The organism is Pseudomonas sp. UBA3153, assembly GCF_002364635.1.
GTDB lineage: Bacteria > Pseudomonadota > Gammaproteobacteria > Pseudomonadales > Pseudomonadaceae > Pseudomonas_O > Pseudomonas_O kuykendallii.
The window spans coordinates 1-104,645 of sequence record NZ_DEYR01000097.1; the positions used below are offsets into that span (position 1 = coordinate 1).

Below are 104,645 nucleotides of genomic sequence, written 5' to 3' on the forward strand. Positions count from 1 at the left end.
AGCCTGGTCGCCGCGCCGGACGGGCGGCTGGCGCTGTGCGACCGTGGCCATCCGGCGATGGCGACGGCAGGGCTCGGCGACGTGCTCGCCGGCCTGATCGGCGCCTTGTACGCGCAGGGTCTACCCGCATTCGAGGCAGCCTGCCTGGGCGTCTGGCTGCATGCGGCGGCAGGCGAGCGGCTGGGGCCGGAGGGACGCGGGCTGGCGGCCAGCGACCTGATTCCGGTCATTCGCAGTCTTCTCGAGGAGCAATCGCCGTGCGTGAAGTGACCCTGTTCGCCGCCGACGAGGATGCGATGTACGCCTTGGGCGCGCGCCTCGCGGAGGTCAGCGAAGGCCGGGGCGTGATCTACCTGCACGGTGACCTGGGCGCCGGCAAGACCACCCTGTCGCGCGGGATCATCCGCGGCCTGGGCCACGCCGGCGCGGTGAAGAGCCCGACCTTCACCCTGGTCGAGCCGTACGAGCTGGGCGAAAAGCGGGTTTTCCACTTCGACCTTTATCGCTTGAGTGATCCCGAAGAGCTTGAATTCCTTGGCATTCGCGATTACTTCGCGGACGATGCACTTTGTCTGGTGGAATGGCCGCAGCGAGGCCGCGGCATTTTGCCAAGGGCGGACCTGGACATTACCATTAGCCCCCAAGGCGCAGGCCGATCCCTGCGTCTGGTGTCACAGGGCGCACGTGGAAATGCCTGGTGCGCGACCCTGGCTGGGGACGTATGAACAACAGAAAGGGGATATCCATGCGCATGCGCGCGCTGTTCGCGGGAATCGGAGTGCTGCTGATCGTCTTGGCTGGCGATGTGCTGGCGGCCTCGGATGTGCGCAGCGTCCGTCTCTGGCGCGCGCCGGACAACACCCGCCTGGTCTTCGATCTCAGCGGGCCGGTGCAGCACAGCGTGTTTACCCTCAGCGCCCCGGATCGCATCGTGGTCGATATCAGCGGCGCGCAGATGACCACCTCGCTGGACAAGCTGGCGCTGGCCAATACGCCGATCAAGGGCGTGCGTGCCGCGCAACGCTCGCCCACCGACCTGCGCCTGGTCATCGACCTGTCGGCGCCGGTCACGCCGAAGAGCTTCACCCTGCCGCCCAACCAGCAGTACGGCGATCGCCTGGTGGTCGACCTCTACGACGAAGGCGCCTCCACCGCGCCCGAGCTGCCGCCGACCACCATCGCCAGCGAGCCGGTCGCGCCGGTCACGCCGGCCAAGCCGAACGCCAAGCTGCCGCCGGTGCCGGGCGGCAAGCGCGACATCATCATCGCCATCGATGCCGGCCACGGCGGCGACGACCCTGGCGCCAGCGGTCCGAAGGGCGTTCACGAGAAGGACGTGGTGCTGGAGATCGCCAAGGAGCTGCAGCGCCAGATCAACGCCGAGAAGGGCTACCGCGCCGAGCTGACGCGCACCGGCGACTACTTCATCCCGCTGCGCAAACGCACCGAGATCGCCCGCAAGAAAGGCGCCGACCTGTTCGTGTCCATCCATGCAGACGCGGCGCCCAAGTCGGCGGCGTTCGGCGCCTCGGTGTTCGCCCTGTCCGACCGCGGCGCCACCTCGGAAACCGCGCGCTGGCTGGCCGACACGGAGAACCGCTCGGACCTCATCGGCGGCGCCGGTAGCGTCGCCCTGGACGACAAGGACAGGATGCTCGCCGGCGTGCTGCTGGACCTGTCGATGACCGCGTCGCTGTCCTCCAGCCTTAATGTCGGACAGAAAGTGCTGAGCAACATGGGGCGCATCACCCCGCTGCACAAGCGCCGCGTCGAGCAGGCCGGCTTTATGGTGCTGAAGTCGCCGGACATCCCGTCGATCCTGGTGGAGACCGGCTTCATCTCCAACCCCAACGAAGCCAACAAGCTGCAGTCGCGCAGCCACCAGCAGGCGCTGGCGCGCTCGATCCATTCCGGCGTCCGGCAATTCTTCCAGCAGAACCCGCCGCCGGGCACCTACGTCGCCTGGCTGCGCGATGCCGGCAAGATCGCGGTCGGTCCGCGCGAACACGTGGTCAGCTCCGGTGAAAGCCTGGCGCTGATCGCCCAGCGCTACGACATCGGTCTGAACGCCCTGCGCAATGCCAACGACCTGAAGAGCGACACCATCAAGGTCGGCCAGACCCTGCAGATCCCCACGACGACCCTGGCCTCGCAGCAATGAGCCAGGCCCCGCGCATCCAGCTGCTCAGCCCGCGGCTGGCGAACCAGATCGCCGCCGGCGAAGTCGTCGAACGACCGGCTTCGGTGATCAAGGAGCTGCTGGAAAATAGCCTCGACGCCGGCGCCCGGCGCATCGACGTCGACGTAGAGCAGGGCGGCATCAAGCTGCTGCGAGTGCGTGACGACGGCGGCGGAATCCCGGCCGACGACCTGCCGCTGGCCCTGGCGCGGCATGCCACCAGCAAGATTCGCGATCTCGAGGACCTGGAACGGGTCATGAGCCTGGGCTTCCGCGGCGAGGCGCTGGCATCGATCAGCTCGGTGGCGCGACTGACCATGACCTCGCGCACCGCCGATGCCGAGCAGGCCTGGCAGGTGGAAACCGAAGGCCGCGACATGGAGGCTCTGGTGCAGCCCGCGGCGCATCCGGTGGGCACCTCGGTGGAAGTGCGCGACCTGTTCTTCAATACCCCGGCGCGGCGCAAGTTCCTGCGCGCGGAAAAGACCGAATTTGACCATCTGCAGGAAGTCATCAAGCGCCTGGCGCTGGCGCGTTTCGATGTCGCCTTTCACCTGCGGCACAACGGCAAGACCGTGTTCGCCCTGCACGAGGCGCCGGACGAGATCACCCGCGCGCGCCGTGTCGCCTCTGTCTGCGGGCCGGCATTCCTCGAGCAGGCGCTGCCGATCGAGGTCGAGCGCAACGGCCTGCACCTGTGGGGTTGGGTCGGCCTGCCGACGTTCTCGCGCAGCCAGGCGGACTTGCAGTACTTCTACGTCAACGGGCGGATGGTGCGCGACAAGCTGGTCGCCCACGCCGTGCGCCAGGCATACCGCGATGTGTTGTTCAATGGTCGGCATTCGACCTTCGTGCTGTTCCTGGAGGTCGACCCGGCGGTGGTCGACGTCAACGTGCATCCGACCAAGCACGAAGTGCGCTTCCGCGACGTCCGAATGGTTCACGACTTTCTCTACGGCACGCTGCATCGCGCGCTCGGTGACGTGCGCCCGGAAGACCAGCTGGCGGGCGCCGTCACCTCTGTGATGCCGGCGCCGAGCGGGCCGCAGGCCGGCGAGTTCGGCCCGCAGGGCGAGATGAGCCTGGCCGCCAGCGTGCTGGAGCGCAGCGCCGCCGTCCCGGCCTGGCGTTCTCCGGCGGGAAGCGGCTACAGCGGTGGCTATCAGGCGCCGCGCGGGGATTCGCCTTTGTCGACCGCGGAGGCGCAGGGCGCCTATCGCGAATACTTCGCCCCGCTCACCGAGGCGCCGGCGGTGGCGCTGCCGGAAAGCCAGGGCGACATTCCGCCGCTGGGCTACGCCATCGCCCAGCTCAAGGGCATCTACATCCTCGCCGAGAACGCCCAGGGGCTGGTGGTGGTGGACATGCACGCCGCGCATGAGCGGATCACCTACGAGCGGCTGAAGACCGCGATGGCCAGCGAAGGTCTGCGCGGCCAGCCGCTGCTGGTGCCGGAAAGCATCGCCGTGAGCCAGCGCGAGGCCGATTGCGCCGAGGAGCACGAGGCCTGGTTCCAGCGGCTGGGCTTCGAACTGCAGCGTTTCGGTCCGGAGAGCCTGGCGATCCGCCAGATTCCGGTACTGCTCAAACAGGCCGAGTCGTCCCAACTGGTGCGCGACGTGCTCGCCGATCTGCTGGAGTACGGCAGCAGCGATCGCATCCAGGCGCACCTCAACGAGTTGCTCGGCACCATGGCCTGCCACGGCGCGATCCGCGCCAATCGCCGCCTGACCCTGCCCGAAATGAACGGCTTGCTGCGCGACATGGAGCACACCGAGCGCAGTGGGCAGTGCAACCACGGCCGGCCCACCTGGACGCAGATGGGCATGGACGACCTCGACAAGCTGTTCCTGCGCGGCCGCTGACCCGGCGCCGCGATTACTTCTGAGCCCGCCATGCCTTCCTTGCCACCCGCCATCTTTCTCATGGGGCCGACCGCCTCCGGCAAGACCGATCTGGCGTTGGAGCTTGCCCGCGCGCTGCCCTGCGAGCTGATCAGCGTCGATTCGGCTCTGGTCTATCGCGGCATGGACATCGGCACCGCCAAGCCTTCGAAGGCGCTGCTGGCCGAATTTCCCCATCGCCTGATCGACATCCGTGACCCCGCCGAGGCCTACTCGGCGGCCGATTTCCGCGCCGATGCCCTGGCGGCGATGGCCGAAGTCAGTGGGCGCGGCAAGATTCCGCTGCTGGTCGGCGGCACCATGCTGTATTACAAGGCGTTGCTCGAGGGGCTGGCCGACATGCCCGCCGCCGATGCCGCGATACGCGCCGAACTGGAGGCGCGCGCCGCGAGCGAGGGGCTGGAGGCGCTGCACCGGCAGTTGGCCGAGGTCGATCCGGTATCGGCGGCGCGCATTCACCGCAATGACCCTCAGCGCGTGACGCGCGCGCTGGAGGTGTACCTGGCGAGCGGCGTGAGCATGACCGAGCACCGTCGCCGGCAGGCTGCGCAAAATCCCGTTCTAGACCCGTCGGGAGCGGCACAATTGCCTTATACTGTGGCACATCTGGCGATAGCTCCGGCTCAGCGGCACGTGCTGCACGAGCGCATCGCCCGGCGTTTTCTCGGCATGCTGGAACAGGGTTTTATCGAGGAGGTCGAAGTTCTGCATCGACGAAGTGACTTGCATGCCGGGCTGCCGTCTATACGAGCGGTGGGTTATCGCCAGGCGTGGGAACATCTGGACGGCGAACTGACCCGCGATGAGATGACCGAACGCGGCATCATCGCGACGCGTCAGTTGGCCAAGCGACAGTTCACCTGGTTGCGTAGCTGGGCCGATTTGCACTGGATGGACAGTCTGGCCCCTGACAATCTTTCGCAAACCTTGAAATACCTGGAGTCGGTCTCCATATTGGCCTGAGTCCTGCGAATGCCGACTATCCTTGGGGTGGGATGGCACCAGCCATTGTTAGAATTACCAAAGACCTATTGATCCTTAAAGGAGTGCGGCACATGTCAAAAGGGCATTCGCTACAAGACCCTTACTTGAACATCTTACGGAAGGAACGCGTTCCGGTTTCCATCTACCTGGTCAACGGCATCAAGCTGCAGGGCCAGATCGAATCCTTCGACCAGTTCGTCATTCTGCTGAAGAACACCGTCAGCCAAATGGTCTACAAGCACGCGATCTCCACCGTCGTGCCCAGCCGCCCGGTTCGGTTGCCAAGCGCCAGTGAGTCGGAGCAGGCCGAAGCGGGCAACGCCTGATAGGGGGCCGCCTTGTTCTTTGAGCGCCCCGGAGGCGGTGAGCGGGCCATTCTGGTTCACCTGGATGGTCAGGACCCGGAAGCGCGTGAGGATCCTCAGGAATTCCAGGAGCTTGCCCGTTCTGCCGGTGCGGAAACGGTGGCCTTCGTCAGCGTCCCGCGCCATCAGTTCACGGCCAAGTACCTGATCGGCAGTGGCAAGGTCAGCGAACTGCATGACCGTGTCAGGGCCGAGCAGGTGGAACTGGTGATCTTCAATCACACCCTTACGCCCAGTCAGGAACGCAACCTCGAGCGCGCCTTCGAGTGCCGTGTGCTCGATCGTACCGGGTTGATCCTCGATATCTTCGCGCAGCGTGCACGAACCCACGAAGGGAAGCTGCAGGTCGAACTTGCCCAGCTCGAGCACATGAGCACGCGGCTGGTTCGCGGCTGGACTCACCTTGAGCGGCAGAAAGGCGGTATCGGTCTTCGCGGTCCGGGTGAAACCCAGCTCGAGACCGACCGTCGCCTCCTACGCGTGCGCATCCGTCAGATCAGGCAGCGCCTGGACAAGGTGCGCAGCCAGCGCGAGCAGGCTCGCCGCGGACGTACGCGGGCGAATATCCCTACCGTTTCCCTAGTTGGCTACACCAACGCCGGCAAGTCCACGCTGTTCAACGTACTGACCACCTCCGAGGTCTATGCCGCCGACCAGCTGTTCGCCACGCTCGACCCCACGCTGCGCCGGCTCGAGCTGGATGACCTGGGGCCGGTGGTGCTGGCCGATACGGTGGGCTTCATTCGCCATTTGCCGCACAAGCTGGTGGAAGCGTTCCGGGCGACGCTGGAGGAGTCGAGCAACTCCGACCTCCTGCTGCACGTCATCGACGCCCACGAGCCCGAGCGCGATGCGCAGATCGAACAGGTGGTCGCCGTTCTCGATGAGATCGGCGCGCGCGAGTTGCCGATGCTGGAGGTTTACAACAAGCTCGACCTGCTCGAGGGGATTGAACCTCAGATTCAGCGCAATGCCGAAGGGAAGCCCCAGCGCGTCTGGGTTTCAGCGCGCGATGGTCTCGGTCTCGAGTTGGTCAAGCAAGCTATCGCGGAATTGTTGGGTGACGACCTGTTCGTCGGCATCCTGTGTCTGCCGCAGAAGTTGGCGCGTTTGCGCGCCCAGTTCTTCGAGTTGGGTGCGGTTCAGAGCGAGGGGCACGACGAGCAGGGCGGAAGCCTTCTGGCCGTGCGTCTGCCGCGTGCCGAACTGAACCGTCTGGTGAGTCGCGCCGGCATGCAGCCTGTGGAATTCATCGAGCAACACACTTTGCAATAAACCCTGGAGGGGTGGCTTTGCCGTTCTTCGCAGGCATTGGTTAGCATGGCGGGCGCACAACGGTGCGTCTTTGCTTTATCAGATGGAGAGCGCTATGGCTTGGAATGAGCCGGGTGGCAATTCGAACAATCAAGACCCCTGGGGCAACAAGCGCCGGGGCGGCGACCGCAAAGGTCCGCCGGATCTCGACGAAGCCTTCCGCAAACTGCAGGACAGCCTGAATGGCATGTTCGGCGGCAAGAAACGCAGTGGCGGGGGAGGCGACTCTTCCGGCGGTGACTCCGGCAAGGGCATGGGCTTCGGCATGATTGCCGTTTTCGTTGCCGTTCTCGCGGCGATCTGGCTGTACAGCGCGATCTACGTCGTTGACGAGCAGGAGCAGGCCGTGGTGCTGCGCTTCGGCAAGTACTACGAAACGGTCGGGCCGGGCCTGAACATCTATTTCCCACCGTTCGATCGCAAGTTCCAGGAAAACGTGACCCGCGAGCGGGCGTACTCCAAGCAGGGGCAGATGCTCACCGAGGACGAGAACATCGTCGAGGTGCCGCTGACCGTGCAGTACAAGATCACCAACCTGCAGGACTTCGTACTCAACGTCGATCAGCCTGAAATCAGCCTGCAGCACGCCACTGACAGCGCCCTGCGCCATGTCGTCGGTTCCACCGCGATGGACCAGGTGCTCACTGAGGGTCGTGAGTTGATGGCCAGCGAGATTCGCGAGCGGCTGCAGCGCTTCCTCGACACCTACAAGGTCGGCATCACCGTCACTCAGGTGAACGTGCAGAGCGCTGCTGCGCCGCGCGAAGTTCAGGAAGCCTTCGATGACGTGATCCGCGCCCGCGAAGACGAGCAGCGCGAGAAGAACCAGGCCGAGGCCTATGCCAACGGTGTGATTCCGGAAGCGCGCGGTCAGGCCCAGCGCCTGCTCGAGGAAGCCAACGGTTATCGCGACGAAGTGGTGGCGCGCGCCCAGGGTGAGGCACAGCGCTTCACCAAGCTGGTCGCCGAGTACCGCAAGGCGCCCGAGGTCACCCGTGAGCGTCTGTACCTGGACACCATGCAGGAAGTCTTCAGCAACACCAGCAAGGTGCTGGTGACCGGTCAGAAAGGGCAGAACAACCTGCTCTACCTGCCGCTGGACAAGATGATGGAGAAGCAGCGCAGCGGTTCCGCCGCCGCAGGCACTTCGGCTTCCAATGCCGATCAGGCCGATGTACCTGCCAGCATCGATCTGGGGCAGCGTGACCTGCGTTCGAGGGAGACTCGTTGATGAACAATAAATCGCTGATCGCCCTGATTTTCGGCGTGATCGTGGTGGTCGTCGCCTGGAACAGCCTGTACATCGTTTCGCAGACGGAAAGGGCGGTGCTGCTGCAGTTCGGCCGTGTGGTCGAGGCCGACGTGCAACCCGGCCTGCACGTGAAGATTCCGCTAGTGAACAAGGTCCGCAAGTTCGATGCACGCCTGCTGACCCTGGACTCGTCCACCTCGCGCTTCCTCACCCTAGAAAAGAAAGCGGTGATGGTCGACGCCTACGCCAAGTGGCGTGTGGCCGATGCCGAGCGCTTCTACACCGCAACTTCCGGATTGAAGCAGATCGCCGACGAGCGTCTGTCGCGCCGGCTTGAGTCCGGCCTGCGTGACCAGTTTGGCAAGCGCACCCTGCACGAAGTAGTGTCCGGAGAGCGCGATGCGCTGATGGCGGATATCACCGCTTCTCTGGATCGCATGGCGCGTAAGGAGCTGGGTATCGAGGTGCTCGACGTACGCGTCAAGGCCATCGACCTGCCGCGCGAAGTCAACCGCAGCGTGTTCGAACGCATGAGTACCGAGCGTGAGCGAGAGGCTCGTGAGCACCGCGCCAAGGGCCGCGAGCTGGCCGAAGGCATCCGTGCCGACGCCGACCGTCAGCGGCGTGTACTGTTGGCCGAAGCCTATCGCGAGGCCGAGGAAACTCGCGGTGATGGCGACGCCAAGGCCTCGGCGATCTACTCGCAAGCCTATGGCCAGGATCAGGAATTCTACGGCTTCTACCGCAGCCTGCGTGCCTACCGCGAGAGCTTCGCCAACAAGAGTGACGTGCTGGTTCTCGATCCGAGCAGCGACTTCTTCCGCTACCTGGAAAAGTCCAAGCCATGAGCCCTTCCGGCGGGCGTCAGTCGCCCGCCGGATGACCCTCGGGGAAAACGTGTTATCATGAGTCAGCCGGGAAATTCCCGGCTTTTTTGCGTCTGCAGCGGACACATGTCAGTCGAGCGACGATCCGAATCGTCCATCATGCGATGAACCGGAGCGTCTTTTTCTGTCCCGCGCCAGGCCGATGCGCCGCGGTAAATGCCTGTCTTTTCCGCATCGCGCATCCCGTCGGGTCGGCCAGCCTTTGCTGGCGAGCGCCCATTTATTCGCTCCACTGTAGGCTGCCGCCCGGTTGAACAAGGGGAAAGGCGAAATGGCAACGGTAGACCGCTGGCTGCTGCCAGATGGCATCGAAGAAGTACTGCCGCCGGAAGCGGCGCTCATCGAAACGGCGCGCCGCCGGGTACTGGACCTGTTCCAGTGCTGGGGCTACGAATTCGTGGTGACGCCGCACATCGAATATCTCGACTCGCTGCTCACGGGTGCCGCTCAGGACCTCGATCTGCGTACCTTCAAGGTCACCGATCCGCTCTCCGGTCGGCTGATGGGCTTTCGCGCCGACATCACGCCGCAGGTCGCGCGGATGGATGCGCACAGCCTGCGCCGCGAAGGGCCGAGCCGCCTCTGCTACGCCGGCAGCGTGCTGCATGCCAAGCCGCGTGCGCTGACGACCTCGCGCAGCCCGATCCAGCTCGGCGCCGAGCTTTACGGTGACGCCAGTCCGGCGAGCGACGTGGAGGTCATCAGCCTGATGCTCGACACTCTGGCGCTGGCCGAGGTGCCCGACGTACACATGGACCTCGGCCACGTCGGCATCTATCGCGGGCTGGCCAGTGCCGCCGGCCTGTCCGGCGAAGCCGAGCAGCGCCTGTTCGACGCGCTGCAGCGCAAGGCGGTCGACGAGGTCGCCGAACTCACCGCAACGCTGTCGCCCACGCTGGCCGGCATGCTGCGTTCCCTGGTCGATCTGTGCGGCGGTCGTGAGGTGCTGGACCTGGCCCAGGCCTGTCTAGTCGAGGCGCCGGATGACGTCCACCTGGCGCTGGACGAGCTGATCGCCATCGCCGACAGCTTGAGCCTACGCTATCCGGAGCTGCCCCTGTATTTCGATCTGGGCGAGCTGCGCGGTTACCACTATCACACCGGTGTGGTGTTCGCCGCCTTCGTCCCCGGGCTCGGTCATTCGATCGCCCAGGGTGGCCGCTACGACGACATCGGTGCCGATTTCGGGCGCGCGCGTCCGGCCACCGGCTTCTCCACCGACCTGAAGAGCCTGGTCACCCTCGGTGACATGCGGCTGGGCGAGCCGCTGTCCGGTATCTGGGCGCCGGACAGCCATGACCTGCCCTTGTGGCAGGCCATCCAGCGCCTGCGCCAGGAGGGCCAGCGCGTCGTCCAGGCGTTGCCAGGACAGGCCGATGCCGCGGCGCGGGAGGCGAGCTGTGATCGCCAACTGCTGCTGCGCGACGGTCGCTGGCAGGTCGTGGCACTGAATTCCTGAGTTTTCCCGCCGGCCGTGCCGGCACCGAGCTTCCGCAAAGAGGACAACTGTTATGGGTAAGAATGTCGTCGTCCTAGGCACCCAGTGGGGTGATGAGGGCAAAGGCAAGATCGTCGATCTGCTGACCGACGAGGCGGCCGCCGTAGTGCGCTACCAGGGCGGCCACAATGCCGGCCATACCCTGGTGATCGACGGTGAGAAAACCGTTCTGCACCTGATTCCCTCGGGCATCCTGCGTGAGAACGTGCAGTGCCTGATCGGCAATGGCGTGGTCGTCGCGCCCGATGCGCTGATGCGCGAGATCATCAAGCTCGAAGAGAAGGGCGTGCCGGTGCGCGAGCGCCTGCGCATCAGTCCCTCCTGCACGCTGATCCTGCCCTACCACGTGGCTCTGGATCAGGCCCGCGAGAAGGCCCGTGGCGATGCCAAGATCGGCACCACCGGGCGCGGCATCGGTCCGGCCTATGAAGACAAGGTCGCGCGTCGCGGCCTGCGCATCGGCGATCTGTTCCATCGCGAACGTTTCGCCGCCAAGCTCGGCGAACTGCTGGACTTCCACAACTTCGTCCTGCAGCACTACTACAAGGAGCCGGCGGTCGATTTCCAGAAGACCCTGGACGAGGCGCTTGGCTATGCCGACGTGCTCAAGCCGATGATCACCGACGTCGCCGCGCGCCTGCACGAGCTGCGTCGCGAGAACGCGCACATCATGTTCGAGGGTGCGCAGGGTTCGCTGCTCGACATCGACCACGGCACCTATCCGTTCGTCACCAGCTCCAGCACCACTGCCGGCGGCACCGCCACCGGTTCGGGTTTCGGTCCGCTGTATCTGGACTACATCCTCGGCATCACCAAGGCCTACACCACCCGTGTCGGCTCCGGGCCGTTCCCCACCGAACTGTTCGACGAAACCGGCGCGTTCCTCGCCAAGCGTGGCCATGAGTTCGGTTCCACCACCGGTCGTGCGCGTCGCTGCGGTTGGTTCGATGCGGTGATCCTGCGTCGCGCCATCGAGATCAACAGCATTTCCGGCCTCTGCCTGACCAAGCTCGACGTGCTCGACGGTCTGGAAACCATCCGCATTTGCGTGGGCTACAAGGACGAGAACGGCGACGTGCTGGTCGATGCTCCGACCGACGCGGACAGCTATATCGGCCTGCAGCCGGTGTACGAGGACATGCCTGGCTGGAGCGAATCCACCGTGGGCGCGAAGAGCCTCGACGAGCTTCCGGCCAATGCGCGCGCTTACATCAAGCGCATTGAGGAGCTGGTCGGCGCACCGATCGACATCATCTCCACCGGTCCGGATCGCAACGAAACCATCGTTCTTCGTCACCCGTACTCCTGAGTCCGTTGAACGTCCGAAGGGCCGCCGTAGAGCGGCCCTTTTCATTGGTGAAGGAAATGTCGCATTTCGCGGCATGCCGATTGCTGAAGGGTTAAACAAATCCTGGTAGTCGCCGTTAACGGGTAACGGTCGTTAAGGAGTGTCGTCGTGTCAGCCATCCTGTCTCTGCTGCGAAGCCGCCTATTGCGGCCCGCGTTCATCGCCTTGGGCATTGCGCTGCTGGTGCAGGTGCTGGTGGCCGTTGCCCTGACGCGGGGCACGGTGAGTACCCTGACGGAAAAACTCGCTTCACGCTTGGGCGAGGACACGCAGAAGTTGTCCGCCGAACTGGAGCAGGCGGGGCAGGAGGTTTCTTCCGGGCTCAGCGGGTTGTCCGAGCAGACCCGTCAGCGCCTGTCGGCGTCGCTCAGCGAGCGGCTCAAGCAGGAGCAGGCCCAGCTGCGCGGCAGCCTGGAGGCGAACCTCAAGGATTCCGCCAACGATCTCGCCCAGTTGCTTGCCGCCGTCGCCCCCAAGGCGATGTGGGACAACGACGGGCCGGCGCTGTCCGAGTTCGCCCGCCGCGCGCAGCGCAACCCGAACGTGCTGTTCGTCGTCTACGACGACGCCAAGGGCGAGCACTTGACGCGTTACCTGAACCGGCAGAACCCCTTGATCATGGCGCTGCTGGAGCGCGGCACCGGCGAGCGCGCGTTGGACAAGGTTCTGGGCGCCGCCGCCAACGACCCTTCGGTGCACCTGGTCGAGGCATCGATCAATCCCAACGGCGTGGAGATCGGCAAGGTCCGCCTCGGCGTCTCCACGGCGTCCATCGAAGCCCAGCTGCAGGCGCTCGATCAGCGCTTCACCGCACTGATCGCCAGCGGCGGCCAGCTGGTGGGCGAAAGCCTGGCCGGTGCCGCCACCGACAGCACGGCGGCGCTGACGGCTCGCCTGCAATCGGCCCGCGCGGCGGCGGACAGCATGAATGCCGGTACGCGCAAGACCGTCGACGAGGCGGCCGGCGAGCTGCGATGGCGCATCGGCCTCGCGCTGGTGCTGGTTGGCCTCGGTGTATTGCTGGTGCTTGCCGTGGTCCTGGGTCGTCGCGTGGTCAACCGGTTGCGGCTGCTGGTGGCGGCGCTCAACGACCTGGCGGCAGGCGAGGGCGACCTCACTCGCCGGGTGAAGCTGGATAGTCGCGACGAGCTCGGCGAGATGGCCGATGCGGTCAACCGGTTCATCGACAAACTGCAGCCGATCATTCGCAAGGCCGGCGACGTGGCCGTGCAGACCGGTACGGAAATCCAGGCGCTGGCCTCGCGCAGCCATGCGGCGGAAGCCGCGGCGGGGCGGCAGATGAACGAGGTGGCCGGCAGCCTCGAGGCGCTCGCCAGCATGACCGCCGAAGCCCAAGCGGAGAGCCGCACCATGCAGGAGGCCTTGCAGCGGGTCGGCGATATCCGGCGCGCGACGGAGGACAATGAGGCGATCGCCAAGCGCGTCGGCGGGCTCATCGGCGCGCTGGAAGAGCGCGTGCAGAACGGCTCCGAAGTGATCCAGCGGCTGGCGCTGCAGAGCGAGCAGATCGAAGTGGTGCTGTCGGTGATTCACGGGATCGCCGAGCAGACCAACCTCCTGGCGCTGAACGCGGCCATCGAGGCGGCCCGCGCCGGCGAGAGCGGACGTGGTTTCGCGGTGGTCGCCGACGAGGTGCGCGCGCTGGCGAGCAAGACCCAGCAGTCGACAGGCGATATCCAGGCGCACATCGGTGCGTTGCAGAAAGGTGCAAAGGAAGCGGTCGCGGCGATCTCCCAGGCCCAGGAGCGCGCCAGCGAAGGCTTGCAGGCCCTGCGCGACAGCGAACGGTTGCAGGAGGAAGTCCAGCGCGCGGTGGCCAGCGTGCACGGCGCCGTGGAGGCGGCGGCCCAGGCCGCGAAGCATCAGGCCGAGGGGGCGAACACCGTTCGCGGCAGGGTCGACGTGATCCACGCCGAGGCCCGGTTGTCCGCCGATGCGGTGGCGGAGACCGCACAAAGCGGCCGGGTGCTCGACGGTCTGGCGGCGCAGCTCAAGGCGAGCCTCGGGCAATTCAAGGCGTAGCGTTCAGCGGGCTGGAAGAAGCCGGGCCACGCGCCCGGCTTTTTTCATGTCGGCGCCTGTCGGATTTTTATCGCAGAAACGAAAAACCGAGCCATTCGGCTCGGTTCGTCTGAAGAGTGGTGCCCAGGAGAAGACTCGAACTTCCACGATGTTGCCATCGCTAGGACCTGAACCTAGTGCGTCTACCAATTCCGCCACCTGGGCACATTATTGCGACGATCGCTCGCCGGCTTTTGGCAACTTTCGTCGGCGAACCGACCGGATATTGCCTTCCGCTTAAACGACAAACCGAGCCTCGCGGCTCGGTTTATCTGAAGAGTGGTGCCCAGGAGAAGACTCGAACTTCCACGGTGTTGCCACCGCTAGGACCTGAACCTAGTGCGTCTACCAATTCCGCCACCTGGGCACTGGATGCGATGATTACTCATCGACTTCCGTGTTACAACGTCTGTGCAACGCTGTGGGCGCGAAATATACGGACGATGTTTTCCCTTGTAAACCCCTGACGGCGAAAAAAATAATTGTCCGCCCAAAGCTGCGCGCCGGGTGGAATTCGCGCTTCAATAGGCATATGAGCGAGACAACAGAATCAACAGACAAGGTGACCTTTCCCTGATGGCCGACTGGCAATCCCTCGATCCCGAGGCCGCCCGCGAGGCGGAAAAATACGAAAACCCCATCCCCAGCCGCGAGCTGATCCTCAAGCGCCTCGACGAGCGTGGCGCTCCCGCCAGCCGCGAGCAGTTGGTCGAGGAGTTCGGGCTGACCACCGAAGATCAACTGGAAGCCCTGCGTCGCCGGTTGCGCGCAATGGAGCGCGATGGGCAGCTTATCTATACGCGCCGGGGGACCTATGCCCCGGTGGACAAGCTCGACCTGATCTGCGGCCGCGTCAGCGGGCACCGCGACGGTTTCGGCTTCTTGGTTCCCGACGATGGCAGCGACGACCTGTTCCTCAGCCCGGCACAGATGCGTCTGGTATTCGACGGCGATCGCGCCCTGGCGCGGGTCGCCGGGCTGGATCGGCGCGGTCGCCGCGAAGGTGCGATCGTCGAGGTGATCTCTCGCGGCCACGAGCGAATCGTCGGGCGCTATTACGAAGAGAGCGGCATCGGTTTCGTGATTCCGGATAACCCGAAGATCCAGCAGGAAGTGCTGATCAGTCCCGGGCGCACCTCCGGCGCGAAGATCGGCCAGTTCGTCGAGGTGGAAATCACCCACTGGCCGACGCCGCGCTTCCAGCCGCAGGGCGATATCGTCGAAGTGGTCGGCAACTACATGGCGCCGGGCATGGAGATCGACGTGGCCCTGCGCAGCTACGACATTCCCCATGTGTGGCCGGCTGCCGTTGAGAAGGAAGCCGCGCGGCTGAAGCCGGAAGTGGAGGAGAAGGACAAGGAGAAGCGCGTCGACCTGCGCCACCTGCCTTTCGTCACCATCGATGGCGAGGACGCCCGCGATTTCGACGACGCCGTTTTCTGCGAGAAGAACGGCAGCAACTGGCGGCTGTTCTCCGGTGGCTGGAAGCTCTACGTGGCGATCGCCGACGTGTCGCACTACGTCAAGGTCGGCTCGGCGCTGGATGAGGAAGCGACCAATCGCGGCAACTCGGTGTACTTCCCCGAGCGCGTGGTGCCGATGCTTCCGGAGGTGCTTTCCAATGGCCTCTGCTCGCTGAACCCGCATGTCGACCGCCTGGCGCTGGTGTGCGAGATGACCATCTCCAAGACCGGCAAGCTGACCGACTACCAGTTCTGCGAGGCGGTTATCCACTCCCATGCACGGCTGACCTACAACAAGGTCAGCGCCATGCTCGAGCAGCCCAAGAGCAGCGAGGGCAAGGCCCTGCGCAGCGAGTACAGCGAAGTGCTGCCGCACCTCAAGCAGCTGTATTCGCTCTACCAGGTTCTTCTCGAGGCCCGTCACAGTCGCGGCGCTATCGATTTCGAAACTCAGGAGACGCGTATCATCTTCGGCTCCGGGCGGAAGATTGCCGAAATCCGTCCGACCCAGCGTAACGATGCACACAAGCTGATCGAGGAATGCATGCTGGCGGCCAACGTCGCCACCGCCGAGTTCCTCAAGAAGCACGAGATCCCGGCCCTCTACCGCGTGCACGACGGCCCGCCGCCGGAGCGCCTGGAGAAGCTTCGTGCATTCCTCGGCGAGCTGGGGCTGACCCTGCATCGCGGCAAGGAAGGCCCGTCGCCGAAGGATTACCAGGCGCTGCTGCAGACGATCCAGGACCGCCCGGACTTCCACCTGATCCAGACCGTGATGCTGCGCTCGTTGAGCCAGGCGGTGTACAGCGCCGACAACCACGGCCACTTCGGCCTGAATTACGAGGCCTACACGCACTTCACCTCGCCGATCCGTCGCTATCCGGACCTGCTCACCCACCGCGCGATTCGCAGCGTGATCCGCTCCAAGCGCGATACGCCGCACGTCAAGCGCGTCGGCGCGGCCGTGATGCCGAAGGCACGCATCTATCCCTACGACGAGCAGGCGCTGGAGCAACTTGGTGAGCAGTGCTCGCTGACCGAGCGGCGCGCCGACGAGGCGACCCGCGACGTGGTGAACTGGCTCAAGTGCGAGTTCATGAAGGATCGCGTCGGCGAGAGCTTCGCCGGGGTCATCACCGCGGTGACCGGTTTCGGCATCTTCGTCGAGCTGAAGGACATCTACGTCGAAGGCCTGGTACATGTGACCGCGCTGCCCGGCGATTACTACCACTTCGATGCCGTACACCATCGGCTGGCCGGTGAGAAGACCGGGCGCAGCTTCCGCCTCGGCGACAGCGTCGAGGTGCGGGTGATGCGCGTCGACCTGGACGAGCGCAAGATCGATTTCGAGCTGGCCGAGAAGCAGCTGGAAAAGCCGATCGGACGCAAGAACCGCACGGGCGAGAAGCCTTCCACTGGCGGTGGACGAGGCAAGTCGGGCGATGCGACGAAGTCGTCTTCGGCTTCCGGTACGTCCGCGCCGCGACGCAGCTCGAAGGGCGCCGACGCGGCCGGGGGCGATGACGCCATCGGCAACACCGACGTGAACAAGAGCCGGGCCCTCAAGCAGGCGCTGCTCTCCGAGGCCAAGAGTGGCAAGTCGGGCAAGCCGGCCGCGTCCGGCGGCCAGGCGGCGGGCAAGTCCACGCGTCATCGCAAGGGGCCGCCCAAGGCGGCCGCGGGAGACGCGCCGCGCAAGCGTAAGGCCAAGTCATGAGCGAGCTGGAAAAAGTCTACGGCGTGCACGCCGTAGAGGCTCTGCTGCGCCACCATCCCAAGCGGGTCAAGCAGCTCTGGCTGGCCGAGGGGCGCCAGGACCCGCGCGTGCAGACACTGGTCGAGCTGGCCAGGCAGGCGCGCGTAAGCACCGGGACCCGTGACCGTCGCGAACTGGACGAGTGGGCCGAGGGCGTGCACCAGGGCGTCGTCGCCGAGGTCAGCCCCAGCCAGGTCTGGGGCGAGAACATGCTCGAGGAATTGCTCGAGCGCGCCGAAGGCCCGCCGCTGTTGCTGGTACTGGACGGCGTCACCGATCCGCACAACCTGGGTGCCTGCCTGCGTACCGCGGATGCCGCCGGGGTGCTGGCGGTGATCGTGCCCAAGGACAAGTCCGCGACGCTCAACGCCACGGTGCGCAAGGTGGCCTGCGGCGCCGCCGAGGTGATCCCGCTGGTGGCGGTGACCAACCTCGCGCGCACGCTGGAGAAGTTGCAGCAGCGCGGCCTGTGGATCGTCGGTACTGCCGGCGAGGCGGATCAGGACATCTATGCGCTCGACATGAGTGGGCCGACGGTGCTGATCATGGGGGCCGAAGGCAAGGGCATGCGTCGCCTGACTCGCGAGCACTGCGACTACCTGGCGCGTCTGCCGATGTCCGGCAGTGTCAGCAGCCTCAACGTATCCGTGGCAACCGGCGTCTGCCTGTTCGAGGCCGTGCGCCAGCGCCGCAGCAAGCTACCGGGCTAAGCCCCAACAACGTTCTGTCCCGTCGCGCCACGCTCGACGGGCAGCCTCCCGAGGCGCCGAACCCTTACCTGCGAACGACATTCGAAGCGTGGGTGAGGAAGGCCCAGAGGCCTATCGGAGGTCAGTAATGCAGTGTCCTGATTTCGAGAGCTTGTTCAGGCTTTCGCCCAATGCCTATCTGTTGTTGAGCCCCGAGCTGATCATCCTCGACGCCAGCCATGCCTACCTGCGGGCTACCGGCCGCAGCCGCGCCGAACTGCTTGGTCAGCGCATCGATGAGGCGTTTCCGCCCGATCCGCTGCAGCCTGAAAGTACGGCCATCGCCGACCTGATGGCTTCGTTCCAGCGCGTCCTAAGCCGCAAGGCGCTCGATACCCTGCCGCTGATCCGCTACGCCATCGCGCGCGAGGGCACCAAGGGCGTGGTTTTCGAGGACCGGTTCTGGAGCGCGACCCACACGCCGATCCTCGACGCCGCCGGCGATGTGCAGATGATTCTGCAGCACACCGTCGACGTCACCGACCTGCAGGCGATGAAGCTAGCGTTGCGCGAGTCCGCCGGTGCCCAGCCGCAGGCGCAGCGCGAAGAAGGCGTGCTGTCGCGCGCGCGGGCGATGCAGGCCGAGGGTTACCAGTTGCGCCAGCTGTTCGAGCAGGCGCCGGGATTCATCTGCTTTCTGCGCGGCGAGCAACACGTCTTCGAGCTGACCAATCCGGCCTACGAGCGCCTGGTCGGCGAGCGCACACTGCTGGGGCGACCGCTGCGCGAGGCGCTTCCCGAGCTGCATGAGCAGGGGTTCTTCGAGCTGTTCGATCACGTCTACCAGAGCGGTCAGGCGTACGTTGGCAAGAAGAGCCGCGTGCAGCTGCAGCGCCAGCCCGGTGTGCTGGACGAGTTGTACGTCGACTTCATCCTGCAGCCGATCACCGAGTCGGACGGCACGGTGTCGGGGATTTTCGTCCAGGGCAGCGACGTCAGCGAACAGAAGCGTAGCGAGGACGAGCTGGCCGGCTATCGCCAGCACCTCGAGGAGCTGGTGGCGGCGCGTACCGCCGAGCTGGAGAAGAGCGAAGCCGAGCGCCGGCAGACCGAAGAGGAACTGCTGCAGGTGCGCAAGCTGGAGGCCATAGGCCAGCTCACCGGTGGCATCGCCCATGACTTCAATAACGTGCTGCAGGTCATTGGAGGCAACCTGCAACTGCTGCGCCGCTCGCTTGGGGACGACGCCACCAGCCTGCGCCGCCTCGAATCGGCGGTCGCCGGCGTGGAGAAGGGCGCGCGCCTGGCCTCGCAGCTGTTGGCGTTCGCCCGTCGCCAACCCCTGATGCCCAGGACGCTGGACATGGGCGACCTGTTGCAGCGCATGAACGAGCTACTGCAGCGCTCGCTGGGCGAGGGCACGTCCATCCAGCTAGAGATCGACGACGGACTCTGGTCGACGTTCGCCGACGTCGGGAATCTCGAGGCGGTGCTGCTCAATCTGGTGATCAACGCGCGCGACGCGATGCAGGGCAATGGCGGCGTCCTGCGGCTGCAGGTGCGCAACGTCACGCTCGATCAGCAGTATGCGGACAGCCATGGCGACGTGCTCGTTGGCGACTACGTGCAGCTCAGCGTGGTCGACGAAGGCTGCGGCATGAGCCCCGAGGTGCTGGAGCGCGCCTTCGAGCCGTTCTTCACCACCAAGGGCGGGCGCGGTGGCAGCGGGCTCGGCCTGAGCATGGCCTACGGTTTCGTCAAGCAGAGCGGCGGGCACATCACCCTGGCCAGCGAAGAGGACGGCGGCACCGCCGTGGTCATCTATTTGCCGCGTTTCCTTGAGGAAGGCGAGGCCGATGACGCGAGCCTGAACGACGAGTCGACGACGGTGCAGCCTGCCGCGCCCGCTGAGGAGGCGCCGCAAGCCGAGGCGGCCCCGGTGTCCGGCCTGAGCATCCTTTTCGTCGAGGACGATTTCACCCTGCGCATGCTCACCGGCGAAGTGATCGAGGAACTGGGCCATCGCGTGCACGCCTGCGAGTCCGCCGAAGAGGCGCTGCAGGTTCTGCAGGGCGCGCATTTCGACGTGTTGCTCACCGACATCGGGCTGGGCGGAATGTCCGGGCTGGAGCTGCTGCGCGCGGTTGCCCCGAGCCATCCGCAGCTCAAGCTGGTGATCGCTTCCGGCTATCCGGTGGATGCGCGCAAGGAAGGCGTGCCGGCGGCGCAGGTACTGCTCAAGCCCTACGACCTGCAGCAGGTGCGCGAGCTGCTGGCCGCGCTGGCGGGCTAGTCGACCGGGCAGGGCGGGCTGGTTAAATATTCGCCAGTTCGCCTTGCGCGGCCCATCACCCTTCACTAGAATGGCGCCCCTTGCCGAGTGGGCAGGCGTTCGCGCGCCTCCTTCCGGGCAAGGCCAAAACGAGAAATTTCACTCCTTGCCTGACCGGTTCTCCCGGCAGGCTACAACCCGTAAGGAGCATTCATGCGTCATTACGAAATCATCTTCCTGGTCCACCCGGATCAGAGCGAGCAGGTCGGCGGCATGGTCGAGCGCTATACCAAGCTCATCGAAGAAGACGGCGGCAAGATCCATCGTCTGGAAGATTGGGGCCGTCGTCAGCTGGCTTATGCCATCAACAACGTGCACAAAGCGCACTACATCATGCTCAACGTAGAGTGCAGCGGCAAAGTCCTGTCCGAACTGGAAGACAACTTCCGTTACAACGATGCCGTGATCCGTAACCTGGTCATCCGTCGCGACGAAGCCGTTACCGGCCAGTCCGAGATGCTCAAGGCCGAAGAGAACCGCAGCGAGCGCCGTGAGCGCCGCGATCGCGTTGAAAGCCCTGACGGCGCCGATGGCGACGACAGCGACAACGCTGACGAGTAATCACCGGATCTATTGAGGAGCCACTTTCATGGCACGTTTCTTCCGTCGTCGTAAATTCTGCCGTTTCACCGCTGAAGGCGTTAAAGAGATCGATTTCAAGGATCTCAACACCCTGAAAGCCTACGTTTCTGAAACCGGCAAGATCGTTCCTAGCCGTATCACCGGCACCAAGGCCAAGTATCAGCGTCAGCTGGCAACCGCTATCAAACGCGCTCGCTACCTGGCCCTGCTGCCCTACACCGACAGCCACGGCCGTTGAGACGGGCAGTCGACGCAAGCAAGGGATAGATGAGTAGGCATGCGCGCATTCGCTGATTTCGTCATGCGCGGCCGCATGCAGGCCACCCTGGTGGTGGTCGGGGCCGCGGCGTTGCCGCTGTTGTTCTGGCTGAGTGCGGCCGCGGGCAGTCTGGTACTGCTGCGGCGCGGGTTGAGCGATGCCCTGGGCATCGTCGCCTGGGCACTGTTGCCGGCGCTGGTCTGGTGGTACTTCGGCGAGCCGCGCACCCTGATGGTGATGCTCGGTTCGCTGGGGCTGGCACTGGTGCTGCGTGGTGCTGTTTCGTGGACGCGTGTGTTGCTGGCCAGCGTGCCGCTGGGCCTGGTTTACGGCCTGGTTCTGGGTGCGGTTTTCGGCGAGCCGATCGCGGCCATGGCGGGTGAGCTGCAGAAGCTCATGCCGCAGGTGCTCGATGGCGTCTACCAGCAGATGTCGGCAGACGAGCGAGTACGCCTGGAGAGCCTGTTGGCGCCAGTGCTGACCGGACTGATGGCTGCGTTGTTGCAGACCCTCAGCCTGCTCAGCCTGATGCTCGGGCGCTACTGGCAGGCGGCGCTGTACAACCCGGGCGGTTTCGGTAGCGAGTTTCGCGCGCTGAGGCTGCCGGTGCCGGTCACGCTGATGCTGATCGCCGGCATGCTGCTGGGCCCCAATCTGGGGGCGCAGATGGCCATGCTGACGCCGTTGTGCAGCGTGCCGCTGGCGTTCGCCGGCATCGGCCTGATGCACGGCCTGGTCGCCGGTGGCACGTTGAGCCGGTTCTGGCTGGTTGGCCTGTACATAACGCTGCTGGTGTTCATGCAGCTGATCTATCCGTTGCTGGTGGTCTTGGCCATCGTCGACAGCTTGTTTGATTTTCGCGGACGCACGGGGCGCAAGAGCGGTCCGGATTCCGTGGACGGTGAAGGTTAAAAGTTCAAGAGGTAAGACCCAAATGGAAATCATCCTGCTGGAAAAAATCGCCAACCTGGGCAACCTGGGCGACAAGGTGAACGTCAAGGCCGGTTACGGTCGCAACTACCTGCTGCCGCAAGGCAAGGCCACTGCTGCCACCGCCGCCAACGTCGCTGCGTTCGAAGAGCGCCGCGCCGAGCTGGAAAAAGCTGCTGCCGACCGTAAGGCTTCCGCCGAAACGCGTGCTGCTCAGCTGGCCGAGCTGGAAGTCACCATCACCGCGACCGCGGGCGATGAGGGCAAACTGTTCGGTTCCATCGGTACCCACGACATCGCCGACGCACTGACCGCCTCCGGCGTCGAAGTGGCGAAGAGCGAAGTCCGTCTGCCGAACGGCACCATCCGTCAGGTCGGTGAATACGACGTAGCCGTGCACCTGCACAGCGATGTCGAAGCCACCGTCAAACTGATTGTGGTGGCCGCCTAAGTCGGGCGACCGCAGGCCCCGCATTCAGCGGGTCTGCTTACAATCGGGCACGACATTGCGCAAGCGATGCCGTGCCCGTTGTTTTTCAGGCGGCGTTAACGCCGTATCCTGTCCGAAATTTTTGCGTGATCATCGATCGCGCCGCTAAATCCATCGCTCGTCTCGAATCGCCGCCGACTCCTATGAACGACATCAGCATCCCGCAGCAATACGACCTGGAAACCGCCGCGCTCAAGGTGCCGCCCCATTCCATCGAGGCCGAACAGGCCGTGCTTGGCGGTCTGATGCTGGACAACAATGCGTGGGAGCGCGTGCTTGATCAGGTCTCCGATGGCGACTTCTACCGGCATGACCACCGGCTGATCTTCCGGGCGATCTTCAAGCTGGCCGAGCGCAACTCGCCGTTCGACGTGGTGACCCTTTCCGAGCAACTGGACAAGGAAGGCCAGCTCAGCCAGGTCGGCGGCCTGGCCTATCTTGGTGAGCTGGCGAAGAACACGCCGTCGGTGGCCAACATCAAGGCCTACGCGCAGATCATCCGCGAGCGCGCCACGCTGCGTCAGCTGATCGGCATCAGCGCCGAAATCGCCGACAGCGCCTACGCCCCCCAGGGGCGTACGGGCGAGGAGATTCTCGACGAGGCCGAGCGGCTGATCTTCCAGATCGCCGAGGCGCGGCCGAAGACCGGCGGGCCGGTCGGGATCAACGACATCCTGGTCAAGGCCATCGATCGTATCGATTCGCTGTTCAACAACGGTGACGCGATCACCGGCCTGTCCACCGGCTTCAACGACCTGGATGCACAGACCAGCGGCCTGCAGCCGGCCGACCTGATCATCGTTGCCGGCCGTCCGTCGATGGGCAAGACCACCTTCGCGATGAACCTGGTGGAAAACGCGCTGATGCGCAGCGACAAGGCGATCCTGGTGTTTTCCCTGGAGATGCCTTCCGAATCCATCGTGATTCGTATGCTCGCTTCCCTCGGCCGCATCGACCAGACCAAGGTGCGTGCCGGCCGCCTGGATGACGACGACTGGCCGCGCCTGACCTCGGCGGTCAACCTGCTCAACGACCGCAAGCTGTTCATCGACGACACCGCCGGCATCAGCCCTTCGGAGATGCGCGCGCGCAGCCGGCGCCTGGCGCGCGAGCACGGCGAGATAGGCCTGATCATGGTCGACTACCTGCAGCTCATGCAGATCCCCGGTTCCAGCGGTGACAGCCGGGTCAACGAGATCTCCGAAATCTCGCGCTCGCTGAAGGCCCTGGCCAAGGAATTCAACTGCCCGGTGGTCGCCCTGTCGCAGCTCAACCGTGGTCTGGAACAGCGCCCGAACAAGCGCCCGATCAACTCCGACCTGCGTGAATCCGGCGCCATCGAGCAGGACGCCGACATCATCATGTTCGTCTATCGGGACGAGGTGTATCACCCGGAAACCGAGTTCAAGGGCGTCGCCGAAATCATCATCGGCAAGCAGCGTAACGGTCCCATCGGCACCACGCGGCTGGCTTTCCTCGGCAAGTACTCGCGCTTCGAGAACCTCGCGCCGGGCAGCTACCAGTTCGACGACGAGTAAGTTCGCGTCCGTCGCGGCGGTCCTCGCCGCCAATCAATGAAAACCTGCGCCGTGGCGCTACCATGGCGCTCCCGTTTTCCTTTCAGGATATCCAGCATGCGTCCGCTGTTCGCCCAGATCGACCTGGCCGCCGTTCGCCACAACCACGCCTTCGCCAAGCGCTGCGCGCCCGGTCGCCAGGTGTTCGCGGTGGTCAAGGCGAATGCCTACGGACACGGCGTGCGCGAGGTGGTCACCGCGCTGCACGACGAGGCCGACGGTTTCGCCGTGGCCAGCCTGGAGGAGGGCGCCGAGGTTCGCGCGATGCACGATGGCGCGCGCATCCTGTTGCTCGAGGGCTGCTTCGAGGCGGGCGAGTACGCCGTTGCCGCACGGCTGCGCATCGACGTGGTGGTGCAGGGGGTGGAGCAGGCCGAGGCGCTGCTCGCCAGTCGCCTGCCGGCACCGCTCAACGTCTGGCTGAAGCTGGATTCGGGCATGCACCGCCTGGGTTTCGACGCCGATGCGCTGCGCGCCTGGCATCCGCGCCTGGCCCAGACCGATCAGGTCGCCGAACTCAACCTGATGAGCCACTTCGCCTGTTCCGACGAGCGCAATCATCCGCTCACCGAGGCGCAGCTGGAGCAGTTCCTCGGGTTGCTCGACCTGGATTTCGCCCAGCGCAGCCTGGCCAACTCGGCGGCCGTGCTGACCCTGCCGGCCGCGCACATGGACTGGATTCGCCCTGGGATCATGCTCTACGGCGCCACGCCGTTCGCCGAGCTTTCCGCCGCCGAGCTGGGGCTCAAGCCGGTGATGAGCCTGAATGCGCAACTGATCGCGGTGCGCGACGTGGCCGCCGGTGAAAGTGTCGGCTACGGCGCCGGTTGGGTGGCTGCGCGGCCCTCGCGCATCGGCACGGTGAGCTGCGGGTACGCCGATGGCTATCCGCGCAACGCGCCGGCCGGCACGCCGGCGATCATCCGCGGCCAGCGCGCGCCGCTGGCCGGACGCGTGTGCATGGACCTGCTGATGATAGACCTGACGGACCTGCCGGAAGCCGGCGTCGGCGATGCCGTCGAACTGTGGGGCGCGCAATTGCCGGTGGACGAGATCGCGGCGGCCTGCGGCACGGTCGGCTACGAGCTGCTGACCAAGGTCACCGCCCGCGTGCCGCGCCGTTATCGTTCCTAGGCTCCGGCGTCCGCCGGGCCGTCCGGCCACTCCTCGCCGCCGCTGACGGCCGCCGCCGAGCGGCCACCGCGTTTGACTTCGTAGAGCGCCGAGTCGGCCGCCTGGTAAAGGCTGGCGAAGTGGGTGGCGTGGCGCGGATAGAACGCCACGCCGATGCTCACCGTCACCCACAGGTGATAGCTGGCGTAGGCCACCGGCTGCGAGAGCTTCTTCAACAGGCGGTCGGCGATCATCTTCGCGTGACTTTCCGCATCCGGTCCGCAGATCAGCACGGCGAATTCGTCGCCGCCCAGCCGCGCCACGCTGTCGAGGCCGCGCACGCTCTCGCGAAGGCGGGCGGCGGTGGTGCGCAGCATCATGTCGCCGGCGTCGTGGCCGTGGCGGTCGTTGATCGGCTTGAAGTGATCGAGGTCGATCAGCATCAGCGCGAAGCTTTCGCCGCGGCGGATGGCGTTGGCCATGGCGTTGTCCACCCGTTCGATCAGATGGCGGCGGTTCGGCAGTTCGGTGAGCGGGTCGTGGAAGGCCGCCAGCTCCAGTTCCTGCTCGCGTTGCGAGAGGCGCTGGTTGCTCGCCGCCAGTTCCGCGGTGCGCTGCTTCACCGCCCTTTGCAACTCGGCCTCGCTGGCCTGGATTTGCGCCAGGCGCGCGGTCTTCTCGCGGTCGGCCTGCTCCAGGGCGATCGCTTTGTCCTGCTTGAGCATCTGGATGCGGTAAGCCAGGGCGAAGGAAAACAGGATCGATTCGGCCGCCACCGCCAGGGGGAACACGTAGGCGTTCCACGCCGAGGGCTGCACCACGCCGGTGGCGCGTAGCAGCAACAGGCCGACGCTGGCGAGGATCACGCCGTAGCCGCACAGGTAGAGGTACGCCGGGAAGTAGCCCTGGCGGCCGCGCACCAGCGCTGACCAGAGTGCGCCGGGGATGCTGGTCAGCGCCAGCACGACGAACAGCCAGGCGCCGAAGCCGCGCCAGCCGAGGCCGTCGAAGATCACGGCGATCACGTAGAGCGCGCAGGACAGATCCAGCAGCCGATGCGCCCAGCGCACGTGCTGGCGGGTCTGCAGCAGGTTCTGGGTGAAGCGGCAGGCGCCGAAGCCCCAGAGCGCCGGAATGCTGATGCGGTCCAGCCAGAAGGGCACCGGCGAATCCGGCCAGAGGTACTGGAAGCCGTGTCCGCTCATGCTGAGGATCATCAGCAGCGCGCCGGCGGTGGTCGTCACGTACCAGAAATAGGCGGCGTCGCGCAGGCTGAGGAAGATGAACAGGTTGTACAGCAGCAGCGCCAGGATAATTCCGTAGATCACCCCGAGGTAGAGGTTTTCCTGGGCGGCGAACCGGTCCAGGTCGCCCAGTTGCCAGATTTTCAGGGGGAAGGAATTGCCGGCCGGGTCGAAGCTGCGCAGGTAGAAGGTCAGCGGCTGCTCGCCCAGCGCCGGCAGGGCGAACAGCATGCGCCGGTAAGCATGGTCGCGGCCTTCGGCGAAGCTGACCCGCTCGCCGGACTGGCGCGTGTGCCAGCCGCCGCCCTCGCCCGGCAGGTACAGCCGCAGGTCGAGCAGCGTCACCGAGCCGACCTCCAGCCACCACAGTGCCGGGGCATCGGCGCCGCGCTGCAGGCTGACCTTGATCCACCAGGGATTGCGGCTCTGGCCGACGCTGGCCCTGCCGTCGGCGGGCTGGAAGCGCGCCTGCACGGCCGGGTCGGCGAGGTCGGCGATGCTCAACTGGCCGCCGACATCGTCGAGCAGTTCGATCTGCCCGTTGAGCGTTCGTCCACTGTCATCCTGATTGATCAGTACCGGTGCCGCCTGCACCGCGCCCAGCGCGAACAGTACGGCGAGGAAGATCATTGCACGCATCCAAGCGCTCCCTGGTGGATTGGACGTCTGGAGCGTCCCTGTCGCCTGAATATAAGCACAGCCCATCGTCCAATGGCAGGCGCCCGGTCGGGAAAGACCCGGTCGGGAAAGACCCTGCTGCACGGTCGGACTTGTTCATTTTTTGTGCTATATTCCGCGGCCGTGAAATTCAGCCGGTCCCCTGACGATGCAAGCCGCCAAGCCGTTGTTCGACTATCCCAAGTACTGGGCCGAGTGTTTCGGCCCCGCGCCCTTCCTGCCGATGAGTCGCCAGGAAATGGATCGGCTCGGCTGGGACAGTTGCGACATCATCATCGTCACCGGCGATGCCTATGTCGATCACCCGTCCTTCGGCATGGCCATCATCGGCCGCCTGCTGGAGTCGCAGGGTTTCCGCGTCGGCATCATCGCGCAGCCGGATTGGCAGTCGAAAGACGATTTCATGAAGCTCGGCGAGCCGAACCTGTTCTTCGGCGTCGCCGCCGGCAACATGGATTCGATGATCAACCGCTACACCGCCGACAAGAAAATCCGCTCCGACGACGCCTACACGCCGGGCGGCCTGGCCGGCAAGCGCCCGGATCGCGCCAGCCTGGTCTACAGCCAGCGCTGCAAGGAGGCCTACAAGCATGTGCCGATCGTGCTCGGCGGCATCGAGGCCTCGCTGCGTCGCATCGCGCATTACGACTACTGGCAGGACCGGGTTCGTCATTCGATCCTGATCGACGCCTGCGCCGATATCCTGCTCTACGGCAACGCCGAACGCGCGGTGGTGGAGATCGCCCAGCGCCTGTCGTTCGGGCAGAAGATCGAGGACATCACCGACATCCGCGGCACCGCCTTCGTCCGCCGCGATACGCCCGCCGGCTGGTACGAGATCGACTCCACGCGCATCGACCGTCCGGGCAAGATCGACAAGATCATCAATCCGTACGTCAACACCCAGGACACCGCCGCCTGCGCCATCGAGCAGGAGAAAGGTGCGGCCGGCTCAGGTGCGGCCGGCTCAGGACCGCTCGAGGACCCGAACGAAGCCAAGGTCGTGCAGTTGCTGCCGAGCCCGAAGCTGACCCGCGACAAGACCGTTATCCGCCTGCCGTCCTTCGAGAAGGTGCGCAGCGACGCCGTGCTCTACGCCCACGCCAACCGCGTGCTGCACCTGGAAACCAACCCGGGCAACGCCCGCGCGCTGGTGCAGATGCATGGCGAGGTCGACGTCTGGTTCAACCCGCCGCCCATTCCGATGAGCACCGAGGAAATGGACTACGTGTTCGGCATGCCCTACCAGCGCGTGCCGCACCCGGCGTATGGCAAGGAGAAGATTCCGGCCTACGAGATGATCCGTTTCTCGGTGAACATCATGCGGGGCTGCTTCGGCGGCTGCACCTTCTGCTCGATCACCGAGCACGAAGGCCGGATCATCCAGAACCGTTCCGAGGAGTCGATCATTCGCGAGATCGAGGAGATCCGCGACAAGGTGCCGGGCTTCACCGGGGTGATTTCCGACCTCGGCGGACCGACCGCGAACATGTACCGCATCGCCTGCAAGAGCTCGGAAATCGAATCCGCGTGCCGCAAGCCGTCCTGCGTATTCCCGGGCATCTGCCCGAACCTGAACACCGACCATTCCTCGCTGATCCAGCTGTACCGCAGCGCCCGTGCGTTGCCCGGCGTGAAGAAGATCCTCATCGCCTCGGGCCTGCGCTACGACCTCGCCGTCGAGTCGCCGGAGTACGTCCGGGAACTGGTTACCCACCACGTCGGTGGCTACCTGAAGATCGCCCCGGAGCACACCGAGGAAGGTCCGCTCAACCAGATGATGAAGCCGGGCATCGGCACCTATGACCGGTTCAAGCGCATGTTCGAGCGGTTCTCCAAGGAAGCGGGCAAGGAGCAGTACCTGATCCCGTACTTCATCGCCGCGCATCCGGGCACCACCGACGAAGACATGATGAACCTGGCCCTGTGGCTCAAGGGCAACGGCTTCCGTGCCGACCAGGTGCAGGCGTTCTATCCGTCGCCGATGGCGTCGGCCACCGCGATGTATCACTCGGGCAAGAACCCGTTGCGCAAGGTGACCTACAAGAGCGAGGGGGTCACCATCGTCAAGAGCGAGGAGCAGCGCCGCCTGCACAAGGCCTTCCTGCGCTACCACGACCCGAAGGGCTGGCCGATGCTGCGGGAGGCGCTGACCCGCATGGGCCGCGCCGATCTGATCGGGCCGGGCAAACACCAGTTGATTCCCCTGCACCAGCCGGCGACCGACGGCTACCAGAGCGCCCGGCGCAAGAACTCCACGCCGGCCGGCAGCCACAAGGTCGCCAAGGAACAGAAGATCCTCACTCAGCACACCGGCCTGCCGCCGCGCGGCAGCGACGGCAGCAAGCCGTGGGACAAGCGCGAGGAGGCCAAGGCGGCCGCCCAGGCGCGGCGTCAGGCGGACCGCGCCGGCGGTGCGCCGCTCAAGGGCAAGGGCAAGAAGCCGGCGCGCCCCGTAGCGCCACGCTAACGGGTTGCATCCCGGTGAGCGCCGCAGGGCGCTTCTTCCGGGATCTACTTATTAGTCGAACCCTTCTAGCACCGGTCGTCGGTGTATCCCCGCTTTATCGAGACGTCCCGGGCCGTTTCCCCTGAAGGCAACCGCCTCCGCCGCCGGGTCAGCTTGCCGCAGGGCGGTCGATGCCCCATCCTTGACCGTGTCGCGCATGCGCCGGCGGCCCGTGCTCCCTCATGGTGCCGGCGGGCGTAGACCGCTCCCTGCACGGGCCCTATTGGCTGGCATGGGTCTTGCGCGTCGCAAGTCATCGCCCAGGCCCGCAGGAGGCTCGTCGTGTCGATTCATGTCGCGTTGCACCATGTAACCCACTATCGCTACGACCGCCTGGTCGAACTCGGCGCCCAGATCGTGCGTTTGCGCCCGGCGCCCCACAGCCGTACACGCATCCTTTCCTATTCGCTCAAGGTCCTGCCCGAGAAGCACTTCATCAACTGGCAGCAGGACCCCCAGGGCAACTACCTGGCGCGCCTGGTGTTCCCCGAGAAGACCCGCGAATTCAAGGTCGAGGTCGACCTGGTCGCCGAGATGGCGGTGTTCAACCCCTTCGATTTCTTCCTCGAACCCTATGCCGAGAAGATTCCCTTCGCCTACACCGGCGAGGAAAAACGCGAGCTGGCGCCCTACCTGGTGCAACTGCCGCTGACGCCAAAGTTCGAGGCCTATCTCGCCGGTATCGACCGCACCGCCACGCCCAGCGTGGACTTCCTCGTCGCGCTCAACCAGCGCCTGGCGAAGGACATCCGCTACCTGATCCGCATGGAGCCGGGCGTGCAGACGCCTGAGGAAACCCTGGTCAGCGCCGCCGGTTCCTGCCGCGACTCGGCCTGGCTGCTGGTGCAACTGTTGCGTCATCTGGGCCTGGCCGCGCGGTTCGTCTCGGGTTATCTGATCCAGCTCACCGCCGACGTGAAATCCCTCGACGGGCCGAGCGGCACCGACGTCGACTTCACCGACCTGCACGCCTGGTGCGAGGTCTACCTGCCGGGAGCCGGCTGGATCGGCCTGGATGCCACCAGCGGCCTGTTCGCCGGCGAAGGTCACATCCCGCTGGCCTGCAGCCCCGAGCCGTCGTCCGCCGCGCCGATCAGCGGGGCGGTGGAAAAGTCCGAGGTCGAGTTCAGCCACGACATGCGCATCGAGCGCATCTGGGAAGCGCCGCGCGTCACCAAGCCCTACAGCGACGAGCAGTGGCAGGCCATCGACCATCTCGGGCGGAAGATCGACGCCGACCTCAAGCGCGACGACGTGCGCCTGACCATGGGCGGCGAGCCGACCTTCGTCGCCCTCGACTACCCCGACGATGCCGAGTGGAACACCGCCGCGCTCGGTCCGAACAAGCGCAGGCTGGCCGCCGAACTGTTCCACCGCCTGCGCGAGCACTATGCGCCGAATGCACTGGTGCACTTCGGCCAGGGCAAGTGGTATCCGGGCGAGCAACTGCCGCGCTGGTCGCTGAACTGCTTCTGGCGCCGCGACGGCGAGCCGATCTGGCAGGACCCGGCGCTCTACGCCGACGAAACCCGCTACTACGGCGCCGATGCGCGCCTTGCCGCGCGTTTTCTCACCACCCTGGCCGGGCACCTCGGATTGTCCGGCGAGCACGCGTTCCCTGCCTTCGAGGATTGGCTCTACTACCTCTGGCGCGAGCGCAAGCTGCCGCTCAACGTCACCCCGGAAGACTCGCGCCTGGCCGATGCCCAGGAGCGTGAACGCCTGCGCAAGGTGTTCTGCCGCGGCGTCGGCGAAGTCGTCGGCCACGTCCTGCCGCTGGCGCGCAGCGAGAAAGGCGAGGAGTGGATCACCGGGTCCTGGTTCCTGCGCGACGAACATTGCCGGTTGATTCCCGGCGATTCGGCGATGGGTTACCGCCTGCCGCTGGATTCGCAGCCGTGGGTGCGCGAGGCCGACTATCCCTTCGTGCGCCCGCGCGATCCCAACCAGTTCTTCGCCGAACTGCCGCCGCGCCTGGAAATCCAGGGCCGGGTGAAGACGCCGCTGTTCCCGCAGAAAGCCGCCAAGGCCGAGGACCCGACGCCGCCGCCGAAGCTCAACGAGTCCGCCCACCAGATCGTCCGCACCGCGCTGTGCGCCGAGCCGCGTGACGGCCGCCTGTACCTGTTCATGCCGCCGCTGGAGCGTCTCGAGGATTACCTCGAACTGGTCGCGGCGATCGAGACCACCGCCCGCGAGCTGCGCTGCCCGATCCTCATGGAAGGCTACGAGCCGCCCAGCGATCCGCGCCTGACCAACTTCCGCGTCACCCCCGATCCGGGCGTGATCGAGGTGAACATCCAGCCCTCGGCGAGCTGGGAAGAGCTGGCCGAACGCACCGAGTTTCTCTACGAAGCGGCGCGGCAGACGCGCCTGACCAGCGAGAAATTCATGGTCGACGGTCGCCACACCGGCACCGGCGGCGGCAACCACTTCGTTCTCGGCGGCGCGACCCCGGCGGATTCGCCGTTCCTCCGGCGTCCGGACCTGCTGCGCAGCCTGATCAGCTACTGGCACAACCACCCGTCGCTGTCGTACCTGTTCTCCGGGCTGTTCATCGGCCCGACGTCGCAGGCGCCGCGCGTCGACGAGGCGCGCAACGACTCGCTCTACGAGCTGGAAATCGCCTTCGCGCAGATGCCCGAGCCGGGCGCGGAATGCCCGCCGTGGTTGGTCGACCGCCTGCTGCGCAACCTGCTGGTGGATGTCACCGGCAACACCCACCGCTCCGAATTCTGCATCGACAAGCTGTACTCGCCGGACGGCGCCACCGGACGCCTCGGCCTGCTCGAACTGCGCGCCTTCGAGATGCCGCCGCACGCGCGCATGAGCCTGACCCAGCAGTTGCTGCTGCGCGCGCTGGTGGCGCGGTTCTGGAACGAACCCTATGCGCCCCTGCGCCTGGCGCGCTGGGGCACCGAGCTGCACGACCGTTTCCTGCTGCCGCATTTCGTCGAGCAGGATTTCGCCGACGTGATCGCCGAGCTCAACCAGGCGGGCTATCCGCTGCGCAGCGAATGGTTCGCCGCGCACTTCGAGTTCCGCTTCCCGCGCTACGGCGACTACGTGGTGCAGGGCATCGACCTGGAGCTGCGTCAGGCGCTCGAACCCTGGCATGTGCTGGGCGAAGAGGGCGCGGTGGGCGGCACGGTGCGCTACGTGGATTCGTCGCTGGAGCGCATGCAGGTCAAGCTCAGCGGCCTGGCGCCGGACCGCTACATCCTCACCTGCAACGGCGCCAGCGTGCCGTTGCGCGCCACCGGCAAGGTCGGCGAGTTCGTCGGCGGCGTGCGCTATCGCGCCTGGCAGCCGGCGAACAGCCTGCAGCCGAACATCCCGGTGCACGCGCCGCTGGTTTTCGACCTCTTCGATACCTGGATGCAGCGCTCGCTGGGCGGTTGCCAGTATCATGTCGCCCATCCTGGCGGGCGCAATTACGAGACCCTGCCGGTCAATTCCAATGAAGCCGAGAGCCGGCGCCTGGCGCGTTTCTTCCGCTTCGGCCACACCCCAGGCAAGCTGGCGCCGCCGCGCCCGGTTGTCTCGGACGAGTTGCCGATGACCCTGGACCTGCGTCGCGTGTGAACCAGAGCCGCGCCGCGCAGGTTCAGCCTGCGGGATTCGAGCGCGGCCATGATCGGCCCTGATTAACTGTCTATCGAGCCACTGATGCCCGACTTGCTTGCCGATTGTCCGTCAACCCCGCGGGCCTATCACGAAATGCTCGATGCGAGCGGCCGGGTTCGCCCGCACTGGGACAAGCTCTACCAGCACCTCGAGCGCAGCAGCCCGGCGCAGCTGGAACAGCGCCAGGCACTGCTCGATCGGCAGATTCTCGAGAACGGCGTCACCTACAACGTCTATGCCGACCCCAAGGGCACCGACCGTCCCTGGGCGCTCGACCTGCTGCCGAACCTGATCAGCGCCGAGGAGTGGCAGGGCATCGCCGCCGGCGTCGCCCAGCGCGCGCGCCTGCTCGACAGCGTGCTCGCCGACATCTACGGCCCCCAGCAACTGCTCGCCGACGGCCTGCTGCCGACCGAACTGGTGTTCGGCCACAACAACTTCCTGTGGCCGTGCCAGGGCATCCGTCCGCCGGGCGGCACCTACCTGCACAGTTATGCCGTGGACCTGCGCCGCGCGCCGGACGGGCGCTGGTGGGTGATCGCCGACCGCACGCAGACGCCCTCCGGCGCCGGCTACGCGCTGGAGAACCGGCAGATCATCTCGCGCACCTTCCCGGACCTGTTCCGCGAACTGCGCGTGCAGCACCTGAGCAGCTACTTCCGCACCCTGCGCGAAACGCTGGTCCGGCAGGCGCCGCGCGAGGACAACGAAGCGCCGATGGTGGTGCTGCTGACCCCGGGGCGTTTCAACGAAACCTATTTCGAGCACCTCTACCTGGCGCGCCACCTGGGCTTCCCGCTGGTGGAGGGCAGCGACCTGACGGTGCGCGACGCCACCTTGTACCTGAAGACCCTGGGCGGCCTGCAGCGCGTGCACGCGGTGTTGCGGCGCCTGGACGACGACTTCTGCGACCCGCTGGAACTGCGGACCGACTCCGCGCTCGGCGTGCCCGGCCTGCTCGAAGCGGTGCGCCAGGGCCGCGTGCTGGTGGCCAACGCACTGGGCAGCGGCGTGCTGGAGTCGCCCGGACTGCTCGGCTTCCTGCCGAAGATCCAGGAGAAGCTGTTCGGCGAGGAACTGCTGCTGCCGTCCATCGCCACCTGGTGGTGCGGCGAGGCGCCGGTGCTGGAGCAGGCGCTGGAGAAACTCGGCGACCTGCTGGTGATGCCGGCCTTCCCCTCGCAGAGCTTCGTCCCGCAGCTCGGTCACGACCTCGACGCCGCCGGGCTGGCCAACCTGACCCGGCGCATCCGCGCGCGGCCCTACGCCTACGTGGCGCAGGAGATCGCACAGCTGTCGCAGGCGCCGGTCTGGCAGGACGAACACATGCAGTCGCGGGCGATCGGCATGCGCGTCTACGCGGTCGCCAGCGCCGACGGTTACCGTGTGATGCCGGGCGGGCTGACCCGCGTTTCCGCCGAGTCCGGCGCCCAGGTGGTGGCCATGCAGAGCGGCGGCGGCAGCAAGGACACCTGGGTGCTGGCCGGCCACGCCGCGCTGGGGGAGGCGCCACGCCCGCGTCCGCTGGGCGTGCACGACGTGGTCCGCCGCGATCCGCACCTGCCCTCGCGAATCGTCGAGAACCTGTTCTGGTTCGGCCGTTACGCCGAGCGCTGCGACGACCTGACCCGCCTGCTGCGCGTGGTTCTGTCGCGCTATGTCGGCGACGACGACGAACCCATGGCGCTGGCGACCGCGCTGCAACTGGCGGAGGACCTCGGCGTGCTGCCTGACGAGGAGGACACGCTGGAAGAACGGCTGTTCGTCGCCCTGCTCGGCGAGGACTGGATCTACAGCCTGCGCGCCAACCTGCAGCGGCTGAACTGGACCGCGTCGCAGGTGCGCGGGCGGCTGTCGCGGGAGAACTGGCTGGCGCTGATGGAAATCCAGCGCGAGGCGCAGACCCTGGAGCGCGAGGAGGCCGACCTCGGCGAGCTGCTGGACTTCCTCAACCGCCTGCTGATGTCGCTGTCGGCGCTGTCCGGCTTCGCCCTCGACGACATGACCCGCGACGACGGCTGGCGTTTCCTGATGATCGGCCGACGCATCGAACGGCTGCAGTTCCTCGCCGAAGCCATCGCCGGATTCCTCGATGGTGAGGCCGTGCAGGACCAGGCGGCGCTGGAGTGGCTCCTCGAGCTGGGCAACAGCACCATCACCTACCGCTCGCGCTACCAGGCCGCGCCGCAGTTGATCCCGGTGCTCGACCTGCTGCTGCTGGACGAGCAGAACCCGCACGCGGCGCTGTTCCAGCTGCTCGAGCTGGAGAAGGCTCTGGACCACCTCAGCGAGCAGTTCGGCAGCCAGCACGAGTTGACCTTGGCGCTGCTCACCGACCGCCTGCGCCTGGTCGACCTCGGCACCCTGGAAAACGCGCTGTTCGGTGAGGCCGGCAAGCGCGCCGTGCTCAACGGCCTGAGCCAGTTGCTGCGCGCGGTCGGCGAGGCCGCCGGGCAGCTTTCCGATCGCCTGGCGCTGCGCTTCTTCGCCCACGTCGATGCCAGCCAGCAGACGGTGTCCTCATGAGCGCGCGCTACCAGGTCATCCACGACACCCACTACCGCTACGCCACCGCGGTGTCGCTGGCCAAGCAACTGGCGCACCTGTGGCCGCGCGACTGCGCCTGGCAGCGCTGCATCGTCCGCGAACTGAACGTCGAGCCGGCGCCGACGCAGCGCCGCGACGAGCTGGACATCTTCGGTAATCCGCTGACCCGCCTGGCCTTCGAGCGGCCGCACGAGGAGTTGCGCGTCGAGGCGCGCCTGGACGTGGAGATTCTCGCCCGGCCGCTGCTCGATCCCCTGCAGTCGCCGCCCTGGGAGGACGCCAGCGCCGCGCTCTCCTACAGCGGCGCGCCGCTGTCGACCGAGGTACTGGAAGCCAGCCGCTTCCGCTTCGAGTCGCCGGCGGTTCGCCTCAAGTATTCCTTCGTCGATTACGCCGAGGACTGCTTCACCGCGGGCCGCCCGCTGCTGCAGGGCGTCCAGGCGCTGATGCAGAAGATCTTCCGCGAGTTCACCTTCGATGCCACCGCTACCCAGGTGGCGACGCCGCTGCTTGAGGTGCTTGAGAAGCGCCGCGGGGTCTGCCAGGACTTTGCCCACCTGATGATCGCCTGCCTGCGCTCGCGCGGCCTGGCGGCGCGCTATGTCAGCGGCTACCTGCTGACCCAGCCGCCGCCCGGCCAGCCACGGCTGATCGGCGCCGATGCCTCGCATGCCTGGGTGTCGGTGTACTGCCCGCGACAGGGCTGGGTGGATTTCGACCCGACCAACAACGTGCAGCCGGGCCTGGAACACATCACCCTGGCCTGGGGCCGCGACTTCTCCGACGTGTCGCCGCTGCGCGGGGTGATCCTCGGTGGCGGCAGCCACGACCCCGACGTACAGGTCACCGTCACCCCGGCCGGCGAGGTGGCGGTGGCTCCCGGGCGTGAGTAGCGCCCGGGAGCGTCGTTTCACTGCGGCGTCTGCGGCGTCACCCGCCACACCGTATCGCCGACGTCGTCGGCCACCAGCAGCGCGCCCTGCTTGTCCGTCGCCACGCCCACCGGGCGGCCGAGGGCTTCGCCGTCGTCACTGAGGAATCCGGTCAGCACGTCTTCCGGTGGGCCGGCCGGGCGACCGTTGGCGAAGGGCACGTAGATCACCTTGTAGCCGCTGCGTGGCTCGCGGTTCCAGGAACCGTGCTGGCCGACGAAGGCGCCGCCGCTGTAGCGCTTGAGCAGGTCGCCCCGATAGAAGGTCAGGCCCAGCGACGCGGTGTGGGCGCCCAGCGCGTAGTCGGGAACGATGGCCTTGGCCACCAAGTCGGGGCGCGGGGGCTGGACACGGCTGTCGACGTGCTGGCCGTAGTAGCTGTAGGGCCAGCCGTAGAAACCGCCGCTCTTCACCGAGGTCATGTAGTCGGGCACCAGGTCGCTGCCGATCTCGTCGCGCTCGTTCACCGCCACCCACAGCTCGCCGCTTTCCGGTTGCCAGGCCAGGCCGTTCGGGTTGCGCAGCCCGGCGGCGAACAGCCGCGAGGTGCCGCGGGCCGGGTCGACCTCGAGGATGCCGGCGCGGTCGCGCTCGGCGTCGATGCCGTTCTCGGCGACGTTGCTGTTGGAGCCGACGCTGACGTAGAGCAGCGAACCATCGCGGCTGGCGACCAGGTCCTTGGTCCAGTGGTGGTTGATGCTGCCGGCCGGCAGGTTGACGATCTTTTTGCCTGGCTCGTCGATGCGCAGCGCGCCCTCGCGGTAGGGGAAGCTCAGCACGGCGTCGGTATTGGCGACGTACAGGGTGTCGCCTACCAGCGCCATGCCGAACGGCGAGTTGAGGCCTTCGATGTAGGCGCTCCGGACTTCGGCAACGCCGTCGCCGTCGGCGTCGCGCAGCAGGGTGATGCGGTTGGCGCTGCCCAGCCCGGAGCCGGCGCGCTGCATGCCCTTCTTGGTCAGCCAGGCTTTCACGCCGTTGCCGTCGTCCGGTTTGGGCGGCGCGTCGGTTTCCGCGACCAGGATGTCGCCGTTGGGCAGGACCAGCAGCGTGCGCGGGTGATCCAGGCCCTGGGCGAACGCACGCACCTGCAGGCCCTGGGCGGCGACTGGCGTCTGGCCCTCGGCCCAGCCACGCGCCTTGGCGATGTTCACCGTCGGCAGGAGACTGGAGGCGGGCTCGGGCAACCGGGGTTGCGGGCCGTAACTGTCGGCGATCGGCAGCGTGGCCTTCTCGCAGCCGACCAGTGCGACGCAGAGGGCAAGGGTGAGCGGCAGGGTGGGTAGGCGGTTCATCGCATCTCCGGGGTTCAGGGGAGTCGTTCTCGTGGGTGAGTCTCGTCGTCCGAGTCGTTCGGTGAAACCTTGGGAATGACGAAGAAGATGATCAGGGCGAGCAGGGTGCTGAGTACCGCCGTGGCTTCGCGGCCCATGCCTACGGCGATGCCGATGGCGGCGGTCAGCCAGATGCCGGCGGCGGTGGTCAGGCCGTGCACTTCATGGACGCTGTTGCCTTTGATGATGGTGCCCGCGCCGAGGAAGCCGACGCCTGCGGCGATGCCCTGGATGGCGCGGCTCAGGGCGTCGTGCTCGGCCCCGGACATGTGCGGGGCGAGCACGAACAGCGCGGCGCCGAGCGACACCAGCATGTGCGTGCGCACGCCGGCGGCCTTGCCCTTGGCGGCGCGCTCGTAGCCCAGCGCGCCGCCGAGCAGGGCGGCGAGGCCCAGGCGCAGCACCAGGCGCGTGGTTTCGGCAAGGTCCGGCAGGTCGGAAAACTCTTCGGCGACCGTCGCGCTGATGATCTGCCACCACTCCATGCACCGCTCCCGCCGTCATGCGCCCGCTCGCGCCTCGGCAGTTTTGACCCCGCCGCGCTGCGAGGGTTTTATCCGCGCATCGAACGCGCGGCACGACCTACGGCATGACCTCGAAGCGCAGCACGCCGATCATCTGGCCGGCTTCGGTGACGACCTGCACCTGCCAGTCGCCGACCACGTCGTCGGGGAAGTTCTGCTTGTGTGTCCACGAGCGGTAGCCTTCCTTGCCGCCGCCGTGGATGTCGAGGGCGATGCGGTCGACGATCTGCCCGTCGTGCTGCCAGACGTGATAGATGCGCTCCTTCAGTCCGCGCGGCGCGTTGATCCGGGTGAAGGCGTAGAGACCCTGGCTCTTGAGCTGCGCGGCGCTGATGCTCTCCACGCTGACGCCGGGCTTGCGGGTAAGGTCGTCGAACTGCTCGGTGACCGCCACTTCGCCCAGCCAGAGGGTCGACGGCGGCACCCACAGCCGCGCCTGCCAGCCCACCGCGCCGAGCACCAGCATCAGCGCCAGCGAGATCAGCCAACGCCGCCAGCCGGCCAGCTTGAGGCTGCCGATCAGGCTCGGGAACGACAGCACCGCGGCCACTCCGAGCGACCAGGCGTAGGCCTGCGGCGTGCTCAGGTGAAGGATGATCGGCAGCGCGGTGAGCAGCACGGCGAAGAGCGTCAGGCTGTGGAACGACATGAATACCCAGCGCCGCGCGGCCAGCCCCTTGTAGTACAGCGGGTCGGTGATCGAGGCCAGCGCCGCGGCGCCGAGCAGGCCGGTGAACAGCGCCTGGCCGCTGTTCCAGGTCGTGGTGATGAAGAAGAACGGCAGGACGAAGAACAGGCTCTCCTGGTGGATCATCTGCGTCGCATAGCGCAGCAGCGGCGGCGGCAGGTCGAAGCCGAACCAGCGTGCAGTGCAGCGGCGCAACGTGCTTTCGAGCACCAGCCAGAGCCAGCTGACCAGCATGGTCACGGCGATCAGCTTGGCCAGGCTGGCTTGTCGGTCGACCAGCAGGAAACTGGCCAGGCCGGAGACGAAGCCGAACACGGCGATCGCACGCGGGTAGCGTCGCAACAGCTCGGTGACCAGGCCGACCAGGCGCGCGATTCGGGTTTTCCAGACGGACATGCGCTTCTCGGAGCCGTAAATGGGGGCGTTCAGGTAGGGGCGTCGGCTGTCAGCGCGGCTCGCGGTCTTCCCACTTGGGCAGCACGGTGGGCCGCCAGGCATCCAGCAGATCGAGCAGGCCGGAGGCGGAGTCGCTCAGCTGCAGCATCTCGCGGTGCGGCGGACGGACGAAGCCTTCGTTCACCAGGTGATCGAGAAATGCGCCGAGCTTGCCGTAGAAACCCATCACCTCGAACAGGCCGAGGGGTTTGGCGTGATAGCCGAGCTGGCCCCAGGTCCACACCTCGAAGAGTTCCTCCAGGGTGCCGAGCCCGCCCGGTAGGGCGATGAAGGCATCGGAGAGTTCGGCCATGCGCGCCTTGCGCGCGTGCATGCCGTCGACCACTTCCAGGCGCGTCAGGCCGGGATGGCCGATCTCCGCGTCACGCAGGCTTTGCGGAATGATGCCGATGACTTCGCCGCCAGCCCTGAGCGTGGCGTCGGCAACGATACCCATCAGGCCCACCGCGCCCCCGCCGTACACCAGCGTCATGCCGCGTCGGGCGATCTCTTCGCCGAGGCGCTCGGCGGCCTCGCGGTAAACAGGATCCCGGCCCGTGCTGGCACCGCAGAACACGCAAACGGAACGTAACGACATCATCTACTCCGTGGTCATTCAGGCACACAGAGTAACGGCCCGCACCGGGCGGGGCCATGCTTTCAGACGAGTCGTTCGGCGTCGGGGCTGATACCGCTGGCACCACAGGCATAGGCCGCCAGTACCGCGCGCAGTAATTCGTTGAGATACATCATTGCTCTCCTAAAGTGGCGTTGACGGTCTCATCCTATAAGGTCAGGGTATGCCCCACTCGTTGAGAATCTGTATCAACCCGATAGTCCGACATGCGGATTCCGGGTGCGCGGTGTCAGCGATATCCCGGCCCACGAAGCCAGGACCATCGCCGGCCACGACGTTATGCTGCGGCACGGCGTCTTTGCGACACGGCGCCGCAGGTGCTGTGTAAGAAGCCGCTGCTCTGGCAGTCTTGACGGGATGACTCACTGCCAATGCCCTACTGCCCAGGAGGCAAGATGATCCGCAAACTCGCAATCGCAACCCTGCTCGCCGTCGCCAGCGCCCCGGTCTTTGCCGCCGAATGCAAAGTCGATATCGAGGCCACCGACCAGATGACCTTCAACACCAAGGCCGTTCAGATCAGCAAGAGCTGCAAGCAGTTCACGGTGAACCTGAAACACGTCGGCAAGCTGCCGAAGAACGTGATGGGCCACAACTGGGTGCTGACCTCCGCCGCCAACGAGCAGCCGGTCGCCACCGACGGCATGTCCGCCGGCCTCGACAAGAACTACATCAAGGAAGGCGACGACCGCGTCATCGCCCACACCAAGGTGATCGGCGGTGGCGAAAGCGACTCCGTGACCTTCGATGTGTCCAAGCTGGCTGCCGGCACCGACTACGCGTTCTTCTGCTCGTTCCCGGGCCACGTCGCGATGATGAAGGGCACGGTCACCCTGGTCGACTGAGTCGTCCATCGATCGAAAGAAGGCCGCTTCCGAGCGGCCTTTTTCATGCCCGGCGTTTCTTTCAATGGACGCTGCCAGGGCGGTCATTCCGTTTTTTCCTGCTGCGCTCAGAGGCGCTCGAGCATCCAGCGCACGAAGTCGCGCACCTTCGGCACTTCGGCCACCTGCTCCGCGTAGGCCAGGTAGTAGGCGTTGTGGCTGCTCATCGCGTGGTCCCAGGCGACCACCAGCTTGCCTTCGGCGAGCTCCTCCTCGACCAGGAAGCGCGGCAGCAAGGCCACGCCGCAGCCGACCTGGGCGGCGCGGATGCACATGTAGAAGCTGTCGAAGCGTGGCCCGTGATAACTGTGTTCGGTGTGCAGGCCCTGGCCGAGGAACCAGTCGTGCCAGGCTTCGGGGCGGCCGGTGTTCTGCAGCAGGACGAAGTCGGCGAGCCGGGTCGGGTCTTCCAGCGGCTGTTCGGGCAGCAGCCCCGGCGCGCATACCGGCAGCATCTCCTCGTCGAACAGACGCACGCATTCGGCGCCCGGCCGCGCACCCTGGCCGAAATAGAACGCCAGGTCGCTGCGGCCCTGGATCAGGTCGTCCGGCTCGCGCTCCTGGCGCAGGTCCAGGTGGATCTGCGGGTATTCCAGGCGCCAGCCCTTGAGTCGCGGAATCAGCCAGCGCGCGGCGAAGGTCGGCGGCGCGCAGACGCGCAGCACCGCGGTCTCGCCGCCGTAGGAGCGCAGGTAGTGGGTCGACATTTCGATCTGGGTGAGGATCTTGCGTACCTCGTCCAGGTACAGCGAGCCCGCCGGGGTCAGTTGCAAGCGACGGCGCACGCGGCGCAGCAGCAGATGCTGGATCTGCTCCTCGAGCTGGGCGACCTGCTTGCTCACCGCGCTCTGCGTTAGGCTCAGTTCCTCCGCGGCGCGGGTGAAGGACAGGTGCCGCGCCGCCGCCTCGAAGCATTGCAGCGCGGTGAGCGAGGGAAGGTTGCGTTTGTTGAGCATGGCGGCCTCGGGTGGGGGGCTTTGCATGAGCGAATGGAATGATAACTGGAACAATGCTCGTTTGTTGGCGCGCCCGGTAGCCGCTATTAATAAGGCATCCCTCGTCACCGATTTTCAGGAGTTCGTATGCTCGGCTCATTGTTCGACCGTCTGGGGCTTTCCCCGCAGCTGATCCAGCAGGGCGATCTCGCCGTGCACTCGCCCATCGACGGCAGCCGTATCGGCAGCGTCGCGCTGCAGGGCGCCGCCGATGTCGAGCAGGCGGTCGGGCGCGCCGAGCGGGCGTTCCAGGCGTGGCGCTCGGTGCCGGCGCCGCGTCGCGGCGAGCTGTTGCGGCAGTTCGGCGAGGCGCTGCGGGCACACAAGGCCGATCTTGGTGAGCTGGTGTCCTGGGAGGCCGGCAAGATCACCCAGGAAGGTCTGGGCGAAGTGCAGGAAATGATCGACATCTGCGACTTCGCCGTCGGCCTGTCGCGTCAGTTGTATGGCCTGACCATCGCGTCGGAACGCCCCGGCCATCACATGCGCGAGAGCTGGCAGCCGCTGGGCGTGGTCGCGGTGATCAGCGCCTTCAACTTCCCGGTCGCGGTGTGGGCGTGGAATGCCGCGCTGGCGCTGGTCTGCGGCAACCCGGTGATCTGGAAGCCGTCGGAGAAGACCCCGCTCACCGCGCTGGCCTGCCAGGCGCTGTTCGACAAGGTGGTCGCCGGTTTCGACGGCGCGCCCGAGTACCTCAACCAGGTGCTGATCGGCGATCGCAGCGCCGGCGAAGCGCTGGTCGAGGACCCGCGCGTGGCGCTGGTCAGCGCGACCGGCAGCACGCGCATGGGACGCGAGGTGGCGCCCAGGGTTGCCGCCCGTTTCGCCCGCAGCATCCTCGAGCTGGGCGGCAACAACGCGATGATCCTCGCGCCCAGCGCCGACCTCGATCTGGCCGTGCGGGCGATCCTGTTCAGCGCCGTGGGCACCGCCGGGCAGCGCTGCACCACGCTACGCCGGCTGATTGCCCACGAATCGGTGAAGGCGGAAATCGTCGCTCGGCTTAAGGCGGCCTACGCCAAGGTGCGCATCGGCCATCCGCTGCAGGGTAATCTGGTCGGTCCGCTGATCGACCGGCAGGCCTTCGAGGCGATGCAGGGCGCGCTGAGCCAGGCGCGCGGCGAGGGCGGCAAGGTGTTTGGCGGCGAGCGCCAACTAGCCGAGCAGTTCCCCGAGGCATTCTACGTGTCGCCGGCCATCGTCGAGATGCCCGAGCAGAGCGACGTGGTGCGCGGTGAGACCTTCGCGCCGATCCTCTACGTCATCGGCTACAGCGACTTCGAGCAGGCGCTGCAGCTGAACAACGCCGTGCCGCAGGGGCTGTCCTCCTGCGTGTTCACCAACGATGTGCGCGAGGCGGAGCAGTTCATGTCCGCGACCGGCAGCGATTGCGGCATCGCCAACGTCAACATCGGCCCGAGCGGCGCGGAGATCGGTGGCGCCTTCGGTGGCGAGAAGGAAACCGGCGGCGGCCGCGAGTCCGGCTCCGACGCCTGGCGCGCCTACATGCGCCGGCAGACCAATACAGTGAACTACTCGCGCGAACTGCCGCTGGCGCAGGGCATTACCTTCGACTGAGCAGGCGGCGTTTCAGGACCTGCCGGGCATCGGCTCGCTGGGAGCCAGAGGAAAGGAGTGTCGGACATGACCATGCTGCGCCAGGAATGTCTGTGGGAAGCGCTGACCCCTAAGCGGCCGCGTGCGGCGGCGCTGGCGGGGGAGCACAAGGCCGACGTGTGCGTGATCGGCGCCGGCATCACCGGGCTGTCGGCGGCGCTGCACCTGCTCGAGCGCGGCAAGCGGGTGTGCATCCTCGAAGCCCATGAAGTGGGTCATGGCGGTTCGGGGCGCAACGTCGGGCTGGTCAACGCGGGCATGTGGATCGCCCCGGACGAGATCGAGGCCGGCCTCGGCCTCGCCGTCGGCCAGCAGCTGAACCAGACGCTGGGCGCGGCGCCCGCGCTGGTGTTCTCCCTGGTCGATCGCTACGGCATCGATTGCCAGCTGCGCCGCGAGGGCACCCTGCACATGGCGCACAACCCCGCCGGGTTGGCCAACCTGCGCAGCCGCTGTGAGCAATGGCAGCGCCGTGGAGCGCCGGTCGAGCTGCTCACTGGGCAGGCCTGCGTACGCGCCACCGGTACCGAGCGGATCGCCGGCGCGTTGCTCGATCGTCGCGCCGGTACGCTCAACCCGATGGCCTACACGGTCGGGCTGGCGAATGCGGTGCAGCAATTGGGCGGCGAGCTGTTCGAGCATTCTCCAGTCGCCCGCCTGGAACGCCAGGGCGCGCAGTGGGTGGTGCGCAGCGAGGCCGGGGCGGTGCTCGCCGAGCAGGTCGTGATCGCATCCAGCGCCTACACAGAAGGGGAATGGAGCGAGGTGCGGCGGCGTTTCTTTCCCGGCTTCTACTACCAGGTCGCCTCGACGCCGCTGCACGGTGAGGAAGCGACGCGCATCCTGCCGGGCGGGCAGGGGTCCTGGGACACCCGTCAGGTGCTCAGCAGCATCCGCCGCGACGCCGACGGCCGCCTGCTGCTCGGTAGCCTCGGCAACGGCACGCGCAAGCCGGCGTGGTTCCTGCGCGCCTGGGCCCGGCGCATCCAGAAGCACTACTTTCCCTACCTGCCGGCGGTCGATTGGGAATACACCTGGACCGGTTGCATCGACTTCACCCCTGATCACCTGATGCGTCTCTTCGAGCCGGCGCCGGGGCTGCTCGCGGTGGCCGGCTACAACGGTCGTGGCGTCACCACGGGCAGCGTGGTCGGCAAGGCCTTCGCCGATTACCTGTGCACGGGGAACTCCGCCGCGTTGCCGATGCCGTTCCGCTCCACGCCTGCCGTCAGTGCACCGCGGTTGCGCAGCGGGATGTACGAACTGGGATTTTCGCTCTACCACGCCGGGCAGTGCCTGCGCGTGGTGATCTAAGTGTGTTCGGAGGGCTGACCAGCGATGGTGCGGGTGGGTATTTTCGGTGCACCAGCGGCGGGCGATTCCCCCTCGCTAAGTGGCCGTTACCGAAAGTAAAAATGGCCTTCCGGGCGGCCTGTCGCATATCTGCCCGAAAAAGGCGTATTGAAATAGAGGGTCGTTAAATTTTTTTTCGAATCCTCTGATTTTTTGACAAGACCCTCTGTTTCTTCCCGTTCGGCCGGAGTTTCTTCTGGATGGCACAAGGCTTGCTCTTGCAAGCTGCCAATCCAAACCCCTCAGGGAGCAACTCCATGCCTCACAAGTCTTTCAACAAAGGTGTTCTGGCTTTCGCTGTTGCAAGCGCGATGAGCCTCTCCTCTTTTGCATACGCAGACGTAGTCATTGGTGTAGCCGGTCCGATGACCGGGGGTAACGCCGCGTTCGGCGAGCAGCTGTGGCGTGGCGCTGAACAAGCCGTCGCCGACATCAACGCTGCCGGTGGCATCAACGGTGAGAAGATCAAGCTGGTCAAGGCGGACGACGCCTGCGAGCCGAAACAGGCCGTAGCGGTCGCCAACCGTCTGGTCGACTCCGACAAGGCCGTCGCCGTGGTCGGTCACTTCTGCTCCTCCTCGACCATGCCGGCCTCCGAGGTCTATGACGAAGCAGGCATCATTTCGATTACCCCGGCGTCGACCAACCCGCAGGTTACCGAGCGCGGCCTGACCGGCGAATTCCGCATGTGCGGTCGTGACGACCAGCAGGGCGTGGTTGCCGGCGACTACATCGTCGATACCCTGAAAGCCAAGAAAGTCGCGGTCATCCACGACAAGGACACATACGGCCAGGGCCTGGCCGACGCCACCAAGATGGAGCTGAACAAGCGCGGTGTTAAGGAAGTCCTCTACGAAGGTCTGACCCGCGGCGAGAAAGACTTCAACGCCCTGGTCACCAAGATCCGTTCCACCGGCGCCGAAGTGGTCTACTTCGGTGGTCTGCACGCCGAAGCCGGTCCGCTGGTCCGCCAGATGCGCGAGCAGGGCGTCACCGCCAAGTTCGTTTCCGGCGACGGCATCGTCACCGACGAATTCGTCGGCACCGCTGGGGGCCCGCAATACGCCAAGGGCGTGCTGATGACCTTCGGCGCCGACCCGCGTCAGATCCCGGATGGCAAGGCAGTCATCGAAAAATTCCGCGCCAACGGTTATGAGCCGGAAGGCTACACCCTGTACTCCTACGCCTCTATCCAGGCCATCGCTGCCGCCTTCACCGGCGCCAAGAGCACCGAAGGCGCCAAGGCTTCGGCCTGGCTGAAAGCCAACCCGGTCTCCACCGTCATGGGCAAGAAGGAATTCGATGCCAAGGGCGATCTGAAAGTCTCCGACTACGTGATGTACGAGTGGGACGACGCTGGCAAGTACAAGCAACTCTGATGTCAGTCGAAGCCCCCGTGCGGTGATCCCGCACGGGGGCTTCGGGTATTTGCGTCGAGCCTCGGAAGGGCGGCGCGGCCTCGGTCGCCCGGCCCTTCTTTTCAAGGGGGAGTCGCCGCCCTGCCTTACCCAGGCAACCGGATGCACCTCCCAGGCCCCTCGCAAGACTCCTCTTCCCGTCATGACTTGAGAGTTGATTTATGGACGGTATTTTCCTGCAGCAAATGATCAACGGCCTGACCCTCGGCTCGGTCTATGGCCTGATCGCCATCGGCTACACCATGGTTTACGGCATCATCGGCATGATCAACTTCGCCCACGGCGAGGTGTACATGGTCTCTGCCTACCTCGCCGCCATCGCCATCGCGGTACTCGGCTTCTTCGGCGTGCACTCCTTCCCGCTGGTGATTCTCGGGACCCTCATATTCACCATCGTGGTGACCGGCGTTTACGGGTTCGCCATCGAGCGCATCGCCTACAAACCGCTGCGCAACTCGACCCGTCTGGCACCGCTGATCTCGGCGATCGGCATGTCGCTGATCCTGCAGAACTACGTGCAGCTCAGCCAGGGCGCGCGTCAGCAAGGCATCCCGACCATGCTCGAAGGCAGCCTGCGGCTGCACGTCGGCGAAGGGTTCGTGATGATCACCTACACCAAGCTGTTCATCATCGCCGCCGCCATTGCCGGCATGCTGGCGCTGACCTTCATCATCCAGCGCACGCGCCTCGGACGCATGTGCCGGGCGACCCAGCAGGACCGCAAGATGGCGCAGATCCTCGGCATCAACACCGATCGGGTGATCTCCTACGTATTCGTCATCGGCGCGTCCATGGGTGCCCTGGCCGGCGTGCTGATCACCCTGAACTACGGCACCTTCGACTTCTATGCCGGCTTCATCATCGGCATCAAGGCGTTCACCGCCGCGGTGCTCGGCGGCATCGGCTCGCTGCCCGGCGCGATGCTCGGCGGGCTGATCCTCGGCGTGGCCGAGGCGCAGTTCTCCGGCATGGTCAACACCGACTACAAGGACGTGTTCAGCTTCTCGCTGCTGGTACTGATCCTGATCTTCCGACCGCAAGGGCTCCTGGGTCGTCCCCAGGTGACTAAGGTGTGATGCCCGTGAGCACTTCTTCCATCGATATCAAGAAAAGCCTGATCGACAGCGTGATGGCCGGGCTGATCGCCCTCATCGTGTTCGGTCCGATCGTCGGGGTAGTCCTCCAGGGCTACGATTTCAACCTGCAGTTCGACCGTGTCGGCTGGATGGTGCTGGTGGTCATGGTCGGCCGCTTCGCCCTCAGCCTGTTCCTGCAGACCCCGCGCGGCGCCGTGGTGCTGCAGAGCTTCGAGAGCCCGGCGGGCGGTGTCGGCGTATTGCCGCCGGACTACAAGTCGCGGCTGCGCTGGATCCTCCCGGTGCTGGTACTGCTGGCGGTGGCGTTTCCGTTCTTCGCCAACAAGTACCTGCTCACCGTGGTCATCCTCGGCCTGATCTACGTGCTGCTCGGCCTCGGCCTGAACATCGTGGTCGGCTTGGCCGGCCTGCTCGACCTGGGCTTCGTCGGCTTCTACGCCATCGGCGCCTATGGCCTGGCGATGGGCTACGAGTACCTCGGCCTGGGCTTCTGGAGCATGCTGCCGCTGTCGGCGATCCTCGCCGCGTTCGCCGGCATGTTGCTCGGCTTCCCGGTGTTGCGGATGCACGGCGACTACCTGGCGATCGTCACGCTCGGCTTCGGCGAGATCATCCGCCTGATCCTCAACAACTGGCTGGCGGTGACCGGCGGCCCGAACGGCATGAGCGCTCCGGCGCCGACCTTCTTCGGCCTCGAGTTCGCCCGCCGCGCTAAGGATGGCGGCACGCCGTTCCACGAGTTCTTCGGCATCGCCTACGATCCGAACCTGAAGTTCCTGTTCACCTACGCCGTGCTGTTCCTGGTCGTGCTGCTGGTGCTCTACATCAAGCATCGCCTCACCCGCATGCCGGTCGGGCGTGCCTGGGAAGCGCTGCGCGAAGACGAGATCGCCTGCCGCGCGATGGGCCTCAACCACGTGCTGGTGAAACTCTCGGCGTTCATGCTCGGCGCCTCCACGGCCGGTATCGCCGGGGTGTTCTTCGCCACCTACCAGGGCTTCGTCAACCCGGCCTCGTTCACTTTCTTCGAGTCGGCGCTGATCCTCGCCATCGTCGTCCTCGGCGGCATGGGATCGACCATCGGGGTGGTGATCGCCGCCTTCGTGCTGACCGTCGCCCCCGAGTTGCTGCGCAGCTTCGCGGACTACCGCGTGCTGCTGTTCGGCATCCTCATGGTGGTGATGATGATCTGGAAACCACGCGGCCTGATTCGCATCAACCGCATCGGCATAGCCCCACGCAAAGGAGTGGCGCCATGAGCGACGTCATTCTCTCCGTCGACTCGCTGATGATGCACTTCGGTGGCATCAAGGCGCTGAACGACGTGAATTTCTCCGTCAAGCGGCATTCGATTTCCGCGCTGATCGGCCCCAACGGTGCCGGCAAGACCACCGTGTTCAACTGCCTCACCGGCTTCTACTCGGCCACGGGCGGGAAGATCCTGCTCAACGCCCAGGGCAAGCAGACCGACGTGATCAAGGTGCTCGGCGAGCCCTTCGCGGCGGACGACTTCGTCAAGCCGGCGCAGTTCGGTTCGCGGGTCTGGTACAAGATGTTCGGCGGCACCCACCTGGTGAACCGCGCCGGCCTGGCGCGGACCTTCCAGAACATTCGCCTGTTCAAGGAAATGACCGTCCTGGAAAACCTGCTGGTGGCGCAGCACATGCTCGCCAACCGCAACATGTTCGCCGGCATCTTCAACACCCCCGGCTACCGCAAGGCCGAAAGCAAGCTGCTCGACACCGCGTTCTACTGGCTGGAAGTGGTCGACCTGGTGGAGCACGCCAACCGTCTCGCCGGCGAGCTTTCCTATGGCCAGCAGCGCCGCCTGGAAATCGCCCGGGCGATGTGCACGGCGCCGGAACTGATCTGCCTGGACGAACCCGCCGCCGGCCTCAACCCCGCGGAAACCGAGGCACTTGCCGGGATGATCCGCCTGCTGCGCGACGAGCACGGCATCACCGTGCTGCTGATCGAGCACGACATGGGCATGGTCATGAGCATCTCCGACCACATCGTGGTGCTCGACCACGGGCTGGTCATCGCCCAGGGCGGGCCTGACGACATCAAGAACGATCCGAAGGTGATTGCCGCCTACCTCGGCGCGGAAGAGGAGGAAGTGGCATGAGTTCGCCGATGCTGGAGTTCAAGGACGTCAACGTCTTCTACGGGCAGATCCATGCCCTCAAGGGCGTGAGCATGCACATCAACGAGGGCGAGACGGTCAGCCTGATCGGCGCCAACGGCGCCGGCAAGTCGACCCTGCTGATGTCGATCTTCGGCCAGCCGCGGGCGAAGAGCGGGCAGATCCTCTATCAGGGCACCGATATCAGCAAGAAGTCGGCGCACTACGTCGCCTCCAACGGCATCGCGCAGTCGCCGGAAGGTCGCCGCGTGTTCCCCGACATGAGCGTGGAGGAGAACCTGCTGATGGGCACCATCCCCATCGGCGCCAAGTTCGCTGACGAGGACATGCAGCGCATGTTCGAGTTGTTCCCGCGCCTCAAGGAGCGCCGCAATCAGCGCGCCATGACCATGTCCGGCGGCGAGCAGCAGATGCTCGCCATCGCCCGTGCGCTGATGAGCCGACCCAGGTTGCTGCTGCTCGACGAGCCGTCGCTCGGCCTGGCACCGATCGTGGTGAAGCAGATCTTCTCGACCCTGCGCGAACTGGCGCAGACCGGCATGACCATCTTCCTGGTGGAGCAGAACGCCAACCACGCACTGCGTCTCTCCGACCGCGCCTACGTGATGGTCACCGGGCAGATCCGCATGTCCGGCACCGGTCAGGAACTGCTGACCAACCCCGAAGTTCGCGAAGCCTACCTCGGCGGTCACTGAGTAATACCCTTTCGCCCGGAGTGGGATGCGAGCCTGGCTCGTTTCCCGCTCCGGGCTTTTTATTGCCCGGGGAAACCTTCCCGGTGCTGCAGACCGTCAGAGTCACTGCCCTGGAGTTGTTCAGCGAAACTGTGGAGCGAGCTGTGCATAACGTGGTGGCAGAGTGCTGCGGGCGACTGCCTGCGCGGCTTCCAGAGGTTTGCTCGGAATTTGACCGACTGGATGAATTCCAAGGGAAAACAGTCAGTTATTGAAGACCTTGGCGCTCGGCGAAGCGTCGGGGAGTTGTCCCCAGGAGCTGTGGATAGTCTTGTGAATAAGGAGGGGGCGGCCGCCGCGACCAGCCTGGGGACGCGGCTTTCAGGGAACTGTGCGTTTTTTGTGCTGTCGCGGGGTTTTCCACGTCTTGCTTGTCGCGATCAGCTGGCAGCCTTCACCGGGCTGGCCTCGCGCACGGTCATCGATTCGGCCAGCAGCGCGGCGGCCTCGCGCAGGCGCGGCACGCAATCGAGCAGGTCGTTGAGGCTCTTGCGCGCGGTGGGCGCATGGCAGGCCAGCGCCGCGACGCAGTGACCGGCTGCATCGGTAATGGGCACCGCCACGGCCGCCATGCCACGGACGAACTCCTCGCTGTCGATGCCCACGCCGCGCGCCTTGATCCGTTCCAGCTCGGTCTCCAGAAGGGCCGCGTCGGTGAGGGTGCGGTCGGTCTGCCGGGTCAGCGGCAGGTGCGCGAGCATCCGCTGGCGTTGGCTGGCGCTCATGCTCGCCAGGTACAGCTTACCGCTGGCGGTGCAGTGCAACGGCACATGGGTGCCGGGCTCGACATGCAGGCGAAGGGGTTCGCGGGTTTCCACGCGGTCGATGTAGAGCACCTGGTTGCCGTCCAGCGCGGTCAGGTTGCAGGTTTCACCCAGCTCGGCGACCAGTTCCTCGAGGATCAGCCGATGGCGCTGCAGCACCGCCTGGTTACGCAGCGCATGCAGGCCCAGTTGCCGGGCGTGGGGGCCGGGCAGGTAGGTCTTTTCGTCCAGTTCGCGGATCAGGTAACCGTGGCGCTCCAGTGCGGTGAGCATGCGCAGCAGGGTCGCCTTGGGTGCCTGCAGGCGGTCGCTGAGTTGCGCCAGGGTCACCGGCTCGCTGGCGCAGACCACGGCCTCGAGCGCGATCAGGGCGCGCAGGCTGCGGTCACCGTTGCCCAGGGCTTCGCTATCCATCGCCTCTACATTCTTTTTTGAATCTTTTCGTTCCATTTTCTGGTTACCTGTTCCGGCCGGCAAATGGTCTTCTTTAACTTCGTTACTGATTTATAAAGGCTTTCTGCGGGATTTGGAAATTCTGCCGGCGGTGGCCTCATGGGAGAAAGACTTCTGGTTCCATGAAAGTGGTCCGTAATGTTTTAATTTTCAAGCGTTGTTCGGATTTATGAAATATAAAAACAAGAGGATTCCCGAATGTCACGCGCCTACGACTATGTCGTTGTCGGCGCCGGTTCTGCCGGTTGTGTACTGGCGAACCGGTTGAGCGAGAACGGTCGATACAGCGTCTGCCTCCTGGAGGCCGGGCCGCCGGACCGCTACCTGTGGATCCACATTCCCATCGGTTATGCCAAGACGATGTTCCACCCCGTGTACAACTGGGGTTTCTACACCGACCCCGACCCGGGCATGCATGACCGCAAGATCTACTGGCCGCGCGGTCGCGGCTTCGGCGGCTGCAGCTCGGTCAACGGGCTGATCTACATCCGCGGGCAGAAGGCCGACTACGACGCCTGGGCCGCCGCCGGCAATGAAGGCTGGAGCTGGGACCAGGTGCTGCCGTACTTCCGCCGCGCCGAACACAACGACCTCGGCGCCGGGCCTACCCGCGGCACCGAGGGGCCGCTCTGGGCCTCCAGCATCAAGGCCCGTCATCCGCTCACCGAAGCCTTCATCGGCGCCGCCAACGGGCTCGGTGTGCCACGGGTCGACGATTTCAACACTGGCGATCAGGAGGGCGTCGGCTACTACCAGCTGACCACCCGCAACGGCCTGCGTTGCAGCACCTCGGTGGCCTACCTGCGCCCAGCCATGGGCCGGCCGAACCTGACGGTGGAATCCAACGCGCACGCCGAGAAGGTGCTGTTCGAAGGCACCCGTGCGGTGGGTGTGCAGTACCGTCAGGGCGGTCGCTCGCTGAGCGTGCGCGCCAATCGCGAGGTGATTCTCAGCGCCGGCGCGCTGCAGTCGCCGCAGTTGCTGCAACTGTCGGGCGTCGGCCCGCGCGAACTGCTGCAGCAGTTCGGTATCCCGCTGGTGCATGCGCTGCCGGGTGTCGGCGAAAACCTGCAGGATCATCTGCAGATCCGCCTGATGTACGAGTGCACCCAGCCGATCACCACCAACGACGACCTCAACTCGCTCGTGCGCAAGATGCGCATGGGCATGCAATGGCTGCTGACCCGCACCGGCCCGCTGGCGATCGGCATCAATCAGGGCGGGCTGTTCACCAATGTCCATTCGCCTGACGGGTTGCCGGATATCCAGTATCACTTCGGCACCCTCAGCGCGGACTCAGCCGGAGGCAGCGTGCACCCGTTCTCTGGGTTCACCATGTCGGTCTGCCAGTTGCGTCCGCAGAGCCGCGGCTACGTGCGGATCAAGTCTGCTGACCCGATGGACGCGCCGTCCATGCAGCCCAACTACCTGTCCGCCGAACTGGACCGGCAGACCGCCATCGCCGGCGTCCGCTACACCCGCAAGCTGGCCGAAACCGAGCCGCTGAAGAGCCTGATCCGCCGCGAGTACCGGCCCGGTGCGGCGTGCGAGAGCGACGCCGAGATTCTCGAATTCTGCCGTGAATACGGCGCCTCGATCTTCCATCCGTCCGGCACTTGCAAGATGGGCAACGACCCGCTGGCGGTGGTGGATCAGCGCCTGCGTGTTCATGGTGTGCAGGGGCTGCGGGTGGTGGACTGTTCGATCATGCCGACCCTGGTTTCCGGCAACACCAACGTGCCGGTGGTCATGATCGCGGAAAAGGCCTCGGAGATGATCCTCGAAGAGGCGAACCAGCCCTCGCTCAGCCAGCGAGTCCCATTGACTTCGACGCGTGCAGAACTAGAAGCCCAGGCATCCTGACCGACCTCCACGTGACGGACCTGCCAACCGCGCCCTGCGGGGCGCCAGCGGAGCCTGTCGCTTAGCAAAACAAAAATAGGAGCACTGCCATGTCATCGCAAAACTCGTTACGCAAGGTCGTAACCGCCAGCGTCATCGGCGCCACCATCGAGTGGTACGACTTCTTCCTCTACGGCGTAGTCGCCGGCATCGTCTTCAACAAGCTGTATTTCCCCTCGGACGATCCGCTGGTGTCGACCATGCTCGCCTACGGCACCTTCGCCGTCGGCTTCGTCACCCGGCCGCTGGGCGGCGTGATCTTCGGCCACTTCGGCGACAAGATCGGGCGCAAGAGCATGCTGGTGATGACCATGATGATCATGGGCGTCGCCACCTTCCTCATCGGTCTGGTACCGACCTACGACACCATTGGCGTCTGGGCGCCGATCCTGCTGCTGTTGCTGCGCGTGTTCCAGGGCATCGGACTGGGCGGCGAGTGGGGCGGCGCGGTGCTGATGGCGTTCGAGTACGCACCGGAGAAAAAGCGCGGCTTCTACGCCAGCCTGCCGCAGGTCGGCCTGGCCATCGGGCTGTGCCTGGCCTCTGGCGTGGTCGGGTTCCTATCCTACGCGCTCAGCGACCAACAATTCCTCGACTGGGGCTGGCGCGCGGCCTTCCTGCTCAGCGCGGTGCTGGTGTTCCTCGGCACCTGGATTCGCCTGAACGTGATGGAGACGCCGGAGTTCGCCAAGGTCAAGCAGGAGAACGCCGAGGCCAGCATTCCCTTCATCGACATGATCAAGCGCTATCCGAAGAACGTGCTGGCCGGCATGGGCGCGCGCTACATCGACGGCGTGTTCTTCAACGTGTTCGGCGTGTTCTCCCTGAGCTACCTGACGCAGACGCTCAACCTGCCCCGTTCGGAAGCGCTGATCGGGGTGATGGTGGCCGCGGTGGTGATGTGCTTCACCATCCCGCTGTTCGGCGCGCTGTCCGATCGCATCGGCCGAACCCGGGTGTACCTGTGGGGCTCGCTGATCACCGGCATCTCGGCTTTCCCGGCGTTCTGGCTGATGACCACCAGCGGTGGCGACATGTTCACCATCTGGCTGGCCATCGTGATCCCGTTCGGCATCTTCTACGCCTCGGTCTACGGGCCGGAAGCGGCGATGTTCTGCGAACTGTTCGATGCCAAGGTGCGCTACACCGGGATCTCTTTCGTCTATCAGTTCTCCGGCATCTTCGCCAGCGGCCTGACCCCGATGATCGCCACCGCGCTGATGCGCAGCAGCGGCGGGCAACCTTGGAGTACCTGCTGGTACGTGCTCGGCGTCGGCGTGATCAGTGCCTACTCGGCCTGGTGGATCGGTCGGCATGCAAAGAAACAGGGCAAGGAAAAGCAGGCCTCGGCCGGTAGCGCTAACCCGGCGCGCGCCATGCCGTAACCACTCGAAACGGCCCGGCCAGCGTCTTCGCGAGGAGACGCTGGCTTTGCTTCGTGTGGTGGATCAGCGCGGAAAAAGACGAGCCCCTCCGGGCATGAAGCCCGGTGGGGCGAGGAGGCGACTATCTCAGTCTCAGTAGAACAGACCGCCCAGTGGCGACGAGGCGTCGCCCAGCGAACGCCGGGGCATGCGCCCGGCCAGGTAACCCTCGCGCCCGGCCTGCACCGCCTTGCGCATCGCCGCGGCCATCAGCAGCGGATCGCGGGCCTTGGCGATGGCGGTGTTCATCAGCACGCCGGCGCAGCCCAGTTCCATGGCGAAGGTGGCATCCGAGGGTGTGCCGACGCCGGCGTCGACGATCACCGGAACCCGGGCGTTCTCCACGATCAGGCCGATGTTGTAAGGGTTGCGGATTCCCAGCCCGGAGCCGATGGGCGCGCCCAGCGGCATGATCGCGACGCAGCCGAGGTCTTCGAGCTTGCGCGCGGCGAGCGGGTCGTCGCTGGTGTAGACCATCACCTGGAACCCCTCGCGAACCAGCGTTTCGGCGGCCTTGAGGGTTTCGCCGATGTCCGGGTAGAGCGTCCTCTGGTCGCCCAGCACTTCCAGCTTGACCAGGTCGTGGCCGTCCAGCAGTTCGCGGGCGAGCAGGCAGGTGCGCACCGCATCCTCGGCGGTGTAGCAGCCGGCGGTGTTCGGCAGCAGGGTGTAGCGCTCGGGCGGGATCACCTCGAGCAGGTTCGGTTGCGCGGCGTCCTGGCCGAGGTTGCTGCGGCGCACCGCGAAGGTGACCACCTCGGCGCCGCTGGCCTCGACGGCGGCGCGGGTCTGCTCCAGGTCGGCGTAATGCCCGGTGCCGACCAGCAGGCGCGAAGTGAAGATGTGACCGTGGACGATCAGGCAGTCCGGCGGGGATGTGGCGACGTTCATGGCAGCTCCTTGTGCGGCGGCGTGGCGCGACCGGAGTCAGCCGCCGCCGATGGCGTGGACCAGTTCCAAGCGATCGCCGTCGGCGAGTACGCATGCCCCGTGCTGGCTGCGCGGGATCACCCAGCCATTAAGTTCCGCCGCCACCCGGCGCTGCTGCAGGTCGAGCCTTTGCAGCAGTTCGCCGAGGGTGCAGGGCTGGGGCAGGCGGTGCGCCTCGCCGTTTATATGAAGCTCGATCATGCGGCCTGGCCGGTCGGTTGTGTCCGCCACCAGCTTGCCCGGCCGCTCGCGGCGCCATGCAGGGCCAACGATTTGCTCTCGTTGGTGCCAGCGCGGCGGCGTCATCGCGGAGGCGTGCACGCGTCGATCCGCCGGTCCGACAACAACAATTAGAACGCGAGGTCGTGATGCTGCAACTGTTCCATTTGTCCCCGGAAAAGGCCGCCAGCCTGCAGCAGCAGCTGCGCGAGCAGATCGCCCGGGCGATCCTCAACGGCAACATGCCGCTGGAAAAACCGCTGCCTTCCAGCCGCAAGCTGGCCAAGCAACTGAACATCGCGCGCAACACCGTGGTGCTGACCTACGAGCACCTGCTCGACGACGGCTACCTGCTGGCGCGCGAGCGCAGCGGCTACTACGTCAACCCGGCGATCCTCTCGCGCAAGCCCGCCGCGCCGCGCGTCGAGCCGGCGCCGCGCACGCAGGATGCGCCGGACTGGTCGCGGCATTTCGTGCTCAATCCGTCCGCCCAGCGCAACAAGATCAAGCCGCGCGACTGGCAGAACTTTCCCTATCCGTTCATCTACGGGCAGTTCGACCCGGCGCTGTTTCCCACCGCCAACTGGCGCGAGTGCTGCCGCGACGCCGTCAGCGTACCGGCGATCCGCGACTGGGCCAGCGACCGCCTCGACAACGACGACCCGCTGCTGATGGAGCAAATCCGCACCCGCCTGCTTCCGCGGCGCGGCGTCTGGGCGCGGCCCGAGCAGATTCTGGTGACCGTCGGCGCGCAGCAGGCGCTGTACATCCTTGCCCGCCTGCTGCTGGACAAGGACCGCTGCCTCGGCATAGAGGACCCCGGCTACATGGACGTGCGCAACATCGCGCTGCTCAACCCCTCGCGCGTGCTGCCGTTGCCGGTGGACGAGCACGGGCTGATCATCGACGACCGTCTGGCCGCCTGCGATTGCGTGTACGTGACGCCCAGCCACCAGTGCCCGACCACCGTGACCATGCCGCTGGAGCGGCGCTACGAATTGCTGGAGCGGGCACACCGGCATGATTTCCTGATCATCGAGGACGACTACGAAAGCGAGACCAACTACCGCAGCAACCCGACGCCGGCGCTCAAGAGCCTCGACCGCAACGAGCGGGTGATCTACACCGGCAGCCTGTCGAAGACCCTCGCGCCGGGGCTGCGCGTCGGTTACCTGGTCGGCCCGGAAGCGCTGATTCGCGAGGCGCGCGCGCTGCGCCGGCTGATGGTGCGGCACCCGGCGGCGAACAACCAGCGCTCGGTGGCGCTGTTCCTCGAGCGCGGCTACCACGACGCGCTGATGATGACACTCATGCAGGCCTACGAGGAGCGCTCGCAGGCGATGCACGCGGCGCTCGACGAGTTTCTTCCCGAGTCGTCGCAGCAGCCCGCCTTCGGCGGCTCCTGCTACTGGGTGAAGGGGCCGGACAACCTGGATGCCCGCGTGCTGCGCCAGCTCGCCGCCGAGCGCGGCGTGCTGATCGAGCCCGGCGACATCCATTTCCACAGCGAGAACGCGCCGCAGAATTTCTTCCGGCTCGGCTATTCGTCGATTCCGGTGGAGCGCATCCGGCCGGGCATCGAGATTCTCGCCGAACTGATCCAGGGGCTGTGCTCATGACGCCCTGGTACGACGATTTCCTGCCGACTGGTCCCATCGCCGCAGGCCGCGGCAGAGCGGCTGGCGTAACGCATGGCAGGGAACTGGCCCTATGGCGGCGGGGCGCGCAGCTCCTAGTCTTGGTCCAGGTTCGCGCGGCCTTGCCCACGAGGCGGTCGCGACGGATGTCAGCCACAAGAACAACAAGGGGCGAGGCGCACATGCCGGCGAAAACCCGATCCGTGAACACCCATCACGCCCGCCAGGCCGTCGCGCGACCCGCGCGGATGGCGTCGTCGTCCCCGCTCTCCCTTCCCGCGGCGCGCGAGTCGCTGCACGCAACCAACCGATAAGGAACAATACATGGCACGCATGACTCCCAGCGAGGCGCTCGTCGAAACGATGGTCGCCAACGGCGTCACCGACATCTTCGGCATCATGGGCTCGGCCTTCATGGACGCGATGGACATCTTCGCGCCAGCCGGCATCCGCTTCATTCCGGTGGTCCACGAGCAGGGCGCCGGGCACATGGCCGACGGCTATTCGCGCGTCAGCGGCCGCCACGGCGTGTGCATCGCGCAGAACGGGCCGGGCATCACCAACTTCGTCACCGCCATCGCCGCCGCCTACTGGGCGCACAGCCCGGTCGTGGTGATCACCCCGGAAACCGGCTCGATGAGCCAGGGCCTCGGCGGCTTCCAGGAAGCCCAGCAACTGCCGTTCTTCGAGACCATCACCAAGTACCAGGGTCATGTCGCCAACCCGGCGCGGATGGCCGAACTGACCGCGCGCTGCTTCGACCGCGCGATGCTGGAAAACGGCCCGACCCAGCTGAACATCCCGCGCGACTTCTTCTACGGCGACATCAACGTCGAGATTCCCAAGCCGATCCGCATCGAGCGCAGCGCCGGCGGCGAGCAGAGCCTGGCCGAAGCCGCGGCGATGCTGGCGCAGGCGAAGAACCCGGTGATCATCTCCGGCGGCGGCGTGGTGATGGGCGACGCGGTGGAGGAGTGCAAGGCGCTGGCCGAATTCCTTGGTGCGCCGGTGGTGAACAGCTACCTGCACAACGACTCGTTCCCGGCCAGCCACCCGCTGTGGTGCGGTCCGCTCGGCTACCAGGGCTCCAAGGCCGGGATGAAGCTGATTTCCCGCGCCGACGTGGTGGTCGCGCTGGGCACCCGTCTCGGCCCGTTCGGCACGCTGCCGCAACACGGCATGGATTACTGGCCGAAGAACGCCAAGATCATTCAGATCGACTGCGACCCGACCATGCTCGGCCTGGTGAAGAAGATTTCCGTGGGCATCTGCGGCGATGCCAAGGCCGCCGCGGTCAGCCTGCACGAGCGCCTCAAGGCGCTGGATGTGGCCTGCCTGCAGACCAAGGGCGCGCGTGCCGAAGAAATCGCCGCGGAGAAATCCGCCTGGGAAGCGGAACTCGACGACTGGGTCCACGAGAAGGATGAATACTCGCTGGACATGATCAAGGAGCAGGAGGGCGAGGAGGGCAGCTACCTGCACCCGCGCCAGGTCCTGCGCGAGCTGGAGAAGGCGATGCCGGCCGATGCCATGGTCTCCACCGACATCGGCAACATCAACTCGGTCTCCAACAGCTACCTGCGCTTCGAGAAGCCGCGTTCGTTCTTCGCCGCCATGAGCTTCGGCAACTGCGGCTACGCGCTGCCGACCATCATCGGCGCCAAGGTCGCCGCGCCGCACCGCACCGCCATTTCCTACGCCGGCGACGGCGCTTGGGGCATGTCGATGATGGAAATCATGACCTGCGTGCGGGAGAACATTCCGGTCACCTCGATCGTTTTCCACAACCGCCAGTGGGGCGCGGAGAAGAAGAATCAGGTGGACTTCTACAACCGCCGCTTCGTCGCCGGCGATCTGGAGAACCAGAGCTTCGCCGAGATCGCCCGGGCGATGGGCGCCGAAGGCGTCACCGTCGACCGTCTGGAAGACGTAGGTCCGGCGCTGAAGGCCGCCTGCGCCGCGCAGAAGGACGGCAAGACCACGGTGATCGAGATCATGTGTACCCGCGAGCTGGGCGATCCGTTCCGCCGCGATGCGCTGTCCAAGCCGGTGCGCTACCTCGACAAGTACAAGGACTACTGCTGATCGTGTAAGGCTTCGGCCCGCTGCCGTCCGGCTGCGGGCCGGCATCCTCCTTGCCCGGGAGGCCTGGAACGGCACGCGCTGCACGTGTGTCGCTCCACTGATCCGAGTTCCTGCACCGTCGTTCGACGGTACAGGCCGGCGCCGTGGCGCCACATCCCGAATCTTTCTACCGGAGAGCCTTCATGCTCAGCACGATTCCCCGTGAATGCCCGCCGTTCCTGCTCGAACGCGCCAAGCGCCTGCCCAGGGTCGTCACCGCGGTGGTTAATCCGGTCAACGAATTGAGCCTGGCCAGTGCGCGCCAGGCGTGTGACGAAGGTCTGATCGAGCCGATCCTGGTCGGCGACGAGACGGCCCTTCGCGCGCTGGCCGAGCGTATCGGCTGGGACCTGCACGGCATCCGTCTGCTGCAGGCCGACGACGACGCGCAAAGCGCGCAGGCCTGCGCGATGCTCGCCGGTCGCGGTGAAGCCGCCGCGCTGATGAAGGGCCACCTGCACACCGACGTATTGCTGCGCGCGGTGCTCAAGCGCGAGGCCGGGCTGCGCACCCAGAGTCGCTTGAGCCACGTCTTCCACATGACGCTGCCGGGCAACGACCGTGCGCTGTGCATCACCGACGCGGTGATCAACGTGCAGCCGACGCTGATCGACAAGCTGCACATCGCCCGCAATGCCATCGAGCTGATGCACGCGCTGGGTTACGCCAAGCCGCGCATGGCGATCCTCTCCGGCACCGAGGAGGTCACCGCCGCCATGCCGTCCAGCGTAGACGCCGCCGAACTGGTCAAGCTGGCGGCCATCGGCGCCCTCGGCGGCGCGCATATCGAAGGACCGCTGGCGTTCGACAACGCCGTGTCGGTGGAAGCCGCGCAGATCAAGGGCATCACCGGGGAGGTGGCGGGTAACGCCGACATCCTGCTGGTGCCGAACCTTGAGGCCGGCAATTTCCTCTTCAAGCAGATGGTGTACTTCATGGGCGCCACGGCGGCCGGACTGGTGCTCGGTGCACGGGTGCCGATCATGATCACCTCGCGTGCCGACCCGCTGGAGGCGCGCCTGGCCTCCTGCGCGCTGGCCTCGATCTTCATCGACCATCAGCGCGGCCGGCTCCACGAGCGGGCCAGCTGAGCGAACACCTGGAGGAACAGTGCATGCTGCAACAACGCTATGGATTCATCGTCAAGACGCCCGACATGGACTTCCTCGCCCATCAGGGGCGCCTGAAATCGGAGCAGTTCGAAATCGCCGTATGCGCGGTGCGGACCGTCGAGGAGGCGGTCATGGTTGCCCAAGAGCTGCTCACCCGGCATGTGCAGGTGATCGAGCTGTCCGGCGGCTTCGATATGCGGGACGCCGAGCAGGTTCGCCAGGCGCTGCAGGGGCGGGCGAGGGTGGGGCTGGTGCAGTATCTGGATGCGCCGCCGTTGAGTGCCGTGGGCTAACGAGCAGCTCTTGCTATATGAAAACGGGAAAGTCGCTCAGGCAACTTTCCCGTTTCTGCATCTGTAGGTGCGATTAAGTTCAATACGCTGATCGCCGCGACTCGATAGTTTGCGCGATAAGTGCTGCGCTGCTCCGAAGTTACCTGGAGCCGCCCTTGCGACCGGCTTCAGACGCCCGATCACGATTGTTGGCGAAGTTGCCACCACTGTTCTGTCCGCCCTTGCGCCCGGCGGCTGCCGCTTTTTCGCGGTCATTGGCGAAGTTGCCAGGATTCGAATGAGCCATGCTGCACTCCTTCATCGATTGAGGGGTTTCCGGTGGTTCCGCCCGCCTAGTTCGAGCCGCCTTTGCGACCGGCTCGGGAAGCGCGTTCCCGGTCGTTGGCGAAGTTGCCACCGCTGTTGCGGCCGCCCTTGCGGCCCGCTTCGGCGGCCTTCTCGCGGTTGTTGGCGAAGTTTCCGGGGTTGCTGTGCGGGGTAGCCATAAAGGGTTTTCCTCCGTCGCTAGAACGCTGACTTCAAGAATCATTACCATCGGCTTGCACTTTTTCTGAGACCACTTTCGCCAACTAGTTCGGCGTTCAGTCGCATATCCATGGAACACTGACGAATGGTTTTCCATGAATTAATCAGGGGTGGCTTTTTGCAATTATCTGTTGGCGCACACGTTGCATTTTATGTTGTCTCGACGATGGAGCACGGTGCTCGATTGATCGCTCCGCGTTGAACTTCGACGCAACTTTCGAGTGTGTTTTTCGATACACCGCTTCGTTTGAATGCCTGCACTAGAGGCTCCCGAATAGGTGTACTTTGGTGGCAATAACTGGCGCAGAATCATTTTGCGCGTTAACGTTATCGCCGTCGAACGGAGGACTCCGCCATGTCCAGGACCGATGCCTGCGAGGAACTGAAGCTGGATAACCAGCTGTGCTTCGCGCTCTATTCCACCTCGCTGCTGATGACCAAGATCTACAAGCCGCTGCTGCAGGCGGTAGGGCTGACCTACCCGCAGTACCTGGCGATGCTGGTGCTGTGGGAGGGCGATGGCATCACCGTCGGCGATCTCAGCGCTCGACTGCTGACCGACCCCGGCTCGGTAACGCCCTTGCTCAAGCGCCTGGAAGGCATCGGGCTGATCACGCGCACCCGCAGCAGCAGCGACGAGCGCGTGGTCGAACTGCATGTCACGGAAGCGGGTTGGGCGCTGCGCAAGCAGGCCGAGGCGTTCCCGCTCTGCATCGTCGAGGCCAGCGGCCAGAGCGTGGAGGAACTGGTCGCCCTGAAGGACCAGCTGGTCACCTTGCGAAGCCATTTCCGAAACGTCCTCTGACCCGCCGCCGGCGGGTTTTTTCTGTCTGGGCAAATTTTTCGACAAATAACTTGCGCGCAAAATAAATGCGAGCTAACTTAATTCCACGGATCTGATTTGCGCTACAGAGCAGGAGTACCCCGGTTGCTCGCGCCCGTCCGTCTACCGCGACGCCAACGGGCGCCTGCACCTGACCCCACTCTTGAAAAGGAAATACACCATGTCGATCGAAAACGTTCTCTACCGTGCTTATGCCGATGCCACCGGTGGCCGTGATGGCCGCGCCGTCTCTTCCGATGGCGTGCTCGACGTCAGCCTGGCCACGCCCAAGGAGCTCGGTGGCGCCGGCGGCCAGGGCACCAACCCCGAGCAGCTGTTCGCTGCCGGCTACTCGGCCTGCTTCCTGGGTGCGCTGAAGTTCGTCGCCGCCCGCGACAAGCACGCGCTGTCGCCCGACACCTGGATCGAAGGCGTGGTTGGCATCGGCGCGATCCCCACCGGCTTCGGCATCGAGGTCGAGCTGAAGATCACCCTGCCGGGGCTGGAACGTGCGGAGGCCGAGGAACTGGTGCAGAAGGCGCACATCGTCTGCCCTTACTCGAACGCGACCCGTGGCAACATCGACGTGACCCTCACGCTGGTCTGAGCCCGTCTCGCTGCGGTAACGACAAAAGCCGCCACGGAAACCTTCCGTGGCGGCTTTTTTTTCGCCTGCGATTCGTCAGGCCGAGGTGCGCAGGCGCGCCAGGTCGCGCAGCGGCGGGGCACCGAACTGGCGGCTGTATTCGCGGCTGAACTGCGAGGCGCTCTCGTAGCCCACGCGGTAGCCGGCGGCCGAAGCGTCCAGCCCTTCGGTGATCATCAGGCGCCGGGCTTCCTGCAGGCGCAGCTGCTTCTGGTACTGCAGCGGGCTCATCGCGGTGACCGACTTGAAGCGGTGATGCAGCGTCGACGAGCTGAGGTTGACCACCTGTGCCAGGTCGTCGATGCGCAGCGGCTTGTGATAGTGCTGGTTGAGCCACTCGATGGCGCGGGCGATGCGGTGGGCCTGGCTGTCGACGATGGCGATTTCCTGCAGGCGCGCGCCCTGCGGGCTGCGCAGCAGGCGGTAGTAGATCTCGCGGATGATCAGCGGCGCCAGCGTCGGCGCGTCCGCCGGTGTTTCCAGCAGGCGCAGCAGACGCGACATCGCATCCAGCAGCGACGAGTCGACACGCTCGACGAACAATCCGCGGCTGCTTTGCGAGCGGGGCGGCTGCGGAATGCCGGTTTCGGCGATCAGCTCGGTGATCTGCGCCAGGTCCAGCGAAAGTCGCACGCAGAGGTAGGGCTCCTGCGGCGACGCCTCGATCACCCGTCCGGAAATCGGCAGGGAAACGGACGCGATCAGGTAATGCAGCGGGTCGTAGAAATAGATCTCCTCCCCCAGGCAGGCCTGCTTGCGGCCCTGGGCGATCAGGCAAAGACAGGGTTCATAGAGGGCCGGCGTGGAATGCTCGGTCGGCTGGTCGCCGCGGATCAGGTCGAGCTTGGAAATTCCAGTGGTGTGGACGCCTTCGCCGGGTACATGGCGCATCACCAGGTCGGCTAGCTCGGTGCGGCGGGTTTCGATCTCCAGCGGCAAGGGCGAATTGGAGGAGTGGGGCAGCGACATGTTCGAACCTCCCGAAGGGCTTTTCGCAAGCTTATCCCGCGCGTTCGCGCGCGTCTGCCCGACGCCGCTCGGGCGGCAGAAACGGACAACCAATGAGCAGGATCAGGCAATCGGGGGCGCCCAGGAATTTATCCGGCGCCAAAGCCCGATGGCGAACGTCAGGCGGACGCGCTGACAGTTTCAGGCAATAAACCAGCAGGAATCGACTACCCGCCGGCGCTTGCCGGGGCCTAGGCTTCACACCAAGGCCGTCTCCCGGTTCAGGTCATAGGCTATCGAGCCGGTGCCGGCCTTCCTCTCCCCTCGTTCCAGCGATGCCGCCCAGGTGTCGCGCCCGGCACCCGCCCGGCCTATGACAACAAAGCCCTATCGCCCTCATCGGGAGGACCGCAGCATGTTCGACCAGACCGTTACCCAGTTGGCCCTCATCCGTTCCCGTCGCGGACGCTCGGATGAGCTGGGCGCCCAGCTCTCGACGCTGCTCCAGCCCGCGCACGCGGCGCCGGGTTGCCTGCACTGCGCGGTGCAGCGCGACGCCGGGGACACAGACCTGTGGCTGGTCCACGCCGTGTGGTCGTCGCGCGATGCGCTGATGAGCTACCTTGGCTCGCCGCAGGCGCAGGTGTTCTCGACGATCATCGACAATTGCAGTGCGCGCGAGTTGGAATTGCGCACGCTGGAAGGCACTTTCGCCGCGCAGGAAGCGGCCCAGCGCTGCGCTGCCTGATACCGGCGGGAGACGGCCGGGGGCAGGTTTCGGAGAATGAATGTTCTCCTTCGGGTCATCGTATGACAGGATACTGGCGCCAATTAGTAGAGCGCCGTGGGTTTTCCGATGTCGACCGCTTCTTCCTCGCCAGGCGAGTCCGCTTTTTCCGCTGCAAATTCGCTTCGCGTGCGACGATCGCTGCTTTGGATTTCCGCCCTGCTGCTGGCTCTGTTCGTCGCGGCCAGTATTGCCCTGATTACTATCGCGCGAAGCCAGAACCAGGCCGCGAGCGATCAGAGCCTCTTCTATGTGAAGAAGGCGCTGGATAATCGCAAGAAGCGCCTGCAGGCGTCGGTGATGGACAACGCCTTCTGGGGCGATGCCTATCGCAACCTCCATGTGAAACTCGACCTGGACTGGGCTTACACCCGGCAGAACCTGGGCCCGACGCTGTTCGACGACCAGGGCTGCGAAGCGCTGTTCGTCGTTGACGCCTATGGCAGAACCTCTTACGCGGTGATCGACGGCAAGCTGCGACGGTCGCTGGATGCCGGCCAATGGTTGCAGCAGGACCTGTCCGACCTGGTGGCAACCGCGCGCGAAAGCGCCGAGCTGGGCGAGAGCGCCAGCCGCTACCTGCGCGTCGATGGGCGCCCGACGCTGGTCGCCGCGGCGGCCCTGACCACCGGCGGCGACCCGGAGGTCGCCGAAGTGCCGGGGCCGGCCTCGGTGCTGTTGTTCGTCGACACCCTCAGCGACGGCGAACTGCAGGTGCTGGGCGACGACTACGGCATCCATGGGCTGCGCCTGGCCCGGGATGCAGCGGACGGACAGGCCCAGCCGAACCTGGCACTGCCGGTGCAGGATGGCGCGCTGCAGCTGCGCTGGGAAGCCACCGAGCCGGGCCATTACCTTCTTTCGCTGGTGCTGCCGCTGCTGGTGAGCGCCGGTGTGCTGATCGTCGGCCTGACGGTGGTCGCATTGCGCCGCTCGCTCGTCGCGGCGCGGGCGATGGAACTCAGCTACGCCAGCCTGCAGGCAGGGCGCGCGGCGCTGGCCGACAGCGAGGAGCGCTTCCGCCAGGTCGCCGAAGCGGCCTCCGACTGGATCTGGGAAATCGACGACGAGCATCGCCTGACCTACTTGTCCGAGCGTTTTGAAGAGGTCAGCGGGCATTCCCGCGAAGCCTGGCTCGGGCGCCCGATCGACGAGTTGCTGACCAGCGCGGCCGGTTCGGTTTCCGCCTGGCTCGACGGTCACACACCGCGTCCGGGCAGCCGCAGCGTCCTGCAATGCGAATACGTCGCCGGCGACGGACTGGAGCGCGCCTGTTCCCTCTCGCTGCGGCGGATTTCCGGAAGCGCCGGCTATCGCGGCACCGCGGCCGACATCACCGAGGAGATCCAGGCGCGGGCGCGCATCGAGCACCTGTCGCAGCACGACGCGCTGACCGGCCTGCCGAACCGCCGCCGCATGCAGGAATTCCTCGACGGCAAGTTGCAGGCTTCGCCGACCCGTGAGCATCCGCTGGTGATGCTCAGCGTCGACCTGGACCGCTTCAAGCCGGTCAACGATGCGCTCGGCCACGCCGCCGGCGACCGCGTTCTCAACGAGGTCTCGGCCCGTCTGCGCCAGTGCCTGCGCGAGGGCGATCTGGTCGCTCGCCTGGGGGGCGACGAGTTCACCCTTATCGTCACCGGCATCTCTTCCCAGTACGAGGTCGAACGGCTGTGCCGGCGGCTGCTCGCGCGCATCCAGCAACCCTTCATGATCGACGACAACGAGGTGTTCATCGGTGCCAGCATCGGCATCGCGCTGGCGCCCGCCGACGGCACCCAGGCCGAAGAGCTGCTGCGTTACGCCGACATCGCCCTCTACGAGGCCAAGGAAGCCGGGCGCGACACCTGGCGCTTCTATGCCAGCGGCATGAACGAGCGGGTCGTCGAGCGCCGCTTGCTGGAGCAGGACCTGCGCCACGCGCTGCGCGATGGCGAGCTGCGGCTGGAGTTCCAGCCGCGCTACCGGGTCGATGGGCAACGCATCGCCGGTGCCGAGGCGCTGGTGCGCTGGCAGCATCCGCAGCGCGGACGGCTGGCGCCCGACGTGTTCATCCCGCTCGCCGAGGAGACCGGGCTGATCGTTCCCCTCAGCGACTGGGTGTTGCGCACCGCCTGCCTGGAGGCACGCTCCTGGCCGAGCACGGCCTTCGTGTCGGTCAACCTGTCGCCCATCGAGTTCAAGCGTGGCGAGGTGGTCGAACGGGTCCGCGCGGTGCTCGAGGAAACCGGCTTCCCGCCTGGTCAACTGGAACTCGAGCTGACCGAAAGCGTGATGCTCGACGATGCCGAGGGCGCGCTGCAGACCATGCTGCAGCTCAAGGCCCTGGGCGTGCGGCTGTCGATGGACGACTTCGGCACCGGTTATTCGTCGCTCAGCTACCTGCGCGCGTTCCCCTTCGACGGGCTGAAGATCGACCGCAGCTCCATGAGCGACCTGTCCGACTCGGAGGACAGCCTGGCGATCATTCAGGCGATCGTCGGCCTGGGCAAGGCGCTGACCCTGACGGTGACGGCCGAGGGCGTGGAAACGGCCGATCAGTTGAACCTTCTGCTGCAGGTGGAGTGCGAGGAGGCGCAGGGCTTCTATCTGGGCCGGCCGATGGTGGCGGAGGCGTTCCGCGAGGCCCTGCGCAGCAACCCCTGAAACGAAAACTGCCCGCGCGATTCTCATCGCGCGGGCAGTCCGGATACGGCCACCCGCCGGGCGGGTGGAAGCGTCAGGCGCTTAGAAGTTCACCTTGGCGATCACGCTGAAGGTGTTCTGGTCGGTCTTGCCGACGAAGTTGTCGCTGACGAAGCCGCCGTCCTTGATGCCGTACTTGTCGCTCCAGTAGTCGTATTCGATACCGACATAGACTTTCTTCTCGCCCATGTTGAGGGCCTTGCCCAGGTCGTACTTGATCTGCGGGTTGATGTGCAGGTTCTTGGACACGTAATCGCCCTTGGATTCCGAGCCCTTGGAGTTCACCACCCAGTCGATGAAGCCGTCGATCAGGATGTCCGAGTCGCCGACCGGCAGGGTGTAGGACCAGGCCGGGGTGATCTGCCACTGGCCGGACGGAACACCGGTGATACCGTCGGGTTTGCGGTAGTAGAAGTTCAGCTGGAAGTAATCGAAACCAGGGATGGCCAGGTCGAAGCCCGGGCCGAGCAGGTAGTTGCGATTACGGTTCTCGCCACGCTCGTAGGTGGCGGCCAGCAGCACGTCGGTGACCGGGCCGAAGGAGAAGGTATTGCCGCTCAGCTTGCTGTAGGAGAGACGCGGCGAGAATTCGCCGTAGTACGTGCTGTTGCCCTGACCGCTGTCCGCCTCACCGTTGTAGTTGATCCAGTCGACGAACATGAACATATCGCCCCAGGTCCAACCGCTGGCGTGTTCGAAAGTCACCGTCTGCTGAATGCCCGGGTTGACCTTGTAGTCATGGCCATTCAGATAGGTGAGGCTGTTTCCCTGCCAGAGCAGCGGGCCGTCGGCCATGGCCTGGCCTGCGGCGAGAAGTCCGCCTGCAACGATCAGAGAGGTAAGGGTACGTTTCATCGGTGTTGGCTCCCGGTGCAAAAATTATCGATCTAATAACCTGTCCGTTCAGTCAGGCTTGAGGCGATTTAGCAAGAACGAAGCCAAGAGCCGTCCTGTTTCTCGCCCGTCCGCCAAAGAATCCGTTCGGAACAGCCTGTTCTATTTTTAAGTCCCTATTTTCCAAGGATAAACAGCAGATAGCCAGTATTCCGGCGATACCCTCCCGGCAGCCGAGGAAAACAGTAGGTGCGCGGTTTTCTGACCGTGAGGACAAGTTCTGCTTTAATTTGGGGCGGCCGCCCGGCCGAGACGGCAGCCTTGGGGCGCCGCAGCGTGCAGGCGGCGTCGCAAAGGCACCGCAACGGTTCATTTCGGCACGACGAACGTAGGTGTCGGGCTGCTCTATAGTTTCGTCACACCCCTTACGCGACCTCGCGCCCATCGCTGCGCATCAACCGTCTGGTCTTTCCGATGAGTTCCACCACCACGTTCCCCGGCATGAACCAACCGGTTCGCGGCATCCTGCTGATCTGCTTCGCGGTGATGCTGTTCTCCAGCCACGACGCCGTTTCCAAATACCTGGCCGGTTTCTACCCGATCGTCATGGTGGTCTGGGCGCGATACGTGGTGCACACGCTGCTGATGCTGGTGGTGTTCGTGCCGCGCAGCGGGTTGCTGGTGATCCGCACCAAGCGGCCGGGGCTACAGGCGGCGCGGGCGCTGTGCCTGATCGGCTGCTCGCTGCTGTTCACCGCCGGGCTGCACTACCTGCCGCTGGCCGAGGCGACGGCGGTCAACTTCCTCGCGCCGTTGCTGGTCACCGCGCTGTCGGTGCCGCTGCTCAAGGAACAGGTCAGCCGCGGGCAATGGGCGGCGGTGATCTGCGGCTTCGTCGGCGTGCTGATCATCATCCGTCCCGGCGGCGCGCTGTTCACGCCCGCGGTGCTGCTGCCGCTGGGCTCGGCGTTCTGCTTCGGCTTCTATCAACTGATCACCCGGCGCCTCTCGGAAACCGACAGTCCGACCACCAGCAACTTCCTCACCGGCCTGCTCAACAGCCTGCTGATGAGCGCGGCGCTGCCGTTCTTCTGGCAGACGCCGCAGCTTGGCCACGCGCTGCTGATGATCGCGCTCGGCGCCTGCGGGATGGGCGGCCACCTGCTGATGACGCAGGCGTTTCGCCATGCCGCGCCGGCGATGCTGGCGCCGTTCAGCTACCTGCAGATCGTTTTCGCCGGGTTGATCGGCATGCTGTTCTTCGGCCACACCCCGGATTCCGGGGCGATGCTCGGTATCCTGGTGATCTGCCTCAGCGGGCTGGCCGCCGCCTGGCGCCACCGCCGCTGAGCGGCGCCTTCCACTCGCGGCATCCGCTGCAACTAATGGCGCGCCCCGCCAGTCACTCCTGACAGGAGCTTTTTTTTCGTCCGCGCCTTCCCCGGCGCGGCGGTTCCATCCTGTCGAGGAGGCATCATGAGCAAGACGGTCGGCGATCACCTGCTGGAACGCCTGGGCGAATGGGGCATTGAGCGGATCTTCGGTTACCCCGGAGACGGCATCAACGGCATCATGGGGGCCATGGGCCGGCATGCCGAGGACTTCGACTACGTGCGTGTGCGCCACGAGGAAATGTCCGCCTTCATGGCCGGCGCGCACGCCAAGTTCACCGGCCAGGTGGGTGTCTGCCTCGCCACCTCCGGGCCCGGCGCCATCCACCTGCTCAACGGCCTGTACGACGCCAAGCTCGATCACATGCCGGTGCTCGCCATCGTCGGCCAGCAGGCGTCCACCTCGCTGGGCAGCGACTACCAGCAGGAAACCGACCTGCACACCCTGTTCAAGGACGTGTCCGCCTACGTCGAGACCGTGGTCACCCCCGCGCAGCTGCGCCATGTGCTGGACCGCGCATTGCGCGTGGCGATGGCCGAGAAGTCCGTCGCCACGGTGATCATCCCCAACGACGTGCAACAGATGCCGGCGGTGGAGTCGCCGCCGCACAAGCATGCCAACGTGCTCTCCGGCGTCGGCTTCATCGAGCCACGGCCCTATGCGCGCGACGCCGACCTGCAGGCGGCGGCGGACATTCTCAACGCCGGGGAGAAGGTCGCGATCCTCGCCGGGGCCGGTGCGCTGGGTGCGCGCGACGAACTGATCGCGGTCGCCCAGGCGTTGTCCGCCGGGGTCGCCAAGGCGCTGCTGGGCAAGGCGGCGCTGCCCGACGACCTGCCCTGGGTCACCGGCTCCATCGGCCTGCTCGGCACCCGCGCCAGCTACCAGTTGATGAAGGAGTGCGACACGCTGCTGATCGTCGGCTCGACCTTCCCCTACGCCGAGTTCCTGCCCAAGGAAGGCCAGGCGCGGGCCGTGCAGATCGACCTGCACGCGCGCAACATCAGCATGCGCTACCCGATCGAGCAGGCGTTGCTCGGCGACTCGGCGGAAACCCTGGCGCGCCTGCTGCCGCTTCTGCAGCCCAAGGCCCACGGCGCGTGGCGCAAGAGCGTCGAGCGCAGCGTCGCCGAATCCTGGGCGGAGCTGGAAGACAAGGCGATGCAGGATGCCGATCCGCTGAACCCGCAGCGGGTGTTCTGGGAGATGTCCGCGCAGTTGCCGGACGACGCCATTCTCTGTGGCGACAGCGGCTCGCACACCAACTGGTACGCCCGCGACGTGCGCCTGCGCGGCAATATGATGGGCTCGCTGTCCGGCAAGCTGGCCAGCATGGGCAGCGGCGTGCCCTACGCCATCGCGGCGAAGATGGCGCACCCGCAACGTCCGGTGATCGCCATGGTCGGCGACGGCGCGATGCAGATGAACGGCAACGCCGAGTTGGTCACCGTGCAGCAGTACTGGAAGCGCTGGAGCAACCCGACCTTCATCGTGCTGGTGCTGAACAACGGTGACCTCAACCAGGTGACCTGGGAACAGCGCGCCATCGGCGGCGATCCGAAGTTCGCCCCGGCGCAGGACGTGATCGACTTCCCCTACGCGCGCTATGCCGAGATGCTCGGTTTCAGGGGGATTCGCGTGGACTCCCCGGAGGCCGTCGCCGATGCCTGGCGCGAGGCCTTCGCCGCCGACCGGCCGGTGCTCATCGAGTTCGTCGCCGATCCCAATGTGCCGCCGTTGCCGCCGCACATCGAATTCGAGCAGGCCAGGCACTTCCTCGGCGCACTGCGCAGCGATCCGGATCGTTGGGCGATGATCAAGCAGAGCGCCAGGCAGATCCTGAAATGACCGCTCGGCGCCGCGCCGGAACCGATGGCGACGGGGCGCGGCCCCAATCAGGAGACCTGTTCGAGGACCTTAGCCATGATCGAAGCCAACATGCTCGTCTTCATCCTCGCCGCGGTGGTGGTCATCGCGCTCGACCTGTGGGCCATCGTCAGCGTGTTCAAGAGCCCCTCCAGTACCGGCGCGAAGTTTCTCTGGACGCTGGCGATCGCCGTCTTCCCGGTGCTGGGCCTGATCGCCTGGGGCGTGGCCGGACCGCGCGGCGTCACCGAAGCCCCCAGCTCACCGGAGCACAGCAAGGGTTGATCAGGATTGCCCCCAATCCCGGCCTGCCGCCTCGATCGACCTGTCTGCATCCCTGAAACCTTTGGAGGCACCATGAACGACGACGAAGAACGTGACGAAAACGACCCGGCCGAAGGCATTCCGGCGCATAGCACGCCCGAGGAACAGGAGCGTTTGGAACGACTCAAGCGCGACCCGATCCCGGCGGGGGCGGAGTGATCCGCAACCACGTACACGAAAAAGCCGGCATCAGCCGGCTTTTTTGTGCGCGTCGGATCAGGCCAGGGCAGGGCGCTTCTGCAGCCGGGCATCCAGGCTGAAGGCGCCGGCACCGAAGGCGGCCACCTGCAGCAACCCGCCGGCGATGGCGAAGTTCTTCAGGAAATGGATCAGCTGGTTCTGGTCGGCGAGCTGGCTGTGGAAGACCAGCGCGGTCGCCACGCTGAACAGCGCCATCGCCAGGGCCACCAGGCGGGTGCGCAGGCCGATCAGCAGGGCCAGGGCGAAACCGATTTCCACTAGCAATGCGCCGAGGTAGGCGAGGTCGGGCAACGGTAGGCCGGCGGCGACGATGTAGCTCTTGGTCGCGGCGGGCGCGGCGAGTTTGCCGACGCCGCTGAAGAGGAACAGGCCGCTGAGCAGAACGCGACCGACGAGGGAGGAAATGGCTTGGGACGAGGTGTTCATGGTGAATGCTCCTGAGTAAGTGGCGCCGTGTTCAGCACCCTGGAGATAGGTTACTGTTTCGCTGACTGCGCAAAAATCACCTGAACTGCGCAAAATCGTCCACCTGGAGGGGACAATGAGCCAGCTCGAAGACATGCGCATTTTCGTCGGCGTGCTCGACAATCGGAGCTTCACCGCGGCAGCCGACGCCCTCGGCCTGTCCAAGCAGTTCGTAAGCCGGCGGGTGGCGGCGCTGGAGGAGCGCCTGGGCGTGCGTCTGCTGAACCGCTCCACGCGCAAGCTGGACGTCACCACCCTCGGCCACGCCTATTACGAGCGGGCCAAGCGCATTCTCAGCGACGTCGACGACGTCGAGCAGGCCATCGCCCAGCAGAGCACCGCGCCGCGCGGTTCGTTGCGCCTGAGCGCGCCGATGTCCTTCGGCACCCTGCACCTGAGCACGCTGATCCCCGAGTTCCTGCGTCGATACCCGCAGGTCAGCATCGAGATGGACCTGAACGACCGCGCCGTCGACCTGCTCGGCGAGGGCTACGACATGGCGGTGCGCATCGGCGTGCTGGCGGACTCCTCGCTGATCGCCCGGCAGATCGCGCCGCTGGAAATCGTCACCTGCTGCAGCCCGGGCTACCTCGCCGAGCGCGGCGCACCTCAGACCCCCGCCGACCTGCGCGACCACGAATGCCTGCTCTACGGGCACGGCAAGAACGTCGAATGGAGTTACCAGATCGCCGGCAAGGCGCAGGGCTTTCCGTTGAGCGGCCGTTTGCGGGTGAACAACGGCGAGCTGATCCGCGACGCCGCCATCGCCGGCCTGGGCATCGCCTGCCTGCCCACCTTCATCATCGGCGAAGCCCTCGCCGACGGCCGGCTGGTGCCGCTGCTGCAACGCTTCGGCCCGCCGCAGAGCAAGGTCTACGCGGTCTACCCGCAGCACCGGCAGTCGTCGCTGGTGGTGAAGGCGTTCGTCGATTACCTGAGGGACGCGTTCGCCGCGTAGCCGAGGGCGATGCGCTTCAGAAGGGTGGTGGCACGTCAGCGCGGCCGACGAATCGGTTGCAGGCGCTCCTGAATGAAATCCAGGAAGCACTGGATGCGCAGCGCCAGTTGCGAGTTGCGGTAGTACACCGCGTGGATCGGCTGGCGGTAGTCGCTCATGTGCTCGGGGAGCAGGCGGATCAGGCGCCCGGCGGCGATGTCGGCGTCGCTCATGAAGCTGGCCAGGCAGGCGATGCCCTGGCCCGCGAGGGCCAGGTGACGCAGGGTCTCGCCACTGGAGGCGGCGATGGTCGGGGTGATCGGCCACTGGTTGCCGCCGTCGTGAAGCAGCGGCCAGAGGTTGAGGCTTTCCGGCTGGGTGAAGCCGATCAGCGAATGCTCGCGCAGCGCTTCCGCACAGGTGGGGGCCGGGTGGCGGGCGAGGTAGTCGGGGCTCGCCACCAGGTTCAGCGGCGCGGCACCCAGCGGGCGGGCGTGCAGGGTCGAGTCGCTCAGCGTGCCGATGCGGATGGCCACGTCCGTGCGCTGCTCGATCAGGTCGATGTTGAGGTCGTTGCTGCTCAATTCCAGCTGGATGTCCGGGTACAGGCGACGGAACTCGCCGATGTGCGGGACCACCGCGTGCAGCATGAACGGCGAGGCGGCGTCGATGCGCAGGCGACCCGAGGGCGTCTGCCGGCGCAGCGACAGGCGCTCTTCCAGCGCTTCCATCTGCTGCAGGATGGCCTTGGCGTTTTCCAGGTAGAAGCGCCCTTCCTCGGTCAGTTCCATGCGCCGCGTGGTGCGGTTGAGCAGTGTGGTGGAGAGCTTCTGCTCGAGGCGCGACAGCGAGCGGCTGAGGGCCGAGGGCGTCAGGCCAAGAAGCTGGGCGGCGGCGCTGAGGGAGCCGCTTTCGACGACGGCGACGAAGTGCTGTAGTTCTTCGGAATGGACTTTCATGGCGGGCCCGGGCCGGCGATGGAGGCGCACATGGTGGCATCCTTCGGCGCTCACCGGCTAACCGGGCGCGCGCGGCGGCGATTTGCGCTGCCGCCGCGGCTCGCGACGTGCGACTCTATGCCCCACTCCGTCTGCGTTGAGGTATTCGCGCCCATGCTGCGTTCGCGTCTGACCATGTTCTCCATTCTGTTCGTGCTGCACCTGCTGGTTGGCGCCTCGCTGATCCCCTACCTGCCGCTGGAACTGCCGGGACGCCTCCTCGCCTGGGGCTTGCTGGCGGCGTCCTGTGCGTTGCTGCCGCTGGGCTTTCGCGCCTCCGGGCTGCGCTGGCGCTGGCTCGGCTGGAGCGGGCTGATGCTGATGGGAATCTTCTCCTGCCTGGCGGTGTTCTCGCTGCTGCGCGCGCTGGTGGTGGCGGTGCTGGTGCTGATCGGCCACGACCCGGCCGGCTTCGCCGAGCACTCCGCCGAAGCGGTGCTACTCGGCGTGGCGCTGGTCACGCTGATCGGCCTGTTCAACGCGCGGCGCACGGCGGCGGTGCGCGAAGTCAGTATCGCGGTGCTCAACCTGCCCGCCGGGCTGGAGGGTTTCTCCATCGTCCAGCTCAGCGACATCCACGTCGGCCCGACCATTCGCCGTGGCTACATCGAGGCGATGGTGAAGCGCGCCAACGGCTTGAAGCCGGACCTGATCGCCATCACCGGCGACCTGGTCGACGGCAGCGTGGCGCAGCTGCGCGAACACATCGCGCCGCTGGCCGACCTGCGGGCGCGGCACGGTACGTTCGTCGTCACCGGCAATCACGAGTACTACGCCGGCGCGCCGGCCTGGATCGCCGAACTGCGCCGCCTGGGCCTGACGGTGCTGCTCAACGAGCATGCGCTGATCCGCCAGAACGATGCCGAACTGGTGCTCGCCGGTATCGCCGACTATTCGGCGGGCATGTACGAACCGAGCCACCGCAGCGATCCGCTCGCCGCGCTGGAGGGCGCGCCCGAGGGCGTCGTCCGCCTGCTGCTGGCGCACCAGCCGCGCTCGGCGCCGGCGGCGCTGGATGCCGGCTTCGACCTGCAGCTCTCCGGGCATACCCACGGCGGTCAGTTCTGGCCGTGGATGCACTTCGTTCGGCTGCAGCAGCCGTGGGTCGCCGGCCTGCACCGGCTCGGCACGCTGCAGGTCTATATCAGCCGGGGCACGGGATACTGGGGGCCGCCGCTGCGTTTCGGCGCGCCGTCGGAGATCACCCGGATCAGCCTGACCGCCGCCAGCGGGCGGTAATTTTTCCCTGAGCGAGAGGTGAGCAATGAGTTCGGCAAAGGTGCGCATCGCGGTGATCGACGACTGGCAGGACGTGGCCCGCGACGTGGTGGACTGGTCGGTGCTCGAGGGCATCGGCGAACTGAGCTTCCTGCACGACTACCCGGCGGATACCGCCACGCTGATCGAGCGGCTCGCCCCGTTCGAGGTGATCTGCGTGATGCGCGAACGCACCCGCTTCGACGACGCCCTGCTGGCCGGCCTGCCGCGCCTCAGGCTGCTGGTCACCGGGGCGATGCGCAATGCCGCCATCGACCTCGCCAGCGCCACGCGCCGCGGCATCCAGGTCTGCGGCACCGACAGCTACAAGCAGGCGGCGCCGGAACTGACGTGGGCGCTGATCATGGCGCTGGGACGCAACCTGCTGGCCGAGGCCGCCTCGCTGCGCAACGGCGGCTGGCAGGTCGGGCTGGGCCGCGACCTGTACGGCAGGACCCTCGGCATCCTCGGCCTGGGCGCCATCGGCCAGCGCATCGCCGGCTACGGCCAGGCGTTCGGCATGCGCGTCATCGCCTGGAGCGAGAACCTCACCGCCGAACGTGCGGCGGCGCTGGGCGTCGAGTACGTCGACAAGCGCAGCCTGTTCGAGCAGGCCGACGTGCTCACCGTGCATCTGGTGCTCGGTCCGCGCAGCAAGGGCCTGGTCGACGCGCAGGCGCTGGGCTGGATGAAGCCCACGGCGTACCTGGTGAACACCGCCCGCGGGCCGATCGTCGACGAAGCGGCGTTGATCGCCGCGCTGCAGGAAAAACGTCTGGCCGGCGCCGCGCTGGATGTCTTCGACGAGGAGCCGCTGCCCGCCGATCACCCGTTCCGCCACCTCGACAACGTCCTCGCCACGCCGCACGTCGGCTACGTCAGCGAGGCCAACTACCGGGTGTTCTACGGCCAGATGATCGAAGACATCCAGGCCTGGGCCGCGGGCGCGCCGATTCGGGTGATCGGCTGATCGACGTGTTGCCGGGGATCGCAGGGCGGGCTCCTCCGTCGCGGCCGTAGCCCGGCGGGCCGGCGTTGCGAGCTCTTCTTGCCGCGTTCCTGTGCGTCGCTATACCGCAGTGGTGGACTCAAGTAATCTCGCCGCCCGCCGAATAACAGGGTGCCTGGCACCCCGGCGCCCGTCATTCGCAGCGAGAGATCACATGCCGCAACCCAAGTCCCGCATAGCCTGGCAGCTCGCCGTGGCATTGGCCCTCATTCTCGTGGTGATGATCGGTGCCAGCACGCTGTTCGCCCTGCGTTCGCTGGATAGCGCCAACTTCGCCACCCGAGAGCAACACCTGGCCAGCGAGGCGCGCCTGCTCGCCGATCAACTGGCGACCTTCCACGGCAGCCTGCGCGAGAGCACCCAGCGCCTCGCCAGCCTGTTCGAGAAGCGCTTCGCCAGCGGCCTTAGTCTGCGCGCGGACGAGCGGGTCGCGGTCGGCTCGCTGACCCCGCCGACGCTCTATCTGAACGGTCAGGTGCTGAACAACGACTTCGCCCTGGTCGAAGAGTTTCGCCAGCTCACCGCCGGCGCCGCCACGGTGTTCGTCCGCGACGGGGCGGAGTTCGTCCGTGTCACCACCTCGCTGAGCAAGCAGGACGGCAGCCGCGCCATCGGCACGGCGCTCGACCACTCCCACCCGGCCTACCAGGGCCTGCTCGCCGGGCAGGGCTACGTCGGCCGCGCGTCGCTGTTCGAGCGGCTCTACATGACCCAGTACACCCCGGTGCGCGACGCCAACGGCCAGGTCATCGCGGTGCTCTTCGTCGGCTTCGACTACACCGACGCGCAGAACGCGCAGTTCGCCAACCTGGCGCGCTTTCGCATCGGCCAGACCGGCTCGCTGGCGCTGCTCGACGAACAGGGCAAATGGCTGGTGCCGCCGGCCGGCGCCAACGACCCCGCCGCACTGGCACCGCGCGCCGCCGAACTGGCCCGCGAGCCGGGCCGCGGGCAGTTCTTCAACGACGGCCGCGAGGACTTCTACGCCGTCGCCGCGCCCTTCAGCGAAGGGCCCTGGCAGGTCATCGCCAGCCTGCCGAAGAAGGAAATCCGCGAAGTGACCTGGCACGTCGGCAGCCAGCTGGCCTTCGGCAGCCTGCTGGCGATGCTGATCGCCGCGGCGCTGGTGATCGGCCTGCTGCGGCGCAAGCTGCGTCCGCTCGGCGAGCTGGTCCGGCAGGCCCGCGCCCTCGGCGGCGGCGACCTCAGCGCGCGGATGACGGTCAGCAGCCACGACGAGATCGGCGAACTGGCGAGCAGCTTCAACCACATGGGCAGCGCGCTCGCGGACATGGTCGAGCACATCCGCAGCGCCTCGCTGCAGGTGAGCAGCCGCGCCCACGCGCTGTCCGGGCTGTCCAGCGGCGCCTACGAGGGCATGGAGCAGCAGTCCGGCGAGATCGCCAGCATGGCCGGCGCGGTGGAAGAGTTCAGCGCGACCTCGCTGAACATCGCCGACAACATGCGCGAGACGGAGCGCATGGCCAGCGACAACGCGCAGCAGACGCGCATCGGCCTGCGCAGCATGGACGAGGCCTCGCGGTCGCTGGAACAGATCGCCAGCGCGCTGAACGGCACGGCGACGGTGATCGACACGCTCGGTCAGCGCTCGCAGGAAATCGGCGGCATCGTCGGGGTGATCACCTCGATCGCCGAGCAGACCAACCTGCTGGCGCTCAACGCCGCCATCGAGGCCGCGCGCGCCGGCGAGGCTGGCCGCGGTTTCGCCGTGGTCGCCGACGAGGTGCGCAACCTCGCCGCGCGAACCCGCGAGGCCACCGAGCAGATCTCAGGGATGATCGGCAGCATCCAGAGCGAGACCAGCAGCGCCATCAGCACCATGGAACACGGTCGCCAGTTGATGCAGGGCGGCCTGGAACTCAACGCCAAGGTCGGCGCCGCGCTGTCGCAGATCGCCGGGCAGAGCGAGGCGGCGGGCGAGCAGTTCGCCGCCATCACCACCGCCACCCACGAGCAGAGCAGCACCGCCACCGCGCTGAGCTCCAACCTGCAGGGCATCGCCCAGGCCAACAGCGAACAGCGCGAAGTGGTCGCCCACCTGGCGGAAACCGCGCAGGAATTGAACCGCCTGGCCGACGAGCTGCGCCACGAAATCGGCCGCTTCCACGGCTGACCTGCAACCCCCACGGTGCGCCATGCGCACCGGGCGGGTGTGACGTTCGGGGTCATCCCATCGGTGCGCGCGGCGCACCCAAGTTAGCCACGGCCAGCGCCGCTAGTGGCTGCGGGCGCCCGCCCTTCGGCGATCGTTCATCGGCAACCTGCCTCAGACCAACGCGTCGATCACGCCGCCATCCACGCGCAGGGCCGCGCCGCTGGTGGCCGAGGCCTGGGTGGAGCAGGTGTAGACGACCAGGTTGGCGACTTCCTCCACCGTCGCCAGGCGCTGGATGATCGACGACGGCCGCTGGGTGCGGACGAACTCGGAACCGACTTCCTCCAGCGACTTGCCGGTCTCCTCGACCTGCTCGGCGAGCATCTCGCCAACCCCCTCGGACAGCGTCGGCCCCGGCAGCACCGCGTTCACCGTCACCCCGCTGCCGGCCATGCGCTTGGCCAGTCCGCGGGAAATCGACAGCAGGGCGGTCTTGCTAAAGCCGTAGTGAATCATGTCCGCCGGGATGTTCTGCGCCGATTCCGAGGACAGGAACACCACCCGTCCCCAGCCGCGCTCGGCCATGCCCGGAACGTAGCCGCGGGCCAGGCGCACGCCGGACATCACATTGGTCTCGAAGAAGCGCGTCCATTCGGCATCGGGAATCTCGAAGAAGTCCTGCGGGCCGTAGACGCCCAGGTTGTTCACCAGGATGTCGCAGTGCGGATGCTTCTCCAGCAGGGCCGCGCAGCCCTCGGCGCTGCCGAGGTCGCCGACGAAACCGAGCAGGTCGGCCTGCGGGTGTTTCTCGCGGACCCTGGCGATCGCCTGTTCTACCTTGTCCGCATGGCGGCCGTTGACCACCACGCGGGCGCCGGCGGCGGCGAGGCCCTCGACAATAGCCCGCCCGATGCCCCCGGTGGACCCACTGACCACCGCCTGTTTGCCCGAAAGATCGATGTGCATGCTGCTTCTCCTCGTGGCTGGGCGCGGAGCCGCGGCGGCAGAACATGCCCGGCGCCGCGCCGTGGAAAATGCCGGGAAGGGCCGGAGGCGTCCTCCGGCCGGGCAAGAGAATCTTTGCGCTATCCTCGGCTCGAACCTAGTTCAGAGACCCGCCGGCCGTGCGCGGTTCCTTCCTTTCTTCCAAGGAGTCCAACGATGAACAAACGTCCTCTCGGCCATTCCGGCCTGGAAATCGCCCCCCTGGTGTTCGGCGGCAACGTGTTCGGCTGGACCATCGATGAAAAGACCAGCTTCGAGTTGCTCGACGCCTTCGTCGATGCCGGCCTCAACGCCATCGATACCGCCGACATGTACTCGGTGTGGGTTGACGGCAACCAGGGCGGTGAGTCGGAAACCATCATCGGCAACTGGCTCAAGGCCAACCCGGGCAAGCGTGACAAGGTGCTGATCCTGACCAAGGTGGGCATGGAACTGGGCGCCGACCGCAAGGGGCTTTCCAGGCGCTGGATCGAACGCGCGGTGGAGGATTCGCTGCGGCGGCTGCAGGTGGAAACCATCGACCTGTACCAGTCGCACCTGTTCGATCCCGAGGTGCCGCTGGAGGAAACCCTCGGCGTCTACCAGCGCCTCATCGAGCAAGGCAAGGTGCGCGCCATCGGCGCTTCCAACCACGACGCCGGCCAGTTGCGCCGGGCCCTCGACGTGAGCGCGGCGTATGACCTGCCGCGCTACGCCACGCTGCAGCCGGAGTACAACCTCTACGACCGCAGCGGCTACGAGGGCGCCCTGCGCGACCTGGTGATCGAGGAGAACCTGGGCGTCATCACCTATTACAGCCTCGCCTCCGGCTTCCTCTCCGGCAAGTACCGCTCCGTGGCCGACCTCGGCAAGAGCCCGCGCGGCGAAGACATCGAGAAGTACCTCGACGCCCGCGGCCAGCGCATTCTTTCCGCGCTGGACGGGATCGCCGAGAAGCATCGGGCGACGCCGGCCGAGGTCGCCCTGGCCTGGCTCATCGCCACGCCCGGAGTCACCGCACCGATCGCCAGTGCGACCAGGCGCAGCCAGCTGGACAGCCTGGTCAAGGCGGTCAGCCTGAAGCTGGACGGGGAAGACATGGCGATCCTGAACGCCACCGGCGCCTGATCGCCGGAGGGCGAGCCCGCCCCGGGGAGGTGTCTGCGGCGCTCACCCGGCGCCGCGACTCAGGCCAGGCCGCCGTTGGCGCGCAGGACCTGCCCGTTGATCCAGCCCGACTGCGGGCCGGCGAGGAAGGCCACCACGGCGGCGATGTCGTCCGGCTCGCCGAGGCGTTCCAGCGGCGGCATCCGGGCGAACTGCCGGACCTGTTCCTCGCTCTTGCCGTCGAGGAACAGCTCGGTGGCGACCGGCCCCGGAGCGACCGCGTTGACGCGGATGTTGCGCCCGCGCAGTTCTTTGGCGAACACCGCGGTTAAGGCTTCCACCGCGGCCTTGCTGGCGTTGTAGATGGCGTAGCCCGGCAGTTTCAGGGCCAGCGCGGTGCTCGAGAAGTTGACGATGCGGCCGCCGTCATTCATCCGCGCCGCGGCCTCGCGCAGGGTGTTGAAGGTGCCGCGCGTGTTGATCGCGAAGGTCCGCTCGAACAACGCATCGTCGTGTTCGGCCAGCGGCGCGGTCTTGAGAACGCCGGCGTTGTTCACCAGCACGTCGACGCGACCGAGGCTTGCCTCGGTTTCCTCGAACAGCCGGCGCACGTCCTCGGCGCTGGCGACGTCGGCCTTGATCGCGACGGCGCGGCCGCCATCGGCGACGATCTGCGCCACCACGAGGTCCGCCTCGCTGGCGCTGCTGGCGTAGTTCACGGCAACCGCGAAGCCGTCGGCGGCAATGCGCCGGGCGATCTCGGCGCCGATGCCGCGGGAGGCACCGGTGACGATGGCTACGGGTGATGGGGGCTGGCGGTTCATGGGCAATCTCCTGGGGAATAGAGGGTGCTGTTTTGTGTACGACCACAGGTTCACATGCTCACTGCCGCGGATAAATATGCGGGAATTGGCGTTACCATTCAGAAATCGCCAACAATCGAGGGACCGCTCCATGGATCAGGTCAGGGCCATGAAGGTCTTCGTGAGGGTCTTCGAGCGCAACAGCTTCACGCTGGCCGCCGAAGACCTGCAGATGCCCCGCGCCACGCTGACCCACGTGATCAACCAGCTGGAAGCGCGCCTTGGTACCCGGCTGCTGGAGCGCAGCACGCGGCGGGTCCGGCCGACGCTGGATGGCGAGGCCTATCACGAACGCTGCGTGCACCTGCTCGCACAGCTGGAGGAGGCCGAGCACGCCTTTCGTAGCGTGGCGCCCAAAGGGCGCTTGCGCGTCGATCTGAGCGGCACCCTGGCGCGGCATTTCGTGGTGCCGGCGCTGCCCGAGTTTCTCGCCCGCTACCCGGAGATCGAGCTGTCGCTGAGCGAGGCCGACCGCTTCGTCGACCTGATCGAGGAGGGCGTCGACTGCGTGCTGCGTTCCGGCACCCTGGGCGACTCCTCACTGATCGGCCGGCGGGTGGCCACTCTTGCGCAGATCACCGCCGCCAGCCCGGCCTACCTGAGTCGGTACGGCACGCCCCAGCGCCTGGAGGACCTCGCCGAACATCGCGCGGTGAACTACGTGTCGAAGTGCAGCGGACGCTTCTTCCCCTTCGAGTTCAGCGTCGGCGGAGAGGTGCGCGAGGTCGAGATCCAGGGCGCGTTGACCGTGTTCGGCGTGCAGATCTACGCTGCGTCGGCGCTCGCCGGCCTGGGCCTGGTGCAGGCGCCGCGCTACCGCTTCGCCGCGCAGCTCGAACAGGGCCTGATGTGCGAGGTGCTGCCGCAGTTCCCCCCGCCACCGATGCCGGTTTCGCTGCTCTACCCGCAGAACCGCCACATGTCGCCGCGTGTGCGGGTGTTCGTCGACTGGCTGACGGGCGTGTTCCGCGAGCAGGTGCCGGGCTGAGGTGCGATCCACCGGCGGGTGCCGTTGCGGCGCCGATCAGGCTGCACAAATCTTCCAGACCATCGGTTCGCGCGGCGATAGCCTGGCACCGCGTCGCTGCCGATAATGAGCGGCGACGCGGGAGGCAGGTATGAACAACTGGGTGGAACTGCTGCAGGACGGTGACACCGGCATCGAGACCATCCGGGCGCATTTCGAAGGCCATGCCTACGATCCGCACTGGCACGACAGCTATCTGGTCGGTTTCACCGAGCAGGGCGTGCAGCAGTTCCATTGCCGTGGCGCGCGGCGTTCGAGCACGCCGGGACAGGTGTTCCTGCTCGAACCCGGCGACATCCATGACGGCCATGCGCCGACCGCGGAAGGGTTCACCTACCGCATGCTCTACCTCGACCCGCACTGGCTGGAACGCGAGTTGTGCGGGCTGTTCGAGCAGGCGCCGGAACATGCCCAGCTGAGTTTCGCCCAGGTTCTCGCCGAGGACCCGCAGCTGGCCGGCGCCACCGCCAGCGCCTTCGCCATGCTCCACGGGCGGGACATCCGCATCGCCCGCCAGGCGGCGCTGGACCTGCTGCTGGAGCGCCTGACCCGCCATCTCACCTGGCGCACGCGGATGCCGGCCTGCGACCCACGCCTGCCGCGCGCGGCGCAGCGGGCGCGCGATTATCTGCACGCGCACCTGGAGCAGGACCTGGGCATGGACCAGCTGGCGCAGATCGCCGGGGTCGATCGCTATCGCCTGACCCGCGCCTTCAAGGCCGCCTATGGCCTGCCGCCGCACGCCTACCTGATCCAGCTGCGCCTGACCCGCGCGCGCCGCCTGCTGGCGCGTGGCGAGAGCCCGGCGCTGGTCGCCGCGACGCTGGGCTTCGCTGACCAGAGCCACCTCGGGCGCTGGTTCCGCCGCGCCTACGGGCTGACGCCGGCGGACTACCGCACGCGCTGCACAAATCGTCCAGACCGCTGAATCCGCCCGCGACATGCTTGGCTGCCCTTCTTCAGGAGCTGCCCATGTCCGCGTCCTTCCTGCCCTTCGTGCTGTTCGCCCTGGTCGCCTCGATCACGCCCGGCCCGACCAACCTGCTGGTGTTGAACAACGGCGCGCGCCACGGCCTGCTCGCCAGCCTGCCGGCGGTGTTCGGCGCCTGCGCCGCCGCGGCGGCCATCGTGCTGCTGGTGGGCAGCGGGTTCGGCGACCTGCTGGCGCGCCTGCCGCAGGTGCAGCTGGCGATGAATGCGGCGGGCATCGCCTGGCTCAGCTACCTAGCCTGGAAGATCTTCCGCAGCCCGCCGCCTGACCTGGGCGCGCCGGGCGCCATGCCGGGGCGCTTCGGCCTGCTCGCCGCGGCGAGCCTGCAACTGGTCAACCCGAAGACCTGGATGATGGCCCTGGCTGTGCTCGGCGTGTTCGCCGGCCACGGCCCGGACCAGGGCCTGCGCACGCTGCAACTGGCGGCGATCTTTTTCGTCGTCTCGCTGCCCTGCCTGGCCGCCTGGGCCTGCCTGGGCGTCGGCAGCGCGCGGCTGCTGCGCTCACCCACCGCGCTGCGCCGCTTCAACCAGGCGATGGGGCTGTTGCTGCTGGTTTCCGCCTGGCTGGGCCTGCTTCTGTAGGGTGCGCGATGCGCACCTATCCCGCGCTGAAGCCGAGGCCTTGGCGTTATGGCTCGGTGCGCGCGGCGCACCCTACGGTCAGTGGTCTCGCGGGGCCTGCTTCCGTAGGGTGCGCCATGCGCACCTTCCCCTCGGTGAAGCCGAAGCCTTGGCGCCACTCAGAAGGTCGCGAGAATCAGCCCGAGGGTTTCCATCGCCCGCTCGCTGCCGGCGTCCCACGGGTGGCCGTGGTTGAGCCGCGCGCAGTTGCCGAAGCGGCGGGTGGCGGAAAAGATCGGCCCCGGCGCCAGGCTGATGCCCTGGGCGAGCGCCAGCTGGAACAGCTGCAGCGAGTCGACCCGCTCGGGAAATTCGAACCACAGGAAGTAGCCGCCGGTGGGCCGCGTGACCCGCGTGCTGGCCGGGAAATGCCGGGCGGCGGAGGCGAGCATCGCGCCCTGCTGCATCTCCAGCGCATGGCGCAGCTTGCGCAGGTGGCGGTCGTAGCCACCGTGCTGCAGGTAATCGGCGATCGCCGCCTGGGCCGGCACCGAGGGCGAGATGGTGGTCATCAGCTTGAGCCGGCTGATCTGCTCGGCGTAGCGCCCACCGGCCACCCAGCCGACCCGGTAACCCGGCGCCAGGCTCTTGGAGAACGAACCGCAGTGCATCACCAGTCCGTCGCGGTCGAAGCTCTTCACCGGTTTCGGCGGCTGCGTGCCGTAGTACAGCTCGGCGTAGACGTCGTCCTCGATCAGCGGCACCTGATGGCCGTGGAGCAGTTCGTAGAGGGCACGCTTCTTGTCCTCGCTCATGCTCGCGCCGAGCGGGTTCTGCAGGCTGCTCATGAACCAGCAGGCCTTGATCGGCAGGCGTTGCAGGCTGTCGGCGAGGCTCTCCAGGTCGATGCCCTCGCGCGGGTGCACGGGAATCTCCACCGCCTTGAGCTTCAGCCGCTCGAGCACCTGCAGGGTGGCGTAGAACGCCGGCGCCTCGATGGCCACCAGGTCGCCGGGGCGGGTCACGCTCTGCAGGCAGAGGTTGAGCGCCTCCATCGCGCCGTTGGTGATTACCAGCTCGTCCATCGGCAAACGCACGCCGGCGACCATGTAGCGCAGGGCGATCTGCCGGCGCAGGTCGGGATTGCCGGCGGTCATGTCGGCGATCACCGCTTGCGGCGGCATGTCGCGCACGCTCTGCGCCATCGAGCGGGCCAGCCGCGCGAGGGGAAACAGGTAGGGGCTGGGGAAGGCCGAGCCGAAGGGCACGGTGGCCGGATTCTTCAGCGAGCCGAGCACCGAGAACACCAGTTCGCTGACGTCCACCTCGGTGGTCTGCGCCTGGCGCGGGCCACGCTCCACCGGCGATTCCGGCTCGTGCAGCGGGTGCTTGGCGTGCTCGCGGACGAAGTAGCCGGAACGCGCCCGCGCCTGAATCAGCCCGCGGTCCTCCAGCAGGTAGTAGGCCTGGAACACCGTGGACGGGCTGACCCCGTAGGTGCGGCTGGCGTGACGTACCGAGGGGACGCGCTCGCCGGGGGCGAGCACGCCGTTGCGGATCGATTCGGCGATTTCGTCGGCGAACTTCTCGTAGCGCTTCATCGTGGACAGGGTCATCGCGGCTGGGCTGGTGCTGGACACTGTACTTCAACCTGTCGGTGCTTCGGGATGTCGGAGCGGCGGCCTCGCGGCTGTCGCCACCGATCAGCGGTTGATCGGCGCGACGAAGGTGCTGGCGGCGCTGATCCGGGTCGTCGGTTCGTCGAGGTCCTGCACGGCGAAGGTCAGTGGCTGCGAGCTGTTCGCGGTGTCCGCGGTCAGCGCCACGCTGACAGGCAGATCGGCGATCTCCCCCGGTTGCAGGAGCACCTCGCGCTGGCCGCTGTAGTGGAAGTCGCCTTCCTCGGCCAGTTCGATGACGTAGTGGCGCGCCTGCTGGGTCTTGTTGATCAGCTTCAGGGTGTAGATGTTCTCGATCTGGCCGAGGCTGTTCTCGCGGTACAGGCCGCGGTCCTTGGTCACGTCCAGCGACACCAGCGGGCGAACCTGCAGGGCCCAGACGAAGGCGCCGATCATCGCCACCAGCAGGGCCGCATAGCCGATCAGGCGCGGCCGCAGCAGGCGGGTCTTGCCGCCCGCCATCGCGCGTTCCGAGCTGTAGCGCACCAGGCCGCGGGCATAGCCCATCTTGTCCATCACCGAGTCGCAGGCGTCGATGCAGGCTCCACAGCTCAGGCAGTCGAGCTGCAGGCCGTCGCGGATGTCGATGCCGGTGGGGCAGACCTGGACGCAGATGGTGCAGTCGATGCAGTCGCCCAGCCCGGCGCTGCGCGGGTCGACGTCCTTGCGCCGCGGGCCGCGATTCTCGCCACGGGCGGCGTCGTAGGTCACCACCAGGGTGTCGGCGTCGAACATCACGCTCTGGAAGCGCGAGTAGGGGCACATGTGCAGGCACACCTGCTCGCGCAGCCAGCCGGCGTTGAGGTAGGTGGCGGCGCTGAAGCAGGCGACCCAGAAGGCGGTGGTCAGGTCCAGTTGCAAGGTGAACAGCTCGCGCACCAGGTCGCGGATCGGCGTGAAGTAGCCGACGAACGCCAGCGCGGTGGCCAGGCTGATGGCCAGCCAGAGCGCGTGTTTGGCGCCACGCCGCAGCAGCTTGGTCGCCGACCAGGGCGCGGCGTCCAGCTTGAGACGCTGGCCGCGGTCGCCCTCGGTGACCTTCTCCGCCCACATGAACACCCAGGTCCAGACGCTTTGCGGACAGGTGTAGCCGCACCACACGCGGCCGGCGAACACGGTGATGGCGAACAGGCCGAAGGCGGCGATGATCAGGATCGCCGAGAGCAGCACCAGGTCCTGTGGCCAGAAGGTCGCGCCGAAGATGTAGAACTTGCGCCCCGAGAGGTCCCAGAGCACGGCCTGGCGGCCGCCCCAGTCGAGCCAGGCGGTGCCGAAGAACAGCAGGAACAGCGCCCCGGCGCCATAGCGGCGCAGGTTGCGGAACAGTCCGGTGAAACTGCGGGTGTGGATCGGCCCGCCGGCTTGCGCGGGGGTGAGGCGGATTGGCTGGCTCGGATCGATGCTGTCGATGATCCGGGCGGGAATACGGTCGGTCATGGTGTCGCCCCATCAGGCTTTTTATCAGGCCCGACCATGATCGGCGGCGAACTGTGCCGGTAACAGACTCAGCTAAATCTAAAAAAACCAGATCAGATGATCCGGCGCCCTGGCTGCAGGCCCCGTGGCGAAAGGCCGCAGGGTCTGCAGGGCCAGAGCGGCAGTATCGCCGCGAACGACACGCGCTGCCGGAGTGGGTGGCCGCGCCCGCGCTCAGAGCCCCAGGTCGGACAGGCCGGGATGCTCGTCCGGCCGGCGCCCCAGCGGCCAGCGATACAGGCGCTGTTCCTCTCGGATCGGCAGGTCGTTAATGCAGGCGAAACGCCGCGTCATCAGCCCGTCGCCGTCGAACTCCCAGTTCTCGTTGCCATAGGAGCGGAACCAGTTGCCGGAATCGTCGTGCCATTCGTAGGCGTAGCGCACGGCGATGCGGTTGCCGTCGAAGGCCCACAGCTCCTTGATCAGCCGGTAGTCCAGTTCCTTCGCCCATTTGCGCTCGAGGAAGGCTTTCGCCCCGGCGCGGTCATGGACGAACTCGGCGCGGTTGCGCCACTGGGTATCGAGGCTGTAGGCCAGCGAGACGCGTTCGGGATCGCGGCTGTTCCAGCCGTCTTCGGCGAGGCGGACCTTTTCGATGGCGCTCTCGCGGGTGAACGGCGGCAGCGGCGGGCGTTGTGTGGACATGGTCGGCTCCAGGGCGGGCGGGGGCTAGGCATTGACCACGCGGCTACGCGGCGCGATCCGTTCGGCGATGCGCTCCACCAGGTACTCGGCATCCCGGGCGACCCCGGAGAAGCGTCCCGAGCCCCAGGTGTAGAGCCACGGCAGGCCGAGGAAATACAGCCCCGGCTGGGCGCTGACGCCGCGCGTATGGACCGGATGGCCGCGACCGTTGAACACGCCGACGTCGACGTAGGCGAAGTCCGGGGCGAAGCCGATGCACCAGACGATGCAGCTGATGCCGGCTTCCGTCAGGTTCAGCGTCTCGCGCTCCGCGGGCGGTTGCCAGAGCGGCTGGTAGACCTCGCCGGGCGGCGCGTCGATGGCGTTCTCGGCGATGTACTGGTCGATGCTGGCATTGATCCGGTTGTACACCGCGTCCGCCGCGTCCAGCTTGGCCGCGAGGTTGGTGGAGAAACGCAGGGTGTCGCCGTCCAGCTCGCGCAGCACGCCGAACAGCTGCATGCCTTCGAGGGCGAAGCGGCGCAGGTCGATGTCGCGCCCGCCGTCGCGGCCGGTGACGTAGTGGTTGGTGTTGTCGCGCACGCCCTCGCGCAACGGATGGCGGTCGACGCCGATGTCGTAGTAGCCCATCTCCGCCAGCCAGTCGACCACGTCGCGGCCACGGTGGAAGCGGGCGCAGCGCGGCGCGTCGCCGACCGCCAGGAACACCTCGCGGCCGGCCAGGTGCAGGTCCTCGGCGATCTGCGCGCCGGACTGCCCGGAGCCGACCACCAGCACCTTGCCGGCCGGCAATTGCGCCGGGTTGCGATACTGCTCGGAGTGGATCTGGGTGATGCTCGGCGGCAGGCGCTCGGCCAGGCGCGGAATGATCGGCGTGTGGTAGCCACCCGAGGCGATGATCACCTCGTCGGCGCTGAACTCGCCGGCCGAGGTCTGCACGCTGTAGCCGCCCTGCGGCCGCGGGCTGACCTTCTGCACCGCGACGCCCTCGCGCACCGGTGCGTTCACCGAGGCGATGAAGCCGTCGAGGTAGGCGATGATTTCCTCGCGCTTCATGAAACCGTGCGGGTCGTCGCCCTGGTACGGGTAGCCGGGCAGCGCGCACTGCCAGTTCGGCGTGACCAGGCAGAAGGCGTCCCAGCGCTGCGTGCGCCAGGCGTGGGTCAGGCTTTTCTTCTCCAGCAGCAGGTGATCGATGCCCTGCTGCTGCAGGTAGTAGCTGGCGGAAAGACCGGCCTGGCCGCCGCCGACGATGATGACGCTGTGGTGCTGGGGTTGAGGGGCGCTTTTCATGGGGTTCTCCGAAAAAGGGTTGGTCGATGGGAGTGCCGCTGAGGCATTCGCCCGGAATGGCTTCTGTAGGGTGGATCGCGCTTCATCGATCCACCGGGCGGTGCAACGGTGGATGAAAAAGGCGTCGGCTACGCGCCCCGATCCATCCTGCGGTTGTGTTCGCTTCGAACGCTCGGGCAAGGACGTAGGGTGGATCGCGCTTCATCGATCCACCGATCGACGCGGCGGTGGATGAAAGAGCGTCGGCTAGGTGCCTCGATCCACCCTAGGGTCCTGTTCGCCCCGAGCGTGGGGCGGGCAACGTTAGGTGGGGAACGAGCCCCAGCCGCCGAGCACGCGGCCTTCGCTGTCGGTGCTCATCTCCAGCACCTGCACGGCGCCTTCGCCATGACGGTCGGCCTGGTACTTGAGCGAGGCGAGGGTGTCCATCGCCGAGCTGCAGTAGAAACCCTTCACCTCCCTGACCCGCTCGGACGCCGCGTTCAGCGCGGTTTCCAGGCGTTGCAGGAAATCCTCCAGGGCGTAGGGCACGCCGCTGTGCAGGTGTTCGTAGATCACCGTGGACGGTGAGTAACCGGGGCTTTCCTGGCCATCGGGCCAGCGCACGCGAAAGTTGACGGCGGGCATGTCAGTGCTCCTGGGCGGGGGTGTGGGTGGGGTAGCGCAGGCCGGTGAAGGGCGTCTCTGCGAGGTTCCAGAATTCGCTGCGCTCGGTGTCCTGGCGCACGACCAGGCGCGCGCTGGCGTCGATCCGGCCGATGCGCGCGCAGGTCAGGCCGTGGAAGGCGAAGGCGGCCTGCACTTCCGGGAAGGCGGCGTCGTCGAGGCTGAGCAGGTAGCCGTAGCTGGGGAACGCCTGCAGCCAGCGCGGTAGGTCGCCGTCGGCCGGGCGCGGCAGGGCGTCGAGGTCCAGCTCGGCACCGCAGCCGGTAGGTTCCAGCAGCATCAGCAGGGTGCCCAGCAGGCCGGCGTTGCTGATGTCCTTGGCGGCCAGCAGCAGGCCGGCCTCGGCCAGCCGCGGGATGACTTCCAGCTGCTCGCGCAGGCGTTCGCCGGGGACGTTCTCGAAGGCTTTCCAGTAGGGCGCGTCGGCGTGCCAGCGGCCGTCGAGGTCGACCGCCATGGCCAGCACCTGGCCGGGCGCGACGTGCAGCGTCGAGAGCAGCTTCTTCGCGATGCCGGTGATCGCCACCGCCAGCGCCGCCGGGTTGCCGCCCGCCTGGCTGGTGTGGCCGCCGGCGAGGATCAGCCCGTAGGCCTCGCAGGCGGCGCGGATGCCGGCGAGCACCTGGCCGGCGGCGTCGGCATCGTGATGCCAGTAGGCGTTGACCACCGCGCAGGCGCGCCCGCCCATGGCGGTGATGTCGCTGACGTTGGCCATCACCGCCGACCAGCCGGCGAACCAGGGCGCGGCCTCGACGAAGGCCGGCAGCATGCCCTCGATGGCCAGCAACTGGTAACGGTCGCCGACGCGGATCGCCGCGGTGTCGTCGCCGGGCAGGGCGTAGAGTGCGTCGCGGCTCGCCGCGAGCGGGGCATCCAGTTGCCGGGCCGGGCGCTGGATGGCCAGCTTGGCGCGCATCGCCGGGGTGTCGCGCAGGGTGTCGAGCAGCGCTTCGAGCGGCGTGCTCAGCGGCAGGCGCAGGGCGTTAGTCATGGCGGCGTGCCTTCAGCGGCAGCAGCGACACCTGGCGCGGCATGAACGGGTAGCGGCCGAGGTCCGCCTGCATCAGCGCGTGCGGCTGGCCGAGCAGTTCCAGGTGTTCCAGCGTCTGCCAGTGCAGGCCGTGGAAGTACGCCTCGTTGGCCTGTTGCACGGTGGCGAGGAAGCGCGTGCAGCCCAGTTCGAGGGCACGCGATACCGCCTCGTTGACCAGCGCCGTGCCGATCAGCCCGTGACGGCGATAGGCGCGCTCGACGCACAGCCGGCCGCCGTACCAGAGGCCCGGCTCGGGCTGGTAGATGCGCACCGCGCCGATCACCCGGTCGGCCACCGCGCAGTTGTTCGCCAGGGCGACGATGGCGATGGCCTGGAAGTCGTGCGCGTCGCGGTCCTGGGCGAGCAGTTGCTGCTCTTCGGAAAACACCGCGCGGCGCAGGGCGAAATAGTCACGGCGTTCCCAGGCCTCGCTGGCCGGCTTGACCAGCAGGTCGTCGGCGCGGAACGGGGCGAACTGGTCGTCGACCAGGGCGAAGGCGTTCATCGGCGTGCTCCTCACTCGTGTTTCTTCAGGGCCGAGCAGGCGCCGCATTTGGCGCAGCCGGCGTTGATCTTCTCGGAGTGCAGCCCGTGGCGGCGCAGGCTGGCGCCGATCCGCGGGTAGAGCCGCTGGAGCATGGCGTTGTCCGGTTTCGGGTGCTGCGCCAGCGGCGTGCCGTCGATGGGCACGAAGGGCACCACGAAGGGGTACACGCCGAGCGCGGCGAGGCGCTCGGAAATGGCGGCGATATCGTCTTCGGAGTCGCCCAGCCCGGCGAGGATGTAGGTGCTCACCTGGCCGTGGCCGAACACCTTGAGCGCCGCCTCGAAGGCCGAGAAATAGCGGCTCAGCGGCACCTCGGCCTTGCCCGGCATGATCCGCGTGCGCACCGCGTCGGTGACCGCCTCCAGGTGCATGCCGAGGGACACCACGCCGCTGTCCTTGAGGCGGGCGAACCAGGCGTCGTCGTCCGGCGGCTCGCACTGCGCCTGGATCGGCAGGTCCACCGCGGCGGTGACCGCGGCCGCCGACTCGCAAAGGATCGCCGCGCCGCGATCGGGCGTCTGCGGCGTGCCAGTGGTCATCACCATGTGCTTGACGCCGTCCAGCTCGACCGCCGCCTTCGCCACCTCGGCGAGCTGCGCCGGGCGCTTGCGGGCGATGGTCTTGCCGTTCGCCAGCGACTGGCCGATGGCGCAGAACTGGCAGGCGCTGGCCACCTCGTTCATGCGGATGCAGTGCTGCAGCACCGTGGTGGCGAGCACGTCGCGGCTGTGCAGGGTGGCGATCTTCCAGTAGGGGATGCCGTCGGCGGTGCTGCGCGAATAGAAGTTCGGCACGCCGGGGATCTTCACTTCGCCGACCTGCAGGCCGTCGCGGAAGATCAGCGCCAGCTCGCCACTGGGCCGCGCCGAGTAGGGTGAATCCAGCGACGCCTGGTTGAGCATCGGCACCATCGCGGTGTGGTTGCCGAGGCTCAGTGCCTTGTGGTCGGAAGGCCCGGCGCCGCCCTTGCGCGACAGCCCGGCGTTGCCGTCGAGCCAGCGCACGCCGTGGCATTGCAGTTCGCTGAGGAGGTCGCTGGCGATCAGGTCAGAGGCTGGCATGGTCGAACTCCTCGAGCGCGCGGGCCGGCAGCGCCGCCGGGCGTTCGTGCAGGTGCGCGGTGGGGGTGCGGTCGATCAGCAGGCTGAGCAGTTCCGGGCGGCTGTAGTGGCCGACCGAATCCATCATCCGCTTGCGCTTGTCGATCAGCGCCAGGTCGAGGTCTGCGATTACCACGCCCTCGCCGCTGCGCAGCGGTTCGCCGAGCAGGCGGCCTTCCGGCGAGACGATGGCGGTGAAGCAGCCGCCGGAGATCGGCGCCAGTTCGCAGCCGGTATCGGCCATGATCCGTTGCTGCTGTTCCGGTTCCAGCCAGGCGGTGGCGTTGACCACGAAGCAGCCGGATTCCAGCGCGTGGTGGCGGATGGTCACCTCGATCTGCTCGGCGAAGATCTCGCCGACCAGGCAACCGGGAAACATCGCCGCGTGGATCTGTTCGCCGTCGGCCATCAGCGCGTAGCGAGCCAGCGGGTTGTAGTGCTCCCAGCAGGCCAGCGAGCCGATGCGCCCGGCGGCGCTGTCCACCGCGCGTAGGCCCGAGCCGTCGCCCTGTCCCCAGACCATGCGCTCGTGGTAGGTCGGGGTGATCTTGCGGCGGTGCTGGATCAGCGTGCCGTCGGCGTCGAACAGCAGCTGTGCGTTGTAGATCGTGCCGCCGTCGCGCTCGTTGACGCCGATCGACACCACCATGTTGGCCGCGCGGCAGGCCTCGCCGATGGCGAGCGTCGCGGCGGAAGGCACCTGCACCGACTCGTCGAGCAGTTTCAGGTGCTGCTTGCCCATCGCGAAAGGCGGCTGGACGAAGGAAAAATAGGGGTAGTAGGGCACCACCGTTTCCGGGAACACGGCGAACTGCACGCCTTCCCGGCCGAGGGCCTCGATCTGCCGGCAGACCTTGTCGACGGTGCCTTCGCGGCTGTAGAGCACCGGCGAAAGCTGCACGGCGGCGGCGCGGAGGGTGGGCATGGGCGGAACTCCTAATGAAGTGGCTCGAACACTGGACAGTCCGCTCTCCCATTCTTGGGGGAGGGGCGAGCGCAGGTGTGTCTGAACATCCCCTCTCCCATTCATGGGGGGCATGCCTGGTGGAGAGGGTTAGGGAGAGGGGCTTTGCCTGTGGCTCCGGCGCGGCCCTGGCCCTCTCCCCCGGCCCCTCTCCCGTGAACGGGAGAGGGCAGATAGTGATTACGCCGTCCAGGTATCGATGATCAGCGCGCCCTCGCGGCGCATCAGCAGGCGCAGGTCCATCACGTCCAGCGGGTTGATCGGGCGGATGCCCTCGATCAGCGCCTTCTCGGTCTGCCCGTAGAGCGCCTGCAGGGCGAAGCGGCAGGCGTAGACCTCGCCGCCCTCGGCCATGAACGCCTTGATCTGGTTGTTCACCGCGAGGTGGCCGGGGAAGGCTTCGGCGCCGAGGGTCGGGAAACCGCGCTGGACGCCGAGCTGCACGCCCGGTCCGTAGAGCAGCACCTTGGTCTCGAAGCCTTTGCGCAGCAGGCGCTTGGCCTGGAGCATGTTGACCAGGCCGATGGAGCCTTCGAAGGCGATGGTGTGAAAGGTAAGCAGGGCCTTCTCGCCCGGTTCGGCCTTGACGTCCTCGAAGACCTTTTCTTCGTAATTCACCAGGAAGTCGCCGTCCTGATACTGGGCAATGTCTACGCTTGGCATGGTCCGTTTCTCCGTTATGGGTGGGCTCGACAGTGATGACTGCGGCTGCAACGGAACAGAGCGAAGCGCGTGCCAGCTTTTTTGAAATAAAAACTAATGTTTATTTATCAATAACTTGCCAATCTGATACGGTTTTCTGAGGCCTTTCTGATGCTGTCCTCGCGGTACGCAATCTCGTATAACTACGAGAATTCGTAGGCATCGAGCACGAGAACTCGTAGCGATGAACGCAGCGGAACCCGATTACCTCTCCGGCTGGGCCGACATGGCCTACGCCTCGCGGCACATGGTCTTCGAGCATTGTCCGGAAGCCATCGTCCAGTTCGATCCGGTGGCCAACCGCTTCGTCGACCTCAACATCGCCGCCTGCAAGCTGTTCGGCTATCCGCGCCAGGAAATGCTCGAACTGACCGTGACCAGGCTGTTCGGCCATCAGCTCGCCGACCTGATCGTCTTCACCCAGGCGGTGATCGAGGAGGGTAAGGGCTGGAGCGACGAGCTGAGCTGCGCCTGCAAGAGTGGCGAACGCATCGAAGTGGAGGTGTCCGCCACCTGCCTCAGGCTCAAGGGCACCCAGTACCTGATCCTGGTGCTGCGCGAACGCAGCGCGCAGCGCTATTTCCTCGACCAGGCGCAGACCGAGCGGACCATGCGCGGCGGGCTGATCGAGTGGCGCAACATCCTCAACCTGTTCCAGGAAACCGAGCGCGACAACCAGTTGCTGCTCAGCGCGGTGGGCGACGGCATCTACAGCATCGACAGCGAGGGCCTGGCTACCTTCGTCAACCCGGCGGCGGCGCGCATGCTCGGCTGGGAACCCAGCGAGATGATCGGCAAGAACATCCACCGCATCCATCACCACAGCCACGCCGACGGCAGCCACTACCCGGTGGAGGACTGCCCGATCTACAAGGCGGTGCACGACGGGCTGATCCACGAGGGCCGCCAGGAAGTCTTCTGGCGCCGCGACGGCAGCATGTTCCCGGTGGAATTCACCAGTACCCCGGTGATCGCCGACGGACGCATCGTCGGGTCGGTGGTGGTGTTCCGCGACATCACCGAGCGGCGCAGCACCGAGGCGCAGCTGCACACCGCGCTGACCGAGTTGCAGGAGCTCAAGCAGCGCCTGGAACAGCAGAACGCCTACCTCCAGGAAGAGATCCACATCGAGCACAACTACCGGGAGATCGTCGGCCAGAGCGAGCCAATCCTGAAGATCGTCAAGCAGATCGACGTGGTCGCGCCTACCGACGCCAGCGTGCTGATCCACGGCGAGTCCGGCACCGGCAAGGAGCTGATCGCGCGGGCCATCCACCAGGCCAGCCGCCGCGCGCAGAACCCGCTGATCCGGGTGAACTGCGCGGCGATTCCGGCCGAGCTGTTCGAGAGCGAGTTCTTCGGCCACGTGCGCGGTGCCTTCACCGGCGCGCTGCGCGACCGCGTCGGGCGTTTCGAGCTGGCCGATGGCGGCACGCTGTTCCTCGACGAGATCGGCGAGATTCCGCTGGAGCTGCAGAGCAAGCTGCTGCGCGTGTTGCAGGAAGGGCAGTTCGAGCGGGTCGGCGAGGAGCGCACGCGGCGCGTGGACGTGCGCATCGTCGCCGCCACCAACCGTGACCTGCGCGCCGAAGCCGAGGCCAAGCGCTTTCGCGAGGACCTGTACTTCCGCCTCAACGTGTTCCCGATTCATTCGCCGGCGTTGCGCGAGCGGCCCATGGACATTCCGCAACTGGCCGCGCACTTCCTCAAGCAGGTCGGCCAGCGCCTGAACATGCCCGGCCGGCGCCTGCGCAAGTCCGACATCGAACGGCTCCAGGCCTACGCCTGGCCGGGCAACATCCGCGAATTGCAGAACGTCATCGAGCGGGCGCTGATCACCAGCGAAGGCCTCGACCTGCGCATCGACCTGCCGACCGGCGCGGCGGCGCGCGCGGTGGTGGCGACCGAGCCGGAAAGCCCGGCGGTACCGGCCGGCATTCTCACCGACGCCCAGCTGCGCCAGCTCGAGCGCGATAACCTGAAGGCGGCGCTGCAGGCGGCGGGCGGGCGGCTGTTCGGCAAGAATGGCGCCGCCGAGCTGCTCGGTCTCAAGCCGACCACGCTGGCCTCGCGACTGAAACGGCTGGATCTGGGTTGAAGGCCGGCGCGCTGCCGAAGGCTCAGGCCTGGGCCGGGCACACCTGGTTGCGGCCCAGCTGCTTGGCGAGGTAGAGCAGGCGGTCGCAGCGGGCTACCAGATCCTCGGGGCTCTGCACGCCCTCGTCGTGCGACAGCGCCACGCCGACGCTGATGGTCAGGCGCTCCTGGGCGTCGGGGCGATGTGGGTGGGGGATGTCCAGCTCGGCGACCTGATCGACCAGCCGTTCGGCGATGCTGCGCAGTTCCTCGGCGTCGCTCACCTGCAACAGGATGGCGAACTCCTCGCCGCCGTAGCGGAAGGTCTGCGCCTGCCCGTGGCGCAGGGTCTCGACCATGCTGCGCGCGACTTCCTGCAGGCACTGATCGCCGGCCTGGTGGCCGAAATGGTCGTTGAAAGCCTTGAAATAGTCGATGTCGACCAGCAACAGGGCGAAGCCCCGGCCGTGCGCCTGCTGCATCGTCCAGCTTTCCGCCAGGCGCTGGTCGAAGGCGCGGCGGTTGCCGACGCAGGTGAGGGCGTCGGTGGCGGCGAGTTGTTCCAGGCACTGGTTGAGGGTGGACAGTTCCGCCTGCTGGCGACGCACCTCGACATCGGCGAGAAACGCCTGGCGCACGTTGCGCGTACTGGTCCAGCTGATGAACAGACTCAGGCAGAGCACCGGCAGATAGACCAGGAGGAACACCAGCGCCGCACGGGAGTCGTCGGGGCTCAACTGCACGACGCTGGCCAGGATCACCGCACTGATCGCCAGCGAACAGGCCAGCGCGCCGCCGAAGGATACCCGCGCGCCCATGTTGCACAGCACGATGAAAGCGATCGAGGCGTAGATGAACGTCGGGATGTCCGGCGACTGGCTGTGCTTGAGCAGCTCGAACCAGGCGGCGGTGCAGATCAGCGTGTGCAGCGGCAGCAGCAGGTCCATCAGCAGGATGCTCTGGCCGAAGCGGAAAAGCAGGTAGATGTTGCACAGGCCGATGGCGACGAGAACCACGCGCATCAGCAGTGAGAGCAGGGCGACGTCCGGGATGATGACGGCGTCGACGGCGGCGTAGGACAGATAGGCCGCGGCGGCGATCAGGTTGATCGCGATGAGGAACGAACGGCAGTGCTGGCGGACGTAGTCGTCGAAGGCAGAACGCAACTCGGCGGGAATCGCCTGCGTCGGCCGGCTGCCGGGTACGCTCTTCGGGAGTTCGAGTCCGTTCATGGGGGAATTGGCGCCTGTTCCGGCCCGTTAGGTGCAGCGAAGGATTGTACGGTCGGGCCGCGCTCAGCGTCCAGATGCCGCACCGGCGCTAGGGTGCGGCCTGCACTGTCGCCTGCAACCCCTCTGAAGCATAGGGCGGGTGGATTTCAGACGTATTGCAGGGCCGCGTCCGGCGTTCCTCCGAGCGCATACATAACATATACTTTGGGACAAATCGCAGAGCGGAAATGCCGTGACCTCAGTACCCACGAACGCCCCGGAAAAACTCGGTGAACTGGCCTATCAGACGTTGCGCCGGATGATCCTGGAAAAGGCCCTGCGCAGCGGCGGGCCGGTAGTCGAAGGCCGCCTCATCGAAGAGTTGAACATCTCGCGCACGCCGCTGCGCGAAGCGCTGCTGCGGCTGGAAGGGGAAGGCCTGCTGGTGCGCGCCGGGGCGCGGTCCTATTCGGTGCGCTTCGTCAGCGCGCAGGAGTATTTCCAGACCATGAAGGTCCGCGAGCTGCTGGAGACCGAGGCCATCGGCCTGTCCATCGGCAAGATCGACAAACGCGTCATCGAGCAACTGGTCAAGAAGCTCAAGTCCCTCGGCAAGGGCCAGCAGGAGCCGGCGCACTGGCAGATCGACGACCAGGTCCACACCATGTACGCGCAGGCGTCGGGCAATCCGGTGCTGGCCAGGCTGATCGAGCAGGTGCGCACCCATAGCCGGCTGTTCGAGCTGGTCAGCCCGTTCAACCGCATCGAGGAGGACCGCGCCGAGCACCTGGCGATCCTCGAGGCCTACCTCTCCGGCGACGCCGATGCCGCCCGCGCCGCCGTGCGCACCCACCTGCAGAACCTGCGGCTGTTCGTCCTCGACCGCATCAGCGAAGGCGCCTAGTCGCCGCTCCGCTGGCGGGCTTCGGCCCGCCGTCATCCATCCCTCGTCGTATCGCCCGCCAGGGCTACTCAGCCTGCCGGCTTGAGCAGCTCGGCGAGGGAGATGGCGAGCGTCTGGGTGGCGATGCGCAGGTCTTCCAGCGACACCCGCTCGTCCGCCCGGTGGCCGTTGGCTTCCAGCAGCGTGCGCGGGCCGGCGCCGTAGATCACCGTGGGAATGCCTGCCTCGCAGTACAGCCGCGCGTCGGTGTAGAGCGGCACGCCTTCGGTGGGAATCGAGTGGCCGAGAGTCAGCTCGGAGGCCTGCTGCAGGGCTTCGGCGAGGCGCCCGGCACCGTCGATCTGGTAAAGCGGCGTGGTCACCAGGATTTCCTTCATCTCGACGCTGATGCCCGGCAGCCCGGCCACGCTGCCAGCGATCAGCGCCTTCACCTCGGCGAGCACGGCTTGCGGGGTTTCCTCAGGAATCACCCGGCGGTCCAGGCGCAGGGTGACCCGGTCGGGCACCACGTTGGTGTTGATCCCGCCCTCGATCAGGCCGACCACCAGCGTCGGGTGCTCGATACCGCGGGTTTGCGAGCGGGTCTGGCTCAGCGTGTCGCGGTAGGCGTAGAGCGCCGTGAGCACCTTGTTCGTCGCCTCCAGGGCATCGTGGCCGGTGTCCGGGCGGGCGGCATGGGCGGACTTGCCGCGCACGGTCACTTCCAGGTGCACCGCGCCGTTGTGCGCAGTGGTGATCGAGTGAGTGAAGCCGGCGCAGATGGCGAAATCGGGTTTGACGATGCCCTGCTGCAGCAGCCACGCCGGGCCGACCAGGCCGCCGGCTTCCTCGTCGTAGGTCAGGTGCAGCTCGACGCTGCCGGCCAGCGGGGCGCCGGATTCGATCAGCGCCTTCAGGGCGAAGGCGTAAGTGGCGAAGTCCGACTTCGATACCGCGGCGCCGCGCCCGTACATCATGCCGTCGCGGATCTGCGCGCCATACGGGTCGCAGCTCCAGCCATCGCCTGGCGGAACCACGTCGCCGTGGGCGTTGAGGGCGATCACCGGGCCGTCGCCGAAGCGCTGGCGGATCACCAGGTTGGTCACGCTGAGCATGCCGGCGGCGTGCACCTCGGCCTGCGGAACCGCATGCCGCTCGACGTTGAAGCCGAGCGCCTCGAGGGCTTGCGCGGTGAGTTCGGCATGCTCGGCGCAGTCGCCGGCGGGGTTGTCGGAAGGGCGCCGTACCAGGTCGGCGAGGAACTCGACCTCGGCCTGGAAGTGCTGGTCGACGCTGTGGCGCAATTGGGTGACGAGGGGACTCTGATTCACGCGGGGCTACCTGAAAGAGGGATCAGTGGCGAAGGATCTTGCCGACGAAGTCGCGCGCACGCGGCTCCTGCGGGTTGTCGAATATCTGCTGCGGCGAGCCGCTTTCCACGACCAGGCCGTCGGCCATGAACACCACCTTGGACGAGACCTCGCGGACGAAGCTCATTTCGTGGGAGACGATGAACATCGTGATGCCTTCGGAGGCGAGTTCGCGAATGGTGTCGAGCACCTCGGTGACCAGCTCCGGATCGAGCGCGGCGGTGACCTCGTCGAGCAGCAGCACCTCGGGTTTCAGCGCCAGCGCGCGGGCGATGGCGACGCGCTGCTGCTGGCCGCCGGAGAGTTCGTCCGGGTAGGCCTTGAGGCGATGCGCCAGGCCGACGCGGGTCAGCAGGCGGATGGCGTCGGCTTCCACCTGCGCCTTCGGCCAGCCCTTGATGCGGGTCGGGGTGATCATCACGTTTTCCAGCACGGTCATGTTCTGGAACAGGTTGTACTGCTGGAAGACGATGGCGATGGACGAGCGCAGTTCGCGCACCTCGGCCTTGTTGGCGTAGTTCACCGACTTGCCGTCGAGGCGCACCGTGCCCTGTTCGGGCGGCAGCAGGCCCATGAGAACCCGCAGCAGGGTGCTCTTGCCCGAGCCGGAGGGCCCAATCAGGCTGACGATCTCGCCTTTCTCGACGGACAGGTTGATATGTTCGAGTACCTTCTGCGACCCGTAGGAAGCCTTAAGGTCGACGATTTCGAGTTGCGGCAAGAGAGTTCTCCAGGCGCTTACCTAAGCGCGACAGCGGGTAAGAGATCAGGAAATACAGGACCAGAACCGTCCCGTAGACCAGCGCGGCCGAAAAGCCCTTGTTGGTGAGCACCTTGCTCGCCGAGGTCAGCTCCATCACGCCGATCTGCGAGGCCAGCGCGGTGTCCTTGATGAACATCACGAAGAAGCTGAAGGTCGGCGGCACGATGATCGGCCAGGCCTGCGGGACGATCACGTGGCGCAGGCTTTCCAGGTAGCTGAAGTTGAGCGTCTGCGCGGCTTCCCACTGGTTCTTGTGCACCGACTCCAAGCCGCTGCGGATGATCTCGCCGAGGTAGGCGGCGGCGATCAGGCAGACGCTGACCAGCGCCACGGAGAAGGTCGACAGCTCCAGCTTCGACGACTGGCTGGCGAAGAACACCAGCATCAGCGTGACCAGGAACGGAATCCGCCGGAACAGGAAGCAGTAGGTGAACGCCGCCGCGCGCAGCGGCGCGAGGGCCAGCGACTGGGTCATGCGCAGGATGGCGATGACGAAGCCGGCGACGAAACCGGCGAAGCAGCCGATCACCGAGAGCAGGAAGGTCGCCGCCAGCCCCTTGAGCAGCAGCACGACGTTGTAATAGGAAAACAGCTCGGCCAGGTGGAAGTCGGACATCAGAAGGCCTTTATCTTGGCGCGGAACAGGTAGCGCCCGGCGCTCGCCAGGACCAGCGTGGCGATCAGCGTGATGGCGATGTAGAGCACCGCGGCGATGGAGAATGCCTCCACCGACAGGTAGGTCTGCGAGCTCAGGTTGTAGGTGCGCCCGGTGAGTTCTTCGACCCCGAAGATCGAGGCCATCGAGGTGCCCAGGGTCATCACGATGAACTGGTTGGACAGGGGCGGGAACATCACCTTCAGCACGTGCGGGAGGATCACGTGGCGGATGATCTGCGGTGTCGAGAAGCCCAGCACCTCGGCGGCCTCGATCTCCATCTGGCGAACCGAGTCGAAGCCGGCGCGCTGTATCTCGCAGAGGTAGGCGCCGGCGTTGAAGGTCGCGCCGATCAGCACCGCGGTGAACGGCGAGAGCGTCACGCCGATCTCCGGCAGGGCGAAGAACAGGAAGTAGATCTGCACCAGTTGAGGGGTGTTGGTGGCGAAGATCACGTAGGCGCTGACGATCCTGCGGGCGAACCGCGGGCCATAGCGCAGCACGGCCGCGCAGAGCAGGCCGATGAGCATGCCGAAGGCGAACGCCAGCACGGCGATCTGCAGGCTGATCCAGGCGCCGCCGAGCAGATAGGGCCACTGCTCGAGCAGGGGTTGGAAATTCAGGGTCATCGCAAGGGTTTACTCGACGGATGAGACGACGCCCGCTGCGGATGGCGGGCGTCGTCGTCTGTTTCAGGAAGCGCTACTGGGCGGCAGCGGGCGCGGCGGTCGGATCATGCAGCATCGCGCTGCCGAACCACTTCTTCCAGCTTTCGGCGATGAAGCCGGACTTGTGCAGCGTAGCGATCTCGCTGTTCAGCCGCGCGGTGAGTTCGGTGTTGCCTTTCTGCACGCCGATGCAGTCGTAGTCGACCTCGATCGGTGCATCCACCACGCGCCATTTGGTCGAGTAGTTCTTGGTGTAGCTGAGCATGAAGTCGAGCACGTCGATCAGCGCGTCGGCACGGCCCTGGGCGATGGCGCGCACGGCATCCGGGTAGTTGTCGAGGATCAGCAGCTGGGCCTTGGGAATCTTCTCCTGGATCAGCTTGACCGGCGTGGTGCCGCGCACCTGCACCAGGCGCACCGCCGGATCGTTGAGCTCTTCCCAGCTCTTGTAGGGTTTTTCCTCGGTGGTGAGGATGCCCAGCACTTCGGTGTTCACCGGGTCGGTGAAGTCGACCACCTTGAGGCGGTCGGCGTTGCGCGTCATGCCGCCCATCACCGCGTCGATCTTGTCCGAGAGGATGAAGGGCACACGGTCGTTCGAGCCGATCGGCACCAGCTCCAGTTTCACCCCCATCGAGTCGGCGATCTTGCGTGCGACCGAGACATCGAAGCCGGAGATCTCGTTCTTCTCGTCGTACACGCCCAGCGGCGGCAGGTTCGGGTTGACCCCGACGATGAGCGTCTTCGATTGCATGATCTCGTCGAGCGAGCGGGCGCTGGCGTTCATCGAGCCGAACACTGCGCAGGCGATGAGCCCTGCAGTCAATAAATGGCTAAGGGCTTGGGGTCGCTTCATGTGCTAACTCCTTGGAGGGATCGGCTGGGCCAGGGCGGAAGAGGCGCTTCGTTCGCTGGAATCTATCGTTCGCGTATTTTGCGTATACGGAACATATACGATAGCATGGCGTAAGACTTGTCAAGCGGGGCCGGTTCCAGGGCCCGCCAATACCGGGATACGCCATGCAAGATGCAAACCGTGGGGTCGTCGTCGATTTCCACTTCGAGGGCCGCCGCTACTCCGCCCGCGCCGGCCAGAGCGTCGCCGCGGCACTCTTCGCCGAAGGCGTGCGCGGCCTGCGCGAAAGCCCGCGCGAGCAGCAGCCGCGCGGCATGTTCTGCCTGATGGGCTCGTGCCAAGAGTGCCTGGTGATGGTCGACGGCCGCCGCGTGCTGGCCTGCCAGACCAAAGTCAGCGAAGGCCTTTCGGTGAGCCGCGTGGCCGAGGTCGGCCTGCATGACTGACTACGACCTCATCGTGCTCGGCGCCGGTCCGGCCGGCGTCAATGCCGCGCTGGCGGCGTCCGCCGCGGGGCTGCGCGTCGCCCTGTTCGACGAGAATCGCGCGGCGGGCGGGCAGGTCTATCGCGCGCCGGCGTTCGCCGGGATGACCGATGACAGTGCCGAGCGCCAGGCCGGCGACGCCTTGCGCGAGGCCTTGGCGCAGAGCCGGGTGAGCGCCTTCCTCGGCCATCAGGTGTGGGCGGTGACCGCCGACTTCCAGGTCGACGCGGTCGGCCCGCAGGGTTCGCTGAGCTGCACGTCGCGGGCGTTGATTGTCGCTTCTGGAACCACCGAACGCGTCGTCCCGTTCGAGGGCTGGACCACGCCGGGGGTGATCGGGCTGGCCGCTGCCACCATCCTGCTCAAGTCGCAGAAAGTCCTGCCCGGCAAGACCACCCTGGTGGCCGGCTGCGGGCCACTGCTGGCGGCGGTCGCGGCCGGCACGCTGAAGGCCGGTGGCGAACTGCGCGGCATCGTCGACGTGGCCGGTTTCGGCGACTGGCTGCGCGCGCTGCCGGCGATGCTGGCGCGCCCGGACATCCTGCGCCAGGGCCTGGCCTGGGCCTGGGCGATTCGCCGTTCGCGAACTTCCCTGTACGCGCGGCATACGCTGGTGCGGGTCACTCCCGAGGGCGAGCGCCTGCGCGCCGAGCTGGCGCCCTGCGACCGCGCCGGGCGTGCCTTGCCCGGCGAACGCAAGCAGGTGCTGGTGGATTGCGTGGCGGTCGGTCACGGGCTCACGCCGTCCACCGAGATCACCCGCCTGCTGCATGCCCGGCACCGTTATTCGCGCAAGGCCGGCGGCTGGGTCGCGATCACCGACGATTGCGGGCGGACTTCCCGCGAGCGTCTCTATGTCGTCGGCGACGCCGCCGGCATAGCCGGTGCCGCGGCCGCTGCGGAACACGGCACGCTGGCGGGTCTCGCCTGTGCAGGCGAGCTGGGCGCGGCGGCCGGGTCGCTC

General features: G+C 66.5%; 91 protein-coding genes, 2 tRNA genes and 2 pseudogenes. 60 read left to right on the forward strand and 35 right to left on the reverse strand.

The window, feature by feature from the left end:
* The 12 genes from B2X67_RS19680 to B2X67_RS19735 all read left to right on the forward strand — a co-directional run.
* A partial coding sequence (locus B2X67_RS19680; protein WP_286786540.1) for an ADP-dependent NAD(P)H-hydrate dehydratase occupies positions 1-270 on the forward strand: 270 nt, incomplete at its 5' end.
* Positions 258-725: a tRNA (adenosine(37)-N6)-threonylcarbamoyltransferase complex ATPase subunit type 1 TsaE gene (gene tsaE / locus B2X67_RS19685; protein WP_282338702.1), complete on the forward strand. Its 468-nt coding sequence runs from the start codon at positions 258-260 to the stop codon at positions 723-725. The genes B2X67_RS19680 and tsaE, both read left to right, overlap by 13 nt.
* 20 nt (positions 726-745) lie before the next feature.
* A complete protein-coding gene (locus B2X67_RS19690) occupies positions 746-2,161 on the forward strand; it encodes an N-acetylmuramoyl-L-alanine amidase (protein ID WP_282338723.1) in 1,416 nt (471 codons plus the stop codon).
* Complete coding sequence (gene mutL, locus B2X67_RS19695; RefSeq protein WP_286786541.1) at positions 2,158-4,044, forward strand: DNA mismatch repair endonuclease MutL; 1,887 nt, start codon at positions 2,158-2,160, stop codon at positions 4,042-4,044. The genes B2X67_RS19690 and mutL overlap by 4 nt, the downstream gene beginning before the upstream one ends.
* A gap of 30 nt (positions 4,045-4,074) precedes the next feature.
* Positions 4,075-5,046 (forward strand): tRNA (adenosine(37)-N6)-dimethylallyltransferase MiaA, encoded by a 972-nt coding sequence (gene miaA, locus B2X67_RS19700; protein ID WP_286786542.1) that lies wholly within the window; start codon positions 4,075-4,077, stop codon positions 5,044-5,046.
* A gap of 92 nt (positions 5,047-5,138) precedes the next feature.
* A complete protein-coding gene (gene hfq / locus B2X67_RS19705; protein ID WP_090223841.1) occupies positions 5,139-5,393 on the forward strand; it encodes an RNA chaperone Hfq in 255 nt (84 codons plus the stop codon).
* A 12-nt stretch (positions 5,394-5,405) separates the two neighbouring features.
* Entirely contained in the window at positions 5,406-6,707 is a 1,302-nt protein-coding gene (gene hflX, locus B2X67_RS19710; protein ID WP_286786543.1) for a ribosome rescue GTPase HflX, read from the forward strand.
* A gap of 94 nt (positions 6,708-6,801) precedes the next feature.
* The gene (gene hflK / locus B2X67_RS19715) at positions 6,802-7,977 is read left to right on the forward strand and encodes an FtsH protease activity modulator HflK (protein ID WP_282338706.1); all 1,176 of its coding nucleotides are present in this window, start codon (positions 6,802-6,804) and stop codon (positions 7,975-7,977) included.
* Positions 7,977-8,846, forward strand: coding sequence for a protease modulator HflC (gene hflC, locus B2X67_RS19720; protein ID WP_286786544.1), 870 nt, complete (start codon positions 7,977-7,979; stop codon positions 8,844-8,846). The genes hflK and hflC overlap by 1 nt, the downstream gene beginning before the upstream one ends.
* 310 nt (positions 8,847-9,156) lie before the next feature.
* A complete protein-coding gene (locus B2X67_RS19725; RefSeq protein ID WP_286786545.1) occupies positions 9,157-10,344 on the forward strand; it encodes an ATP phosphoribosyltransferase regulatory subunit in 1,188 nt (395 codons plus the stop codon).
* Between the two features lie 52 nt (positions 10,345-10,396).
* The gene (locus B2X67_RS19730) at positions 10,397-11,692 is read left to right on the forward strand and encodes an adenylosuccinate synthase (protein ID WP_090223833.1); all 1,296 of its coding nucleotides are present in this window, start codon (positions 10,397-10,399) and stop codon (positions 11,690-11,692) included.
* Between the two features lie 147 nt (positions 11,693-11,839).
* Positions 11,840-13,774 (forward strand): methyl-accepting chemotaxis protein, encoded by a 1,935-nt coding sequence (locus tag B2X67_RS19735; protein ID WP_286786546.1) that lies wholly within the window; start codon positions 11,840-11,842, stop codon positions 13,772-13,774.
* 117 nt (positions 13,775-13,891) lie between these two features.
* Here B2X67_RS19735 and B2X67_RS19740 read toward each other — a convergent pair.
* Positions 13,892-13,978: transfer RNA gene (locus B2X67_RS19740), tRNA-Leu, on the reverse strand.
* A 115-nt stretch (positions 13,979-14,093) separates the two neighbouring features.
* Positions 14,094-14,180, reverse strand: a tRNA-Leu gene (locus B2X67_RS19745).
* A 209-nt stretch (positions 14,181-14,389) separates the two neighbouring features.
* Here B2X67_RS19745 and rnr point away from each other — a divergent pair.
* The 9 genes from rnr (at position 14,390) to alr (ending at position 25,025) form a co-directional block, all read left to right on the forward strand.
* Positions 14,390-16,993: a ribonuclease R gene (rnr, locus tag B2X67_RS19750; protein WP_282338711.1), complete on the forward strand. Its 2,604-nt coding sequence runs from the start codon at positions 14,390-14,392 to the stop codon at positions 16,991-16,993.
* A complete protein-coding gene (gene rlmB, locus B2X67_RS19755; RefSeq protein WP_090223827.1) occupies positions 16,990-17,742 on the forward strand; it encodes a 23S rRNA (guanosine(2251)-2'-O)-methyltransferase RlmB in 753 nt (250 codons plus the stop codon). The genes rnr and rlmB overlap by 4 nt, the downstream gene beginning before the upstream one ends.
* A 127-nt stretch (positions 17,743-17,869) precedes the next feature.
* Positions 17,870-20,014 carry an ATP-binding protein gene (locus B2X67_RS19760; RefSeq protein WP_286786547.1) on the forward strand — a complete coding sequence of 715 codons (2,145 nt, stop codon included), beginning with the start codon at positions 17,870-17,872 and terminating at the stop codon, positions 20,012-20,014.
* 192 nt (positions 20,015-20,206) lie between these two features.
* Entirely contained in the window at positions 20,207-20,614 is a 408-nt protein-coding gene (gene rpsF, locus B2X67_RS19765; RefSeq protein WP_090223824.1) for a 30S ribosomal protein S6, read from the forward strand.
* 28 nt (positions 20,615-20,642) lie between these two features.
* On the forward strand, positions 20,643-20,873 hold the full coding sequence (rpsR, locus tag B2X67_RS19770; RefSeq protein WP_016495030.1) for a 30S ribosomal protein S18: 231 nt from the start codon (positions 20,643-20,645) through the stop codon (positions 20,871-20,873).
* A gap of 39 nt (positions 20,874-20,912) precedes the next feature.
* Positions 20,913-21,806: a hypothetical protein gene (locus tag B2X67_RS19775; RefSeq protein ID WP_286786548.1), complete on the forward strand. Its 894-nt coding sequence runs from the start codon at positions 20,913-20,915 to the stop codon at positions 21,804-21,806.
* A 22-nt stretch (positions 21,807-21,828) separates the two neighbouring features.
* Positions 21,829-22,275 carry a 50S ribosomal protein L9 gene (gene rplI / locus B2X67_RS19780; protein WP_273229051.1) on the forward strand — a complete coding sequence of 149 codons (447 nt, stop codon included), beginning with the start codon at positions 21,829-21,831 and terminating at the stop codon, positions 22,273-22,275.
* Positions 22,276-22,457: 182 nt separating this feature from the next.
* Positions 22,458-23,852 carry a replicative DNA helicase gene (dnaB, locus tag B2X67_RS19785; RefSeq protein ID WP_282338714.1) on the forward strand — a complete coding sequence of 465 codons (1,395 nt, stop codon included), beginning with the start codon at positions 22,458-22,460 and terminating at the stop codon, positions 23,850-23,852.
* Between the two features lie 96 nt (positions 23,853-23,948).
* The gene (gene alr / locus B2X67_RS19790; RefSeq protein ID WP_282338715.1) at positions 23,949-25,025 is read left to right on the forward strand and encodes an alanine racemase; all 1,077 of its coding nucleotides are present in this window, start codon (positions 23,949-23,951) and stop codon (positions 25,023-25,025) included.
* Here alr and B2X67_RS19795 read toward each other — a convergent pair.
* On the reverse strand, positions 25,022-26,887 hold the full coding sequence (locus B2X67_RS19795) for a diguanylate cyclase (protein WP_286786549.1): 1,866 nt from the start codon (positions 26,885-26,887) through the stop codon (positions 25,022-25,024). The genes alr and B2X67_RS19795 overlap by 4 nt on opposite strands.
* 187 nt (positions 26,888-27,074) lie before the next feature.
* Here B2X67_RS19795 and B2X67_RS19800 point away from each other — a divergent pair, with 187 nt between their 5' ends.
* The 4 genes from B2X67_RS19800 to B2X67_RS19815 all read left to right on the forward strand — a co-directional run bounded on the left by B2X67_RS19800 (position 27,075) and on the right by B2X67_RS19815 (position 36,502).
* A complete protein-coding gene (locus tag B2X67_RS19800; protein ID WP_286786550.1) occupies positions 27,075-29,396 on the forward strand; it encodes a YgiQ family radical SAM protein in 2,322 nt (773 codons plus the stop codon).
* Positions 29,397-29,717: 321 nt separating this feature from the next.
* Entirely contained in the window at positions 29,718-33,020 is a 3,303-nt protein-coding gene (locus tag B2X67_RS19805; RefSeq protein WP_286786551.1) for a DUF2126 domain-containing protein, read from the forward strand.
* An 84-nt stretch (positions 33,021-33,104) separates the two neighbouring features.
* Complete coding sequence (locus B2X67_RS19810; RefSeq protein ID WP_286786552.1) at positions 33,105-35,588, forward strand: circularly permuted type 2 ATP-grasp protein; 2,484 nt, start codon at positions 33,105-33,107, stop codon at positions 35,586-35,588.
* A complete protein-coding gene (locus B2X67_RS19815) occupies positions 35,585-36,502 on the forward strand; it encodes a transglutaminase family protein (protein WP_286786553.1) in 918 nt (305 codons plus the stop codon). The genes B2X67_RS19810 and B2X67_RS19815 overlap by 4 nt, the downstream gene beginning before the upstream one ends.
* Positions 36,503-36,519: 17 nt before the next feature.
* Here the strand turns inward: B2X67_RS19815 and B2X67_RS19820 are convergent, their stop codons facing one another.
* The 4 genes from B2X67_RS19820 to B2X67_RS19835 all read right to left on the reverse strand — a co-directional run bounded on the left by B2X67_RS19820 (position 36,520) and on the right by B2X67_RS19835 (position 40,120).
* Positions 36,520-37,836: a PQQ-dependent sugar dehydrogenase gene (locus B2X67_RS19820; protein WP_286786554.1), complete on the reverse strand. Its 1,317-nt coding sequence runs from the start codon at positions 37,834-37,836 to the stop codon at positions 36,520-36,522.
* A 14-nt stretch (positions 37,837-37,850) separates the two neighbouring features.
* Positions 37,851-38,360, reverse strand: coding sequence for an MgtC/SapB family protein (locus tag B2X67_RS19825; protein ID WP_286786555.1), 510 nt, complete (start codon positions 38,358-38,360; stop codon positions 37,851-37,853).
* Positions 38,361-38,457: 97 nt separating this feature from the next.
* Entirely contained in the window at positions 38,458-39,483 is a 1,026-nt protein-coding gene (locus B2X67_RS19830; RefSeq protein WP_282342281.1) for a DUF5924 family protein, read from the reverse strand.
* 49 nt (positions 39,484-39,532) lie between these two features.
* Complete coding sequence (locus B2X67_RS19835; RefSeq protein WP_282342283.1) at positions 39,533-40,120, reverse strand: TIGR00730 family Rossman fold protein; 588 nt, start codon at positions 40,118-40,120, stop codon at positions 39,533-39,535.
* 434 nt (positions 40,121-40,554) lie between these two features.
* Here B2X67_RS19835 and azu point away from each other — a divergent pair, with 434 nt between their 5' ends.
* Positions 40,555-41,004: an azurin gene (gene azu, locus B2X67_RS19840; RefSeq protein ID WP_090223801.1), complete on the forward strand. Its 450-nt coding sequence runs from the start codon at positions 40,555-40,557 to the stop codon at positions 41,002-41,004.
* A 107-nt stretch (positions 41,005-41,111) separates the two neighbouring features.
* Here azu and B2X67_RS19845 read toward each other — a convergent pair whose 3' ends face one another.
* Positions 41,112-41,999 carry a LysR substrate-binding domain-containing protein gene (locus B2X67_RS19845; protein WP_286786556.1) on the reverse strand — a complete coding sequence of 296 codons (888 nt, stop codon included), beginning with the start codon at positions 41,997-41,999 and terminating at the stop codon, positions 41,112-41,114.
* Positions 42,000-42,125: 126 nt separating this feature from the next.
* Here B2X67_RS19845 and B2X67_RS19850 point away from each other — a divergent pair, with 126 nt between their 5' ends.
* The 7 genes from B2X67_RS19850 (at position 42,126) to B2X67_RS19880 (ending at position 50,364) form a co-directional block, all read left to right on the forward strand.
* Positions 42,126-43,616: an aldehyde dehydrogenase family protein gene (locus B2X67_RS19850; protein WP_286786557.1), complete on the forward strand. Its 1,491-nt coding sequence runs from the start codon at positions 42,126-42,128 to the stop codon at positions 43,614-43,616.
* A gap of 72 nt (positions 43,617-43,688) precedes the next feature.
* A complete protein-coding gene (locus tag B2X67_RS19855) occupies positions 43,689-44,969 on the forward strand; it encodes an NAD(P)/FAD-dependent oxidoreductase (RefSeq protein WP_376747780.1) in 1,281 nt (426 codons plus the stop codon).
* 296 nt (positions 44,970-45,265) lie between these two features.
* Positions 45,266-46,387: a branched-chain amino acid ABC transporter substrate-binding protein gene (locus tag B2X67_RS19860; RefSeq protein ID WP_282342294.1), complete on the forward strand. Its 1,122-nt coding sequence runs from the start codon at positions 45,266-45,268 to the stop codon at positions 46,385-46,387.
* A 200-nt stretch (positions 46,388-46,587) separates the two neighbouring features.
* Positions 46,588-47,502 carry an ABC transporter permease subunit gene (locus B2X67_RS19865; RefSeq protein ID WP_090223793.1) on the forward strand — a complete coding sequence of 305 codons (915 nt, stop codon included), beginning with the start codon at positions 46,588-46,590 and terminating at the stop codon, positions 47,500-47,502.
* Entirely contained in the window at positions 47,502-48,782 is a 1,281-nt protein-coding gene (livM, locus tag B2X67_RS19870) for a high-affinity branched-chain amino acid ABC transporter permease LivM (protein WP_282342299.1), read from the forward strand. Before B2X67_RS19865 ends, livM begins: the two co-directional genes overlap by 1 nt.
* On the forward strand, positions 48,779-49,651 hold the full coding sequence (locus B2X67_RS19875) for an ABC transporter ATP-binding protein (protein ID WP_273229068.1): 873 nt from the start codon (positions 48,779-48,781) through the stop codon (positions 49,649-49,651). Before livM ends, B2X67_RS19875 begins: the two co-directional genes overlap by 4 nt.
* Positions 49,648-50,364: an ABC transporter ATP-binding protein gene (locus B2X67_RS19880; RefSeq protein ID WP_282342302.1), complete on the forward strand. Its 717-nt coding sequence runs from the start codon at positions 49,648-49,650 to the stop codon at positions 50,362-50,364. The genes B2X67_RS19875 and B2X67_RS19880 overlap by 4 nt, the downstream gene beginning before the upstream one ends.
* Before the next feature lie 419 nt (positions 50,365-50,783).
* Here B2X67_RS19880 and B2X67_RS19885 read toward each other — a convergent pair whose 3' ends face one another.
* On the reverse strand, positions 50,784-51,581 hold the full coding sequence (locus tag B2X67_RS19885) for an IclR family transcriptional regulator (RefSeq protein WP_282342304.1): 798 nt from the start codon (positions 51,579-51,581) through the stop codon (positions 50,784-50,786).
* Between the two features lie 237 nt (positions 51,582-51,818).
* Between B2X67_RS19885 and B2X67_RS19890 the strand changes: the two genes are divergently transcribed.
* Together B2X67_RS19890 and B2X67_RS19895 are read left to right on the forward strand one after the other, a co-directional pair.
* A complete protein-coding gene (locus B2X67_RS19890; RefSeq protein WP_282342306.1) occupies positions 51,819-53,483 on the forward strand; it encodes a GMC family oxidoreductase in 1,665 nt (554 codons plus the stop codon).
* 89 nt (positions 53,484-53,572) lie between these two features.
* On the forward strand, positions 53,573-54,907 hold the full coding sequence (locus B2X67_RS19895; protein ID WP_282342308.1) for an MFS transporter: 1,335 nt from the start codon (positions 53,573-53,575) through the stop codon (positions 54,905-54,907).
* A 132-nt stretch (positions 54,908-55,039) separates the two neighbouring features.
* Here B2X67_RS19895 and B2X67_RS19900 read toward each other — a convergent pair whose 3' ends face one another.
* Positions 55,040-55,837 (reverse strand): thiazole synthase, encoded by a 798-nt coding sequence (locus B2X67_RS19900; RefSeq protein ID WP_286786559.1) that lies wholly within the window; start codon positions 55,835-55,837, stop codon positions 55,040-55,042.
* Positions 55,838-55,873: 36 nt separating this feature from the next.
* Positions 55,874-56,197: a sulfur carrier protein ThiS gene (thiS, locus tag B2X67_RS20950; RefSeq protein ID WP_376747775.1), complete on the reverse strand. Its 324-nt coding sequence runs from the start codon at positions 56,195-56,197 to the stop codon at positions 55,874-55,876.
* A gap of 47 nt (positions 56,198-56,244) precedes the next feature.
* Here thiS and B2X67_RS19910 point away from each other — a divergent pair, with 47 nt between their 5' ends.
* The 4 genes from B2X67_RS19910 to B2X67_RS19925 all read left to right on the forward strand — a co-directional run bounded on the left by B2X67_RS19910 (position 56,245) and on the right by B2X67_RS19925 (position 61,261).
* A complete protein-coding gene (locus B2X67_RS19910) occupies positions 56,245-57,714 on the forward strand; it encodes a PLP-dependent aminotransferase family protein (protein ID WP_286786560.1) in 1,470 nt (489 codons plus the stop codon).
* Positions 57,715-58,056: 342 nt separating this feature from the next.
* Positions 58,057-59,817 carry a sulfoacetaldehyde acetyltransferase gene (gene xsc / locus B2X67_RS19915; protein WP_286786561.1) on the forward strand — a complete coding sequence of 587 codons (1,761 nt, stop codon included), beginning with the start codon at positions 58,057-58,059 and terminating at the stop codon, positions 59,815-59,817.
* A gap of 182 nt (positions 59,818-59,999) precedes the next feature.
* The gene (locus tag B2X67_RS19920) at positions 60,000-60,947 is read left to right on the forward strand and encodes a bifunctional enoyl-CoA hydratase/phosphate acetyltransferase (RefSeq protein WP_286786562.1); all 948 of its coding nucleotides are present in this window, start codon (positions 60,000-60,002) and stop codon (positions 60,945-60,947) included.
* 23 nt (positions 60,948-60,970) lie between these two features.
* Positions 60,971-61,261, forward strand: coding sequence for a DUF6506 family protein (locus tag B2X67_RS19925; protein ID WP_090223775.1), 291 nt, complete (start codon positions 60,971-60,973; stop codon positions 61,259-61,261).
* Between the two features lie 139 nt (positions 61,262-61,400).
* Here B2X67_RS19925 and B2X67_RS19930 read toward each other — a convergent pair whose 3' ends face one another.
* Positions 61,401-61,547 carry a general stress protein gene (locus B2X67_RS19930; RefSeq protein ID WP_376747774.1) on the reverse strand — a complete coding sequence of 49 codons (147 nt, stop codon included), beginning with the start codon at positions 61,545-61,547 and terminating at the stop codon, positions 61,401-61,403.
* Between the two features lie 46 nt (positions 61,548-61,593).
* A pseudogene (locus tag B2X67_RS19935) lies at positions 61,594-61,725 on the reverse strand (general stress protein); the annotation flags it as partial.
* A 416-nt stretch (positions 61,726-62,141) separates the two neighbouring features.
* On the opposite strand from B2X67_RS19935, the gene B2X67_RS19940 reads away from it, so the two are divergent.
* Positions 62,142-62,591, forward strand: a complete 450-nt coding sequence (locus B2X67_RS19940) for a MarR family winged helix-turn-helix transcriptional regulator (RefSeq protein WP_282342319.1) — start codon at positions 62,142-62,144, stop codon at positions 62,589-62,591.
* A 199-nt stretch (positions 62,592-62,790) separates the two neighbouring features.
* A complete protein-coding gene (locus tag B2X67_RS19945; protein WP_286786564.1) occupies positions 62,791-63,216 on the forward strand; it encodes an organic hydroperoxide resistance protein in 426 nt (141 codons plus the stop codon).
* A gap of 75 nt (positions 63,217-63,291) precedes the next feature.
* On the opposite strand, the gene B2X67_RS19950 is transcribed toward B2X67_RS19945, so the two are convergent.
* A complete protein-coding gene (locus tag B2X67_RS19950; protein WP_282342323.1) occupies positions 63,292-64,224 on the reverse strand; it encodes an AraC family transcriptional regulator in 933 nt (310 codons plus the stop codon).
* A 394-nt stretch (positions 64,225-64,618) separates the two neighbouring features.
* On the opposite strand from B2X67_RS19950, the gene B2X67_RS19955 reads away from it, so the two are divergent.
* Positions 64,619-64,951, forward strand: a complete 333-nt coding sequence (locus B2X67_RS19955) for a putative quinol monooxygenase (RefSeq protein WP_282342325.1) — start codon at positions 64,619-64,621, stop codon at positions 64,949-64,951.
* Positions 64,952-65,119: 168 nt separating this feature from the next.
* The gene (locus B2X67_RS19960; RefSeq protein ID WP_286786565.1) at positions 65,120-67,636 is read left to right on the forward strand and encodes a bifunctional diguanylate cyclase/phosphodiesterase; all 2,517 of its coding nucleotides are present in this window, start codon (positions 65,120-65,122) and stop codon (positions 67,634-67,636) included.
* Between the two features lie 81 nt (positions 67,637-67,717).
* Here the strand turns inward: B2X67_RS19960 and B2X67_RS19965 are convergent, their stop codons facing one another.
* The gene (locus B2X67_RS19965; RefSeq protein WP_282342329.1) at positions 67,718-68,530 is read right to left on the reverse strand and encodes an outer membrane protein OmpK; all 813 of its coding nucleotides are present in this window, start codon (positions 68,528-68,530) and stop codon (positions 67,718-67,720) included.
* 453 nt (positions 68,531-68,983) lie between these two features.
* On the opposite strand from B2X67_RS19965, the gene B2X67_RS19970 reads away from it, so the two are divergent.
* From B2X67_RS19970 to B2X67_RS19985, 4 genes are all read left to right on the forward strand, one after another.
* Positions 68,984-69,859, forward strand: coding sequence for a DMT family transporter (locus B2X67_RS19970; protein ID WP_286786566.1), 876 nt, complete (start codon positions 68,984-68,986; stop codon positions 69,857-69,859).
* A 126-nt stretch (positions 69,860-69,985) separates the two neighbouring features.
* On the forward strand, positions 69,986-71,749 hold the full coding sequence (locus B2X67_RS19975; protein WP_286786567.1) for a thiamine pyrophosphate-requiring protein: 1,764 nt from the start codon (positions 69,986-69,988) through the stop codon (positions 71,747-71,749).
* Positions 71,750-71,824: 75 nt separating this feature from the next.
* Positions 71,825-72,052, forward strand: a complete 228-nt coding sequence (locus B2X67_RS19980) for a PLD nuclease N-terminal domain-containing protein (protein ID WP_286786568.1) — start codon at positions 71,825-71,827, stop codon at positions 72,050-72,052.
* A 72-nt stretch (positions 72,053-72,124) separates the two neighbouring features.
* Positions 72,125-72,250: a hypothetical protein gene (locus tag B2X67_RS19985; RefSeq protein WP_273229089.1), complete on the forward strand. Its 126-nt coding sequence runs from the start codon at positions 72,125-72,127 to the stop codon at positions 72,248-72,250.
* Between the two features lie 57 nt (positions 72,251-72,307).
* Here B2X67_RS19985 and B2X67_RS19990 read toward each other — a convergent pair whose 3' ends face one another.
* Positions 72,308-72,718: a DoxX family protein gene (locus B2X67_RS19990; RefSeq protein ID WP_286786569.1), complete on the reverse strand. Its 411-nt coding sequence runs from the start codon at positions 72,716-72,718 to the stop codon at positions 72,308-72,310.
* 115 nt (positions 72,719-72,833) lie between these two features.
* On the opposite strand from B2X67_RS19990, the gene B2X67_RS19995 reads away from it, so the two are divergent.
* Positions 72,834-73,715, forward strand: coding sequence for a LysR family transcriptional regulator (locus B2X67_RS19995; RefSeq protein WP_282342341.1), 882 nt, complete (start codon positions 72,834-72,836; stop codon positions 73,713-73,715).
* Positions 73,716-73,750: 35 nt separating this feature from the next.
* On the opposite strand, the gene B2X67_RS20000 is transcribed toward B2X67_RS19995, so the two are convergent.
* Positions 73,751-74,653, reverse strand: coding sequence for a LysR family transcriptional regulator (locus B2X67_RS20000; protein WP_286786570.1), 903 nt, complete (start codon positions 74,651-74,653; stop codon positions 73,751-73,753).
* A 153-nt stretch (positions 74,654-74,806) separates the two neighbouring features.
* Here B2X67_RS20000 and B2X67_RS20005 point away from each other — a divergent pair, with 153 nt between their 5' ends.
* The 4 genes and pseudogenes from B2X67_RS20005 to B2X67_RS20960 all read left to right on the forward strand — a co-directional run bounded on the left by B2X67_RS20005 (position 74,807) and on the right by B2X67_RS20960 (position 79,092).
* Positions 74,807-75,931 carry a metallophosphoesterase gene (locus B2X67_RS20005; protein ID WP_286786571.1) on the forward strand — a complete coding sequence of 375 codons (1,125 nt, stop codon included), beginning with the start codon at positions 74,807-74,809 and terminating at the stop codon, positions 75,929-75,931.
* Between the two features lie 25 nt (positions 75,932-75,956).
* Positions 75,957-76,919: a D-2-hydroxyacid dehydrogenase family protein gene (locus B2X67_RS20010; protein WP_286786572.1), complete on the forward strand. Its 963-nt coding sequence runs from the start codon at positions 75,957-75,959 to the stop codon at positions 76,917-76,919.
* Between the two features lie 259 nt (positions 76,920-77,178).
* A pseudogene (locus B2X67_RS20955) lies at positions 77,179-78,231 on the forward strand (Cache 3/Cache 2 fusion domain-containing protein); the annotation flags it as partial.
* Positions 78,232-78,366: 135 nt separating this feature from the next.
* Entirely contained in the window at positions 78,367-79,092 is a 726-nt protein-coding gene (locus B2X67_RS20960) for a methyl-accepting chemotaxis protein (RefSeq protein WP_390896892.1), read from the forward strand.
* A 153-nt stretch (positions 79,093-79,245) separates the two neighbouring features.
* On the opposite strand, the gene B2X67_RS20020 is transcribed toward B2X67_RS20960, so the two are convergent.
* On the reverse strand, positions 79,246-80,040 hold the full coding sequence (locus tag B2X67_RS20020; protein ID WP_286786574.1) for an SDR family NAD(P)-dependent oxidoreductase: 795 nt from the start codon (positions 80,038-80,040) through the stop codon (positions 79,246-79,248).
* A 195-nt stretch (positions 80,041-80,235) separates the two neighbouring features.
* On the opposite strand from B2X67_RS20020, the gene B2X67_RS20025 reads away from it, so the two are divergent.
* Positions 80,236-81,186 carry an aldo/keto reductase gene (locus B2X67_RS20025; protein ID WP_286786575.1) on the forward strand — a complete coding sequence of 317 codons (951 nt, stop codon included), beginning with the start codon at positions 80,236-80,238 and terminating at the stop codon, positions 81,184-81,186.
* A 59-nt stretch (positions 81,187-81,245) separates the two neighbouring features.
* On the opposite strand, the gene B2X67_RS20030 is transcribed toward B2X67_RS20025, so the two are convergent.
* Positions 81,246-81,989: an SDR family oxidoreductase gene (locus B2X67_RS20030; protein ID WP_286786576.1), complete on the reverse strand. Its 744-nt coding sequence runs from the start codon at positions 81,987-81,989 to the stop codon at positions 81,246-81,248.
* Between the two features lie 130 nt (positions 81,990-82,119).
* On the opposite strand from B2X67_RS20030, the gene B2X67_RS20035 reads away from it, so the two are divergent.
* From B2X67_RS20035 to B2X67_RS20045, 3 genes are all read left to right on the forward strand, one after another.
* Positions 82,120-83,016, forward strand: a complete 897-nt coding sequence (locus B2X67_RS20035; RefSeq protein ID WP_282339215.1) for a LysR family transcriptional regulator — start codon at positions 82,120-82,122, stop codon at positions 83,014-83,016.
* Between the two features lie 130 nt (positions 83,017-83,146).
* Complete coding sequence (locus B2X67_RS20040) at positions 83,147-83,983, forward strand: AraC family transcriptional regulator (protein ID WP_282339216.1); 837 nt, start codon at positions 83,147-83,149, stop codon at positions 83,981-83,983.
* Positions 83,984-84,027: 44 nt separating this feature from the next.
* Entirely contained in the window at positions 84,028-84,630 is a 603-nt protein-coding gene (locus B2X67_RS20045; protein WP_282339217.1) for a LysE family translocator, read from the forward strand.
* Positions 84,631-84,788: 158 nt separating this feature from the next.
* On the opposite strand, the gene mapR is transcribed toward B2X67_RS20045, so the two are convergent.
* From mapR to B2X67_RS20095, 10 genes are all read right to left on the reverse strand, one after another.
* On the reverse strand, positions 84,789-86,210 hold the full coding sequence (mapR, locus tag B2X67_RS20050) for a GntR family transcriptional regulator MpaR (protein ID WP_090225150.1): 1,422 nt from the start codon (positions 86,208-86,210) through the stop codon (positions 84,789-84,791).
* Positions 86,211-86,312: 102 nt separating this feature from the next.
* Positions 86,313-87,725 (reverse strand): cytochrome c oxidase accessory protein CcoG, encoded by a 1,413-nt coding sequence (ccoG, locus tag B2X67_RS20055; RefSeq protein WP_282339218.1) that lies wholly within the window; start codon positions 87,723-87,725, stop codon positions 86,313-86,315.
* 213 nt (positions 87,726-87,938) lie between these two features.
* A complete protein-coding gene (locus B2X67_RS20060; protein ID WP_282339219.1) occupies positions 87,939-88,409 on the reverse strand; it encodes a nuclear transport factor 2 family protein in 471 nt (156 codons plus the stop codon).
* Between the two features lie 24 nt (positions 88,410-88,433).
* Positions 88,434-89,702 (reverse strand): MSMEG_0569 family flavin-dependent oxidoreductase, encoded by a 1,269-nt coding sequence (locus tag B2X67_RS20065; RefSeq protein ID WP_286786577.1) that lies wholly within the window; start codon positions 89,700-89,702, stop codon positions 88,434-88,436.
* Positions 89,703-90,005: 303 nt separating this feature from the next.
* Positions 90,006-90,329, reverse strand: coding sequence for an MSMEG_0570 family nitrogen starvation response protein (locus B2X67_RS20070; protein ID WP_282339221.1), 324 nt, complete (start codon positions 90,327-90,329; stop codon positions 90,006-90,008).
* A gap of 1 nt (position 90,330) precedes the next feature.
* Entirely contained in the window at positions 90,331-91,359 is a 1,029-nt protein-coding gene (locus B2X67_RS20075; protein ID WP_286786578.1) for a sll0787 family AIR synthase-like protein, read from the reverse strand.
* Positions 91,352-91,906 carry an MSMEG_0567/Sll0786 family nitrogen starvation N-acetyltransferase gene (locus tag B2X67_RS20080; RefSeq protein ID WP_286786579.1) on the reverse strand — a complete coding sequence of 185 codons (555 nt, stop codon included), beginning with the start codon at positions 91,904-91,906 and terminating at the stop codon, positions 91,352-91,354. Before B2X67_RS20080 ends, B2X67_RS20075 begins: the two co-directional genes overlap by 8 nt.
* 11 nt (positions 91,907-91,917) lie before the next feature.
* A complete protein-coding gene (locus tag B2X67_RS20085; RefSeq protein ID WP_286786580.1) occupies positions 91,918-93,009 on the reverse strand; it encodes an MSMEG_0568 family radical SAM protein in 1,092 nt (363 codons plus the stop codon).
* Complete coding sequence (locus B2X67_RS20090; protein ID WP_286786581.1) at positions 92,996-93,973, reverse strand: Nit6803 family nitrilase; 978 nt, start codon at positions 93,971-93,973, stop codon at positions 92,996-92,998. The genes B2X67_RS20085 and B2X67_RS20090 overlap by 14 nt, the downstream gene beginning before the upstream one ends.
* 219 nt (positions 93,974-94,192) lie before the next feature.
* On the reverse strand, positions 94,193-94,675 hold the full coding sequence (locus B2X67_RS20095) for an MSMEG_0572/Sll0783 family nitrogen starvation response protein (protein ID WP_090223720.1): 483 nt from the start codon (positions 94,673-94,675) through the stop codon (positions 94,193-94,195).
* 223 nt (positions 94,676-94,898) lie between these two features.
* Between B2X67_RS20095 and B2X67_RS20100 the strand changes: the two genes are divergently transcribed.
* Complete coding sequence (locus tag B2X67_RS20100) at positions 94,899-96,812, forward strand: sigma 54-interacting transcriptional regulator (RefSeq protein ID WP_286786582.1); 1,914 nt, start codon at positions 94,899-94,901, stop codon at positions 96,810-96,812.
* Between the two features lie 22 nt (positions 96,813-96,834).
* Here the strand turns inward: B2X67_RS20100 and B2X67_RS20105 are convergent, their stop codons facing one another.
* Positions 96,835-98,022 carry a GGDEF domain-containing protein gene (locus tag B2X67_RS20105; RefSeq protein WP_286786583.1) on the reverse strand — a complete coding sequence of 396 codons (1,188 nt, stop codon included), beginning with the start codon at positions 98,020-98,022 and terminating at the stop codon, positions 96,835-96,837.
* Positions 98,023-98,254: 232 nt separating this feature from the next.
* Between B2X67_RS20105 and B2X67_RS20110 the strand changes: the two genes are divergently transcribed.
* On the forward strand, positions 98,255-98,905 hold the full coding sequence (locus B2X67_RS20110) for a GntR family transcriptional regulator (protein ID WP_286786584.1): 651 nt from the start codon (positions 98,255-98,257) through the stop codon (positions 98,903-98,905).
* Positions 98,906-98,973: 68 nt separating this feature from the next.
* On the opposite strand, the gene B2X67_RS20115 is transcribed toward B2X67_RS20110, so the two are convergent.
* From B2X67_RS20115 to B2X67_RS20135, 5 genes are all read right to left on the reverse strand, one after another.
* Positions 98,974-100,215: an ArgE/DapE family deacylase gene (locus B2X67_RS20115; protein ID WP_286786585.1), complete on the reverse strand. Its 1,242-nt coding sequence runs from the start codon at positions 100,213-100,215 to the stop codon at positions 98,974-98,976.
* A gap of 22 nt (positions 100,216-100,237) precedes the next feature.
* Entirely contained in the window at positions 100,238-100,975 is a 738-nt protein-coding gene (locus tag B2X67_RS20120) for an amino acid ABC transporter ATP-binding protein (protein ID WP_090223711.1), read from the reverse strand.
* Complete coding sequence (locus tag B2X67_RS20125) at positions 100,947-101,633, reverse strand: amino acid ABC transporter permease (RefSeq protein ID WP_282339230.1); 687 nt, start codon at positions 101,631-101,633, stop codon at positions 100,947-100,949. Before B2X67_RS20125 ends, B2X67_RS20120 begins: the two co-directional genes overlap by 29 nt.
* Positions 101,633-102,301, reverse strand: coding sequence for an amino acid ABC transporter permease (locus tag B2X67_RS20130; protein WP_282339231.1), 669 nt, complete (start codon positions 102,299-102,301; stop codon positions 101,633-101,635). The genes B2X67_RS20125 and B2X67_RS20130 overlap by 1 nt, the downstream gene beginning before the upstream one ends.
* A 73-nt stretch (positions 102,302-102,374) precedes the next feature.
* Complete coding sequence (locus B2X67_RS20135; RefSeq protein ID WP_090223705.1) at positions 102,375-103,196, reverse strand: transporter substrate-binding domain-containing protein; 822 nt, start codon at positions 103,194-103,196, stop codon at positions 102,375-102,377.
* A gap of 164 nt (positions 103,197-103,360) precedes the next feature.
* Between B2X67_RS20135 and B2X67_RS20140 the strand changes: the two genes are divergently transcribed.
* Entirely contained in the window at positions 103,361-103,642 is a 282-nt protein-coding gene (locus B2X67_RS20140) for a (2Fe-2S)-binding protein (protein WP_286786586.1), read from the forward strand.
* On the forward strand, positions 103,635-104,645 hold a 1,011-nt coding region (locus B2X67_RS20145; RefSeq protein WP_286786587.1), incomplete at its 3' end, for an NAD(P)/FAD-dependent oxidoreductase. The genes B2X67_RS20140 and B2X67_RS20145, both read left to right, overlap by 8 nt.

Coding starts and splice junctions, on each gene's coding strand:
- B2X67_RS20095 (WP_090223720.1), bottom strand. CDS start 94,675: ATGCCAAGCGTAGACATTGCCCAGTATCAGGACGGCGACTTCCTGGTG.
- B2X67_RS19975 (WP_286786567.1), top strand. CDS start 69,986: ATGAGCAAGACGGTCGGCGATCACCTGCTGGAACGCCTGGGCGAATGG.
- B2X67_RS19900 (WP_286786559.1), bottom strand. CDS start 55,837: ATGAACGTCGCCACATCCCCGCCGGACTGCCTGATCGTCCACGGTCAC.
- rnr (WP_282338711.1), top strand. CDS start 14,390: ATGGCCGACTGGCAATCCCTCGATCCCGAGGCCGCCCGCGAGGCGGAA.
- B2X67_RS19965 (WP_282342329.1), bottom strand. CDS start 68,530: ATGAAACGTACCCTTACCTCTCTGATCGTTGCAGGCGGACTTCTCGCC.
- B2X67_RS20060 (WP_282339219.1), bottom strand. CDS start 88,409: ATGTCCACACAACGCCCGCCGCTGCCGCCGTTCACCCGCGAGAGCGCC.
- B2X67_RS20030 (WP_286786576.1), bottom strand. CDS start 81,989: ATGAACCGCCAGCCCCCATCACCCGTAGCCATCGTCACCGGTGCCTCC.
- B2X67_RS19925 (WP_090223775.1), top strand. CDS start 60,971: ATGCTGCAACAACGCTATGGATTCATCGTCAAGACGCCCGACATGGAC.
- azu (WP_090223801.1), top strand. CDS start 40,555: ATGATCCGCAAACTCGCAATCGCAACCCTGCTCGCCGTCGCCAGCGCC.
- B2X67_RS20070 (WP_282339221.1), bottom strand. CDS start 90,329: ATGCCCGCCGTCAACTTTCGCGTGCGCTGGCCCGATGGCCAGGAAAGC.
- B2X67_RS20025 (WP_286786575.1), top strand. CDS start 80,236: ATGAACAAACGTCCTCTCGGCCATTCCGGCCTGGAAATCGCCCCCCTG.
- B2X67_RS20135 (WP_090223705.1), bottom strand. CDS start 103,196: ATGAAGCGACCCCAAGCCCTTAGCCATTTATTGACTGCAGGGCTCATC.
- B2X67_RS19875 (WP_273229068.1), top strand. CDS start 48,779: ATGAGCGACGTCATTCTCTCCGTCGACTCGCTGATGATGCACTTCGGT.
- B2X67_RS20075 (WP_286786578.1), bottom strand. CDS start 91,359: ATGACTAACGCCCTGCGCCTGCCGCTGAGCACGCCGCTCGAAGCGCTG.
- B2X67_RS20105 (WP_286786583.1), bottom strand. CDS start 98,022: ATGAACGGACTCGAACTCCCGAAGAGCGTACCCGGCAGCCGGCCGACG.
- B2X67_RS19945 (WP_286786564.1), top strand. CDS start 62,791: ATGTCGATCGAAAACGTTCTCTACCGTGCTTATGCCGATGCCACCGGT.
- B2X67_RS19885 (WP_282342304.1), bottom strand. CDS start 51,581: ATGGATAGCGAAGCCCTGGGCAACGGTGACCGCAGCCTGCGCGCCCTG.
- mapR (WP_090225150.1), bottom strand. CDS start 86,210: ATGAAGCGCTACGAGAAGTTCGCCGACGAAATCGCCGAATCGATCCGC.
- B2X67_RS19930 (WP_376747774.1), bottom strand. CDS start 61,547: ATGGCTCATTCGAATCCTGGCAACTTCGCCAATGACCGCGAAAAAGCG.
- B2X67_RS19985 (WP_273229089.1), top strand. CDS start 72,125: ATGAACGACGACGAAGAACGTGACGAAAACGACCCGGCCGAAGGCATT.
- B2X67_RS19825 (WP_286786555.1), bottom strand. CDS start 38,360: ATGGAGTGGTGGCAGATCATCAGCGCGACGGTCGCCGAAGAGTTTTCC.
- B2X67_RS19830 (WP_282342281.1), bottom strand. CDS start 39,483: ATGTCCGTCTGGAAAACCCGAATCGCGCGCCTGGTCGGCCTGGTCACC.
- B2X67_RS20085 (WP_286786580.1), bottom strand. CDS start 93,009: ATGCCAGCCTCTGACCTGATCGCCAGCGACCTCCTCAGCGAACTGCAA.
- B2X67_RS19835 (WP_282342283.1), bottom strand. CDS start 40,120: ATGTCGTTACGTTCCGTTTGCGTGTTCTGCGGTGCCAGCACGGGCCGG.
- B2X67_RS20010 (WP_286786572.1), top strand. CDS start 75,957: ATGAGTTCGGCAAAGGTGCGCATCGCGGTGATCGACGACTGGCAGGAC.
- B2X67_RS19810 (WP_286786552.1), top strand. CDS start 33,105: ATGCCCGACTTGCTTGCCGATTGTCCGTCAACCCCGCGGGCCTATCAC.
- B2X67_RS19920 (WP_286786562.1), top strand. CDS start 60,000: ATGCTCAGCACGATTCCCCGTGAATGCCCGCCGTTCCTGCTCGAACGC.
- xsc (WP_286786561.1), top strand. CDS start 58,057: ATGGCACGCATGACTCCCAGCGAGGCGCTCGTCGAAACGATGGTCGCC.
- B2X67_RS19690 (WP_282338723.1), top strand. CDS start 746: ATGCGCATGCGCGCGCTGTTCGCGGGAATCGGAGTGCTGCTGATCGTC.
- B2X67_RS19970 (WP_286786566.1), top strand. CDS start 68,984: ATGAGTTCCACCACCACGTTCCCCGGCATGAACCAACCGGTTCGCGGC.
- B2X67_RS19860 (WP_282342294.1), top strand. CDS start 45,266: ATGCCTCACAAGTCTTTCAACAAAGGTGTTCTGGCTTTCGCTGTTGCA.
- B2X67_RS19850 (WP_286786557.1), top strand. CDS start 42,126: ATGCTCGGCTCATTGTTCGACCGTCTGGGGCTTTCCCCGCAGCTGATC.
- B2X67_RS19800 (WP_286786550.1), top strand. CDS start 27,075: ATGCAAGCCGCCAAGCCGTTGTTCGACTATCCCAAGTACTGGGCCGAG.
- rpsF (WP_090223824.1), top strand. CDS start 20,207: ATGCGTCATTACGAAATCATCTTCCTGGTCCACCCGGATCAGAGCGAG.
- B2X67_RS20005 (WP_286786571.1), top strand. CDS start 74,807: ATGCTGCGTTCGCGTCTGACCATGTTCTCCATTCTGTTCGTGCTGCAC.
- hfq (WP_090223841.1), top strand. CDS start 5,139: ATGTCAAAAGGGCATTCGCTACAAGACCCTTACTTGAACATCTTACGG.
- B2X67_RS19855 (WP_376747780.1), top strand. CDS start 43,689: ATGCTGCGCCAGGAATGTCTGTGGGAAGCGCTGACCCCTAAGCGGCCG.
- B2X67_RS19730 (WP_090223833.1), top strand. CDS start 10,397: ATGGGTAAGAATGTCGTCGTCCTAGGCACCCAGTGGGGTGATGAGGGC.
- B2X67_RS19865 (WP_090223793.1), top strand. CDS start 46,588: ATGGACGGTATTTTCCTGCAGCAAATGATCAACGGCCTGACCCTCGGC.
- B2X67_RS20020 (WP_286786574.1), bottom strand. CDS start 80,040: ATGCACATCGATCTTTCGGGCAAACAGGCGGTGGTCAGTGGGTCCACC.
- B2X67_RS19815 (WP_286786553.1), top strand. CDS start 35,585: ATGAGCGCGCGCTACCAGGTCATCCACGACACCCACTACCGCTACGCC.
- B2X67_RS19795 (WP_286786549.1), bottom strand. CDS start 26,887: ATGCGTGCAATGATCTTCCTCGCCGTACTGTTCGCGCTGGGCGCGGTG.
- livM (WP_282342299.1), top strand. CDS start 47,502: ATGCCCGTGAGCACTTCTTCCATCGATATCAAGAAAAGCCTGATCGAC.
- B2X67_RS20960 (WP_390896892.1), top strand. CDS start 78,367: ATGGCCGGCGCGGTGGAAGAGTTCAGCGCGACCTCGCTGAACATCGCC.
- B2X67_RS20040 (WP_282339216.1), top strand. CDS start 83,147: ATGAACAACTGGGTGGAACTGCTGCAGGACGGTGACACCGGCATCGAG.
- B2X67_RS20065 (WP_286786577.1), bottom strand. CDS start 89,702: ATGAAAAGCGCCCCTCAACCCCAGCACCACAGCGTCATCATCGTCGGC.
- B2X67_RS19980 (WP_286786568.1), top strand. CDS start 71,825: ATGATCGAAGCCAACATGCTCGTCTTCATCCTCGCCGCGGTGGTGGTC.
- B2X67_RS20080 (WP_286786579.1), bottom strand. CDS start 91,906: ATGAACGCCTTCGCCCTGGTCGACGACCAGTTCGCCCCGTTCCGCGCC.
- hflK (WP_282338706.1), top strand. CDS start 6,802: ATGGCTTGGAATGAGCCGGGTGGCAATTCGAACAATCAAGACCCCTGG.
- rlmB (WP_090223827.1), top strand. CDS start 16,990: ATGAGCGAGCTGGAAAAAGTCTACGGCGTGCACGCCGTAGAGGCTCTG.
- B2X67_RS19940 (WP_282342319.1), top strand. CDS start 62,142: ATGTCCAGGACCGATGCCTGCGAGGAACTGAAGCTGGATAACCAGCTG.
- B2X67_RS19955 (WP_282342325.1), top strand. CDS start 64,619: ATGTTCGACCAGACCGTTACCCAGTTGGCCCTCATCCGTTCCCGTCGC.
- B2X67_RS19890 (WP_282342306.1), top strand. CDS start 51,819: ATGTCACGCGCCTACGACTATGTCGTTGTCGGCGCCGGTTCTGCCGGT.
- B2X67_RS20090 (WP_286786581.1), bottom strand. CDS start 93,973: ATGCCCACCCTCCGCGCCGCCGCCGTGCAGCTTTCGCCGGTGCTCTAC.
- alr (WP_282338715.1), top strand. CDS start 23,949: ATGCGTCCGCTGTTCGCCCAGATCGACCTGGCCGCCGTTCGCCACAAC.
- rpsR (WP_016495030.1), top strand. CDS start 20,643: ATGGCACGTTTCTTCCGTCGTCGTAAATTCTGCCGTTTCACCGCTGAA.
- B2X67_RS19990 (WP_286786569.1), bottom strand. CDS start 72,718: ATGAACACCTCGTCCCAAGCCATTTCCTCCCTCGTCGGTCGCGTTCTG.
- B2X67_RS20000 (WP_286786570.1), bottom strand. CDS start 74,653: ATGAAAGTCCATTCCGAAGAACTACAGCACTTCGTCGCCGTCGTCGAA.
- B2X67_RS19845 (WP_286786556.1), bottom strand. CDS start 41,999: ATGCTCAACAAACGCAACCTTCCCTCGCTCACCGCGCTGCAATGCTTC.
- B2X67_RS19880 (WP_282342302.1), top strand. CDS start 49,648: ATGAGTTCGCCGATGCTGGAGTTCAAGGACGTCAACGTCTTCTACGGG.
- B2X67_RS19910 (WP_286786560.1), top strand. CDS start 56,245: ATGCTGCAACTGTTCCATTTGTCCCCGGAAAAGGCCGCCAGCCTGCAG.
- B2X67_RS20130 (WP_282339231.1), bottom strand. CDS start 102,301: ATGACCCTGAATTTCCAACCCCTGCTCGAGCAGTGGCCCTATCTGCTC.
- B2X67_RS19775 (WP_286786548.1), top strand. CDS start 20,913: ATGCGCGCATTCGCTGATTTCGTCATGCGCGGCCGCATGCAGGCCACC.
- B2X67_RS19895 (WP_282342308.1), top strand. CDS start 53,573: ATGTCATCGCAAAACTCGTTACGCAAGGTCGTAACCGCCAGCGTCATC.
- mutL (WP_286786541.1), top strand. CDS start 2,158: ATGAGCCAGGCCCCGCGCATCCAGCTGCTCAGCCCGCGGCTGGCGAAC.
- rplI (WP_273229051.1), top strand. CDS start 21,829: ATGGAAATCATCCTGCTGGAAAAAATCGCCAACCTGGGCAACCTGGGC.
- B2X67_RS20140 (WP_286786586.1), top strand. CDS start 103,361: ATGCAAGATGCAAACCGTGGGGTCGTCGTCGATTTCCACTTCGAGGGC.
- B2X67_RS19820 (WP_286786554.1), bottom strand. CDS start 37,836: ATGAACCGCCTACCCACCCTGCCGCTCACCCTTGCCCTCTGCGTCGCA.
- B2X67_RS19725 (WP_286786545.1), top strand. CDS start 9,157: ATGGCAACGGTAGACCGCTGGCTGCTGCCAGATGGCATCGAAGAAGTA.
- B2X67_RS20125 (WP_282339230.1), bottom strand. CDS start 101,633: ATGTCCGACTTCCACCTGGCCGAGCTGTTTTCCTATTACAACGTCGTG.
- hflC (WP_286786544.1), top strand. CDS start 7,977: ATGAACAATAAATCGCTGATCGCCCTGATTTTCGGCGTGATCGTGGTG.
- miaA (WP_286786542.1), top strand. CDS start 4,075: ATGCCTTCCTTGCCACCCGCCATCTTTCTCATGGGGCCGACCGCCTCC.
- B2X67_RS20045 (WP_282339217.1), top strand. CDS start 84,028: ATGTCCGCGTCCTTCCTGCCCTTCGTGCTGTTCGCCCTGGTCGCCTCG.
- B2X67_RS20035 (WP_282339215.1), top strand. CDS start 82,120: ATGGATCAGGTCAGGGCCATGAAGGTCTTCGTGAGGGTCTTCGAGCGC.
- B2X67_RS19760 (WP_286786547.1), top strand. CDS start 17,870: ATGCAGTGTCCTGATTTCGAGAGCTTGTTCAGGCTTTCGCCCAATGCC.
- B2X67_RS19995 (WP_282342341.1), top strand. CDS start 72,834: ATGAGCCAGCTCGAAGACATGCGCATTTTCGTCGGCGTGCTCGACAAT.
- dnaB (WP_282338714.1), top strand. CDS start 22,458: ATGAACGACATCAGCATCCCGCAGCAATACGACCTGGAAACCGCCGCG.
- ccoG (WP_282339218.1), bottom strand. CDS start 87,725: ATGACCGACCGTATTCCCGCCCGGATCATCGACAGCATCGATCCGAGC.
- B2X67_RS20100 (WP_286786582.1), top strand. CDS start 94,899: ATGAACGCAGCGGAACCCGATTACCTCTCCGGCTGGGCCGACATGGCC.
- B2X67_RS19950 (WP_282342323.1), bottom strand. CDS start 64,224: ATGTCGCTGCCCCACTCCTCCAATTCGCCCTTGCCGCTGGAGATCGAA.